The organism is Pseudomonas sp. NPDC090233, assembly GCF_044772285.1.
In the GTDB taxonomy this organism is placed as follows: domain Bacteria; phylum Pseudomonadota; class Gammaproteobacteria; order Pseudomonadales; family Pseudomonadaceae; genus Aquipseudomonas.
The window spans coordinates 492,593-607,935 of the sequence record NZ_JBIVYQ010000001.1 but is presented as its reverse complement, the minus strand read 5'-3'; the positions used below and the strand labels follow the sequence as shown (position 1 = coordinate 607,935).

Genomic DNA, 115,343 nt, shown 5'->3' with positions numbered 1-115,343 from the left:
CATCCTGGGTCGGCGGCAGGTCTGGTAACGGGCCGTCCAGCGGGTAACCGGACAGGTCGAAGTTGCCCAGCATGCGCCCGAGCAAAGCGACGCCAACGCGTGGGTCGACCAGGTCCTGTAATTGTTGGAATTTGTCTTGAGCCTCAGCGACACTGCGCCCGACCACGACGAATACGCCGGGCATGATCTTCAGCGAATCCTCGCAGCGCCCATAACGTGCCAAGCGGCCCTTGAGATCGGCATAGAACGCCTGGGCTCGGGCCAAGCTGGGTTGCGCGGTGAATACCACTTCGGCGCTTTCGGCCGCCAGCTCTCGCCCCGCCTCCGATGAGCCCGCCTGCACCAACACCGGCCGCCCTTGGGGTGAACGGGCAACGTTCAATGGGCCTCGAACTCGGAAGTGCTCCCCGACATGATCGAGGCTGCGTACCGCGTCCGGGCGATGGAACTGGCCGCTGGCCTTGTCGCGCACGAAAGCATCGTCCGCCCAGCTGTCCCACAGGCCCTGCACCACTTGCTGAAATTCACGGGCCCGGGCGTAGCGCTCGGCATGCGGGATATGCGCATCGCGGCCGAAATTGCCCGCCTCGGCGGCGGCATCGGAGGTGACCAGGTTCCAGCCCGCGCGGCCACCGGACAAATGATCCAGCGAAGCGTACTTGCGTGCTACGTGGTACGGCTCGTTGTAACTGGTGGTGGCCGTGGCAATCAGGCCGATGCGCTCGGTCACCGCGCTCAGTGCTGAGAGCAAGGTCAGTGGCTCGAAGTACACCGAACGGGCGCTGTGGCTGGCCAGAGCGTCCGTCGGCGCGGCAACGCTGTCGGCGACGAACAGCGCGTCGAAGCAGGCCGCCTCGGCGATCTGGGCGGCGCGGCGGTAGCTGGCGAAGTCCAGCGGATCTGCCGGTACCTCCGGGTGGCGCCAGGCTGCGAGATGGTGCCCGGTGGCCATGAGGAAGGCGCCGAGGCTCATTTGACGACTCATGTCGATCTCCTTGAAGGATCAGAAGTCCTTGCGCAGCTGCACGCCGAAATAACGCCCGTCGTCACGCGGCACCGAGCGGTAGATGTAATCCCCTCCACTGGCGAGCATCTGCGCGTACGACTTGTCACCGAGGTTCTTGCCCAGCAGCGCCACGCGCCAGCCGTCGTTGTAGTCGGCCAGGGCGATGCTGGCGTTCCAGATGCCGTAGGCGCCTTGCACGGTGTCGGGGTTCTGGTCGAGGCTGAACTGCACGTCGTCCTGCCAGCTGTAGTCGCTGGACAGCTCGATATCCAGGCCGTTGTCCAACGGGATCGAATAGTCGGCCCGCACGTAGGTTTTCCAGTCCGGGGTAAACGGCAGGCGACCACCGTCGATGTTGCAGTTGGCCGCAGCGCCCACCGGGCAGTTGAAGTGGTCGACCCGCGCCTTGGTATAGGCCAGCGCCGCCGACAAATTGAGCTGGCGAGTGACCTGGAAGCTGGCGTCCAGTTCCACGCCCTGGGTCTTGACCTTGCCGGCGTTGACCAGGCGGGTCACCACCTGGTTGGCGACGGTGTCATAGAAGTTGGCCTGGTAATCGTCGTAGTCGGTGTGGAATACCGCCAGGTTGGCCATCAGGCGATTGTCCAGTGCCGTGCCCTTGAGGCCGACTTCGTAGGCGTCGGAGGTTTCCGGCTTGAGCGCGCCAGTGTCGCGCGGTTGCATGTTGAAGAACACGTTGTAGGCCGGGCCTTTGTAACCGCGTGAATAGGTGGCGTAACCGGTGAGGTTGTCGCTGAAGTCGTATTGCAGGCCGGTGCGGCCGCTCCAGCCATCTTCATCCACCGAGCCGGAACTGGAGGTGGAAGGCTGGATGCCGGTGACGGCGGTGGGCGACGTGGAAGTGCGACGGTGGTCGTATTCGAGGTCGTCGTGGGTCCAGCGCAGGCCGAAGATTGCGCGAAAATCGTCGGTGAAGTTGAAGGTGTTCTCACCAAACAGGGCAACGCTGTCGTTGCTCGTCGAGTAGTCGGCCCGCCCGGTATTGGCTACCCCGCTGTTGACCGACAGGCGCTGGTACGTTTCGTTGGAGGTGCCATGCATGTAGAAAGCACCGAGCACGTATTCGTTGAACTGGCCCTTGGGCGAGGTCAGGCGAAATTCCTGGCTGTACTGGTCGTAGTCCACCGTGCCCTTGTCATGTGAGGCAGTCACTGGCAGCAAAGCGCGGCGGTCGCCGTCCTGGTACTGGGTGTTGTCCCAGCCGCGCCAGGCGCTGATCGAGGTCAGGGTGTAGTCGCCCAGCTGCCAGTCGAGCTGAGCCGACAGGCCCTGGTTCTCGTCTTCGACATGGGTCTTGAAGTCGCTGTTGATATCGCGGTTGTGGGCACTGGGGGTGGCCGGGCGGAGCTGGTTGGCGAAGGTGCTGCTGGCTTGGGTGATCACGCCGCTGGGCAAGGTGTCCTCACCCTTCATGTAATCGGCGATCAGGGTCAGGCGCAAGGCTTCGCTGGGCTCGAATTCGAGCTTGCCGCGCACACCCTTGCGCTCGTAGCCGTTGACATCGTGGCCGTTGGCGACGTTCTCGACGTTGCCGTCATAGTCTCCCCACAGCGTGCTCAGCGAGCCCTTGAGCTGCTCGTTCAGGCGGCCACCAATGCCGAAGCGCAGGCGGTTTTCGTCACCGCCGCCGAAGTGCGAGTAGTCCATATAGCCCTGGTTCTGCTCGGGGATGGCTTTGCTGACCACATTCAGCACGCCGGCCGAGGCGTTCTTGCCGAACAACGTGCCTTGCGGGCCGCGCAGCACTTCGATGCGTTCAAGGTCGAGCAGGTCAAGGGTGGACTGACCAGGGCGACCGAACACCACACCGTCGACCACGGTGGCCACGGTCGGCTCGACGCCCGGCGAAGTGGAAATGGTGCCCACGCCGCGAATGAACAGTGAAGTGTCCTTGTTCGACGCGCCGGCACGGTAGTTGAGGGTCGGTACTTGCTGGACGATGCTGGCGACGTTGTTGCGATTGTCGCGCTCGAGCTGTTCACCGTCGACCACTGACACAGCCACCGGCACCTCCTGCAAGGTCGATTCGCGGCGGGTGGCGGTTACCGTCACCGCGCCCAGCGAAGTGGCTTGCGGGGATTGTTCGGCCGCCTCGGCGCATTGGCCGACGGCGGCAAGCAGCACGGCGGCGGCCAAGGGGTGGCGTTGGGTAAAGGGGAACGTGCTACGGCTTTTCTGCATGATGCTCACTCTGCCAATCGAGACCAGACCAGGCCCCATCTGGGGCCGACACGGGTATTGCTGGGGTTGTCTGGTCTCGCTCGTGCGAGTGGCAGGCGCTTGCCAACAGCAGCGCTTGTTAGCGCTAACATGAACAAGTATCAGAGCGGCCGCTTAGCAGGTCAAATACTAAAAAAGCAGATTTATATGCAATAAAGCTATTTGCCATTAGCGCGATCGTTAGCGCTAACATCGCGGCATTTCCTGAGGATGTAGCCTGTGAGCCAAGCCAAGGATACGCCCCGCAAGCGCCGTGGTGTCGGCCGCGTCACCCTGGCCGAAGTCGCCAGGGCGGCTGATGTTTCGTCCATCAGCGTGTCCCGTTATTTCAACCAGCCCGAACAGGTTTCGCCGCCGTTGCGCGCACGTATCGAGGCCGCCGTGCAGGCGTTGGGGTATGTGCCCAACCTGGTGGCCGGCGGGCTGGCCTCGGCACGCGGGCGTATCATCGGCATGGTGATCCCGAACATCTCCGGGCCGATCTTCGCCCAGACCATCCAGGCCTTCAGCGACACCCTCAGCCGGCACGGCTATCAGTTGCTTCTGGCGTCCAGTTACTTCGATGAGGCCCAGGAAGAAAGCGCCGTGCGCGCCTTCCTCGGCTGGTCGCCTGCTGCGCTGGTGGTCACCAGCCGCTTTCACAGCCCGACAACCGAAAAGATGCTGGCCGAAGCCGACGTGCCGGTGGTCGAGATCTGGGACTACTGCCCCGAACGCACGCCGGTGCAGGTCGGGTTTCTGCATCACCAGGTCGGTGTGCAGGCATGCCGCTATCTGCTGGATAAAGGCCATCGACGCATTGCCTTTGTGCAGAACAGCGCAGCGGGCGACCTGAGTGCGCTGGAGCGGCGTGACGGCTATATCGCCACGCTGCACGAGGCAGGGCTTGAGCCCTGGGTGTTCGTGCCATCGGCTGACTGCACACCGTTCGAAGCGGGCAAGCAGGCCATGGAGGCGTTGATCCGCCGTAACCCGCGCCCGGAGGCGATCATCTTCGCCAATGACAACCTGGCCGCAGGCGCCCTGCTCGCCGGCCAACGCGCGGGGCTGCGTTTACCCGAGGACATGGCGATCATGGGGTTTGGCGACTATGCGTTTGCCGAAATGCTGATGCCAAGCCTGACCACCTTGCGCCCGCCGTCGCGGGAGATTGGCGAGGTGGCGGCGTTGCGGGTGTTGCAGCACCTTGGGGCACTGCAGCCTATTGGCGAGGTGCAGCGCCTGAATTTGTTGGAGTGTGAGCTTGTTGCCCGCGAGAGTGCGTGAGCGAGGGGACTGGCTATGGTCACATGAAGTGTGACTGCCAAGTCACCGCACTACCCCCCCGCGAATTTTTCTGCCACTGTCAGCACGCGGCGCGGACCAGCGCGCCGCGCCTTGCCAGGACGTCGCATGAAAACACAAGAAAACGGCAATACGCACAAAGGCTACCGACGCATCATCCCCTCGATGACCGCGCTGCTCGATTTCGAGGCGGTGGCCCGCCACGGCAGCTTTACCCTGGCCGCTCGGGAGCTGGGAGTGACCCAGGCGGCGGTGAGCAAGCAGGTCCGCCAGCTCGAAGAGAGCCTGGGCAACCAGTTGTTCCAGCGCCTGCACCGGGGTATTCGCCTGACCAGCGAGGGCCAGGCGTTGTTCGCCGTGCTGTCCGAATCGCTGCAAAAAGTCGCGGCGATGTTCGACCGCATCAGCGAAGGCAGCGGCGAGCAGGAGCTGGTACTCAGCTCCACCGCCACCTTTTCCCAGTTACGGGTGATGCCGCGCTTGAGCAAGCTGCGCGCGGCCATGCCGCAATTGCGCTTGCGCCTGGCCACGCAGATGTTCACTGGCGACCTGCGCAACCACGATGTCGACCTGCTGGTGCGCTATGGCAACGGTCGTTGGCTGGATGGCACCGCGTTGCACTTGTTCGACGAGGAAATTTTTCCGGTGTGCTCGCCCAAGTGGCTGGCAAACAATGCCGTGCCCGAGTCGCTGGAGGCGCTTTATGAGGTCGACCTGCTGGACGCCGATGCCACCACCGAAGGCTGGATGACTTGGCCCACCTGGTTCCGCGAACTGGGCGGCAACCCGCCGAAACTGCGCTACAGCCTGCGCTGCCACCTGTACAGCGACAACATCCAGGCCGCACTGCATGGGCATGGTGTGGCGCTGGGCTGGGGGCGGATGATCGATCACATGCTGGCAGCGGGTGAACTGGTGCGGATCACCGATTTGGTGGTGCGGCCGCGCGAGGCGTATTACCTGGTGGTGCCCCATGGACGTGACATCACGCCCACGGTGCTGGGGTTGGTGGACTGGCTGCGGGATGCGCTGCCAGCCCCCTAGGCGCTGGTGTTACTGCACGACTCCACAGGCGAACCGCGCACCACCGCCACCGAGTTTCTCGGGATGGTCGCTGTGATTGTCACCACCGGCATGCACCATCAGCGCATGCCCTTTGAAGTCGGACGCCTTCAGGCGTGGCGCAAGTACTGGATAGGTGGCCTTGCCGTCCGCGCCGACATACAGCGCCGGCAGGTCACCGCGGTGGCCACCATCGTCATACGGCCCCTTGTGCGCGTTGGTCTTGTCCGGGTCCCAGTGGCCGCCCGCCGCACCTGCCGGCACAGGTTTGCCGTTTTCCTCCGCTGGCGCGCACGAGGGGTTCTGATGCAGGTGGAAGCCATGCACGCCTGGCGGCAGGTCTTTGAGGTCCGGAGTCAGCACGGTGCCGTACTTGCTCTGCTCGATGCTGACGGTGCCGATCACCTTGCCCGGACCGTCCGGCCCGGCCAGTTTGAGTTCCACTGTCTCAGCAGCTTGCGCAAGGCCGGCCGAGGCCAGTAATGCAGTGAGTACCAAAGCTTTCATGTCGTGTCTCCATGTCTTGGGATGAGCGGGTGTCGTACCCACATAACAGCTGGGACTGCGCAGGTTGCCAGGCATTCCATCCCGCCACAGAATGAAATACTTCCCATCGGAGCCCTTCCGCGTGTCACTCAAAGCCCTGCGCACCCTCGTCACCATCGCCCGCCACGGCACCTTCGCCCGTGCCGCCGACCTGCTCAGCCTGACGCCTTCGGCGGTGAGCCTGCACATCAAGACCTTGGAAGACGAACTGCAGGTTGTGCTGTTCGACCGCAGCCGCCGCCAGGTGGTGCTGACCGAGGCCGGACAACTGGCCGTGGCACGGGCTGACACCATCCTCGCTGCCTATGACGAACTGGCCGATGCCGTGTCCACTGGTCCGAGCCTGCGTGGGCGGCTGCGCTTGGGTGCGATCCATACAGTCCTGGCCCGGCGCCTGCCCCGGGCGCTGGTGTGGATCAAGGCGCATCACCCAGACCTGCACATCAGCGTGGCCTCGGGCATGTCGGCGGAACTGGCGCGGCGTATCGAAGACGGCGACCTGGATGCCGCGATCACCACCGAGCCGGTCAGCCCCTATCCGCAGAGCCTGGATTACACGTCGTTGTTCGAGGATCGGTTCTGGGCTATCGCCAGCCCTGAGCTGACCGGCCAGAGCCTGCCGCAGCTGCTCGCCAGCCAACCCTTCCTGCGCTTCGACAAGCGCGCCTGGGCGGGCCGGCAAATCGAACAGGAACTGCGTCGCCAGCACTTACAGGTCAGCGAACAGATGGAACTGGATAGCCAGGAAGCGTTGGCCAGTATGGCGGTGATGGGGTTGGGGGTGGCGATCATCCCCATGGCCGATGAAGACTTGCTGCGTTTGCCGCCTGCTACTTGTTTGCCGTTTGGAGAGCCGCAGCTGAAACGGCGTGTGGTGTTGCTGGAGCATGAGAAGAGTCAGCGGCGGCATTTGAGTGCGGTGTTGAAGACAGCACTTGAGTCGTGACGTTTTCGCCGGGTATGGCACCGGCTTTGCCGGTGATCGCGGCTGAAGCCGCTCCTACGGGATTTGCGTAAATTCAAGAAACTGTGCATTTTTTCTCAACGGTCACTGCAGAAATAAGCGTTTTTACCAATCAGTCAGCCAAGCTAACCTGTGCCGAACCCGACCACGGAACGTCACCCATGCTTCACCTGCTGCTGACCACCTTGCTGCCCATCATCTTGCTGATCGCCCTTGGCACCTTCCTGCGCGTGCGCGGTTTTCTTGCCGAGAGCTTCTGGCCGGGCGCCGAGCGTCTGAGCTACTACGTGCTGCTACCTTCGCTGTTCCTCCACGGGCTGGCTACCGCCGACCTCGATGGCGTACCGGTACTGGGCATGGTCGGCGTGCTGATGCTCTCGACCATCCTCGGCGCCGCGCTGCTGGTGCTCTACCAAGGCGCGGTCAACCACGACGGCGCAGACTTCACCTCGGTCTTCCAAGGCGGCGTGCGCTTCAATAACTACATCGGTGCCACCCTGGCCGCTGGCATCTACGGCAGTGCCGGTATTGCCCTGGCGGCCGTGGCCAACGCCGCCATCGTGCCGCTGGTGAACCTGCTCTGCGTCCTGGTGTTCGCCCGCTTCAGTGCGCGCCACAGTTCCCCGGCCACTGTATTGCGGGCGATTTTCGCCAACCCGCTGATCATTGGCTGTGCCGGCGGCATGTTGCTGCGGGTCACGGGCCTGGGGCTGCCCGCAGGGCTGGAGCCCACGATCAAGGCGCTTGGCCAGGCCGCCCTGCCCCTGGGCCTGCTGTGCGTCGGCGCGGCGCTGGGTGGCGCCAGTGTCGGGCAGCAGGTGCGGCCGCTACTGGCGGCGTCGATGTTCAAGTTCCTGGTCATGCCGCTGACCACCTGGGGCTTGTGCCGGCTGCTTGGCCTGGGTGGTCAGGCGGCGGTGGTGGCGGTGTTGTTTCAGGCATTGCCCACGGCGTCGTCGTCCTACGTGATGGCACGACAGATGGGCGGCAACGCGCCGTTGATGGCGACTATCATCGCCCTGCAGACGGTGGCGGCTGCGGTGACATTGCCCTTGGTGCTAATCCTTTCGCTGAATTGAATGCGCTTGGCTAGACTGTGAAGCAACACACACTCCGGAACCTCGACCATGCGCCTTACGTGGATGGTGATCGGCTTGACCTCGGCCCTGCTCGCAGGCCCATCGAATGCCGCCGACACTGCCAAGGCTGCAGTTGCCGAGGACAAGGCCGAAGTACTCGAAGAAAAGGTGGTCGAAGACGCGCCACCGCCGAAAAAAGCCGAAACCCTTACGCCCAGTGAAGTCAAAGCCGTCGACCCGGCTGGCCAGGCGCCAATGGACGACAGCATCACCTGCCTGGCCCGCACCATCTATTGGGAAGCCAAGGGCGCCGATGCAAACGACATGAGTGCAGTGGCCAGCGTGGTGATCAACCGCTTGGGCAAGGACGGTTTCCCCGACACCATCTGTGGCGTGGTCAAGCAAGGTGTCGAGAGCAAGTCTTGCCAGTTTTCCTGGTGGTGTGACGGGCGCTCCGACCAGGTCGAGGAACCCGAGCGCTACGACGTCGCCAAGGAGATCGCCCGCAAGGCGCTCAACCAGCAGCTCAAGGACAGCACGGGCGGCGCGTTGTACTTCCATGACCGCAATGTCCATCCGGACTGGGCCAAGGCCTACCGCAGAACGGCCGAGACCCGTCACTTCCTTTTCTACAAACCGAACCAGGAACTGGCGCGCTGAATCCGCGTCAGAAGTCGATTGTCCCGGAGAACTTCACCAGACGCGGATCGCCTTGAGTCAGGTAGCCACCGTTGGCCGAAGCCCAATAGTTCTTGTCGGTCAGATTCTCCACATTCACCCGAAGGGTCACAGCTTTTTCCTGCACCTGGAAGCGATACCGCGCGCCCACGTCGAAGCGGTTCCAGGTCGGCAGGCTGAGGGTGTTGGCCGGGTTGGCGTATTGCCCGCCGGTGCGCAGCATACGCGCATTCAGCGCCAGGCCTTCGAGCCCGGGCACGTCCCAGTCGACGCTGGCATTGAGCTGGAACGTCGGCACGCCCACGGCATGATTGCCGTCGTCGGCGCCGTTGAGGGTCTTCTTCAGCTCGGTGTCCATGCGCGTGCCACCGGCCATCAGCCTCAGGCCGGTGACCGGCTCACCGAATACACTGAGCTCGATGCCTTTGTTGACCTGCTCGCCATCCTGGACGAACACATCGTTTTGCACGAAGCCGTCGGTGGGCCGTTCGATGCGGAACAGCGCCAGGTTGGCGCCGAAGCTCTGGTAATCGAGCTTGATCCCCGCCTCCACCTGCTTGGTCTTGGCTGGCGGGAACACCTCGCCGGCGTTGATCACCTGGCCGGAGGCCGTGGCCCCCTGGGCCAGGCCTTCGATGCGGTTGGCGTACAGCGAGATCGATGGGTTGACCTTGTAGACGATGCCATACACCGGTGTGGTGACCGACTCGTCGTAGAAGGCGTTGCGGCCAAGGTCCGGACCTTCTCCGTCGTAGGCATAGCCCTCGACACGCAGCTGCTGGCGACGGACGCCTACGGTCAGCAGCAGGCTATCGTCGAAAAGCCCCAAGGTATCGGACACGGCGATGCTGCGGTTGCGGGTCTTGCCGGTGACCCCGGGGTCATCCAGCTTGCCGCCGGTAAAGGTTGGCGTGTTCGGCTTGGGCAGGGGGTCGGTGTGGTAGATGTTGGTGTCTTGTGAGTTGTAGAAGACGAAGGCGTTTTCCTGCTGGGTCCAGATGCTGGCCGCGCCTATGTTCAGCTGGTGGCTGACCGGGCCGGTCTGGAAGCGGCCGTTGACGCCGCCCATGAGTGTACTGTTGTCCTCGTTGTGGGGGATCTTCGAGCCGCCGATGGTGGCATCGCCACTGGCCGCGTCGGTGAGGATCGGCGTGCCGTAGAAGCCGTTTTCGTGGGTGTGCTTGAGCCCGCCGGCCAGGTACGCGCTCCAGTTATCGTTGAAGTCGTAGTCGCCGCGGACCATGCCGAAGGTGTCCTCGGTCTCGGTCCAGGCCCAGTCCTGGCCGTAGTTATGGTCGGCGTCCGGCGCGCGGGGAATGTCGGTCAGGCCTGCACCGAGGCGCACTGAGTTGCGCATGTGGTTGACCCGCTGCTTCTGGTAGCCGATGTCGGTCGACACGCGAAAGTTGTCGCCACGGTAATCGAGGCCGACGATGAACAGCTTGCTGCGCTGGTCCTGGTCATCGACTCCGGTCTCGCCTTCGCGTTGTGACAGGTTCAGGCGTACGCCAATGCGATTGTCCTCACCGAAGCGCTGGCCGAGGTCCAGATGCTCGCCGAGCCGGCCATCGGTGCTGATGTCCTGGGTGTAGCGGCGCGTCGGCGTGTCACCGGCACGCTTGGGCTGAAGGTTGACGTTGCCGCCCAGGCCGGTGCCGGTCGGGCTGGCACCATTGAGGAAGGCATTCGGGCCTTTGAGCACCTCGACCCGCTCCACCGCATCGGTAGAGATCATCTGCCGCGGAAGCACCCCATATAGGCCGTTGAAGGCCACATCGTCGCCATTGAGCGGCAGGCCACGGATCACGAACACCTGCGATTGGTTGCCGAACCCGAACGACTGGCGCACCGACGGATCGTTGAGCAGCACATCGCCGATGTCTTCGGCCTGCTGATCCTCGATCAACTGCGAGGTGTAGCTGGTCATGGTAAAGGGCACATCCATCATGTCCTGGTTGCCCAGTATCCCCATCTGCCCGCCACGCGCCACCTGGCCGCCGGCAAAAGGTTCGGGCGGCTCGCCCTTGGGGCGCGCGGCTTCGGCATTGATGGCGGTGGCATCCAGCTCGATGGCGCCGTCAGCCGCCTGGGCGGTCACGGCAACGGAACAGCAAACAGCGATAAAGGTCGACTGATACGAAGGGAATCGTGCCATGAAGGGCTCCAGTGTGCGCTGGGTGAGGCCTTCCTGGCGTATGAGGAATTATTAGCGTTTGCGTATTGTTTCTAGTCGAAGTTACGAATGATTACCAAGCCATCGCACTTTCTGGGCGACCAGTGGTCTACTCCCTCTTTTGCCGCCTGCAAGCCGTTGCTGGCGTTTTCATTGCTTTGCACGACACCGGGCCAAAAGCCTTGGGCTTGTGTAGGATGAGCAGCGCAAACCAAGACGCTGCCAGTCACAGGGAGATCCACATGCGCGTCCTGTCATCCGTTGCCGCCTTGTCGCTGGGCCTGGTCGTCTCGACCTCGAGCCTGGCTGCCTCCGGCGAAGAGGCGCAGCTGATCGATTCGATCAATGCCTACCGCAGCCAAACCCAGCGCTGTGGCGGCGAAGCATCGCTGGAGCTGCCGCCGCTCAACAGCGACACCCGCCTGGCGTTGTCACCAGAGGGTACCCGCGACCTGCAACAGGCCATGACCCGTGCCGCCTACCCAATGGTCAACGTGCAGGCCATCAGCCTGTCCGGCCCGCGCGATGCGCGCGCCGCCATGCACGCCATCGAAGAGAGCTTCTGCCAGGTGGTGCTCGACCCTCAGTTCGTGGATATCGGGGTCAGCCAGGAAGGACGCGACTGGCGCATCGTGTTGGCGCGGCCGCTGCTGAGCGGGCGCCTCGGTGACTGGCAGGCCGAGGGGCAGAAAGTCATGCAAGCGATCAACACTGCACGTAAAGCGCCGCGCCAATGCGGCGGCCAACCCTTCGCCGCAGCGCCTGCGCTTGGCTGGAGCACCGCCCTTGCCGGGGTGGCGGCCAATCACACCAGGGCAATGGCCAACCAGAATTTCTTCGACCACATCGACCGCGAGGGGCGCACGCCGGGCGATCGTGCGGAGCTTGCCGGCTACCTGTATCAGCAGATTGGCGAGAACATCGCGGCCGGGCGCGACACGGCACAGAAAGTGGTGGATGGCTGGCTGGCCAGCCCCGGGCATTGCGCCACGCTGATGAACCCGGACTTCCGCGAGATGGGTGCTGCCTATGCAGTGGACCCGAAAAGCGATGCCGGCATCTACTGGACGGGGTTGTTCGGCACGCCGCAGTGAACGTCACGGCGCAGTTCCAGCGCCGTGCAAGCAAACCGCCGCCGTATGCACTTTCCCAGATAGCTCGCATCGCCCAGCCCCACTTCATCGGCTATCTGCGCCAGGCTGTGGCTGGAGTTGAGCAGCCGCCAGCGCGCTTGCTGCAGGCGCATTTCCAGCCACCAGGCCTTGGCGCTCATGCTATGGCTGGCCTGAAACTGGCGGTCCAGTTGCCGTCGGCTGATGCCCAGCTCCGCCGCCAGTTCTTCAATCGACAGGTGCGCACTCAAGTGATGACGCATCAGCGCCAATGCGCGCTGCACCTGCCGTCCCTGACCTGCGCTGGCCTCCAGCGAACGCAAGGCGTGGCGACTGTTACGGGATTCGTCCACCAGCATGTCAGCCAGCCCCTTTAGCGCCCGGGCACGCCCGCATGCTTTTGATAACAGCTCGACTGCCAGGTCGAGGGCAGCCGTGCCGCCCGCGCAGGTAATGCGCGGACCGTCGATGCAATACAACTGCTCGCGCAGCAGCTGCACGCGCGGAAACGATGCGCGAAACTCGGCTTCATGCCGCCAATGCACCACCACCTTGTGCCCGTCCAGCAGACCGCAAGCCGCCAGCAGAAAGGCGGCGTTGTCGATGGCGACCAGCTTCACGCCAGCCTTGGCCGCACGCTTGAGCAGGCTTTGGTAATGGGCTGCCAGGCTGGCTGTGGCCTCGGCATTGCGGCTGCCGAACAGCACCAGGTAATCGTAGTCATCCAGTGCGAGCTGATCGGCGATCGCTTCCACCTGCATCACCGCGCCGCTGCTGGACACCACCGGCTCGGCTGTCAGGCCGGCCAGTGTCCAACTGCAATAACGCTGACGGCTGTAGTCTTCGTCGTCGGCACTGAAACGCAACTTGTCGAGAAAGGCGCCGAAAGGCAGCAAGGCAAAGTCCGGTAACGGCAGGATCAGAAGTCGGATATCGGGGAGCATCGATTAATGTCCGAAAATCACCATGAGATGTCCAGATCATACTCTGTGCATCGGGTTAGGTCGCCTAGACTGGCCATCTCTGAATACTGACTGACTCAAGGCGCATCTCATGGCTCTGGATACCTGGCTCATCTACCTGTTGGCAAGCATCGGTTTATCGCTGACCCCAGGCCCGAACAGCCTGCTGGCCCTGACCCATGGTGCGCTGTATGGCGCACGGCGCACCTTGTTCACCATCGTTGGCGGGGTGTTCGGTTTCAGCGCATTGATTGCCCTGGCCATGTTCGGCCTCACTGCCCTGTTGCAAACCTCAGCCTCGGTGCTGACCGTGCTGAAGTGGGTAGGTGGCGCCTATCTGGTCTGGCTGGGCGTCCAGCTCTGGCGCAGCCCGGCCTTGCACCTGGAGGTGAATGCACAGGCTGCTCGCCTGAGCAATGCCGGCCTGTTCCGCCAGGGCTTGCTGTCGGCCATGGCCAACCCCAAAGTGCTGCTGTTCTACGGGGCGTTCCTGCCGCAGTTCATCGAACCACAGCGGGGGCTGTTTCTGCAGTTCGTGATCATGGCCGCTACCTTTGCCAGCGTGGAATTCTTGGTCGAATACCTGCTCGCGCGCCTGGCGTTCCGGATCAAGCCTTGGTTGGCCAAGGGCGGCAAGGGTTTCAATCGCTGCTGCGGGGGCCTGTTTGCGTTGATTGGTGTCGCATTGCCGCTCGGCCGCTAGCCAGTGCGGGTTCACCTACCCCGCGAAATCACCAGGAACACCAGCAGCCCCAGCCCAGGCAAGCTCGCCCCCAGCCATGCCACACCTTGCCAGCCATACTGGGCGAACACCGTACTGGCAGCGGCCGCCCCCACGGCGCCGCCGAGAAAGATGCTGGTCATGTACAGCGCATTGAGCCGCCCGCGGCTGGTCGGGTCCAGGGCGTAGACTTCGCGCTGGCCGATGACCATGTTCATCTGCACAGCGAAATCCAGCAGCACGCCGGTCAACCCCAGGCCGATAACGCTGTAACCCGGCGCGGTCAGCCCCCACAGCAGTGCCACAGGCGCCAGTATCAAGGCCAGCAATGAGCCTGCGCGAGCATGGCCGGCGTCTGCCAGGCGCCCGGCCATGGGCGCGGCGATGGCACCGACCGCGCCCACCAGGGCGAACAGCGCGATCTGGCTTTGCGATAGGCCATGTTCGGCCGCAAGCGCCAACGGCACCGCCGTCCAGTAAAGGCTGAACGCGGCGAACATCAACGCCTGGTACAGCGAGCGTTGCCGCAGTACCGGGTATTGCCGCACTAACCCGATCAACGATGCCATCAAACCGGCATAGCTGGCCTTGTGGTCAGGTACCCGACGCGGCAAGGTCAGCGCCAGCAGCAGGATGATCGCCAACATCAAGCCCGCTGCACCGATGAACACTGTGCGCCAGCCAAAATGGTCAGCCACCAGGCTCGACAGCGGCCGCGCCAGCAGGATACCCAGCAACAGGCCGCCCATGATGTTGCCGACCACCCGGCCACGCTGCTGCTCTGGCGCGAGGTGTGCAGCCAACGGGATCAGCATCTGCACCGACACGGAACTGAAACCGATCAGCAAGGCATAGCCCAGGAACAACGCCCCCTGGCCATTGCTGCTGGTACCCGCCAGCAGCAGGCTGACGCAGGCGAGTACCGCTGTGACGATCATCAACCGGCGGTTCTCCACCAGGTCAGCCAAAGGCACCAGCAACAGCAGGCCCAGCGCGTAGCCCAGTTGGGTCAGCGAGACAACCAGGCTGGCACGCTCGGTGGACAAGCCAAGGTCCGGGGCAATCAGCCCGACGATGGGTTGGGCGTAGTAGATGTTGGCGACGATCGCGCCGCAACAGAACGCCAGCAAGGTGACCAGGGCCCGGCTCAGGCCCGGCGCTGCGGCCTGTGTGGTGGCAAGGGAGGGGTTCATGCAATGTGCCTCGGCATCGGGAAAGAAGATGCCGGCCACATTAGCGGAGCACCGTGGCCAGGAAAATCCGGGCGCGGCGCAACAGGGCTTTGCGCCCAGCGCAACGTAAGCGGTTCATGGCGCCAAAAGCTGCTCGCAGAACGCGATGAATGCCTGCACGCGCCGCGAACCGCGGTGGTTGGGCAAGTACAAGGCATTGATGCTGTCATTGGCCGCCCCTGGGCTGGCCTGCCAGTCGCTGAATACGCGCTGCAGATACCCCGCGGCCACGTCTTCGCGGACCAGCCAGTCAGCCAGCAGCGCTATGCCAGTGCCCGCCAGCGCGGCTTCGCGCAGCAAGTCGGCGTTGGCGCTGCGCAGCGGGCCGCGCACGTCCAGCACCTGGGTATCGTCTGCTCGCTGCAGGCGCCAGGGCAGTGCCTTCTGGCCATAGCGAAAGCGCAGGCAGGCATGGTCCAGGAGTTGCGCGGGGTGCTGCAACGCTTGGTGGCGGGTCAGGTATTCAGGGCTGGCCACCAGCCAGCGTTCGAAGCGGCCCAATGGTCGGCACACCAATTCGTCGCTCGGTGAGGGGTCGCCAAGGCGAATCGACAGGTCGTAACGGCCGTCCAGCAGGTCATCGAGCCGGTCGCTCATGTCGATGTCCAGCTCCATAGCCGGATGCCTCGCCAGAAACATCCCCAGGTGCGGCGCAATCACGCGTCGACCGAACTCGACCGGCAGACACAGGCGCAATACGCCAACAGGCTCCTCACCACGGTCAGCGACGCTGGCTTCCGCCTCGTCCAGCGCTTCGAAGATATCCCGCGCGCGGGCGTAGTAGCGAGCGCCAGCCTCGGTCAGGGTGATCTGGCGCGTGGAGCGGTTGAGCAAAGTGGCACCCAGTGCCGATTCCAGCGCATCGACCAGGCGCGTCACCGACGAGGTGGCGATACCCAGCTTGCGCGCTGCGGCGGAAAATCCCTGGGCGTCGACGGTCGCGGTGAACATCTTCATCGCTAGAAACTTGTCCATGAACACCCCGGTTTTCAATTTGCGGAACGGTCCTACAATCCACGGTGCGGGTCAAGAAGCGCGCGGCCGATTGAGCGGGTCCATAGTGGAAGCACCTCCCACTGAACGAGACTTATCCATGACACCTGTGAACCTTCTAGAAACCTTGCCCAGCTGTGACCCTGCCGCTGCCGAACGGATCGATGAACTGCTGCAGCGCCCCGGTATGCGTATCGAGCGCATCGTTTCATGCGGCCAGGCGAGCCCGGCCGGCTTCTGGTATGACCAGGCCGAAGGCGAATGGGTGATACTGCTCAGTGGTCGTGCTGCCCTGCGCTTGGAGCATGAGGGCTACACCCGTCTGCTGGCACCGGGAGATTGCCTCGACATCCCGGCCCATTGCCGGCACCGGGTGGAATGGACCGTTCAAGGCGAGCCGACTGTCTGGCTTGCCGTCTTCTACAGCAGTGCCGCGCCGTGGCCTGCGATTGATGTCACCTGATACGAAGGTCTAACAGCTTTCGATGGGACGCGCATAAACCTATGGTTTAGAGCATTTTTCGCTACGTGATCTAAGCTTTTTGGCACACCTTGGCAAGTTCAACCCTGCGACAATCAGCCTCACAATATTATGTACTAACTTGTTAATTAGCTTGCTAAGGGCTTAAACTGCGCCCATTCCACCTGCTGAGATCCCTGGCATGAACGAAACACCGCGCGCCTCTGGCGCCACAAACATCATCCTGGTCGGCTTGGGCGTGATCATCGCCCTGCTCGGCCTGCTCCTGGCTGCTGGCGGCATCAAGCTGGCCGGCCTGGGCGGTTCCTGGTACTTCCTCATCGGCGGCCTGGCGATGGCCATCGCCGGTGTGCTCATCGCCCGGCGCAAAAAGGCCGGTGCCTGGTTGTACGCTGCTTTCCTGATCGGTACCGCATTGTGGGCGCTGATCGACGCTGGCCTGGTCTTCTGGCCACTGTTCTCGCGCCTGTTCATGTTCGGCGCGATCGGCATGGTGGTGGCGCTGGTCTACCCGCTGCTGGTGCGTAGCAATGGCGGCAGCACTGGGCGTGGCGCCTACGGCATCGCTGGCGTGCTGGCCGTGGTGCTGGTGATCGCCGCCGGCAACATGTTCGTCGCCCATCCAAGCGTCGCGCCTACCGGTAAAGGCCCGGGCATGACCCCGGTCGAAGCCGGCAAGGAGCAGAAGGACTGGGCCCACTACGGTAATACCGAAGGTGGCAGCCGCTTCGCCGCGCTCGACCAGATCAACCGCGACAACGTCGACAAGCTCAAGGTCGCCTGGACCTACCACACCGGTGACGTGGCCATCAGCGACGGCAACGGTGCCGAAGACCAGCTGACTCCACTGCAAGTCGGCAACAAGGTGTTCATCTGCACCCCGCACAACAACCTGATCGCCCTCGATGCCGACACCGGCAAAGAGCTGTGGAAGAACGAGATCAACGCCCAGTCCAAGGTCTGGCAGCGTTGCCGCGGCATGGCTTACTTCGACGCCACCGCACCGATCGCCCAGCCGTCCCAGCCGAACAGCTCGCCGATTACCGTCGGTAGCGTACCGGCCGGTGCCAACTGCCAGCGCCGCCTGCTGACCAACACCATCGACGGCCGACTGATCGCCGTCGACGCCGACACCGGTGAGTTCTGCCAAGGCTTCGGCAACAATGGCCAGGTCAACCTCATGGCCGGCCTGGGTGATGTGCCGGACTCCTTCTACCAGCTGTCCTCCGCGCCGTTGATGGCCGGTACCACCGTGGTGGTCGGCGGGCGTGTCGCCGACAACGTCCAGACCGACATGCCAGGCGGCGTGATCCGTGGCTTCGACGTGATCACCGGAGCCATGCGCTGGGCCTTCGACCCAGGCAACCCGCAAGACCGCAACGCCCCGGGCGACGGCGCCACCTACGTGCGCAGCACCCCGAACAGCTGGGCACCGATGTCCTACGACCCGGCCATGAACACCGTGTTCCTGCCGATGGGCTCGTCGTCCACCGACATCTACGGTGTCGAGCGCAACAAGCTGGACCACACCTACGGCGCTTCCGTGCTGGCCCTGGACGCCACCACCGGTAACGAGAAGTGGGTGTTCCAGACCGTGCACAACGACCTGTGGGACTTCGACCTGCCAATGCAACCGAGCCTGATCGACTTCACCAAGGACGACGGCCAGTCGGTACCTGCAGTGGTGATCGGCACCAAGGCTGGGCAGATCTACGTGCTCGACCGCGCCACCGGCAAGCCGCTGACCCAGGTTGACGAAGTCCCGGTCAAACCAAGCAACATCCCTAACGAGCCGTACTCCCCGACTCAGCCGAAATCGGTGGGCATGCCGCAGATCGGCGCGCAGACCCTGACCGAATCGGACATGTGGGGTGCCACGCCGTATGACCAGCTGCTGTGCCGTATCGACTTCAAGAAGATGCGCTACGACGGGCTCTACACCGCGCCGGGCACCGACCTGTCGCTGAGCTTCCCAGGTTCGCTGGGCGGCATGAACTGGGGCAGCCTCTCCACCGACCCGGTGCATGGCTTCATCTTCGTCAACGACATGCGTCTGGGCCTGTGGATTCAGATGATCCCGTCGCAGAACAAGGGCCAGGCGGCTTCCGGTGGCGAAGCGCTGAACACCGGCATGGGCGCCGTACCGCTCAAAGGCACCCCGTATGCGGTGAACAAGAACCGCTTCCTGTCGGTCGCCGGCATCCCATGCCAGGCGCCGCCATTCGGCACCCTGACCGCCATCGACATGAAGACGCGCCAGGTTGCCTGGCAGGTCCCGGTCGGCACCGTTGAAGATACCGGTCCGCTCGGCATCCGCATGCACCTGCCGATCAAGATTGGCCTGCCAACCCTGGGCGGTACCCTGTCGACCCAAGGCGGCCTGGTGTTCATCGCCGGGACCCAGGACTTCTACCTGCGCGCCTACGACAGCAGCAACGGTAACGAAATCTGGAAAGCCCGCCTGCCTGTCGGCAGCCAGGGTGGCCCGATGACCTACGTTTCGCCGAAGACTGGCAAACAGTACGTGGTGGTCACTGCGGGCGGCGCCCGTCAGTCGACTGACCGTGGCGACTATGTGATTTCTTACGCACTGCCATAAACCGCGTCGTTCTCTTCGCGGGGCAAGCCCGCTCCCACAGAAATGATGCCGCTCTGTGGGAGCGGGCTTGTCCCGCGAACGGGCCTTACATAACACCAAGATTTCTCAGGAAAGTCCTCGCAATGCGCTACACACCTACTGCCCTGCTGCTCGCCCTGGCCAGCACCACCGCCCTGGCCGACGGCGACCTCATGACCCGCAGCACGATGACCGGCGACTGGGGCGGCTTGCGTCACCAGCTCGAAGAAGACGGCGTCAAGATCACCGGCGACTACAGCGGTGAAACCGCCTACAACGCCCACGGTGGCCTGCACCGCTCGGCGCGCTACTCGCAGAACCTCAAGTTCGGCGTGCAGTTCGACCTCTCGAAACTCTATGGCCTGGAAAACGGCGGCAAGGTCCAGCTGACCATCAACGACCGCCGCGGCAACAGCGCCTCGGAAGACCTGGTGGGCAACCGCCTGCCGATCCAGGAAAACTACGGTGGCCTGTACACCCGCCTGACCGAACTGAGCTACGAGCGCACCCTGTTCACCCCGGCGCTCAACGTCAAGCTCGGCTACATGGCCATGGGCAACGACCTCGGCGGCCTGGACAGCGGTATCCTGTGCAACTTCATGAACGCCGGCTTCTGCGGCCACCCGCTGAACATGTCCGGTGGCAGCGGCTGGACCAACTACCCCAACGCCCATCTGGGTGTGCGGGTGAAGTACGACCTGTCGCCTTCCTGGCAACTGCGCGTGGCGGCGTTCAACGTCGACCCGGAAAGCAACGGCAACTCCAGCCGCGCCTGGCACCTGGGGCCTAAGCACACCACGGGCACGGTGGTACCGATTGAGCTGGTGTACAAGCTGCAAGGTGAATTGCCGGGTGAGTACAAGCTGGGGTACTACTACGACAGCTCCGACGTCAAACGCATCGGCAGCGACAAGGAAGTGTCCGGCCGTGGCGGCCACTACCTGCTGATCGACCAGGCCGTATGGAACGACGCCAGTTCCCCCGGACGCAGCCTGCATGCCTTCGGCCAGTACTCGGCATCGAGCGAGGCGGCATCGCCATTCACCAAGTGGTATGGCGCCGGCGTGGTGCTGTACAAGCCGTTCGCAGGCCGTCCGCGTGACACCCTGGCACTGGGCTACGGCCGCGCCGTGCAGAACCCGCGCAGCCGTGACGTGCTGGAAGACGCCGCGTTCAATGCCGGGCAGCAGTTCCCCAACATCGACGGCGCCGAGCAGTTGATCGAGCTGAGCTATGGCTACCAGGCCACGCCGTGGCTGAACCTGCGCCCGGATGTGCAGTACATCATCGAGCCGGGTGCGTTCTCCGGGAAGGACATCGACAACGCGCTGGTGGTTGGGCTGCAGGTCAAGGCGACTTTCTGATCCCCTGGGGCCGCTCTGCGGCCCATTCGCGGGGCAAGCCCGCTCCCACGTGGATTGCGAGCATCCGGCTGCAATCATCCCTGCCTGAGGTAATCCACCAACCTCAACAACATCGCATCACAGCCCTGCAATTGCTCGACACTGACAAACTCATCCGGCTTGTGCCCCTGCTCCATGCTTCCCGGTCCACAGACCACGGTGGGTATGCCCGCCTGATCGAACAACCCGCCTTCCGTACCAAACGCTACCGTGCCGAAGTCCTCCGACCCGCTGAGCAACGCGACCAACCGCGCCGCCTCGCTGTCGGCCGGCGTGGCCAGCCCCGGATAGGCACTCAACGGTTCCAGACGAATGGCGCTGGCCGCATTGACCTTGCGCATGCGCGGTAACAACTCGGCCTCTGCATAGGTCTGCAACTGATCGGCCACCGTCTGCGCCTCGAAGCCTGGCAAGGCACGCACTTCGAAGTCGAAGGCGCACTCCTCAGGCACGATGTTCAATGCCCTGCCCCCTTTGATCACCCCAGTCTGTACCGTCGAGAACGGCGGATCGAAGCGCTCGTCATGCTGTTCAGGTAACGCCAATGCCTCACCGATCTCGCCCAGCCTGCCGATCAGCTTCGCGGCATACTCAATGGCATTGACCCCGTAAGGCGCATACGCCGAATGGCACGCCGCACCGTGCACCTGGCAACGCATGGCCAGCTTGCCCTTGTGCCCGAGCACCGGTTTGAGTTCAGTCGGCTCTCCAATCAGACACAGGCGCGGCTTGTGCGTGCGCTGTTCCAGCGCGGCAAGCATTGAGCGCACGCCCAGGCAACCGACCTCCTCGTCGTAGGAAAACGCCAGGTGCACCGGCAGGCGCAACGGTTGCGCCAGAAACGCAGGCACCGCCGCCAGCACCGAGGCGATGAACCCCTTCATGTCGGCGGTGCCACGGCCGTACAACCGCCCCTCGCGCTCACTCAGGGCAAACGGCTCGACCGTCCAGGCCTGACCATCCACCGGCACCACATCGGTATGGCCAGAGAGCACCACGCCGCCGATATCCTTTGGGCCGATGGTGGCGAACAGGTTGGCCTTGGTACCCTCGACGTTGTGGAACAGTTCACTCTCAACGCCCAGTTCGGCCAGATAATCGCGAATGAAGCCGATCAGCTGCAGGTTGGAATCGCGGCTGACCGTGGCAAAACCGATCAGCCGGGCCAGCAAGGCGCGGCTGCTGAACTCACTCATCACCCGGCACCCCATAACTGGGGGCGGTGGTGGGGTCCAAAGCGCGCGTGACGTAATCCTGCATCTGCGGACGGTACGCTTGCCACAGGCCATCCAGCGCGCCAATCGGGTCCTGCTCGGCCCAGTCCACACGCAGATCCACCAGCGGCCACGTCAGTTCGCCGGCGATCTTCAGCGCCGCCGAATGTACAGGGCCGGCTTCACCGCCTGCAGCCATGGCCGCGTGCATCGCTGTCAGCAAGCGGTCGGCGAGGTGCCCGCCGGCCTGTTCAAAGGCTTGCACCATGGCTTCAATCACGTGTACCGAAGACAGCAAGTTGCCCGCCGCCGCACATTGCTCACCGGCCACTGCGTTGTGCACCCCCAGCGCTTCTTTCCCGGTGAACAGTGCCACTTGGCCGTTGCTATCGATCACCGTGACCTGGCGATATTCGCTCCAACCGTTGGCGCTGAGCACCCGATCCAGTGCTGCGGCAGGCGACAACTGGCCTTGCTCCAGCACATCGAGGATCTGCGGGCCGAGTGCCGGCAAGGTGATGTTCTGGGTGGCCACGGCACCAACCCCCGCACGTACCCAAGGGCAACGAGCACCCACGGCGATGCTCGACGAGCTGATGGCGATACCGACCTGGCCGGTGTCCTGGCAGCGACCGATGATGGAAAAGGTCATGTCATGCTCCTGTTGTTCTGTGCAGTTGCAGGCCATCTGAACAGAACCCTTTAGTGCGCGAAACCAACATTTTCCTGTGCCTTGAACAGGAAAAAACTAAGGCTGCGAACCGCACTTCAAAACACTCGAAAAACGCCGCCAAAATCCTCTGCAAGCCTCGCTGCGCAAGGCCTTCGCCGTTTTATCGGCAAGCCCAAGCTAAATACTATTTTCGCGATTTGCCCAGCGTCCCTAGTCTGGCCTCAGGTAACGGCGGTCCTCCAAACCGACCTGACAAAAACCGCCTGAACAAGGGCTCGGACAATGACAATGAACAACATCGAAATCGACACCCTCGTCGTCGGCGCAGGCCAAGCCGGCGTGGCCATGAGCGAACATTTGAGCAAGCTCGGCGTGCCGCACCTGGTACTGGAACGCAAGCGCATCGCCGAAGCATGGCGCACGGGCCGCTGGGACTCGCTGGTGGCCAACGGCCCGGTCTGGCACGACCGCTTCCCAGGCCTTGAATTCAACCTCGACGCCGACGCCTTCGCCGGCAAGGATCAGGTAGCCGACTACTTCGAGCAGTACGTACGCAAGTACAACCTGCCGGTGCGCACGGGCATCGAGGTCAAGAAGGTGGTGCGCAATGCCGACCGCCCGGGCTTCACCATCGAAACCAACGAAGGCGTGATCCGCGCCAACCGCGTGGTCGCCGCCACCGGCCCGTTCCAACGCCCGGTGATCCCAGCCATCGCGCCCAAGGACGCGCAACTGAACCAGATCCACTCCGCCGCCTACTTCAACCCCGAGCAGCTGCCTGAAGGCGCTGTGCTGGTGGTGGGTGCCGGCTCCTCCGGCGTGCAGATCGCCGAAGAGCTGATGCGCGCCGGGCGCCAGGTGTACTTGTCGGTCGGCGCGCATGACCGTCCGCCACGCGCCTATCGCAACCGTGACTTCTGCTGGTGGCTGGGCGTGCTGGGCGAGTGGGACGCGGAAATCGCCAAGCCCGGTCGCGAGCACGTGACCATCGCCGTCAGCGGCGCCCGTGGCGGCCACACCGTGGACTTCCGCGCCCTCGCCCATCAAGGCATGACCCTGGTCGGCCTGACCGAGTCGTTCGACAACGGCGTCGCGCGCTTCCAGGACAACCTGGCCGACAACATCCGCCGCGGCGACGAAAACTACCTGGCCCTGCTCGACGCCGCCGATGCCTACATCGAACGCAACGGTCTGGACCTTCCAGAAGAGCCCGAAGCCCGCAAGCGCCTGCCCGACCCGGACTGCGTCAGCAACCCGCTGCGCGAACTGGACCTGACCAAGGCCGGCGTCACCAGCATCATCTGGGCCACCGGTTATGGCGTGGACTTCAGCTGGCTGCAGGTCGACACCTTCGACGCCAACGGCAAACCCCAGCACCAGCGCGGCGTCTCGCGCGAACCGGGCGTGTATTTCCTCGGCCTGCCCTGGCTGTCGCGCCGTGGCTCGTCGTTCATCTGGGGCGTGTGGCACGACGCAAAGCATGTTGCCGGCCACATCGCCACCCAGCGCACCTACCTGGCCTACCGCGACCGCGAACAGCGTGACGCGGACGAGCAGAAACCCAATTCGATCAGCAACGTCAGCACCCTCGGAGCCCACTGATGCCTACCCATACCCGCATCCGCATGTTCAACACCAAGGTCACCTACCCCAACCAGACCCTGGACAACGACCTGTGCCAGGCCGTGCGTGCCGGCAATACCGTCTATGTACGCGGCCAGGTCGGCACTGATTTCGAAGGCCGCCTGGTGGGCCTGGGCGACCCACGGGCGCAGGCCGAGCAAGCGATGAAGAACGTCAAGCAGCTGCTTGAAGAAGCAGGCTCGGACCTTTCGCACATCGTCAAGACCACCACCTACATCACCGACCCACGCTTCCGTGAGCCGGTGTACAAGGAGGTGGGCAAGTGGCTCAAAGGGGTATTCCCGATCTCCACCGGGCTGGTGGTGGCGGGGTTGGCCCAGGCTGAGTGGTTGATGGAGATCGATGTGATTGCAGTGGTGCCCGATCACGAGTGACACATTGTTGGGGCCGCAACGCGGCCCCAACTTTTCACAGCTTGCCCAGTTCCTCCCGGCAAAACTCGACGAACAACTGCGCCGGCTTGGTCAGCTGCACCCGCTTCAAGCGCGCCGCCGCCAGCCCCGACAAGGTCACCGGCTCGGCAATCTCCAGCGTCACCAGCTTCTGCCCATCATAGGTGTACGGCGAATGCGGCCGGGTCACCAGCAGCGAAAAACCGAACCCCTGCCCCACCATCCCGCGCACCATCTCGATCGACGGCGAACTGAAAACGATATTGGGCGTCAGGCCGAGTTCGTTGAACAGACTGACGAAGTAGGTGCGGCTTGGCGCCACGTCCAGCAGGATCATCGGCTCCGGGCACAAGTCACGCAGCGAAACCTGGGCCTGGCCAGCGAAGCGGTGCTTCTCGGGAAGCAGCACGTAAGGCTTCTGCGGCGGCATCAATGGTTCGGTCTCGATGGTGCCATCGAGGTCGTGATCATAGAGGAACGCCAGGTCGAAAGTGCCAGCTGTCAGCCCCTGGATCAGCTCCTGTTGCTCGCCGTCGCGCAGGCGGATGTCGACGCCTGGGTAGCGTTCGCGAAACCCGGCGATCAGGCGTGGCAGGTACAAGGGCGCGACAGTTTCGAAACAACCAATGTCGATCTGCCCAGCCACGGTGTCGTTATCGGCCAGGGCGTTCTGCTCGAACTCATGGGTCATCTGCAACAGCGACTTGGTCTTGGCGTAGAAACGCTTGCCGCTGGGGGTCAGTGAAACACCCTGGGCGTGGTGGCGGATGAACAGCTGCACGCCGAAGCTTTCTTCCAGGCTCTTGATCGCCGTGGAGATCGACGGCTGGGCGATGTACAACTGGCGCGAGGCTTCGGCAACGCTGCCGGCCTCGACGGTGGTGACGAAATACTTGAGTTGTCGCAAGGTATAAGAAGCCACAGGCACCTCTTTGGCGCGGTTTGGGGCGCCTTTGGAATTATCCTGTCACTTTACCCTGCCGCAAGTGGCTGGGGCGGCCGAGTGATAAAGGATTTGCCTATGGCTTGACGCTATTTCGCCGTGGTCAGTAACTGAAATCGTGCCCCAACTGGCCCTGCATCCATTCCAGAAACCGCCGTACCCGCGGCAACTCCGCGTGCCCACGGGGAAACACCAGGTGGTGGGCGCTCACCGGGCTGTGCTGATTGGCGCCGAACACCGGCACCAGTTGCTCGCGTGCCACATAATCCTGGGATAACAGCGAGCTCTCCAAAGCAAAGCCATACCCATGACTGGCCGCCTCCAGGCTCATGTACGAACGGTCGAAACTCAGCGCAAACGGTGCCTGCGGCAGCGACACGCCTTGCTGGGCAAACCACTGAGGCCATTGCACCAGGGCCGATTCGGAAAGAATCAGGTTTTGCCCCAGCAGGTCGTCAGGCTGCAGGATCGGCTGACGTGCCAACAGCGCCGGGGCAGCCAGCACCGTGGCATGTTCGTGGCGGATGGTGCGTACCTCCAGACTCGGCCAGTTCGGGTAACCGTGGCGGATGTCCACGTCAATCTGGTGCCGCCCGAAGTGCAACGCCTCGTAGGAACAGGACAGATTGATCTGAATATCCGGGTGGCTGGCACGAAACTGCTCCAGCCGCGGCAGCAGCCACAGCAAACCGAAGCTCGGCGCCGAATGCAGGCGCAGGCAATCGAAGCCCACCGCGCTGCCAGCCCGCTCGGTGGCGGTGGCGAGGCTCTGCAGAAGGCCGGACACCTCACGCAGGTATTGATCGCCCGCCACCGTCAGGGTCACGCCCTTTGCAGTGCGCAGGAACAAAGGGCGCCCTATCAACGCCTCCAGGTTGGCGATCTGATGGCTGACCGCCGAAGGCGTCAGATTGAGCTGTTCGGCGGCGCGGGCGACGTTGCCAAAGCGTGCCGCTTGCTCGAAGGCCTGAATCGCTTTCAGCGGTGGCAGTTGCAGAGGCTTCTTGCTCAGGTCGTGATTCATCGCATTCCTTGGATCTACAGGTTTCGAGCGTCGTTACGCCCTGCCCCTGTGCTGAATTTTTTTCAGCATAGGCTGAAGCGCACGGCGTTGCCCAGCCCCCGCCCGCAGACCAAGCTGTGCCTACAACAACAAACAGCTGGAGCACTCCCCATGCTACTTGAAGGCAAAATCGCAATCGTCACCGGTGCCGCCTCTCCCCGCGGTATCGGCCGCGCCACTGCCCAGGCCTTTGCAAGCCAGGGCGCCAAGGTGGCCATCCTCGACCTCGACCTGAATGCCGCCCGCGATGCAGCTGCGCAACTCGGCGACGGCCACCTGGGCCTGGCCGCGAACGTGGCCGATGAAGCGCAGGTGCGCGATGCAGTGGCCGCGGTGCTGGCACACTTCGGGCGCATCGATGTACTGGTGAACAACGCCGGCATCACCCAACCCGTAAAGACCCTGGAAATCACCGGCAAGGACTACGACCGCATCCTCGACGTCAACCTGCGCGGCACCCTGCTGATGTCCCAAGCCGTGATCCCTACGATGCGTACCCAGCGTACGGGCAGCATCATCTGCATGTCGTCGGTCTCGGCACAGCGCGGCGGTGGCATCTTCGGCGGCCCTCATTACAGCGCCGCCAAGGCCGCCGTGCTCGGCCTGGGCAAGGCCATGGCGCGTGAACTTGGGCCAGATAATGTGCGGGTCAACGCGATCACCCCTGGGCTTATCCATACCGACATCACCGGTGGCCTGATGCAGGACGATCGCCGCCACGCCATCATCGAAGGCATCCCCCTGGGGCGTCTGGGCGAAGCCCGTGACGTGGCCAACGCCGCGCTGTTCCTCGCCAGCGACCTGTCCAGCTACCTGACCGGCATCACCCTGGACGTCAACGGGGGTATGCTGATCCACTGACGGCAGCTGCATGATGTTTCGCATCTGAGCCCCGTCACGGCGGGGCAATCGATAACAACAAGAGATCAGATCGACATGACCACCCTAGCCCTCGACGCGGCCACGGCCGCGCGCAGCCATGCCTATCGCAAGACCGCCTGGCGGCTGATGCCGTTTCTCATGCTGTGCTACCTTTGCGCCTACCTCGACCGGGTCAACGTCGGCTTCGCCAAGCTGCAGATGATGGATGACCTGGCGCTGTCCGAAGCGGTCTACGGCCTGGGCGCCGGCATGTTCTTCATCGGCTACTTCCTGTGCGAGGTGCCGAGCAACATCATTCTGCACAAGGTCGGCGCACGGCGCTGGATCGCCCGCATCATGATCACCTGGGGCATCATCTCGGCGCTGTTCGCTTTCGTCGAGACGGCCTGGCAGTTCTATGCCCTGCGCTTTTTCCTCGGCGTCGCCGAAGCCGGCCTGGCGCCGGGCCTTCTGCTGTACCTGACCTACTGGTTCCCGTCCTACCGGCGGGCCAAGATGACGGCCCTGTGGTTCATCGCCATCCCGCTCTCGGGCATGGTCGGCGGGCCGCTGTCGGGCTGGATCATGGAGCGCTTCGCCGGTGTGCACGGTTGGGCCGGCTGGCAATGGATGTTCCTGCTGGAAGCGATTCCTACGGTGCTGGTGGGCATCCTGGTGCTGAGCTACTTGAAAGACGGAGTCGACCAGGCCCACTGGCTGAACGCGGATGAAAAGGCGCTGCTGCGCAAGGAACTGGCCGAGGACGAACAGCACAAGGTTCAGCACGGTTCGGTCGGCGACTTCATCCGCGACCGCCGCCTCTGGTTGCTGGCAGGTATTTATTTCTGCGTGGTGATGGGCCAGTACGCCATCACCTTTTGGCTGCCGACCCTGGTACGCAATGCGGGCGTCAGTGAACCGCTGCACATCGGCCTGCTGACCAGCCTGCCCTACCTCTGCGCAATCGGTGCCATGCTGCTGGCCGGCCGCAGCGGCGACCGCCACCGCGAGCGTCGTTGGCATCTGGCGATCCCGATGTTCGCCGGAGCCTTGGGCTTGACCCTGGCCGCGCTGTTTGCCAACCAGTTGAGTCTGTCGATCCTCAGCCTGTGCCTGGCCGCCGCCGGCATCCTGTCCGCCTCGTCGCTGTTCTGGATGCTGCCCACCACGCTATTGGGCGGTGTGTCGGCGGCGGCGGGCATCGCCGCGGTCAACAGCTTTGCCAACCTGGCCGGGTTCTGCTCACCCTTTCTGATCGGCTGGGTCACCAGCACGCTGGGCAGCAACGCCATCGGCATGTACCTGATCACAGCCGTACTGATCTTCGGCGCTGGGCTGGTGTTCCGCGTCCCGGCCAGCCTGGTCAACCGTTAATCCCCTCGCAAGGAGTCATCCCTATGAATGCCGTACCCGCTACCCCGGGTGCGCTGCCTCTGGCTGCGCGCGCCCACAACATTCGTCGCCACGCCCTGCGCATGGGCCAGGTCCAGGGCCAGGGTTACATCGGTCAGGCCCTTGGGGCTGCCGACTTGCTGGCAGTCGCCTACTTCCATGCCCTGCGTATGGACTCGACCAACCCCGGCTGGGAGCAGCGCGACCGTTTCTACCTGTCCATCGGCCATTACGCCATCGCCCTGTATGCGGCGCTGATCGAAGCCCGCGTCATCCCTGAAGACGAGCTGGAAAGCTACGGCAGCGACGACAGCCGCCTGCCCATGTCGGGTATGGCAGCCTACACCCCCGGCATGGAAATCACCGGGGGGTCGCTTGGCCACGGCCTGGGCATCGCGGTTGGGGCGTGTCTTGGGCTCAAGCGCAAGGGTGCAAGCAGCTGGGTGTACAACCTGCTCTCCGACGGTGAGCTGAACGAAGGCTCGACCTGGGAGGCGGTGATGTCGGCCAGCCACTGGCAGCTGGACAACCTGATCGCCATCATCGACGTCAACAACCAGCAGGCCGACGGGCACTCCAGCGAAGTGCTGGGCTTCGAGCCGATTGTCGAGCGCTGGCAGGCGTTCGGCTGGTACGTGCAACGGGTTGATGGTAACGACCTTGATGCCTTGGTTCAGGCCTTCGACCAGGCACGCGCCCATGCGACTGCACAACCGCGGGTGATCATCTGCGACACGCGCATGGGCAAGGGCGTGCCCTTCCTGGAAAACCGCGACAAGACCCACTTCATTCGCGTCGATGAACACGAATGGGACCTCGCCCTGCAAGCACTGGACGCCGGGAGCCACGCATGAACAGCCAGACCGTACCGAAAAAACGCCTGACCACCTCGGCGATGATCGCCTCGATTGCCGCCGAGGGACAAGCGACTCGCCCCGCTCCGTTTGGCCATGCCCTGGCGGCGCTTGCCGAGCAACGCCAAGACATAGTGGGCCTGAGCGCTGACCTGTCCAAGTACACCGACCTGCATATCTTCGCCAAAGCCCACCCAGACCGTTTCTACCAGATGGGCATGGCCGAGCAACTGCTGATGAGCGCCGCCGCCGGTATGGCCCGCGAGGGTTTCACCCCGTTCGCCACCACCTATGCGGTGTTCGCGTCGCGACGGGCGTACGATTTCATCTGCATGGCCATTGCCGAGGAAAACCTCAACGTCAAGATCGTCTGCGCCCTGCCCGGCCTGACTACGGGCTACGGCCCCAGCCACCAGGCCACCGACGACCTGGCGATCATGCGCGCCATGCCCAACCTGATGATCGTCGACCCGTGCGATGCGCTGGAGATCGAGCAGGCAGTGCCAGCCATTGCCGCTCATCAAGGCCCGGTGTACATGCGCCTGCTGCGCGGCAACGTGCCGTTGGTGCTGGACCGTTATGATTACCGGTTTCAGCTGGGCAAGGCGCAGGTGGTGCGCGGCGGCCGTGATGTGCTGGTGATCGCCAGCGGGCTGATGACCATGCGTGCGTTGGAAGCGGCGGAGCAGTTGCACAAGGATGGCGTGGATGTGTCGGTGCTGCATGTACCAACGATCAAACCGCTGGATGAAGCAACGATTCTCGCCGAAGCCCGTAAACCGGGGCGGTTGGTGGTGACGGCGGAGAATCACTCGATCGTGGGTGGTTTGGGTGAAGCGGTAGCTGCCGTGCTGTTGCGCAATGGCGTAACGCCCACCTTCCGCCAGATCGCGCTGCCGGATGCGTTCCTGGATGCGGGGGCGTTGCCAACCTTGCATGACCGCTATGGCATCTCGACCGAAGCCGTGGCTCGGCAGATCAAAGGCTGGCTGTAGCCTTAGCATGGCAGTACCGGCCCCGCGAAAGGGCCGGTACTGACATGAGCAAAACCTGCAATAACGTCTTTACTGGAGGGTAAACAGCCGCAGGAACGGTGTGCGCCTATGAAGATCGTTGTCACCAGCATCCTCGTCGACGACCAGGCCAAGGCCCTGGCTTTCTACCATTACGTGCTCGGTTTCGAGCCCAAGCATGATATTCCCTTGGGCCAGCATCGCTGGCTTACCCTGACTTCACCTCACGACCCCAATGGTGTGGAGTTGGTACTGGAGCCTGACACCCACCCTGCCGCCAAGACTTACAAGGCAGCGCTGCGCCAGGATGGCATCCCCGCCACATCCTTTGGCGTACGTGACATACAGGCCGAATACACCCGGTTGTGCAAGGCCGGTGTCAAATTCACCCAGGCGCCCACAGGCCTGGGCCCGGTGACCGTCGCGGTATTCGACGACACCTGCGGCAACCTAATCCAGATCGCCCAAAAACACTGACCCTGGTGCGCTAGATCAAGGAAAACCAATGCGCCATGAATTCAGCGAAGTGCTCAATGACCTGGTCGATTACTTCCTGGTCGGTGACATCCAGTTGCTCGACCGCTTCAAGCATGAACATGACCTCCCTGACGACCTGGCCAGCGAATTTACCCACACCGACAGCGGCGACCGAGCGGTTCGCGAAGGCGTGGTGCTGCCCCTGGCCGGAGTCGACAACCTGCCCTACCACATCATTTTCACCCTCGACGGCGACACGCCCGCGTTGCTCGAACCGGGCAGCCGACTGAAGCACCGGCGCGGCGGCTATGTGCTGCAGATCGAGCACCGTGCGGTGATGGTCTACACCTGGCGCATTCTGCAGCATTTCACCAACAAGACCCTCGGCGACCTGCTGGCCCGTTATCAAGTGCCAGGGCGGCCGATCATCGAGCTGGACAATGGCTGGTATGACGTTGAGGTGCTGGGGGGTGCAGTGGTGCGTGACGGGTTGTACGAGCCGGCGTTCGAGTTTGTGATGAAAAAACGCTGGAGCCGGGGCGAGGCCAACGACGTGGATATTGGCTATGCCTTCAGCCTGCGCGGGTATTTCGACTGAATGTGCTGGCCTCTTCGCGGCTAAAGCCGCTCCTACAGTCCCGAAGGTTGGTGTAATCCCCGTAGGAGCGGCTTCAGCCGCGATGAGGCCGTCACTGTCTACCCAGCCTCAAGTGATATCCCGATCCTTGGTCTCCGGCAGGAAGAAGATCCCCAGCACCGCCGTCATCACCGCAATCACGATCGGGTACCACAGCCCGTAGTAGATATCCCCGGTCGCCGCCACCATGGCGAATGCCACAGTAGGCAGGAAACCACCGAACCAGCCATTACCGATATGGTACGGCAGCGACATCGAGGTGTAGCGGATACGCGCCGGGAACAGCTCCACCAGCCAGGCGGCAATCGGCCCGTAGACCATGGTCACGTAGATCACCAGGATGGTCAGCAGCAACAGCACCATCGGGTAGTGAATCTTCGCAGGGTCTGCCTTCTCGGGGTAACCGGCCTCTTTGAGGGCGCCCGTCAAGGTCGCGGTAAAGGCATCGCCCTGGCTCTTCAAGTCTGCCGCCGCCAAGCTGCTGCCTTCAAAACTCGGAATCACCCGTTCGCCGATACGGATCTGCGCCACGCTGCCGGGCTCGGCCGCCACGTTCTCATACGGGATCGCGCGCTTGGCCAGCAGGCTCTTGGCGATGTCGCAGGAACTGGTGAATTTGGCCTTGCCCACCGGGTCGAACTGGAACGCGCACTGGCCAGGGTCGGCCACCACCACGACGGGGTTCTGCTCCTGGGCGACGAACACGTCGGGGTTGCCGTACTCGGTCAGTGCCTTGAAGATCGGGAAGTAGGTCAGCGCGGCGATGATGCAACCGGCCATGATGATCTTCTTGCGCCCGATGCGGTCGGACAAACTGCCAAACAAGATGAAGAACGGCGTGCCGATCAGCAAGGAACCGGCGATCAGCAGGTTGGCCGTCTGCGGGTCGATCTTCAACGTCTGCAGCAGGAAGAACAACGCATAGAACTGCCCGGTGTACCACACCACGGCCTGACCGGCGGTACCGCCAAGCAGCGCCATGATCACCACCTTGAGGTTGTCCCAGCGGGCGAAAGACTCAGTGAGGGGCGCCTTCGATGCCTTGCCCTCGGCCTTCATCTTCATGAATACCGGCGACTCGTTGAGCTGCATGCGGATGTACACCGAAATCGCCAGCAACAGGATCGACAGCAGGAAGGGTATGCGCCAGCCCCATGCCTCGAAGGCCTCGGTGCCCAATGCAGTGCGGCAGGCCAGAATCACCAGCAGCGACAGGAACAGGCCAAGGGTCGCGGTGGTCTGGATCCAGGAGGTGAAGAAGCCCCGTCGGCCCTTGGGCGCATGCTCGGCGACATAGGTGGCCGCCCCGCCGTATTCGCCGCCCAAGGCCAGGCCCTGCAGGAGGCGCAGGGTGATCAGGATAACCGGCGCCGCAACGCCGATCGTGGCATAGCTGGGCAGCAGGCCAACGATCGCGGTCGACAGGCCCATGATGACAATGGTGATCAGGAACGTGTGCTTGCGCCCGATCATGTCGCCCAGGCGGCCGAACACGATGGCACCGAACGGCCGCACGGCAAAGCCTGCGGCGAACGCGAGCAAGGCGAAGATGAACGAGGTGGTTTCATTGACCCCGGCGAAGAAGTGCTTGGCGATGATCGCCGCCAGTGAGCCGTAAAGGTAGAAGTCGTACCATTCGAACACGGTACCCAGCGAGGAGGCGAAGATGACCTTGCGCTCCTCTTTGGTGATACCCCGTTGGGGCGCGCTACTGCCCGTGGATGCGCTGTCGATAACCGCCATGGGTTGCCTCCGTCTTATCGTTATTGAAGGCCGGAGTACCTCACACCCATTTCACCGTCGCACCCAGGCCCTAGGGCTTGCTATGGTTGCGCGAAGCACGACGAGGCGGGCCGCCTCGGATCGCAGCAAGGTACCTGAAGCATAATCGGCTTTGCCCAGATATCCACTGGCCAGCCACGCAGAGCTTCATCAAGCCGCCGTTTCCACCGCACCTTTGAGCTCGACCTGATTGCCATCGGGGTCGAAGCAATACAGCGACAGCCCCTCGCCTTCGGCACCGTAGCGTCTCTCGGCAGGCTCCACCGCCACGCCTGCCGCTTGCAGGTAAGCAGTCAGTGCCTGTTCGTCGAACGGCTCGATACGCAGGCAGAAGTGATGCAGGTTGCGCCCTTCTGCGCCTGGTGCCGCGCCACCCGGCTTGCCCAGCGTGCCGTCGAGCGTCACCAGGTCGATCATCGCGGTGCCGGTCGCCAGGTGAACCATGCCCAGGTCCGGGCGTTCACGGCTGACCGTGCAACCCAGCAGATCACGGTAAAACGCCACGCTGCGGTCCAAGTCGCTGACCCGCAGCACCAGGTGATCGATGTGTTTGAGGGTAAAAGGTCGCATGCCGGTGTCCTTGAGGCGATTATCCAAACGTGTCCGCCACCATAGCTCAGTCATTGGCTCGCTGACCATTACCCCTTACTCGTTCACCAGACGCTGCAGCGCCCCGCCCTCGTGCCGGGCCAGAATCCGCAGGATCTGGTCGACCAACGCCCGGTCCGGCGCCTCAAGGTGGAAATGGTGCCCACCGGGGTGCCAACTTACCTTGGCGTGCCCCGGCAGCGCCGCCTTGCGCTGTTCGAAACCGCTGCCATTGAAGGCGCCCTGCCTGCCGAACATCAAGTACAGCGGGCAGCGAATTTCGCTCAGCAGTTCACAGGCTTCACGCTCGGTCAGCGGCATTGGCTCGGGCAGCGCCAGGCGCGGGTCATGGCGCCAGCAATAGCCGTCGCCAACCTGCAGCAAATCGCGGCTACCCAGCAATCGCGCAGCAGCTTCCGAGAGTTCCCCATCCAGGCGCTGACGGCTCTGCAGCAGCGCCGCGTCGATGCTGTCGAAGCGGCTGACGTCGGGTTCGGCAAAACCTTGCAACTGGCTACGCCGCACCATCCGCTTCAGCCGGTAGGCGCGCGCCAGATGCTGCACGCGGTCATCCTCGGCCACCGTGAACGGCGCCCCCATGCCATCGAGAAAGATCATGCTGGCAATGCCACTGGTCATTGCCGCCAGCAGCGAGGCGATACCGCTGCCCATGCCGTGGGCCAGCACGTGGAATTGGCCAAGGCCCAGGCTGTCGGTAACCGCCAGCATGTCCTCGGCATGCTCCCAGAGGTAGTAGCCGCTGTCGTGGCGGCGATGGTCGGAACGCCCGTGGCCAACCAGGTCAGGGGCGACCACGAAACAGCCGTCGAGTAACGGCGCCAGCCGCTCGAACGAGGCGGCATTGTCCAACCAGCCATGCAGGGCCAGCACGGGTATGCCGTCTTCAGGCCCCCAGGTACGTACCGCTATCTCGATACCATCGAGGTCCAGCAAATGATCCTTGGCACTGCAGGGCGAGCGCATTGTGGTTCTCCTTGGTCCATGGCGTGCTTCACCCTCTCGCAGATACCAAGCCGCTGCTGACCCCGCACCGACCCGGACGTGCGCGAGACCGACCGTCAACGGCAATTATCTACCGCACCCAGGTCAGCCAAAAACAGTCGACTAGCGCCTTCATTCCCTTGAGGACGCGCTATGACAAACTCCCCGCCACTGCACCAGGCCCAGATCACCCGAAACTTGCCCGAGTGGAGCAAAACGCTGTACCCCGCGCACACAAAACGCATCATGCAGCGGGTACGCAAGGACTACCTCGACGAAAACGGTGCACCCTATAGCTGGTATGCCGCCGCCAGCCCTGAAGCCCGCCACCGGTTGCAAACACTCATCAACGAGCGAGACACCTGCCAGGTGCAGCTGAAGAAGGCACTCGCCGGGCTCAAAGGTATCAGTGAATTCTGCAAGCCGCTGCTGGCCAGTCGCTTGCGCCTCAATGTCGCAGTGGACAAGGCCCAGTATGTATTCCAGCCATTCACTTACACGCCTCGTATCGAGCCTGACACCCCGGAACCTGCGATACCCCTGGCTGGGGCCCCAGAGCAGGACCCGTTCATCATAAGCCCCGTGGGAGCCCCCCAAACACGCAGTTTGCTCGAAGCAGCCATGCACAATTTCGAGGGCCTTGCAGAAGTCGGCCCCTACAGCCAATTGACGGTCGCCCCAGGCGATGACAATCCTCTCCCGGGCCTGTCACTGGCAGATTTTGTTCGGCACTGCCGCGATCTGGACCTGGGCCAGCGCTATCAAGATCACCTTGAAACCCTCTATGAAGGGCCGAACAAGGGGCTGATCGAACGCCTGACCAGCGAAGTAAACCGCAAGGCACTTCGTGCTCATGCACAGGTCGCGGCCATGCAAGGCCTGCTGACGGCTGCCGGTCTCCAGGCATTGACTCAACTGGGTGAAGGCACGCCCAAGCCACTGTATGGCAATGAACGGCTGTATCAATGGCGCTTCACCCTGTTTGACATACCCATCCACGAAACCCTGCTGATCGGGCCGGACGAAACAGGCCAAACCAACCCGTGCATCGTCTACATGCCAAACGACCCCGAGACCCCACTGCGCGAATTCACGTCCCGCCAGGCTGCCGGCGTGCACCTGCGCGGTATGCTGCTGGCCATGGACTTTCGCCGCACGCTCATCGAATGCGCCCCCTTGGAGCAGCAGCGGGTATTGGCGGTCAAGCTCGAAAACGCGTTGTTCGTGACCACCGACGGCGTGCGCAAACCTAACCCGACTCCAAAGCTGCACTTCACCCCCCTGCCACTGCGTGAAGAACTCTGGAAGGCGATGTACAGCGCACACCTGAGCCGTTTGAAAGCCGATGCCAGAACCATTGCCGTGCCCACCGCCGATGTCGACGCCAAAGCGCGCCACGAGCGCCTCAGCCATTGGCTGGATGTCGGGTTGAATGTCCTCAATGTCGCCGCCTTTTTCGTCCCAGGTCTCAATGCGGTGATGATGAGCGTCTTCGCCTACCAGATCATGGACAACGTGTTCACAGGTTATGAAGCGTGGGAAGAAGGCGACACAGCACAAGCCCTGGCCCAGTTGCAGTCCCTGGCCATCAATGCCGCGGTGATCGCGGGCTTTGCGGTCGGCACTGAAGTGATCAAGGCATCAGGCTTCGTCGATACGCTGACACGCGTCCTGCAGGACGACCGTGAACTGCTGTGGCATGCCGATATGCAGCCGTACGCCAGCAGCGTGGAATTGCCACAGCATGGGCAAGCCGATGCGTTGGGGCATCACGTGATCGACGGCAAACGCTACCTCGGCATCGAAGGGAATGTGTATGAGGTGTTCGAGCATACCGACAAGCAATGGTATGTCCGTCACCCCGAGGACCCGCAAGCCTATACGCCGCGCCTGATCCATGATGGGGACCAGCGCTGGCGCCTGGCCACTGAACAACCATTGCAATGGGACGATGCACAGTTGATGCACCGTTTGGGCACGCTTAGCGAAGGCCTGAGTCCGTCAGAACTCGGCATGCTCATGCGCATCACCGACACAGACCCGGCGGTACTGCGCCGTGCTCATGCACTGGGCCTGCGCCCGCCAGCACTGCTGAGCGACGCCATGCGCACCTTGCAGTCCCATAGCGAAGCGGACCTGATCATCCAGCATGTACGCGATGCCCTGCCATTGGCCGCTTACAAGAACTATGCCCTGCCCGAGCTGCTGAACTTACCTGGATGGCCTGAGAGCCATGTCCTTAAAGTGTTCGATGGCCCGGAACCCTGGGGCAGCGCAACGCACTATGGGCCACCGCAAACCCTTGGCCAGATTGAAATCGAGATTACCCGCAGCGACCTTGAGACCGGCAAGTTAGGTGAGGTTGTGGTCGCGCAACTGGACAGCCTTGACCTGGAGCGGTTGCTGGGCGATGTACCCACCACTCAACACAGTACAGCGCTGAACAAAGTACTAGCCGATCGCCTGACACAGCAGCGCAGTGCCTTGATCGATAGTTTGCAGCAGGGTCATCGACAACCACCCACTGCTGCGGCGCAAACCCTCGGCCGCCAGTTTCCCGGCCTGCCGCAGACCGCCCTGGAAGAAATCCTCGGCGAGGCCAGCAGCGAAGAACACCAAAGCCTGGAGAACGGGCGCACGCCCCTGCGCATAGCCGAAGAAGCCCGTCTGTTGCAGACCAGGTCCCGCCTCGACCGTGCCATCCTGGGCCTGTATCGGCCCGGTCTGAGCAATGACGACAGCGAGCGCCTGGCCGAGGCTTTAAAGCTGAAACAGCCTAGGGCGGACGGGGCCAAACTGTTGCAGTACGCCCTAGAGCATCGTCAGGAGTGTGCCACCCTGATCGGCCAGCAGCCCATCAGGCCGGGGTTCCGTTCACCCCTGCGGCTGGACAGCGGCCGCCTCGGGTACCCACTCAGCGGTCGCGGCGCCATCGGTGCGAAAGCCAGGCTAAAGGCACTTTACCCTGCACTTGCCAACACACAACTGGACGCACTGTACAACGAGCTGAGCGCGGCCGGGGATTTGGGCAGCGCGATCAACCAACGGGAAAATGAATACAGGGCGCTGGAAACGGGACTTGATGAATGGTTCAACGCGGCCCCCGATGGCGAGCGTGAAAGGCTCAGCCGGCACCACTTCAGGAGGCTGCTGAAGAATGCCTGGCGACGAGAACCCGCCGACGCGCCAGAAAAGCTCACGCTCGACTTCATGACGCTTCCGACTCTGCCATCGTTGAACGTACGCCTGCCACACATCAGAACCCTCGAAATCAAAGGCCTGCAACTGCAGCGACTGGACGGGAGTTTTCTGCAATACTTCCCTAACCTCAGAGAGCTTGCGGTCAATGGCAATCCAGAAATTGACGCCGATGCTTTGTTCCAAGCCTTGAACTCGGCCCCTGGGCTGGTTGATCTGCATCTGGTAAACAATGGGTTAACCGAGTTGACGCGCGCTGCCGAGCAAAGCCTTCAGGCAATGCCTGGCCTACGTCTGCTCAATCTGGGCAGGAACAACCTGCAGCTCTCCCCGGCCAACTTGACATTCCTCGCGCGTATTCGGCTGGAAGCCCTCAATCTGGCGCACAACCAGATAACCCTGGATGAAGCACTCGCCAGCCAGTTCCAGAGCATCGTCAACTTGCAGCTGTTGTACCTGGACTTCAACCCGCTACGCGTTGCGCCAGACTTCAGCTTCATGGCTCGCCTCAGAAGCCTGAGGCTTAATAACTGTGAGCTGACAGAGTGGCCGCGGGGGCTGACCAACCTCATGAACCAGGCCAACTACCAACTTCGCAGGCTGAACCTCTCCCATAACCGCATTCACACCTTGATCAACCTCGACAGGGTACTGAACACCCCCTTCGCCCGGGCAATCGCAAGGCGAGCAGGCGATCACGACTGGAGCTTCAACTACAACGCCCTGCTGCCTGAGACCTGGGCTGAACTGAATCGCATACACGTCAACGTTCACGAGCTCGTGCCCGATATGCCGCAGTGGCAACGATTCTGGCGAGGGGCTGCAAATACCCAGCAGGAAAACCGCTGGGCCGCGCTGTTCGAGCAAGAGCAAAATGCTGACCTGCTGGCGGTGCTGGAGCGGCTGACGCAATCGGCGGAAGCGCGCAGCGACGCACAAGGCCTGCGCAAGCGCGTGTGGGAGCTGCTGCGCAAAGCGGCTGCGGACACAGCGCTACGCGAGCGCCTGGGGGAGGTGGCACAGGCGTTTCCGCCCACCTGCGGCGATGCCGGTGCTGACGGATTCAGCGCCTTGGAGATCGAGGTGCTGGCCTATGATGCGGCCGGTCAAACGGGTGATCACGCTCAGGCGCTGACCACGCTTTATCGCAAACTCTATCGTCGTGACATCGTCAATGTGCTGGCCGACCGAATCAGTAATCGTCGTAGAATGCGCAAGGACGCACTCCTGCAAGGGGCATTTGAAGAAGAGTTGCCAGCGTATGACGCACTGGACGAGCCGGAGGCCTTCTCTGATCATGAGCTGCGCACCGAACTGGTTGACGACATAGAGGTGCGCCTGGCCTTGCGCCAAGCCTTGTCGACAACCCTCGACTTCCCCGAACCCAGCCACGGCATGCTGTACAGGGCTACCGCCAACATCACCCCGACCATCATCGAAAATGTAAGGGTCGCAACCCTTGCACGCGAAGGTGATGCCACTGCCCGTCAACAATGGATGCGCAAACAGCCAGCCTGGGCTCACTACATCAGACGCCACTACCACGACCAGTTCACGGCCGTTGTCGACTTCTGGCGGCAGGGCATGGACTACCTTTACTACTGCCTGAGCGAAACCAACGATGCGGTCGAGCGGCTTGATGGTTCCGTGACCCAGGCGCTGGCTGCCGCCATGCCTGAAAACCCGCTGGACGAGCACGGCACCCTGCGCCGAGTCGCACTCAACGAGTGGCAATTCAGACAGGCCGCCGATGCGTTACTCGATGCTCAAAAAACAGTGGAAGACGGCCTGTTGCTCAGCCTGACCCGTAACCTGGAAGGCCGCAGCTAAGCCCGTGTCACTGCCCTCGCAGGTCTTCGAAGAAGGCCTGTCGGCCATCTACCTGGCTTGACGCGCGTGGCAGCTTGGCCAGCGATGCATCGGCTGGCTCAACATGCCAGTAGCAGTGCCTGAGCGCGCGCGTCACCGCGACGTAGGCCAGGCGCTGCACTTCTTCTTTCTGAGCCGTATCGAACGGTTGGGCGTCGCCAGGCCGGCCCAGGTTCGCTTGGCGATAGACCTGGTTCTTGTAGGGTGAGCAGGTCAGGTACTGACAATCGCCCAGCATGAACACGGCATCCGCCTGCAGGCCTTTAGCGCTGTGGTAAGTCAGCTGGCGCAGGCGCCGCTGCTCGGCTGGCAGGCTCGCCTCCACCTGCAGCACCGCCTGGAGGTGCTCGTTCATCAGTGCCTTGTCACCGCCCTTGCGGTACAGCAGCATCACCGACTCGCCACGTTGGTAGTGTTCGACAAGCGTTGCCGCCAATGCAGCTTCATCGCGGTCGAATACCTTCACCGGCGAGCCCGGCAGCTCGGCGGCCGGCCCACTGGCGCGCGCTTTCTTGCCGGCAATGGCCGGGGTACCCTTGACCAGATGCTCGGCAGCGTCGATGACCTGTTGCTGGCACCGGTAGTTGTCGACCAGCATCACCCGCGTGTTGGCGGGCGACGGAAAGGCCTTGGTGAATTCCATGAAGTACTTCGGCGAACTGCCGCGCCAGCCATAGATCGACTGCCAGTCATCGCCCACACACATGAGCGAGGCATGCTGTGCATTACGCCCGGTATGCATGGCGGGGCCCCGACGACGGATTTCCGCGAGGCTTGCGCGTAACCAGCTGACGATTTGTGGAGAAACATCCTGGAATTCGTCGATCATCAGGTGCGCCAGCGGCCTGAGCAGCGGGTCGGGCAGCAACTGCAGGTTCTCCGGATTGTTCTCGCCGAACAGGGCGAACATACGGTTGTAGCTCATCACCGGCGGCGACTGGTCCAGCAGATGCGCTTCCAGGGCCTTCCAATACAACGCCAGCGCCTCGAAGAACAAGGCATCGCTGTCACCGGATGGGAAGTTCATGGCCGCTACAGCAGCACTCACCTCAAGGCCCAGGTTTTCGATGAAAGAAGCGGCACCCACAAAGGCGTCGAGCAACGGCGCCGGGGCCAGTTCGCCCTTGACCTTGTACTCGAAACCAGGCCCGGCCACGGCATCGCCGCCCAGCGACGCCGCCAGGCGCCGGGCCATGGCGTAGTTGTCGAGCCAGACCAGCGGCTTGTCGCAGAAGGCTTGCAACAGTGTGCGCTTGACCGCCCACTCGGCGCGCACGGCGAGCTTGGCGCCTGGGCGTTGATACTGGGCACTTTCGGCGGGGTCGAAACCGAGTACTACCCAGGCATCGAGGCCTTCCAGCCGGCCGTGGACATGAAAACGGCTGCCACGTACCTCGACTGTCTCGCGGCACGGCGTGATGCCTTTGATCGGCCAGGCACCTGCAGCGAACCAGAGGTCTTCGATCACGTCGCTCAGTTCTTCGTCACGCTGGGCAGCCAGTTGGGTGACCTGCACCCGCTTCTGCACATCCGGATGATCCGGGTCCAGCGGCTTGAGCTGCAGGGCTTCTCGACGCAGAACGGCAATGATCTCGGCGAAACGTGGGCTTTCTGCAAGCTGGTTGCTGTAGCACTGGTTGAGCTGTTGGCGCTGGGCATCGTTCAGGCGCAGGTCGAACGGGTTGCTCTCGGCTTCCGCTTCGCGTCCGGCCGGCATCTCATTGCCCAGGGTCTCGAAGGCGCGCACCTGGCCGAAGCCCGGCAGGCAGCGCACCAGCGGCAGGATGCGCGAGTGGAAGGTGCGGACCAGCTCTCGGGCCTTGGCTGGCTGCAAGTCAAGCTGCCAGAGGGCGAACACCTGCACCAGGCGCTTGATGAAATCCTTGCGTGACTCGCGGGTGAACGTGACCACGGTCATGGCGTCAAGTTCATAGCCCAGGTAGTGGCGCAGCAACAGAATACGCAACACCAGCGAGGTGGATTTGCCCGCCCCTGCCCCAGCGACGACGCAAGTAGACGGCGTATCGCTGAAAATCAGCTTCCACTGCGCCGCGCTCGGCTGGGCGTCGGCGGGCAGCCGTTGGGCGACATCGGCCTTGAAACGCTTCTTCAGCTCGGCGGTCAGCGGCAGGCGCCAATCATCGAACAGGTTGTCGTCCTGGCCGGGCACCGCTGCGGCCTCTGGGCGCGTGTCACGAATCACCAGGACCTGGCGCCCTGCTTCATACCCTTCGACCCGCCCGCGCTCGAAGCCCTCACGCAGGCCATCGGCATGCCCCCTGCGCTGGCCGGTGGCGTGGCCGAGGAACCAGGAGTCGCGGTGCTGCGCATTAAGCTGGCTCAAGCCACGGCCCAGCAAGCGGGCGGCAAGCCGTCGAAACCAGGGCAACTGGGCGGGTGGGGTCAGTTCGGCGGGGGCCTGGGGTTGCTCGTGGGCCACGGTCACTCCGTTGAAAATCTAATCAGCGTGCATGTTCGCCGCAACGGCAAAAAATCGCCAGCGAATGCTTGCAGATCAGAGGATTAGGCGATGAATCGCACAATTCACATCGTCAATTTAAATCGATTTAACCGATCATTATGAGCCGATAATTACGCTTATTCTCGATCTTTCTTTGCAGCATCATGGCGCCATTCCACTGATTCAAGGAGCACGATCATGCTGCAACTGCGACCCTTCGAAGGCCTCGGCCACGCCAACCACGGCTGGCTCGACGCCCACCATCACTTCTCGTTTGCCGAATATTACGACCCAGCGCGGATGCACTGGGGCAACCTGCGGGTGTGGAACGATGACCTGATCGCTGCCGGCAGCGGCTTCCCGCCGCACCCGCACCGCGACATGGAAATCATCACCTATGTGCGTGAAGGCGCCATTACCCACCAGGACAGCCTTGGCAACAAAGGCCGCACCGAGGCCGGTGATGTGCAAGTGATGAGCGCGGGGTCGGGCATTGTGCACAGCGAGTACAACCTGGAAGAGGTCGATACCCGCATTTTCCAGATCTGGATCGTGCCGGAGCGTGTGGGCGATGCGCCTTCGTGGGGTACCCGTCCGTTCCCTAAAGGCGAGCGCGGCGAAGGCTTCGTCACCCTGGCCAGCGGCCGGGTGGGTGATGAAGACAGCTTGCAGATCCGTACCGATGCACGGCTGGTGGCGGCTACCCTGCAGGCCGGTGAAACGGCTGAGTACCGCTTCGACGCCGGGCGCCGGGGTTACCTGGTGCCGGCCAAAGGGCTGGTGGAGGTCAATGGGTTGCGGGCCAAAGGCCGCGACGGGGTGGCGATCGAGGAAGAGGAAGTGCTGCGAGTGACGGCGATCGAAGACAGCGAGATCGTCCTGGTCGATGTGGCGTGAATGAAAGGGGCCGCTGTGCGGCCCCTTCACTAATCAATCAGGCAATCGCGGCATCCACCAGCACCTGAGCTTCCGCAACCAGGCGCTGCAGGTGCGCCTCGTCGATGAAGCTTTCGGCGTAGATCTTGTAGATGTCTTCGGTCCCCGAAGGCCGCGCGGCGAACCAGCCATTGGCGGTCATTACCTTCAGACCACCAATTGCCTGGCCATTGCCCGGTGCGTGGCTGAGAATCTGCTCGATCGGCTCGCCGGCCAGTTCGGTCGACTTGACTTGTTCCGGTGCCAATTTGCTCAGCAATGCCTTCTGCCGCGCATCGGCCTTGGCTTCCACCCGGGTAGCGAATGGCTTGCCCAGCGCAGCGGTAAGGTCGGCATAGGCCTGGCTCGGGTTACGACCGGTGCGTGCGGTCATCTCGGCCGCCAGCAGCGCTGGAATCAGGCCGTCCTTGTCGGTGGCCCAGACCGACCCGTCCTTGCGCAAGAACGAAGCACCGGCACTCTCTTCCCCCCCAAAGCCCAACGAACCGTCGAACAACCCCTGGGCAAAGAACTTGAAGCCTACCGGGACTTCGTACAACTCACGCCCCAGTCGTGCAGTGACGCGGTCGATCAGGCCGCTGGATACCACGGTCTTGCCGACCGCGGCATCGCTGCGCCATTGCGGGCGATGGCGGTACAGGTAGTCGATGGCCACGGCCAGGTAGTTGTTCGGCTGCAGCAGGCCGTCGGCGGTGACGATGCCGTGGCGGTCGTGGTCCGGGTCGCAGGCAAAGGCTACGTCGAAGCGCTCGCGCAGGCCGATCAGGCCTTGCATGGCGTACGGCGAGGATGGGTCCATGCGGATCTGGCCATCCCAGTCGACGGACATGAAGCGGAAGGTCGGATCGACTTCGGTGTTGACCACTTCCAGGTCAAGCTTGTAATGCTCGGCAATCGCCGACCAGTAGCGCACCCCTGCCCCGCCCAACGGGTCGACACCCAGGCGCAGCTTGGCGTTGCGGATGACATCGAAATCGATGACGTTTTCCAGGTCTGCGACGTAGGTGCTTACATAGTCATGGCGATGGGTCGTGGCGGCCTGCAGCGCCTGCGTATGTTCCATGCGCTTGACGCCCGCCAGGCCTGCGGCCAGCAGTTCGTTGGCCTTGGCCTCGATCCACTTGGTCACGTCGCTGTCGGCCGGCCCGCCGTTGGGCGGGTTGTACTTGAAGCCGCCGCTCTGTGGCGGGTTGTGCGACGGGGTGATGACGATGCCGTCGGCCAGGCCTGTGTCGCGGCCACGGTTGCAGCAGAGGATGGCATGGGACACCGCAGGTGTCGGGGTGTACTCATCGTCCTTGGACAGCATCACCTGCACGCCATTGGCGGCCAGCACTTGCAGGGCGCTGGCGGCCGCGGGCGTTGACAGCGCGTGGGTGTCGGCACCGATGAACAACGGGCCGTCGATACCCTTCTCTTGGCGATACAAGCAGATGGCCTGAGTGATCGCCAGCACGTGGTCTTCGTTGAAGCTCAGGTCGAACGCGCTGCCCCGGTGGCCCGAGGTGCCGAAAGCCACGCGCTGCGCCGCGACGGACGCGTCGGGGCGGCCGGTGTAGTAAGCGGTGAGCAGCCGGGGGATATCGACCAGCACGCTGGCCGGAGCCGGCTTGCCTGCCAAAGGACTGAGCGTCATGCAGAAACCTCGAGTTCAACGGATGTTGGAGTTGGAACGCGCAGTGTACTGGGAGTTGCAATGCCATGCGAAGTGCCTGCCAAGGATTATTCGCTGGCCGTCTGCCACCAAGTGGGGAACATCTGCTGCACCCGCGGTTCGGCAAAACGCTCATCGATCAACACCAGCACGCCACGGTCCTGATCACCACGGATGACGCGCCCTGCAGCCTGGATTACCTTGCGCACGCCGGGGTACAGGTAGGCGTAGTCGAAACCAGCGCCGAACTGGCGCCCCAGGCGTTGCTTGAACTGCTCATTGACCGGGTTGACCTGGGGTAGCCCGAGGGTGGCGACGAAGGCACCGATCAGGCGGGTTCCGGGCAAATCCACACCCTCGCCGAAGGCGCCGCCGAGCACGGCAAAACCAACGCCCTGCCCATCAGCAGCAAAGCGCGCAAGAAAATCGTTCCGCGCCGTTTCATCCATGCCAGGGGCCTGCGCCCAGGTCGGTAGCGCTGGGTGCCGCTGGCCGAGCAGCGCGTGCACTTGCTGCAGGTATTCGAAACTGCTGAAGAAGGCCAGGTAGTTGCCCGGTTGGCGCTGATACTGCTCGGCGATCAGTGCGACGATTGGCGCCAGAGAAGCCTGGCGCTCGCGATAGCGCGTGGATACCTGGCTGGCGATTCGCACCTCGAGTTGATCGGCGCTGAAGGGCGCTGCCACTTCCAGCCACGCCGTGTCGGCTGGCATGCCAAGCAGGTCGGTGTAGAAACGCCGTGGGCTGAGCGTGGCCGAAAACAACGTTACGCTGCGCGCCGCTTGCATGCGCGGCGCCAGCAGCCGTGCCGGCGTGACGTTGCGCAGGCATAGGGTGGCCAGGCGTCGTTTGCGCGGGCCTTCGCGCAGGCTTACATCGAACAGGAAATGTTCGTCGAACAACTCGGCGACCCGGCTGAACTGCAGCGCCTGAAAAAAGAACTGCAGGACTTGCGTGTCCACTTGGGTTGGCGTTTCGTTGAGGCGCTCCTGGATCAGCCCGATGCACTGTTGCAGCGCACGCACAAACGCTTCCGGTACCTGCTCTGTAGCCTGGTAAGGCGCCTGCTGACCCTTGTACAGGGCATTCCACTGACGGTTCAACCGATCCAGCGCACTGCCCAGCCCTTGCGGCTTGCTGTGGCGCAAAGCCAGCAACTGGCCTTGGTCGAGGCTGGCGCTGTACATGCTTCGCCCGCGCTCCACCAGGTTGTGCGCCTCGTCGACCAACACCGCGACTCGCCACTGGTTGGCCTGGGTCAGGCTGAACAGCAAGGCATGGGCGTCGAAGTAGTAGTTGTAGTCGGCCACCAGCACATCCACCCAGCGTGCCATTTCCTGCCCCAAATAGTAGGGGCAGACCTGGTGCGCCAGGGCGACTTCGCGCAGCCTCGCGCGGTCCAGCATCGGCATCTGTGCCGCCGCCTCACGCGCTGCAGGCAAACGGTCGTAGAAGCCTTGGGCCAAAGGGCAGGACTCACCATGGCAGGCGTCGCCGGGGTGTTCGCAAGCCTTGTCGCGAGCAATCAGCTCAAGGGTGCGCAGCGCTGGCTGCGGAGTGGCCCTGGTGATTTGTTGCAAAGCGTCCAACGCCAGTGCCCGGCCCGGGGTCTTGGCGGTGAGGAAAAACACTTTGTCGAGCTGTTGCGGAACCACAGCCTTGAGCAAAGGGAACAACGTGCCGAGGGTCTTGCCGATCCCGGTACTGGCCTGAGCCATCAGACAGCGCCCGGTGCTCACGGCCTTGTACAGGGTTTCGGCCAGTTGCCGCTGGCCCTGGCGAAACTGTGGGTAGGGAAAGCCCAGGGCCTGCAAACCGTGATTACGCTCGGCGAGGCGCAGCTCCTGGCCCTGGGCCCAGGCCAGAAAGCGCTGGCACTGGGTTTCAAAGAACTCACCTAGTTCATCGGCGCCACAGTGCTCGCTGAGCAGCGTCTGACTGTCGTTGTCGACATTCAGGTAGACCAGCGCCACCTCGATAGTCGGCAACTGCCGCGCCTGGCACATCAGCCAGGCATAGACCTTGGCCTGGGCCCAGTGAAGCTGGCGGTGATTGGCCGGTTGGCGAGCCAGGTCGCCTCGGTAGGTTTTGATCTCTTCCAGGCGATTGGCGATGGGGTCATAACCATCGGCACGGCCACGGACCTGAAGGCCCTGGTAAATCCCTTCGAGGGCGACCTCCGCCTCGTAGCCACCGGCACGCCGGGCCACCACCCGGCGATGGCCTTCGATACCCTCCTGGGCCGTGGGCGACGGCGTGAAGCGCAAGTCGAGATCACCGACCTTGGCGCTGAACTCACACAACGCACGCACCGCCACGCGGTAACTCACGCTGCCGCTCTCCAGCGCACATGGCAGACCGCCACGGGCAGGCCGTGCTCGGCGCAAAATTCCAGCCAGCGCAACTGGTTGTCCTGCAGCCGGTCGCCCGGCCCTTTGACCTCAACCATGCGATAGCGCCCCTGCTCAGGCCAGAACTGGATCAGGTCGGGCATGCCGGCGCGATTGTTGCGAATGTCCTGCAGCAAGCGCAGGAAACAATGCTTGAGGTGCGCGGCGGGCAGGCAGGCCAATGCCTGGGTGAGCAAGCCTTCATCGAGCATTGGCCAGAACACGAAAGGTGATTGCAGGCCTTGCTTGGCCGCATAGCAGTCGAGAATGGCCTGACGGTGGGTACCGTCGTCTAGCCGCCCCAGGCAAGCATTGAAGTGGGCAGCGCGGCGCTGCTGGAAATCACAGTCGTGCAAGTCCTGGGGCGCGGCTTGGAAAGGATTGAAAAACGCGCCAGGGACCGGGGCGAAGATCGCCTCCCAGCACAGCAGGCCGAACAAGCTGTTAAGCAGCGTATTTTCAACGTAATGCACCTGCCCGCCCTCCTGCGCCAGATGCTGTCGAACGGCCTCTTCGACACCCAGCACGGCGTGCTCGTGCGCCAGCTCCAGTTCGATCACCTGCGCGGAAACCGAGCGCCGACGAGGCTGTGGTGGCCCGCCAAGCTTGCGTGCCAGCCGCGGCAACATGCGCTGCAGTGCCTGTACTTCCAGCGCATTTGCGGGGGCTTGCGCCAGTTGCTGGGCCAACTCATGCGCCTGCGGCCAGCGTTCGCTGCGCTCCAGCACACGCACCTGGCGAATGCGCGCTTGCGCATGGCTGCATCGGGCGTAGACCGCAAGGGCCTGATCCCATTCGCTGAGGCGCTCGCACTGCTGGCCGAGGGCGAACAGCAGGCGCGCATGGCGCCGAGCCAGCCACGCGTTGTCACTGTGCCAGCCTGCCAGGGCTGCAAGGATCGAAGCCGGATCGTCGCCTTGTTCCAGACGCTCAGCGCACTGGTGCAACGCAATGGCCAAGTCGACGTCGCCGCGTTGCTGCAAGGCGCGTGAACCGGGGCTGAAAGACACCTGCTCGAAGCGCAGCAGGCCAAGGTCGGCGAGCACGAAGTCTGACCAGTCCTGATACAGATTGCCGAAGAACATCAGACGCATGCGGTCGCACAACGGCTGCAAGCACCATTGCACAATGCTTACCGGAGGCTGGGCAAACCATTCGGACAGAGGCCGGGGGGCCAGTGCCAAGGATTGCAACTGAGCGAGCAGGTCGGCCTTGGATGCACGTGGACTGCTCAGTTGCCCGGCAAAACCACTGGCAAGCTCGTCCTTGCGCAGCAGGGCAAACAGCTGTTCCAGGTTCAACTGCTCAGGTTCGCGGACCCAACCCAAGGCCTGCAGTGGCTGCAAGGCACTGGCGGTATCACCAATTTCGGCATAGTCGAGCCGGTCACTGCGGAACAGTTCACCCTTTCGCATCACCATGCGCACCAACAACGCCTGGGCCGGCGCCTCCAGCGCGGCAAAGGCCTGGAGGAAGTCCAGCTCCTGCGCATCGAGCAGGTCGGCATACCGCTGTTCGACCCACAGCAGCACCTGGCGGAAGTTATGCAGGTAATACAGCGGGTCAGCGACGGAGTGGGCGATCACGAGGTGGGGTCAGGCAGTAGAAAGGGATACTGTTTATACATACAGATCACCGCCACTGGCAAGCGCCACGGGTCAGGTCGGCAAGGTCGCCGACCAAGGGTATTTCAACTCGGTCAAAGCGCCATGATCATTTCATGCCAGGCCATCCCACCGTGATCCGAGGGTGACGGCTGCACATACTGGTAGCCCATCCTGCGATACAGCTCGACATGCTGTTCTTTGCACATCAGGTGAATGGTCTGCTTGTCGAGTGTTTTCATCCGCTGGATGAAGGCATCCATCAGCAGTTTTGCGTAGCCTCTACCCTGAAAGGCCGGGTCGACCACCACCGACATGATGACCACATTGGCGGCAGCGGGATCATGACCCACCAGTTCCTTGAAGGCTTCGTCGGACATCACCACTTCGTGGGCACAACCACTGTTGATGAACCCCACTACCTGGCCGTCGACCTCGAGAATGAGAAAGCCTTCAGGGTATTGCGCGATACGCGTGCGGATCTTCTCGAGGGTTGCGGCCTCATCGCCCTCGTACGCACCGATTTCGATCTGGTAGCAGCGTTCGGCGTCCTGTATGACGGGTTGGCGCAAGTGCGGGGTGCTCATGCCTGGGCTCCTGATAATGAACAATGGCGTCATGGTAAAGGAACCCACCTTCCTTGTCTGACGCAATGCGCCCGTCAAGCCTGACTACCTACCGCCAGTGCCTGCGCCAACAAGCACAAGGCATCTTGCAAGGGTTCCGGATCATCGCCCACCCAACTGAGTGCGAGGCATTGCTGATAACGCCCCTGCAAGCCGAACTGCTCACCAGCCTCCACGCGCAAGGCCGAGCCATGCAGCGCGGCAGCAATCCGCCGCACAGGTAATCGCGTCCCCAATCGCAGCCACACCACCTGGCCGCCTTCTGGTATTGCAAACGTCACTTGCGTCCCCACGTGTAACCGCAGCTGATGACAGAACACTTGCATACGCCCCTGCAGCTCCACGCGCAGGCTGTTGATCTGCGCATCGATCTCACCCGTGTCGAGCATTTGCGCCAACGCCTGCTGACGCAACGGGGCAAGCTGAAAACCGCGCTGGGTGAAGGACTGCAACAAGGCAGCAGGCCTACCCAGCACATAGGCATAAGGCGCCTCGGTACCGACTACCGCCTCCAGCGAGCCCAGCACAAGCAGCCAGCGAGGGTCGACCCAGTCGCGCAGGCGCGAACCTGTCGGCGCGGTAAAGCTGTAATCGCTGTCCAGGTCGTTCTCCAGCAGCCAGACCGGATGCAGCGCCAACAGGCGCGCGATTTGCTCGTGATCCTGCGGCGACATCAGTCGTCCCAGTGGCATGCCAAGGCACGACGGCATGATCACCATGCGCACTGCCCCATGCCCGAGCAGGCGTGCCAGGAGCCCCAGGTCGAGGCTACCAAGGTCGTCCAAGGGCAACTCCTGAACGTGCATGCCAGCACGCTGCAAGGCACGCAGCAGACGCCAGCAGCAAGGAGACGTGATGAGCACCGTGCTGCCGTGCAGAACCAATGCTGCCAGCAACGTTTCCAGTAATGCCTGCACATCAGGCGCCAGATGCACATCCTCCGGCCGCCAGCATTGTCGGGATGACCGGGTATAGCGCTCCGCCAGTGCCTTACGCAAGCCGACGGCCCCTGCGCCTCGCAGGCACAATGAGCGGGCACGCTGCCGAGCCAGACGTCGCTCATGAGCAAGCAGCACACGCTCCATCCGAGGCTGCGCTGGAGCGCCGTGTCCGCCATGGGCTCCGCCGGCCTGGGCGAAGTAGCCGGACTTGGGCACCGACAGCACACGCCCTTCATGCTCCAGCAGCCCATAGGCAGTCTGCACCGTGGCCAGTGATACCCGTAGGCGCCGAGACAGCGCCCTCAACGAAGGCAACCGCAACTGCCCCCCCCGCTGTGCCTCTTCGATCAACGCCTCCAGGTAGCGATAAACCGCTTGATAGGCAAACTCACGCCCCATCAGCGGACGCCTCGCTCGCAGCCCGGTCAGCATTACCCTGGCGCGACAGTAGCGCCAGGTGTACATCACGCCTTGCCAGGTTCGCCAGCATGCGCCAAACGCTGGACTGCACGCGCCCATCATAGATCGTGCGCAACTGTGCAAGCGAAAGGCCACTGGTGTTGGTAAGCCAGTGCTTGACCGCCTCGGGGCACGCCTTTCCCTGTAACGCCCGATGCAGATAAGGTAGCGCCACCAGCATGTCGGCATGGCAGCACTGTAGAAAACGCTCAAGCCCCCGCCCGTGTTCGGCGAACGGGCTGTGTAGCAAGCACATCAGCTGAGTTTTCTCTAGCCCATAAGCCTTGGCAAAGCGGGGTTGCAGCGGAGCCTGCGGCGTGCCCGGACGGGGCAGGCTCACCAGACTCAGCGCACGCTTTCGCACGCTGAGCGTTCTACAACGGGCACGCAGATCCTGCAATTGCGTCAAAGCCAAGGGGTCGAGAAAAGCAGCCAATGCCTTGGCCTCCTGCGCTGACTCCATGCCGCACCCCATCATCCGGTCCAGCTCGCCTTCACTCAGCAGCTGTGGCAGCAGATCATCAATTGGCATGAGACTCAGCGGCGTATCGTATAGGGGCATCTGGTCGAGCTCCGCTGGCACCTCTTGCGGCAAAGCGGCGACATGCTGCAAACGGCCGAGCCACTCGGCCAGGCTTGCCACGCACTGATGCAAGGTGCCTGATCCGACCAGGCCGGCCAGGCGCAATGACCTGCGGGCCCAAACCAGAAGCCGCCGCCGCTGGCATACAGGCATGGCCGTGAGCAATACATCCGCCCTCGGCTGCTCGCCGAGCGCCAGCCGCACACTCTCGGCCACTTCCAGGTGCAGACGGCTGCCTAGCAACGCTTCGGGTCGCGAATCGACGAGGTGGCCGAAAAGCAAAAGGCCATCCCGGGCCAGCGTCCCGCAATCAGCCGCCGCTGTGGGCCGTCGGCTGAAAGGCTTCACAGTCCCTGCTTCGATCATCTGCAACTGCACGCGCGGATCATCCTGCATGAACAAGGTGTTGAAACTCCGCTCATGCTGCTCCAGCAGCGCACTGCTGGCGGCCGGCAGGCAGACGACCAGCACCCTCAGCTGAAACGTTACCGGAGCGCGCAGGGCGATACTCAACTGGGCCGCACGCAACATCGCCAGCAGTCGTGCACTGTCGCGGTCACCACCATGCACCATCAATACCCTGAACGTACCCATATATTCCGGACCGCCGGCGGCCACCAGCAGGCGCTGGATCAGCAACTGCAGGGAAGCCCGTTGCGCTTGGGACATATGGCTCAACAAGCGTTCCAATACCTGCTGATAGATATAGTGCATAGCCTGATCATGAATAATGGTCATGCGCCACCTCGCAACTTCAGTCAATCTTCCGCATTACGTGAACGACGTTAGATACAATGCAGAAGATCAAATTTAGGAAATTTCCTACACGACATTAGGAAATACTGAAGTGCTAAGTTTCTGTCGCCAAGACATTGAGAAAAAACGGCCTTTGCGTGCTCCTAATGACGCCACCTGCCGCACTCTACGACCCTGCCTCTTATTCACCGCACGCTCCTTGCGCCAACCATCATTGCGCCATTATCAAGCGTTACCGGACGAATAAAAGATACAGATTTAGGTAAAAAAACCATTCACATGGTAGATAACACATCTTGCACCGGCAATCACAGGCCTTCGACTAATTGAAACGGACTTAGAAGTGACTGAAAAAGATTTTTCAAACTGTAAAAATGTAGGGCATATATTCTATATGCGTAGGAAAAGTCCGATACGATTTAAAAAAAACCCGGGTATATAACCCGGGTTCTTTCATCCTTAGTGCTTCAGGCCTGTGCCATATCCAGCACCACCCGCCCACCACAAGGGCATTCATCCATATACCGGTGGGCGTCGACCACCTGATCGAATGGATACACCTTGATGATCTGTGGCGTCAGCAATTGATCAGCGGTGAACTGGTTGATATCACGCAGGGCACGCTGCAAGGCGACTTGGTCCTGGCTGATGCCCAACTCCGGTTTGCCGGTAAAGTTGCCGATGCAGTGCACGTAGAACTGGATGTTCTTCTGAAACGCCGCACAGGCCGGGAACGGGGTCTGGTTGCCGCCCTGCAGGCCATAGAGCACCAGGCTGCCACGCGGTGCGAGCACATCGCCCAGCAGCGACATCTGTGGCCCGCCCATGCCATCGAGAACCATGTCCACACCACGGCCGTCGGTGTATTTGCCAACCTGCATGAGCAGGTCCTGCTCCTCAGTGACGATCACCTTGTCGGCCCCCAGCCCCATCAGGTACTCGCGCTGCTCCGGCTCCTTGGTCGCAGCGAACACCTTCAGGCCGAGCGCCTTGCCCAGTTGCACGAATGCAGGCCCGGCACAGTGGCTGGCATCGGTGACCAGCGCTGTCTGCCCGGCTTTGGCCCGAGCCAGGTCGACGTAGGCAAAGTAGGCAATCAACAATGGCGTGTAGTGCACGCTGGCTTCGATCGGGGTAAGGATGTCTGGGTAACCTGTGATGGCCGTGCGGGGTAGGACGATGACATCCCCATAGACCGGATGCTCGTTGGCGCTGGTGGCCGGGAAGCTGGCCACCCGATCCCCCACCGCAATGTCCTCGACGCCTTCGCCCACCGCCGTCACCACACCCGCCATCTCATGGCCGATGCCCGCCGGTAGGCGCGCCTGGGAGGGTGCCAGGTTCTGCCGCCAAAGCACGTCGTACCAGCTCACGCCGATCGCCTCGACGCGGATCTGTACTTCACCGACAGCTGGGGACGGTTCGGCCTGCTCCTCGCAACGGAGCACATCGGCAGCGCCGAACTTATGGAACCGGATCATGCGGGACATCGCATACCTCGCCTTTGTGAATCTCGTATTACCACGGACTTTATCCGGGCTTTTGCCGTTAGACCATCAGTGGCTATTAATAGTCGACATGCCTGTCATCGATTGGGCACCCCACATTCGTGTGCATTGGCCCCCACAAATCGGTGCAGGGTACCAGCCTTTGGCCTTAAGATTCACCCCTGCCCCACTTTAGGCGAAGCGCACCGATGAATCGAAACGACCTGCGTCGCGTAGACCTCAACCTGCTGATCGTGTTCGAAACCCTGATGCATGAGCGTAGCGTGACCCGCGCCGCCGAGAAGCTGTTCCTCGGCCAACCGGCGATCAGCGCGGCGCTGTCGCGCCTGCGCAACCTGTTCGACGACCCCTTGTTCGTGCGCACCGGCCGCAGCATGGAGCCGTCTGCACGCGCCCATGAAATCTTCGCCCTGCTGTCGCCCGCCCTGGACTCGATCTCCACCGCCGTCAGCCGCGCTGCCGAATTCGACCCGGCCACCAGCAACGCGGTGTTCCGCATCGGCCTGTCGGACGACGCCGAATTCGCCCTGTTGCCGCAATTGCTCAAGCGCGTGCGTGCCGAAGCCCCCGGCATCGTCCTGGTGGTGCGCCGGGTCAATTACCTGTTGATGCCGACTCTATTGGCCTCGGGCGAGATCTCGGTCGGCGTGAGCTATACCAGTGAGCTACCGGCCAACGCCAAGCGCAAAGTGTTGCGACGCAGCAAGCCTAAGCTGCTGCGCGCCGACAGCGTGCCAGGCAGCATCACCCTCGATGATTTCTGTGGACGTCCACACGCGCTGGTGTCGTTCGCGGGTGACCTTTCGGGTTTCATCGACGAGGCGCTGGAGGAAATCGGCCGCAAACGTCATGTGGTGCTGGCGGTGCCGCAGTTCAACGGCCTGGGAAGTTTGCTGGCGGGGACAGACATCGTTGCGACCGTGCCGGATTACACGGCCGATGCCTTGACCGCGGCAGGCGGGCTGCGCGCCGAGGATTTGCCGATGGAAGTGCGCAGCTTCGAGCTGCACATGGCCTGGCGCGGGGCGCAGGACAATGACCCGGCGGAGCGGTGGTTGAGGTCGAGGATTCAGATGTTCTTTGGCGATCCCGATAGCCTCTGATCCAATTCCATTGAAATCCACGAACCAGACTGGTAGTACGCCGACGGCGAGGTCACTGGCTGCACTTGCAGGCCCAGACCTCGCTCACGCCGCAGGAACCCTTGGGCTGCTATCCGGCAACAGGTCCAAGTTGTAATGGGCATTGGTGGACCTGTCCACGCGATAGCACGACTCCATCAGCGACGGGTTTTCTTGTCGGCCTCGGCCAGCTGCTGGTTGATTTGGCGCGCCTGTTCTTCCAGTTCTTTGATAGAGGTGGGCGTAATAACTTTGTCCACTGCCTCGGTATCCGGGTCTGGTTGCTCTAGCACCGGTTCGGGCGCCCGATCGCCTTGCTGCGCCTCTTCAGAAGAAATTGGTCGTGGGACTTTGTCGCCGGTTTTGTCATCGTCAAGACTCATGGGCTGCTCCTCCCAGGGCAATGTGTGTTCAAAAGAGCCCGATGGCAGCAATAAAGTTCGATTCGGTTGTTTCAGCTCAGATACCGCTCAAGCGCCAGTGCATCATTCAGAGCGGCACCGGAGGCCGTGTTGTCGAAGATACACCAGGTAGCTGCACCTGCAGCATGGCTGCGCTGCAGCCGCTCAGCCAGCTGTTGAAGGTATTGCTGCGAATACCCGCTGTGATACATCCGCGGTTCGCCGTGCAGGCGCCAGTAGACCATTCCGGGCCAGCCAGCGGGTTGCGCATCGGCAGCGAAACGTGAAGGGCTCGCCGCCACCTGGGCAATACGCAAGTCGATCAGCATCGATTGCGCCGTTTGCCAACTGGCGTGCCTGGGCTCCACCGCCACCGACCCGGCATAACGTTGGCGCAGGGTTTCAAAGAAACGCCGGTCGCGGCGGGCATCATGGTCCAGCGACGGCGGAAGCTGCACGAGCAAGCAGCCCAGGCGGTCGCCCAATTGCTGGCATTGGCCAAGAAACGTTTCCAGCGCAACCTCACAGTCTTCCAACCGTAACTGGTGGGTGAGGAGCCTGGGCAGCTTGACGGCGAAGCGAAAATGCTCCGGCACCGAGCAAGCCCAACGGGCATAGGTCGCAGGCAGGTGCGCTCGGTAGAAGGAGCTGTTGATCTCCACGGCAACAAACCGCGCGGCATAGCGCTGCAAGTGGCTGCCAGGCTGCAGGAAGTCCTCGGCATACTGGCGGGACAAGCTCCAGCCCGCGCACCCCAGGTAGATCATCATGGCACTCCAAATCACGCCGGACGGAGCGTCTCGCTAGACCATGTCCACGCCTACCCTATCTCGATCCAGTTCTTGAGGGATAGTCGTCCCCTGCAACCGCTCTGAGGTAAGCAGCGTCAGCTTCCAGACGAAGATCGCGCCACTCTTGCCAGGAGATGAACCCTTTACGATCCATTTCATCGGCCTGGCGAAGCAACTCCTCGTGATAGTCGTCAGGCGATTCCATACGTAAGGTTCTGCTTTCCAGTACCCGGTACCATGCTGCTAGACAGTTGAGCCTCAGCAATTGGGGTGCGGAAAGGTTTTTATCGAACGTTCGCATCAGAAGACCTCGCACACCGCTGGTGGGTTGGGCGTATGCGTTTTCCCATCATGAAACTGGCCAGCAACCCTCTGAACACGCCAAGGGCTCCGTGACCTCAATGCCGAGGTCACGGGCAGTCATGAACTTCAACCTGGATCGTTGATGAAGGGTACATCGCGCTTGAAGTGCGTACTCAATGGCATACAGTTGCTGTCCCACCACCGGCGTTCCCTCCCTAGTTCATGCGCTATTGAGCAAACCAGCCACGAAAAAATTCCATCGAAATGGCAAGTGGTAGAGTCCTCCAAGAATGCTGGCAGCACGACTCCATCGAGGTGGCCATCAATCAGATGGCAGCATCTGGATTACAAGCGTAACCGTTTATTTTCCAACAAAGCGCGCCTATTCCGGGTGAACCTTTGGTGGCACCTTGCGATCAATTAATCAATATTGCTTATGTGGAGATGCGCGACTCTTCAGCGCCGACATCTCATGCGAGTGAAGGCGCATTTGCTAGATTCAGTTGATGCGCTGGCAGCGTTGCCGCACACCGCACCCATGACGCCCATCAGCCCAGGAATGAGATGAATGCCCCATAAGACGTCCGCAACCCTATCCGTTGGCAACGAGGGATTGGATCTGATCCTGAAAGACGGATTGCCCGTGCATAGACTCTATTTGGTAGAGGGCACTCCAGGAGCGGGCAAGACGACGTTGGGTCTTCAGTTCCTTTTGAGTGGCGTGACCAACCATGAGTCAGTGTTGTACGTCACCCTCTCCGAAACTGCAGATGAACTGGAGAGTGTTGCCAAGTCACATGGATGGAGTCTGCACGGCATCGAGGTGTTCGAGCTGTCCCAGACGGACGAGATTTTCGGCGAGGCCGCTCAACAGACCATCCTGCATCCCTGGGAGGCTGAGCTCGGAAATACTATCAAGCTTATCCAGGAGCGCGTAGAGCGGTCCAAGCCCACTCGGGTAGTGTTTGATAGCCTTTCCGAGATGAGGCTGCTTGCGCAAGACCCCCTTCGATACCGCCGCCAGGTACTGGCACTGAAACAGTATTTTGCGGGGCGAAATATCACAGTCCTGTTGGTGGACGACCTGACTACATCCCATGGTGAGCATGACAACCATCTCCATAGCATCTGCCATGGCGTGATCACGCTGGAGCGACTAACGCTTGATTTCGGCGCTGCTCGTCGGCGGTTGCAGGTTCAGAAGCTCAGGGGTGTTGACTTCGTTGCCGGCTATCACGACTTCGTAATCGTAAAGGGAGGCTTGCATGTCTTCCCTCGGATGATGGCGGCAGGTCAACATTCGAACTTCCAACTTGAGCCAGTGGCCAGTGGCGTAGAGGAGCTTGACCGATTGCTTGCTGGAGGCCCCCTCAGAGGCACAAGCACGCTGATCACCGGCCCCGCTGGGTCGGGCAAAACCACAGTGGCATTCGCTTATGTGGTGGCGGCATGTGAACGCGGTGAGTGCTGCACCGTCTACGAGTTTGATGAGCGGGTCGGCACCCTGTTAAGAAGGGCTGAAGCTATGGGCTTCCCTCTTCAACGATACATCGCCAGCGGACTACTGAAAGTGGAACAAATCAACCCTGCCGAAATTTCTCCAGGGGAGTTCTCATGGCGAGTTCGCACCGAGGTTGAGACCCGGCAGGTCCAGATGTTCGTCATTGATAGCCTCAACGGTTACTTGGCCGCGATGCCACAGGAGCAGCAGCTGATACTGCAGATGCACGAGATGCTTTCCTACCTCGCCCAGCATGGTGTGGCTACGTTCCTGATCAACGCTCAAAGCGGACTAATCGGCACGATGACGACCAGCCTCAATATCTCCTACATTGCCGACACTGTGATCCTGATACGGTTTTTTGAGGCTCAAGGCCGTCTGCGCAAAGCGATCTCTGTCCTGAAGAACCGTGGTGGCGCCCATGAAGATGCGATTCGCGAACTGAATATAGACGGCCGGGGCGTCCGTGTCGGTCAGCCGCTTACCAAGTTCAAAGGCGTGCTGACGGGTACTCCTGAATATTTTGGTAGCCAAGAACCATTGCTGGAAGGTCGCCCCTTTGGACGCTAGTCACCGATCTCAAGAAAGGTCATTGCTGGTAGTAGCGCCATTCCGTGGGGATGCGGCTGTGCTGCAGCGTGTTGCGGGCACGCTCTACCGAGTACAGGCGTGCTGTGACTTAGAGGCTCTGTCAAAAAACATTGGTGATGAGACAGGCATCATCCTGATCACCGAAGAGGCCTTGACCGGAGACATCAAAGACCTTGGAATCGCTTTAGCTAACCAGTCTTCCTGGTCTGACATTCCGATTTTGCTACTGACCTCCAACCGCAACCGCGCCGGGAAAGACAATGATGAAGTTCGTAGGCGTCTTCCCTACAGTGCCTCCAACGTAGTGGTACTGGAACGCCCAATGAGCTCCTCTGCCTTGATGAGCGCAATTGCTGCGGCATGGCAATCTCGAGCCCGCCAGTTCGACATGCGGGATCGTGTTGCAGAACTCGGAGTGGAAAGAGAACGGCTTCGTATCCTCCTAGAGAATGTGCCTGTTGGCATTAGCTTCGTTGACGCCGAGGGTGTGTCGTTAATCAGCAACCCGCTCTATAACCGATATGTCCCGGATCGCGTTATACCCTCCAAGGCCGTTTATGGCCAAGAGCAATGGGTGTCGACAAGCGCTGACGGTCAGCCGGTTACGCCAGAGGCGTTCCCCGGTGCACGCGCGTTGAGGGGCGAGGTCGTCGACGGCATGGTGTTCCGCCACATGCCGGCGGGCCAAAACGAGTCATGGATCCGGATTAGCGCTGTTCCGCTTTGGGGACCCCATGGAACGATCATGGGGGCAGCCATCGTGATTGTTGACATCACCGACCAGAAGCAGGCAGAGCTGACGCTTCGTGAGTTTAATGAAGCATTGGAAGAGCAGGTAGCTGGACGTACCCAAGCGCTTGCTCTGGCTGTCGAGCAACTCCACCGGGAAAGCAGAGAGCGAGAGCGAGCCGAGGACCAACTGCGACAATCCCTGAAAATGGAAGCGGTCGGACAGCTCACCGGCGGGATAGCCCACGACTTCAACAACATGCTGACTGGGATTCTAAGCGCTCTCGACCTGCTTCGCTTGCGGCTCAACAAGGGCAACGTGGACGCACTTGACCGCTATATCGATGCGGCTCAAGCCTCTGCCAAACGCGCAGCGTCCCTCACGGAACGCTTGCTCGCGTTCTCCCGCAGACAATCTCTGGATGCAAGACCGTTCTCAGCCAATGAGCTGATCGCCAGCCTATACGATCTCCTGAAGCGCTCAGCGACCGAGCAGATCAGGGTATTGCTTAATCTCGGCGATCACCTCCCCTACGCCCTTGCAGATGCCAACCAACTGGAAAACGCGATACTCAATTTGGTCATCAATGCCCGCGATGCTATGGCGAATGGGGGGACAATCATTGTATCGACACGCGAAGTGATCGTCGCCCAGGAGTCCTCAGAAGCCAATGAGCTCGCAGCCGGGCACTACATCCGGATTGATGTGGAGGATACCGGCTCGGGGATCAGCGCTGATCTCCTTCCAAAGGTGATCGAGCCGTTCTTCACCACTAAGCCTATCGGCCAAGGTACTGGCCTGGGGCTTTCCATGGTCTATGGCTTCGCCAAGCAAAGCCGGGGGAAAATGGAGATATTGAGTATTGTGGGTAAGGGAACCACGATCTCCTTGTACCTGCCAACAGCTGACGTTCAGCTTTATCAGCCTGTTGAAGTACCCCATGCAGCGAATCACGGAACCGGACAGAAAATTCTGCTGGTCGAGGACGATCATTCGGTCCGGATGCTGAACCAGGAGGTGCTCACCGAATTGGGCTATGAAATTTTCGTTGCAAGCGATGCCGAAGAGGCACTGCACGTGCTCATAACCATGGAGAGCGTCGACATCTTGGTCACCGACGTGGGGCTTCCAGGGATGAACGGTAGACAATTGGCTGAGATCGCTCAGCAGAGATATCCCAACCTCCCGGTGCTCTTCCTGACAGGTTATGCCCAAGCTGCATCTGACCGAGAGGCTTTTCTAGGCCCGTGCATGAGGCTACTGACCAAACCATTCACACTACAAGCGCTCGCTGAAAATGTGAGCTTGATGCTGGAGCCGAACACCTGAGATAACTAGGCCTCACGAGACATCCCATCTCTTGCAGGAGAGCCAGCAGCCAGTGGAGGACTGCTGACCAACCAGCGTGGAGACGAGGATAATCGCCACTACCTGCACACTCCTGCCTAAGCTGGGACGTTTGACGAGCTGGCCGAACGAATCACTACGCAGGCGGCTTTGCGCCTGGCTCAGACTGCATCCGGGTGCAACCGGCCAAACTATATCGCGCCAGGACGGGCTGCGCGGTAAGGCCGTGTACCACGATGCTGAGCGCAACCACCGACAGCACCATGTTGATGGCTTGCGCAGCCGCGTCGGTCGCAAGGCCATGGTTTAGAGCGAAGAAAAGGTAGTAAAGGCTTCCTATACCCCGAATTCCGAACCACCCAAGCAGTGCCCGCTGCCTGAAGTTGATCAGCCTCCTACTTGGAATAAGCATGACTGCGACAGGACGAATGAGCACGAACAACACCCCAGCAACGATCACGGCTCGATAGTCCCAATGCTCCAGAAGTACCACGCCGAGTAATGTCACGAGAAAAACCTCCAGCGCACGCTCTACAAGGCTGCCAAAAGCGAGCATGTCACCGAGCATGATGCCGGCAGCCACCTGGGTTTTCTCCAGGCGGTCTACGTCCCCTTTCACCGCATGCTCGGGCGCTACATGCTGATGGCCCACTACGGGTTGAACGAGATGCTCGGCAGGCTCGCTCGCGTCGCCCGTGGTGTGTACCTCCGCCTGGCGCAACCCCAACCCTGCGGCGAAAACGGCGAGGAAGCCGTAGCCCTGGATCATTTCGGCGACGACATAGGCCATGGCGATCAATGCCAAGGCCAGGTAATCATTAGGGGAGACCGTACTGTCTTGGTGTTGAATCCGCAGGTACAGCGTCAGCTTACCCAGCCCACGCCCCATCCAATAGCCGCTCAAAAGGCCAGCGCTGACCGCCCATAGCACATCCTTCATTATCCATCCGCTTAACCATTCGGCGGGCGCCGAATCCTGCATCAGTAGCAGTCCGAGGATGACGAACGGGAACGCCACGCCGTCGTTCAAGCCTGCTTCACCCGATAGGCTGAACCGCACGGGATCATAGTCCTGCGCATGAACGACCTGCACCAGAGTGGCCAGCACCGGATCGGTGGGAGCCAGAATGGCGCCAATCAGTACCGAAACGCCCCAACCGAGGCTGAAGCCGTAATGAAGGAGTGCGCTGACGCCCCCAATGCAGATCAACATGACGGGGCCGGCCAGACAAAAAGCCGGCCACCACCGTCGACTTGATAGGGATCGTCTGAGCTTGAGCCCGCTGAAAAACAGCGAAAACAGTACCGCGACTTCCGTGAGGTGCTCCATCCAGCTGCTGGCCTGGGCGATATCGAGATGCAGGAAGCCAAGGCCGTAAGCCCCTAAGGCTACTCCCAACCCCAGGCAAACCACTGAAGTGGTTACTGGAATCCAGCGAAGATACGAGGATGAGAGCGCGAGCAGCAGCAACACCGCCCCGAGCATGGCGAACCAGACGATGAAGGTCATCTGCGTAGCTGCCTAGATTGATCAAAGTGGGATGAAGTTTCGACGGTCGAAGCCAGTCACACGTTCCCTTCGCTGGCCCCCCAGCTACAAATGAATCGCTCGACACCTGTTCGAATGGGCATCGACATCATGGATGCCTGACCAATCAGGCCCGTCCGTCGACCGCATCGCACGGCCCACTCCTCCCCCTGGCCGAACACTAGGCATACACCGCAAAAGGAGATTCATCATGAAACTAACGAAGCCTCATACATGGCTGCTGGCGCTGTGCCTGGGTACAAGCGCCCCCCTCGTGCTGGCGGCTACCAACATGAACGATCAACGCGCACCTGGCACACAAACGCAAGACGATGGCCGTATGAACGGAGGCGCCAGCGGGTCTGGTACGCCGGGTGATGGAATGGGTACCGGGTCGGGCGGTACCGGTAGCAATGGCACCGACAATACCGGCGGAGATGGCACCACCCATGGCTCGGGCAGTGGCAGCGGGATGGGCGGTTCGGGAAGTAGCGGCACAGGGACTGGCACGGGCCCAGGCACAGGTACAGGTTCAGGAACCGGTAGCGGAACCGGAGGTTCGGGCGGCGCAGGCGGTAGTGGTTCGGGCGGCGGTTCAGGGGGGTGATGCCGGCTAACCCGCGCACAGTTGACGCAATTCCTGTGGGCGGCGGCGCTGTGCCCCGCCCCGGGCTAGTGACCGCTGGCCTGCACTGTTGCGTCAGCTGCGGCCTCCCCACCTTCCATGAACCTCAGGACTCAGTCGTGGGTGAGCGCTGCGGACGTAACGGCTGGTTACCTGCACTGGATACCGTGCGCAACCGCTAGGCCCTTCCAATTCAGGGATGCGTGGGTTGAACCGGCATCACACCGTGCGCCCATCAGGGTGCGCTGGACCAGGCGTTACGGCAGAGGGTTGTGAACCTGCGAGGCTTGACTCTACCGTTAGGGGCAGACTTTACCCTTGGCTCTTCATTTTCTGGAGTTTGTCATGAAGAGCAAACGTATGCTCGTGATCCTCGGCCACCCTTCGAACGACAGCTTTTGCGGCGCCGTGACCGAACGCTACGTCGAGGCCGCCACGCAAGCAGGCCATCAGGTGCGTCTGCTGCGTCTGGACACCTTGGATTTCGATCCGGTCTTGCACGCTGGCTATAACCAGATCCAGTTGCTTGAGCCCGATTTGATCAACGCACAGAACGACATTAGCTGGGCCGAACACCTGACATTGGTATACCCGATCTGGTGGGGCGGCATTCCGGCGTTGCTCAAGGGGTTCTTCGATCGTGTGTTTCTGCCCGGTTTTGCCTTCAAGTACCGCAAGGGTTCGCCCTTCCCCGACAAGCTGCTCAAAGGCCGCACGGCTCATCTTTTGGTGACCATGGACACCCCGCCATGGTACTACCGCTGGGTGTATCGCATGCCGGGCCTGCACCAAATGCGCAAGACCACCCTGGAGTTCTGCGGCATAAAACCCCTGAAAACCCTGACCTTCGGTCCGGTATTGGGCTCCAAGCCGGAACAGCGTGAAGCCTGGCTCAAACAAGTCCAGGCAGTCGCCAGCAGCTGACCGGCCGCGGTTGGGCCGTGTCCATGCTGCCCTGCCGAGTCTCCCTTCTGTAACTCCTTTGGCAAACCGGCTTCCCGCCCCTTGACGCTTGTGCAAAGATGTCGCGCGGCTGTACGAGCGCGCGACATCTTTTCGCTTCTGATGCGTCAAAAAAGGGATTTTCATGTACATCGGCAAAGCCGCCCAGCTGTCGGGCACCACCGTCAAAAGCATTCGACATTACGAAGAAATCGGCCTGTTGCCTCCCCCGCAACGCGAGGGCAAATACCGCATCTACAGCCAGCAAAGCGTCGAGCTGCTGACCTTCATCAAATGCGCTCAGCAACTCGGTTTCAAGCTCAAGGAAATGCAGGCCATTCTGCAGGATCATCGCGGCCAGGAGCTGCCCTGGGATCTGGCCATGCAGGCCATCGATAACAAAAAACAGGAATTGAAGGGACAGATCCAGGCCCTGCAACAAGTGCATGACGGCTTGGTTGAGTTTGAGCTAAGCCTCAAGGATGCTCAGATGCAATGCCAATTCGAGCACCTGGAAAAAGCCCGGTGAATCCGCACCGCCGCCCCTGAACGGCCATGGCGCCCCGTGCCCTTTTCAGCACGCAGGCGCCCCGGCAATTTAGCATGGCACGTGCTTACCCCCCGGCTGCTCGCCCTGTTGCACCGTTGGCTGCGGCACAATCGAGGCAAAGAACCACGGCGAAATCAGTGTGACCAACAAAATGGTCATGAAGCCGCTGGATGACAGCGCCAGTATCACCAATACGCCCAAGTCAATGACGGGTTTGTAGGCGGAGAACAGCAGCGCGACAAAGCCCATCGAGAAGATCACGACGTTGACCACCGTCGAGCGCCCGACGCCCTGCATGGCGGTCAGGATGGCCTCGTCGATTTCGATACCCTTCTGCACCAGCATCTTGATCCGTGACAGCAGGTGAACGGCGTAATCCACGACGCCCACGACCAGGAACGTCACCAGGGTGGTGCCGATGTTCAACTCGATATCCAACAGGTACATGCTGCCGTACACCGTCACCGACGTGGTCAGCAACGTCAGCATGCCGAGGATACCCAGGCGTACTGACTTGAGCCAGAACATCATCATCAAGGTCACGGCCATCAATGCCAGCGAGAAGCTCAGCACCTGGCCCTGGGTGATTTCCTGCAATACCCCGGTCCAGATGTACGGCGTACCGGCATGGGTGACTTGCAGGTTGGCGGGTTTGTTGATGACCAGCCAGGCGTCCAGTTTGTCGAGCATCGCCTGGTAATCGCCCGCCACGGAGGACGTCATGGTGAACAGCGTCACCGCCTTCGAGTAATCGGCATTGAGCACGTTCTGCAAGTCGGTGCCGCCACCGTTCTCGAACATCATGATGTGCTGTTCGATGAGCGAATTGCCGTCGACGTCGAAGGTTTCCGGTTTCCCGGCATCATCGACCACCGTCACCTGCTCCACCGCCTGCGGTACCCGCAGGAAAGCAGGGTTCATGTCGTTGAGCACGAGGTTCATGCGCTTGATGTAGGTCGCCACCGAATAGGTGTAACTCACGTTCGGCTGGGCCTTGATGAACTGGTCCAGACGTTCGAGGAACTGCACGGTTTCAGTGGTCAGCGCGCCACGCGGAGTCTTGGTGTCGAAGGCGATCCAGCCCGGCGAGGTACCCGCGACTCCGGCCCGGTTGATGAACTCGTCGGACATCCGCACTGGGCTGTCCTTCTTGAAATAGGCAATGCCCGAGTCTTCGATATCCACCTTGAACGTCAACACCGCCATCATCGCCAACAACGGCAGGGTCACCAGCAATGCCGGCTTGCGCCAGCGAATCAGCCAGGCACAGAACACCACCAGATAGTGGGAGATCAGCGACTCTTTGCGCTGCACTTTGCGCGGGACGGCATCTTTGCCCCAGATTGAAATCCACGCCGGAATCAGCAGCAAAGAGATGATCAATGCCGCCGTCAGGCCGATGGACATGAACACGCCAAAGTTGCGAATGCTGACAATGTTGTTGGTGGTGGAAATCATGAACGTCGCGATAGTCGTGACCGTTGTCAGAACTACAGGCGTGACCATCAGGCGCTGGGTTTCACGGTTGGCTTCGCGGAATGACTTACCCGAATTGAGCTGTTCGTAATACTCGGCCATGACGTGGATCGCGTCGGCACAACAGATAGTGAACAGGAATACCGGCAAGACACTGGTGAGCAAGTCCATCGGCACACGGAACAGCGCCATCAGGCCCAGGGTCCAGATGGTGCAGAACAGGATATTGAACAGCGGCAGCACCACGCCAAGTGGTTTACGAAAGAAGAAAATCAGCAGGGAGGTCACCAACAGGAACACGATCGGGAACAACATCGCCAGGTCGTGATCGATGATTTCCTGCTGGGCCGCAATGAATATCGGCATGCCGGCGATGAACACCTCATCGGTGAACTCCGGGTGGGCGGCCTGGTACTTCGCAATGATCTCGCGTACCTGGTGATAGGCACGCAGCTGAGCCTGAGCGTCGTCCTGTTTGGTGCCCAGTTCGGCGACGATCATGGCAACTTTCTTGTCCGCCGAAACGACGCCACCGACCATCTGCTCATTGCCCATGATCTGCGCTTCGACCTTGCTTGGGTCCATGTCCAGGGCGTGCAGGGTCTTGTGTATCCACAACTCACCATCAGCGCTCAGGCTGATGTTTTCCAGGTCAGCCATCGAGGCCATTTCCTGGATCGGGTTGAGCCGTTCGGCCAGAAAGCTCAGGAACTGCAGGTCATGACTGTCCCAGTGCCTGGCAATCCCGAGGTCACGCAACGCTTTTGCAGCAGCGTAATCGTTCTGCGAAAAACCCTCGGCGAGGATCTGCACCAGCAAACCCTGGGCATCGCGGTCGTCACTGTGCAGGCCGACGATGCGCTGCAGTTCGACTCGGTCCTCATCATTCGCCAGCATCAACCGGCGCATGGCCTGCGACAGCTCGAACTGGGCGTTCAACGAGGTGGTGTTGAAGACACTTTCGGGGTTGCTCAGCGCCACCATGACCGAGTCATACGTGCCGGTGAACTCCTGCTGCAAGTCAATGATCGTCTTGCGCGCCGGGTGAGTGTCCTTGAGCAGATACGGATTGGTGTCCGACATCAACGCGCCGAGGGTGTAGGTGAAGTAAGCGGTGATTGCCACCAACACAAACACAATCGCCCGCGCGTAACGCTCGACGAAGTTCAGGTATCTTTCCATGAATAAAGGTTCCAGATGAATCGAGGGCGGCGCTTAGCGGGCAGACACGGCGTATTCCGGCAAGTCACCGACTTTTAGCCCGCGCTTGATCGCGGTCTGCGTGAACAGGCGGTCGTCCAGCGCGACGTTGTACTGCAACTGGTTGAAGCGCAGCTGAGACCGCGTACCGGCGATGAAGTCCTCGGTTTCGCTGAGGGTTATGCTGTCGATCTGGTCGATGGTTTCAGTCTTCAAGGTGCGCATTTGCTTGAACATCACACCTTTTACATCAAAGAAGTCCTGGCGCAGCACCAGTGAGTTTTTCTTGTCGATCCAGACCTTGAGCTTGTTGTAACCGGTCTTGGCCAGCACGGCAGGCGTCGCCGGCTCACGTTCGATCACGTAACAATCGCGGCCCTGCAACTGCTCTTCGCCGACCAGTGTTTGGCGATAGTCATCAGCGCGAATTTTGTCGAGGTCGGCATAGGAGTAGTCGCTGCCCATGAACGCCCCGCGTTTGTCGGTGGTGGAAATCCTCCGGGTCTGTCGGCTGACCGGCAAATACATCCATTGGCTGTCTTCGAGGCCCAGGGCTTCGCGCGGGTTTTCGATGTGGAAGGCGACGTCACGCACATCACTTGGCGCGGAGAAGTACATGGTGAATTTGTCGCTGTCCGGGTAATCCTTTTGCAGGTAGCTGAACTCGCGGATACGGCTGTTACCTTGCTTGTCGATCAAGATCAGGGACACCTGGGACATGAAACTCTTGCCGTCATCGCGGTCCCGGGCCTGGCGAATGATGTCGTCGGCCGTGCGGATTTCAGCTGCCATAGAGGCAGTGGCGCTCAGCAGCAATGCGCTGACAGTCAGAGTCTTGAAGATGGGCAACATGGCGATTTCCTTTTCATTGTTTGAGTGATTCGCACACCGGCACCGGTGTGGTTAGAACAGATAACCGGCAGACAAGCGCACCTGGTCGCGGTTGGCGTACGCACCGAACTGGCGGTCGGGCTTGCCGAAGAACACATCGACTTCGAGCCCCAACTTGAGCCAGTCCACCGGTTTGTAGGTGAAGATCCCCTGAACGAAACTGTCGTCCTGCGCGGGCGGCGACATGCCGAACACCAGGCGGGTCTTGAGGCGATCCTGGAACTGCGAGCCTTCGGCAGACACAGTGAACAGGTCGTCGCGTTTGTCCTGGACCATGCCGGGCTGCCAGTCGAGCAGCCGCTGATGTTGCCACTGCGTCGAGATCAGCCAGTCGCGCAGCAGGTAATCGACGCCCAGCAGCGACTTGGTCATCGCCGTCTGGTCGCTGCCGTGAGCGCGGTAGGGATTGGAGACGCGCCAATTGTCGAAGTAGGCGATTTCACTGCGTACCACGATGCTGTGACCGGCATCGATGGCCACACCGGCGCCACCCATGGAGTAGCGCGGAAATTGCCGTTCGAGGCGAATCAGGCCCTCTTCGGCCTGGCCTTCGACGGCGTAAACCGGGTCCTGTTGGCGGGCATTGAGGGCCACGAAACTGACATCCACCTGGCCGATCCGGCCGTTGGCACTGGCGCCGTAACCGAAGCCACTGCGACCGTCATAACCGGGACGCGAATCGACCACAAACATCTGCGGATCGGGTGTGGCAAAGATCGGTGCATCGAACTCGCTGCCGACGGCCGGCGCCTGATTTTTCACAAATTCAGTGATCACCAGCGCTTCCAGCTCCCACTCGGCGACCGGCTGCACCAGGCGAATCATCGGCACGGCGATGCGGCTGTCTTCCAACAGGCCGATCACACCCTCGCGATAATCCAGCGGGTTGATCTGATCGAGCACCCGTAATTCATCTGCACGCCCCCACACCACCTGCTGCCAGCCCACCGTCAGCTCTCCGTCACCGACGTAGAATCCCAGGTAAAGGTGCCGCCAATCGGCGCTCGCCCGGTAATCGTCCCGGGCTTGCGCGCTGTAGGGGTTGTTGCCGTCATAACGGAAGTCGTACCGGGCTCGGCCCTTGGCTTTGTAGTAGCCGCTGTCCCAGGCATCCTCCAGGCTGAACTTGAGGTACACGGCCTTCTGCGTGACCTGGTCGTCACCGTGCAGACGCACGGCCGTGGCAACGCCGATCTCCGCTTCATGATGCTCCGGCAACCACTCGGCGATCGCCACTGGCGAGCCGAGGCTGACCAGCGCGGCCAAAAGGCCGCGATTCAATCCCAGTCGAGCCATGGCTACATTCCCAACCCGGCACCGCCGTCGATCATCAGGCTTTGCGCCGTGACGCCACTCGCCTGCGGGCTCGCCAGATAGCGGACCATGGCCGCCACTTCGTCGCCCTGAATGAAGCGCCGCAGGGGCAACTTCTTCTTGGCATTGCGCAGGATTTGCTCCTGGGTGATTCCGGCAATGCGCGCTTGAGCCGCCAATTCGCCTTGCAGCATCGGCGTGTCGATCCAGGCGGGCAGAATGGCATTGACGGTGATTCGCCGTGGCGCCAGGTCCAGTGCCAAGGCTTTGGTCATGCCGATGATGCCGTGCTTGGAGGCGCAGTAAGCCGTGTTGCGGACCTTCCCCGCTCGGCCGAGGATCGACGACATGTTGACGATTCGTCCACCTTCCGCCATCAATGGCAGGCACAACGAGGTGACGTAGAAGGTGCCGTTGAGATTGATCGAAATCACCTTGTGCCAGTTGTCGAGATCTTCGGGTTCGTTCTCGTCGCAGACCCCGGCGCTGTTGACCAGCACATCGATAAAGCCGACCCGGTTGGCCAGGCCCTTGAACAGAAGTTGCAGGCTGGGGAGATCGGCGATGTTCGCTTGATGGGTTTCGATGCGAGCGGCAAATTCGCCCTCGGCGACCCACCCCTGCAAGGTTGCCAAATCCAGATCCAGCAAGATCAAAAGGTGCTCCGTCTGGGCTGCAAAACTTTCCGCAACGGCGCGGCCAATTCCATTGGCCGCGCCGGTAATTACAATCGTGCGCGCCTGGCTCATAGCATTTTCAACCCGCCGTTGACGGACAAGACTTCGCCCGTGACGTACAGGCCGCGTTCAGCCAAGTACAGCACCGCGTCGGCAATTTCTTCAGGCCGGGCGAACCGTTTGATCAACAGCCGCAACTGGATTTCCTGCTCATGGGCCCCGACCAGAGCTTCACTCATGTCGGTGCTGACGATACCGGGCGCTACCGCGTTGACCCGGATGTTGCGCGGTGCCAGTTCCACCGCCAGTGCACGCGTCAATGCTTCTACACCGCCCTTGGCCGCGGCATAGTTGCTCTGGCCCTTGCCGGGCTTTTGCGCGGCCACCGAACTGAGATTTACAATGCACCCGCTGCGCTGACGCATCATGCAGGGCAGCACCTGCTGACAGCACAATAACGTGCCGATCAGGTTGGTCTGGATGACCTCGGTGATGTCGTTCAACGACAGCGTGGCAAGCAAACCGTCACGGGTAATACCGGCGTTGTTGACCAACAAGTCAATACGTTCGAAACGCTGCTCGACCCGTTCAAAAAACGCCTGAATGCTCTGCGCATCTTTGATATCACACTGCACGGCCAGGCACTCCCGGCCGAACCCTTCTACCTGCGCTTGCAAGGCAGCGGCAGACGCCTTGTCACGGACATAACTGAAGGCCACCTGATAACCGGCATCGGCCAGGGCCAGCACGATGGACTTGCCGATGCCGCGACTGCCGCCGGTCACGACAGCTATTTTGTGGGTCATGACCGCTCCTTAAAGTGAGTTTTGAGTTTTGAATTGCGCGAGGGTGAAGCCGTGGCTCGCGGCCAATGCGCGGACCTGCTGCACCTGCTCGCGGCTGATATCGCCGTAGGAGCCGTGCTGGCTCATGCCGGACAAACCCATCAACACCGACTCGGCCATGCACGCATACAGCTGACCTTTTTTCAGGTAAGCCCGCACGTTGGGCGCCAGGCCGTCGTCGAAAGGCGTCTGGACAATGCCACCGTGCATATAGAGCACGTCTTCGCGTTGGCTCGGCAGGTCTTGATGGACGTTCAGCGGCACGGCGATATCGCAAATCACGCTGCGCTCGGCGAAATGGTCGGCGCCGAGAAATGGCTGAGGCGCATTGGCCGCACACAGGATGATCCGTGCGCCCTTGAGCGCGTCGAGATCGTTGGTGACAGTGATGAAAGCGTTGGCGCCCAGGCGCTCATCCACCAGACGGGCGATTTGCAAACCGAGGTCGGCTTTTTGTCCATGTGAATGCAACAAGCCACGAAAACCCTCAATGGTCAGCAGTCGCTGCGCCAACCGGTCGTGTTCGGCTGTGCCCTTGAAGATCGAGCGGGCCGCATCGGCATAAATCAGTTGGGCAGTTTTCTCCAGGCGCCGAACCGAGCCGTCACGACCGCTGCCAATCAGAATCAGGTGATCGACGGTGGCGGACAGCACCGAGGCATAGGTCGAGGCAACGTTACCGGCGGCACCGACAACGGCAGCGGTTTGCTCGTGCAATGCCAGACCTTGCTGCACGCAGCCTTGCTCGATGGCTTCAAGCCCCATGCCGATGGTCAGGGCATTGCCGGACGTCAGTGCCATGTCGGCAACCTTCAGCGCCTGGCAATTGTTGGTGACGATCGAGGTGTACATCCCGAGGCCGGCGATAGTGCAGCCATCGGCGCGGGCATCGGTGACACGTCTGCCGACTTCGTCGCGAATGGTGTCCAGGTCACCGCTGAGGATGTACTCGGCCATGGCATCCGAATCCATGCACAACGGGTACAGCGTGAACTCCACCGCCATGCCGAGGCGCGACCGAATGATCACCGGGCCGACTGGCGCAGCACGGCGTTCAGGCTTGGTGCGGTTGATGAACGTGCGCTTTTGTTCCGGGCTCAGAGCCCCCAGCGAGGGATCTACATCACCGAGGATATCGGCATCGATCAGGTGATTGATGAACGCTACCCGAGCGACGACTTCGACCTGGGCTTCGGCTTTTTCAACGGGCTCGGCCACCCGAAAATCGTCCTGACGGGAGGGTACTGCGGAAATCGAGTCCGCGCAGATACCCGCCGCCAACGGAAACGCATCGCCTCGGCGCAGCATGTCGCAGACCCGTTGCAGGGCACCGATCAGCCCGTCGATTTCGGCCAGGGTGATACAGGCTGGCGGCTCCAGGCGAATCACGTTGGAGTTGCTGCCCGACGGGGCTACCCGCAACGCTTCGAACTGCAACAGGTAACCGGCAATCAAGTAACCCAAAGCATCGTTGTATTGGGCCGACGCCTGAACCAGCGAGCTGCTGACACTCAAGTCATGTAATTCGAAACCCACCAGCAACCCACGCCCGCGCACATCGGCGATCACATCCGGATAGGCCGTCTTCAGCTCATTGAGCGAGGCTTTGAGGTAGGCGCCTTTACTGCGTATGTCTTTGAGCATCGCGTCATCATTGGCGAACAACCGTTGCAATGCCGACAGCGCGATATGGCAGGACGCATCGTCCTCGGCGAAGGTCGAGCTGTGGATGTAGCTGAACTCGCCTTCGTAGTGGCTGCTGCGGATCACCGTCGCGGCGATTTTCATCAAGCCGCCGCCGAGGGCCTTGGACAGGCAGTAATAGTCGCCTTGCAGGTTGAACTGGCTGCTGGCAAGAAACGTCCCGGCACGACCAAACCCCGACTGCACTTCATCGATGACCAGCGGGCATTGTTGCTCGTTACACAGCTTGCGCAGCCCCAGATAGAACTCGGGCGCGAACTCGTTGATACCGCCTTCGCCCTGAATCGGCTCCATCAACACAGCGGTAATCGCACTGAACGGCAGTTGCAGCACGTTCAGGTGTTCGCCATCCCATTGCAAGCTCAACCAATGGTGCGTGTGCCGGGCAGGCAATTCCTGCAACTGGTGAGGCTGATGTGGGTCGATGAACTCGACGTTCAGGCCAAAACGGGAAAACGGCGCCCGGTACTGACGGCCATAGGTCAGTTGCACGGTATTGACCAATTTGCCGTGGAAGCTGCCGCGCAGGGCGACAAATACGGGTTCGATGTGCAACTGCGCAAGGTTGTGTTGGCGAACGGCTTCAACCACTTGACGCAGGGTCACGCTGTTCAAAGTGGCCGGTAGGATACCCGCAGGCAGGTCGAGGTCGGCCACATCCAGCTCTCGGTAAGCACGATCGCTGGCGGTCAGGCTGGCCAGGGTGAAATCGATGTCGTCGAACTGCTTTTGCAGGTTCTTCTGGCGACGGAACTCCGCATGCTTGACGGCAATTTCAACCGCCTCCGCACCGCTGTTGGAGAAGGTCGAAATATAACGTTCGGTGTTCTTCAGTTCGCGATTGAAGGCGTCGCTGAGCGCTCGCCCCAATTGCCCGGCGGCACCGCGGATCGACATTTGTGCGTTGAACGGGACGTCGCTGCGCAGCAGCGCACATAGCTGATCGACAAACTGCGGGTCGTTGTGGCCGAACAGTGCCGCACCGTAACCACCGAGAAAGTCGGTGACCGTGACCATGTCGCCCTTGGGGTTGCGGTAGAACAACTGGCTACCGAGGGCGCGCTGAAACTCACATTCCAGGCCCAGTGCCTGCAGCAGGCCGACGAATTTTGGCCGAACGAAATCGCGATAATCCATGAAAGTCATATCCCTTGAACATAATTAAGAGGCGGTCGTCAGCGTCAGTCTTGAGTGACCTTTGCGCTGTAGAGCACTTGAAAGGCCGCACTGAATCCGTTGTCGTCGCGGTTCAGCACCAGGCAATGAGCAAGGCTCGCGGGGTGAGGCGCACCCTGAATAAACGGCAGGTTGGCCACCGGCTGCTGCAAACCGGCAATCGGCGGCACGCTTTGCGCCTGCAATGTGCAGCGCGCCAGGATCAGATCCACCAGGCTCGGCGCGGCGCTGAGAATGCCGTTGATCGCCAACCCACTGGTAATGTGCGACGCCCGCGCAAGGGCCAGCGTCTGGCATAACACGCGGTCTTTGTGTGCATCACCGGTGCCGCTGCATACCAGCACATCGGTTGGGCTGTCTGGCAGGCTCAAGCGATCGAGGGTGGCATGGGCCGTCATGTCGGCGAGGCACGCCTGAGGACCGGCCGGCAGGTCTTTACGCCGACGCAGCACCAAGGCTGCCGCGCCCTCCCCGGCAATGCCGCCGGTGCCCCGAAGGTCAAAAGGCAGCAAAGTGTTCGAGCCGTTTGCGCCGATGACGCCCGCCTGGACCAACCCGGACAGCGCCAGCGCATCCAGTTCGCTGCCCGCACCGACAATGATTGCCGCGTCAATTCGACCGTCCTGCAAAGCGGCCGTAGCCTCACGCAAGGCTGCCAGGTTGCCGGCGACACCTTGCATATAGGCGTTGCACTCACCCACCAACTTCAGCGCCAGGCTGGTGACACCCAGCAAGCAGTTGCTCAAGCCTTTGAGCACCAAAAAAGGGTCCTGGGCACGGTCTTGCAGGATCCGTTTGGCGAACGCCGCCATGTCGGCGACGCTGTCCTGCCGACAGCCGTGCAACAACTCGGCATAGGATTCCAGGGACGGATGGGTATAGCCGCCCTGGCAGCAATACAAACCGAAACGGACATCCGACTGCTCTTCGGCCAGGCCTGCTTCTTCCAACGCCTGACGCACCGCGCTAACACCCCAGATCACTGCCGGCGTGCAGTAACGCTGAAGGTTTTGCGCAAGGTCTTGCCGGCAGCGTTGGTGGTCCTGATCCTGAATTTGCCCGAACGCCACCACGCGTTCGCTGCAAAACCGCCGGGCGTTCAGCGCCGTGATTGCACTGCGCCCTGCGTTCGCGGCCGCCCAAAAAGACTCGACACCCCAGCCGCTGGGCAACACGCAACCCGCACCGGCAATCGCGACCGCCTGTTTCATCGCAGCGCCTCCCGGTATTTGCCCAGCGCCAACGACGTGTTGAGGCCGCCGAAACCAAAGGAGTTACTCAGGGCGACATCGACCTTGCGCGTGACCGCTTGATGGGCACAGTAGTCGAGGTCGCATTGTTCGTCGGCATCATGCAGGTTCAGGGTTGGAGTGACCCGGTCATCCCGGCAGGCCAGGGCCGTGAGCATGAATTCCGGGGCTCCGGCGGCCGCAATCAGGTGGCCGAACTGGGATTTATTGGCCGTCACCAGCAGCCGCCGATAGCCTTCGCGCTCGGCAAATACGGTCTTGATCGCCAGGGTTTCGGCAGCATCGTTGAGCGGTGTCGACGTACCATGGGCATTGATCAAATCAATCTGTTGCGGCGCAAGGCCCGCATCCGTCAGGGCCGCCTGCATCGCCAGCACCGCTCCCCGGCCCTGCGGGTCGGGTGCGGTGATTTTGTAGGCATCCAGGCTACTGCCGTAACCCAGCACTTCAGCGTACGGTGTGGCCCCTCGGGCAAGCGCCCGTTTGAGGGTTTCGAGCACGACGAAACCACCGCCTTCACCCGCGATCAAGCCACTGCGGTGGAGATCGAACGGCCGACACAGTTCGGTGCCCCAACGCTGTTCGCTGCTGGCGGCACCGAGCAGATACAGCGCGGTCATGGTGTCCAGGCTCAGCACCGAATCGGCGCCCCCGGCAATGGCCACCTCGACCTCGCCGCGGCGGATCATCTGAAATGCATTGCCGATGGCCTGAGATGCTCCTGCGCAAGCGCTGCTGATATTGATCACCGGGCCTTCACTGCCGATGCCATCGGCAATCACCCGCGCAAGGCGGTCGTTGCTCTGACACAGCGAACTGTCAGGATCGACCTGCGCTTGTCGTGCCATCAATTGAGCCCAGGACGGCGCCTGTGCCGGATTGTCCGCCAGGCTGAGCAGCATGTCCTGCAAACGATGAGCGGGTGCGCCGGACGCTGACAATACCGCCGCGCCGCGCAACTGTTCGGGGCTCAGGCCACTGTCGGCAATGGCTTGGGTGGCCGCAATCCAACCAAAGCGAGTGCGCTTTTCCAGCGACAAACCCCAGGCCGGATGGTCTTTCAAATGTGCGGGCATCAAGCCCATATCCACGGGCGCCGCGTAACGCACGGGGAACGAGCCCGCCTCGACGCCTTCCGGTTGCCATGGCCGAATGCAGTGCTCGCCGGCCAACATTTTTTGCCACATGGACTGCCACTCGAAACCGAAACCGGTGACGGCGCCCATGCCCGTGATCACGATCCGTGTGGGGCTCATGGGTAATTCTCCATTGTCTCTGTGCCCGACGACGCTCTGGCCAGCAGCACCGCGCCCCAATGCCCGCTTCGGCTGTGTTCAAGCAACAGCGTGTACCGGCCGGAATCCAGTGCCCAGGTCACAGCGATTTCGGTGAGCAAGGCGCTGGCGCCCAAGTCACCTACCAACGCCTTAGAGTGTTTGAGGGTGTGCCCCGACAGGGTGAACAGCGCGGCTATTTGCGGATCCTGTGGGTCGGCGACGACTTGCCCGACATCGCTGAGGCACAGTTTTTCATTGCTCAAAGCACGCTCAATGACGTCGCGACCAACCGCCAGCCCACGCTCGGGTTGCGCGCTGTAACCACGGGCAAACCCTGCAATGCGCAACGCAGACTGAGCACCGCTGCCTGGGTTGGTCGTCAGCAATAGTGCCGCAGCACCTTCGCCAAAAACCCACGGGCCAGGGTTGACTGGTGGGTGAGTAGCATCACGCAGGTACAACGCTGGGGTGATGTTCGGACTGCTACTGACGACGACGGCAGCATCGGCACGGCCTTCGCCAAGATGGGCGACGGCCTCCATCAAGGCATCCAGCCCCGCATTGCCCTGGGAGCAGAAACCGCCCATGGGCCCCTTGCAACGCAAGGCCTCAGCCGCGTGTGCCATGACGCTGCTGTTGAGCATCATCAGCGCATGCAGCGGCGGTGTGTGGGCAAAGAATTGCGCCAACAGATCCGCCGGTTGTGCGCCAATGGCCTGCACTGCATCCCAGCACGAGCTCGGGCCATCCACTTCCGGAATGGCAGCAGTCAATGCGATCCGCTCGTCGGGCAGCTCCTGCCCACGCAAGGTCTCGGCGAGACGACCGGCGCAATACAGCAGGCGCGCGCCCTGAGGCTCAAGGCTGCGGGACAACTTGCGGTCGTACACACCGGCCGGCAAGGCGGGCGCTACGACACAATGGGCCAGGCGTGCGGGGTCGAAATCCAGCGGTTGCGCGGCCTGAGGTTGACTGTCACGAGACGCACATTCGGTACCAGCGGCGTTGAGTACCGACGCAGCGGTGATGTAAACGGCAGTTGAATTGGATCTGGTCATTTCATGCCCTGCCCAGCACCAACGAACTGTTCACGCCACCAAACCCAAATGAGTTGGAGAGCACGACATTGATCCGTTGCTGCAACGGTTCGCAAAGGAATTTCAACTTCGGAAATTCGGACTTTTCCGGCTGATAGTTGAGGGTCGGCAAGGCCACGCCCAACTGAATGCTCATCAACGACAGCACCGCCTCAATGGCTCCACTGCCGGCCAACGAATGCCCAACGGCAGATTTGTTGGCGGTGAACGTCATCTGCTCCAGCGTTTCGCCGAAAACCTGCGCCAGGCCCAGAGCCTCACAACGGTCATTGGCCTGGGTCGACGTACCGTGAACATTCACATGGTCCACAGCCGCACGGGTCAGTTCGGCATCGGCCAGGGCCGCCGCCATGCAGGCGGCGTACTTGCTACCGTCGCGACTGCTGGAGGTGATTTTTTCTGCCTCGCACAGGTTCGCGTAACCCAGCACTTGCCCCCGCGAACAGGCCTGGCGACGCTCGGCATGCTCGCGGGATTCCAGCACCAACAGCGCCGCCCCTTCACTCAGCACAAAACCGCAGCGGTCCGGCATAAAAGGCCGGCTCTGTTCTTGTGGGGATAAATCCACTCGCTGGCAGAGTGCGCCCAGCCCATCAAAGCTGTAGTAGGACAATTCATGGGCCATCAACTCCACCGCGCCACACAACGCCAGTTCGATCTCGCCCCGGGCGATCGCTCGATAGGCGCTGCCAATGGCCATGGTGCCGGCGGCACAGGCATCGGAATGTGTGGAAATATGGTCACGCACATCCAGCCATTCGGCGAGATGGCGGGTTTGCTGATCGACCCGCCGAGCGAACGCCCCACCGCTGAGGGTGTGGTTATCCAGATAGCGGTCGAGATCGACTCGCCCCTGATCGTCCATGTAACGGCTGGCGTCCTGCAAATCACCGCTCACGCAATGTTTGTTGGCCCCGACAAAAATGCCGCTGGCGACCCGGGAAAATGCGCCGTCGGCCAACCCGGCATGGGCCAGCGCCTGACGGGCCACGTAATGCGCCAGCCATTCCTGGCGCGAGGTGGTGCGCAGATCGCCTGGGAAAGCCGCCGCGATGACCTGCCATTGTTGCTCATCGATAAATCCGGCGGCCGGGTTCGCAAACCCCAGCTCGACAAACGCCGGGTGCTGGCGAATGCAGGAACGCTTTTCGCTGATCGTCGTGAACAGCGAGGCTGCATCCAGCGCCGTGGGAGCCACCAGACCATAGCCGGTGACCAGAACCTCTCGGGCCCGCATCAAGGCAACCCCTACGCCGAGGCTTTCAACTGGGTGGCCGCGTACTGCTCAACCAACAGACGCGAGATCGAGTCACCGTCCAAAGGGGTCAGGCGAGCACTGCAACCGCCACATACCACTTGCTGGCGTTCATTGAGCTGGGCGTGGACCGCGCCGCACTCAGGGCAGGCCTCGGGGAGGTAGTTGAAAATGTTATGGCATTGCTGCGCCCAGTTACGCACGGTGGTGGCCGCGAAGACATCGCCCGGCTGCATACCCGCGCGCAGCTGGCCCGGCGCATAAGCGCTGAGGCTTTGTTCCAGCAAGGCCACGCCTTCCTGCGTGATACGGCCTTTTTCGACAAGTCGGCTAGCGTCGCCGAATACTGCTACCGCGTGATCCAGCACGCTGGTTTTCGGCAGGGTACAACCGTAGTGACGGCCCAGCTGGAAGTTCAGGTCGACGATGTCCAGTGAGTCGGCGCTGAGGTCGTCAACGATACTGCTGTGCTCTGCCACGTCGCCGCTGTCCATCACCAGCAACTGCGCAAGAATCTCTCGTGTACTGCTGATAACGCTGTCCAATTCCAACGGATTGTTCACTGATTATTTCCCTATAAAAGCAGCATTGAATGAATGAAGTTGATAGGCCAAAAAAGCTGTTTTCGGGCCAAATCTATCGAGGGCCGGAAGTCTAAAGTCTCCCCTTAAGGGGAGAGTCAACTTGCCATCATTGCTTTTGAATAAAATCATGCGGAGGCCTGAAACCCTTGGTTTGAGTACCTCGTCGGTTTGGGACGACGTTTGTTAGCGGCGAGTGATGGCTATCGGCACGCGCCTTCTCAGCGAGGCAGATTGACGCACCCTCGATGCGATCATACAATCTGTATACACATTGTATTTTAGCTTCAGACGCAATGCGACGTGTGGGCTTGCCCCACGAGCCTGTGCCGGGCGAACGCTGAAACCGCACCCGGCCGTGTCACCCAACACTTTGACTGAGATGGATGTAAATGGCAGTTACCCGCAGGAAAGTACTTATCGGGGCCGGCGTTGGCGCCGGTGTTGTCGCAGCCGGTGGCGCCACTGCGCTGCTCAATGACGGAATCCCGGCCGACCCGGCTTCGCTGGTGCGCGTCGATGCGCTGCCACGTGACGACTCCTCCCCAGGCTGGTTCCACACCAGCCGCGTGCGTCAGCCGAAGGCACCGCTGGTCGGTGATGACCAGGCACCATGGGTGGTGATCGGTGCGGGCTTCACCGGCCTTGCCGCTGCACGCCAGCTGGCGCTGAACTTCCCTCAGGACAAGGTGATCCTGGTTGAAGCACAGCAGGTCGGCTTCGGTACCTCCGGCCGTAATGCCGGTTTCCTGATCGACGTGCCCCACGACATCGGCGCGCCGGACTACATCGGTGACAAGGCCAACGCCAAGAACATCCTGCACCTGAACCAGCGCGGCCAAGGCATCCTTCGCGACCTGGTGGCCGAACACAACATCGTCGACGCCCACCTGCGCCACTCCGGCAAGTACCAGGCAGCCATCGAGGACAAAGGCATCGCGGTGCTCAATGCCTACCGTGGCGGCCTGGAAGCCCTGGGCGAAAAGGTCGAGCTGATTGAAGGCAACGAGCTGAAAGACCACATCGGCACCTCGTTCTACCGCAAGGCGCTGTACACCCCAGGCACCATGCTGGTTCAGCCTTCGGCACTGGTCAAAGGCCTGGCCGACAGCCTGCCAGAGAACGTCACGCTGTACGAAGACACGGTGATCACCGCCGTCGACTATGGCCAGAAAATCGTGCTGCATCATCCGACCGGCCGCATCACTGCCGACAAGCTGATTCTCGGCAACAACCACTTCGGTCAACATTTCGGCTTCCTGCAGAACCGTATGCTGCCGATCTTCACCTACGGCAGCCTGACTCGCCCGCTGACCCCGGCCGAACAGGCCAGCATCGGCGGCCAGGAATTCTGGGGCGTGATCCCGGCCGACCCGTTCGGTTCGACCCTGCGTCGTACCCACGACAACCGCATCCTGGTGCGCAACAGCTTCAGCTTCAACCCCGACGGCCGCTCCAAGGATGGCTACACCAACAAGGTCCGTGCCGCCCACCGCCTGTCGTTCGAGCGTCGCTTCCCAACGCTGACCGACGTGCAGTTCGAGCACACCTGGGGCGGTGGTCTGGGGATGACCCGCAACGGTGCCGGCTTCTTCGGCGAGCTGCGTGAGAACGTGTATGGCGCGCTGGCCTGCAATGGCCTGGGCACCGTGCGCGGCACCGCCACTGGCACCCTGCTGGCCAACATGCTGGCGGGCAAGAGCGAGCCGCTGACCGAATTCCTGCTGGCCGCACCGAAACCTAACTGGAACCCGCCACAGCCGGCGCTTTCGATGGGCGTGAATTTCACCCTGCGCACCGGCCAGGCAAGAGCTGGCCTCGAAGCCTGACCTGGCAGGCTGGCGCCTCGCGCGCCAGCCTCCCCCAACCTTGCCTGAACGGCATCACAGCAGAGAGAAGCATGGGAATTTTTGACTGGAAACACTGGATCGTCCTGTTGGCCGTGGTGATCCTGGTCTTCGGCACCAAGAAGCTGAAGAACCTCGGCGGCGACCTGGGCGAATCGATCAAGGGCTTTCGCAAAGCCATGCACGAGGAAGAGAACGCACCTGCCCAAGCGACTGCGCAGCCCCTCCAAGACCCGCAGCACAAAGGCTGACCCATGTTCGGCATCAGCTTTACCGAGCTACTGCTCGTTGGCCTGGTCGCCTTGCTGGTACTCGGCCCCGAGCGCCTGCCCGGTGCCGCGCGCACAGCAGGGCTGTGGATCGGCCGTTTGAAACGCAGCTTCAACGCCCTCAAAGACGAGGTCGAGCGCGAGATCGGCGCCGGTGACCGCCCGTTGCACAACGAACACATCCTGCAGCCACCGCCTGCCGCCGCCACGCCCGACCAGCCTCAACCTCCGCGAGCCCCATGAGCGAAAAACCGCAAGACGACCAGCCGATGCCGCTGGTCTCGCACCTGACCGAACTGCGCACCCGCCTGCTGCGCTGCGTGGCCGCGATCTTTCTGATCTTCGCCGGGCTGTTCTCCTTCGCCCAGCAGATCTACACCCTGGTCTCGGCGCCGCTGCGCGACCACTTGCCGGCCAACGCGACGATGATCGCCACCGACGTGGCCTCGCCGTTCCTGACGCCGTTCAAGCTGACCATGATCGTTTCGCTGTTCCTGGCGATCCCATTCATCCTCCAGCAGATCTGGGGTTTCATCGCACCGGGGCTGTACCGCCACGAAAAGCGCATCGCCATCCCGCTGCTGGTGTCGAGCATCTTCCTGTTCTATGCCGGCATGGCCTTCGCCTACTTCCTGGTGTTCCCGCTGATGTTCAAGTTCTTCGCCGCCGCCACCCCGGCAGGCGTGGCGATGATGACCGACATCGCCAACTACCTCGACTTCGTCATGACCCTGTTCTTCGCCTTCGGCGTGGCCTTCGAGATCCCGGTGGCGGTGGTGCTGCTGGTGTGGATCGGCGTGGTCGATGTGCAGTACCTGAAGAAGATCCGCCCCTACGTGATCATCGGCTGCTTCGTGGTCGGCATGATCCTCACCCCGCCGGACATCTTCTCGCAGACCCTGCTTGCCGTGCCGATGTGGCTGTTGTTCGAGATCGGTGTGCTGTGTGGCAATTTGGTGCGCAAGCGCAGCGGAGCTACTGAGGTCAGCGTGCTTGAGCGCCCCGGCCTATAACGGGTACAAAAAGCGATCATGAATAAAATTGCATTTGTACTTAAGAAAAATGAGCTTTTCTCATGACGGTTTTTTTCTGACAATCCCCGCATTGAATTTTCCACTGCAAGGACAGGGCGCCACTGGAGGCCAACACGGCTCACGACAGTGGACCTGGCCCGCAGAAATCAGGGTGTCAGATCACAATGAACAAAGACTTCACCTTTGCCATCAGCCGCATCAGCTTCGATGAGCACTATCAACCCTCGGCCAATACCCGCGCCACGACAAACTTCGCCAACCTCGCGCGGGGCACGCGTCGCCAAGAGAATCTGCGCAACACTTTGCGGATGATCGACAACCGTTTCAATGCGCTGGCGCACTGGGACAATCCCAGGGGTGATCGCTATACGGTAGAGCTCGAGATCATTTCTGCCGAGGTGTGTGTCGACCCTGAACGTGATGCCCCTGCCCTGCCCTTGATTGAAATACTCAAAACGACCGTGGTCGATCGAAAAACCAATGCGCGCATTGACGGCATGGTCGGCAACAACTTTTCCTCCTACGTGCGTGACTATGACTTCAGTGTGCTGCTGCTCGGGCATAACAAAGGCCAGGCAACGTTCAGCACACCCGCTGATTTTGGCGACCTGCACGGCAAGCTGTTCAAGTGCTTCGTCAATTCAAGCGCCTACAAAAATCACTTCGACAAGCCACCGGTTATCTGTCTAAGCGTTTCCAGCAGCAAGACCTACCACCGGACCGAGAATCAGCACCCGGTGCTGGGCGTTGAATATCGGCAGGATGAGTATTCGCTGACGGATGAGTACTTCAAGAAAATGGGGCTGAAGGTTCGCTACTTCATGCCTGCCAACAGCGTCGCCCCTTTGGCTTTTTACTTCGCCGGTGACCTGCTTGCTGATTACACCAACCTTGAACTGATCAGCACCATCAGCACGATGGACACCTTCCAGAAAATTTATCGCCCTGAAATTTACAACGCCAATACGGCTGCCGGAAAAACCTATCAGCCAAGCCTGCAGCATCAGGATTATTCACTCACTCGAATCGTTTACGACCGAGAAGAGCGCAGCCGGCTGGCTATCGAGCAGGGGTCGTTTGCCGAAGCGAACTTCATCAAACCTTACCGCGCTGTTCTTGAACAGTGGTCCGCTCACTACGCGCGTTGATGTGCCCCAATTACAAGGTCTCTTCTTTCATGAAAAAACTGCTACCTACTTCGACTGCCGGCAGCCTGCCTAAACCCGTCTGGCTTGCCCAACCCGAAACACTCTGGTCCCCTTGGAAATTGCAGGGCGATGAATTGATCGAGGGCAAACACGACGCGCTGCGCTTGTCATTGCACGAGCAACAGCAGGCCGGCATTGACATCGTCAGTGACGGTGAACAAACCCGCCAACACTTCGTCACGACGTTCATCGAACACCTCAGTGGCGTCGATTTCGAGAAGCGTGAAACCGTCAGGATTCGGGACCGCTACGATGCCAGCGTGCCGACGGTCGTGGGCGCTGTCGCTCGGCAAAAACCGGTGTTTGTCGAGGACGCCAAGTTCCTGCGCCAGCAAACCCAGCAACCGATCAAGTGGGCGCTGCCTGGCCCCATGACCATGATCGATACGCTGTATGACAGCCACTATAAAAGCCGCGAAAAACTGGCCTGGGAATTTGCCAAGATCCTCAACGAGGAAGCGAGAGAACTGGAAGCCGCTGGCGTCGATATCATCCAGTTCGATGAGCCTGCATTCAACGTCTTCTTCGACGACGTGAACGACTGGGGCGTTGCCACCCTGGAGCGGGCCATTGAAGGGCTGAAATGTGAAACGGCGGTGCACATCTGCTACGGCTATGGCATCAAGGCCAACACCGATTGGAAAAAGACCCTCGGGTCAGAGTGGCGCCAGTATGAAGAGGCGTTCCCCAAGCTGCAGAAGTCCAGTATCGACATCGTCTCGTTGGAATGCCACAACTCGCACGTGCCCATGGAACTGATCGAGCTCATCCGTGGCAAGAAAGTGATGGTAGGGGCCATCGACGTGGCGAACCACGCGATTGAAACACCTGAGGAAGTCGCCAACACGCTGCGCAAAGCCCTCCAGTTCGTAGATGCCGACAAGCTCTACCCGTGCACCAACTGCGGCATGGCGCCCCTGCCCCGTCGCATTGCCAGTGGCAAGCTCAATGCGTTGAGTGCAGGCGCAGAAATCGTGCGCAGAGAACTCGCAAACCAGCGCTGAGCCAGTGCCTGAAGTGGCAAGCAAGCAGGCTTGCCACTTTCAGGCGACACCTAATCGTCAGGTCCCTCCATGTCAATTCCTAGTGTTGCTATTGAGCCCTCGCGTTTTCGCGAAGCGCTCGGGCATTACGCTTCTGGTATCACCGTGATCACATCACAGGTTGATGGCGAACCCATCGGTTTCACCTGCCAGTCGTTCTACAGCGTGTCGATGAGCCCACCACTGGTGTCATTCAGCGTCATGGCCAGTTCGGCGAGCTACCCCAAAATCCGCCAGGCAGGTCGCTTCGCGGTCAATATCCTCTCGGGTGAGCAGGCTGGGATTTCCAACCAGTTTGCTCGGCGAGGGACGGACAAGTGGCACAACATCGCATGGCAGACGTCGCCGTTGGGCAATCCGATCATTGGCGGCAGCCTGCACTGGCTGGATTGTGAAATCCGCGCCGAACACGTTGCAGGTGATCACCTGATTGTGGTCGGGGAAGTGAAAGCATTAAACCTGCAAGATACGGTAGCAACGCGGCCTTTGCTGTATTTCAAAGGTCAGTATTGCTCACTTGGCGTGGCTTGAGTGTCTGCCCGCGACTCAGCGTCAGCGGTGGATACCGATCATCCGACCGATATAGCCAGGCCGGAGTAGCCGCCTGTGGGCCTCGAACAGCAAGCATCAGCGGTGCCGGGCCACAGGTGTAGAAGTGGGCGCCTGCCGGTTGATTGGGTGATCAGGGCATCGCGCTGGCTGGCCAGTGCCGACCGCTGGCGTCACTAGCTTCTTCATGCCCCCCCGCCAATCGTGACTTTCAACGACTTTGGTTGCTGTCGAACGCGGAAGGTAATGCAGGCATTAGATAGTGGCCTTGTGCTATTTTTATCGAGCGCAGCGCTTTACCTTCGATAAAGCTGCGCTTTCCCCCTCGCTACTACCCGCGCTCTTGGAACGGTGACACGCAATGGATGCCAGCATTCAGAAGATTGAACTCTACGGCCATACCCTCGAAACACCGCAGAGCAAGCTTGGTACAAACCAGGTCAGGCAAGCATTCTCGACAATTGCCTCGACATGGTCGCAAAAAATCAATGCCAGCTTTTACGATCTGTTTTCTAACCTGGATAGCCTGTATGAAGGCGGCGACGATCTAGCAGACAAGATCCGCTCCCAGGCAATAGGTCAAGGCATCAAGCTCAGCGTGGCCCACGGGATCTACGATATCGACGAACAGCGCTTCTACGAGGCGTTCATGCAGCGCTACGACTCATGGGATGAAGACTTCGGCGTATTGGCCGAGCAATACGAAGCCATCGTCGAGCGCTCAGCCGAAATGGATGCGCATCGCACCAATCGTCGTCGGGGTCGCCGCCAGTGGGTGGGTTACGGTTCAGAGAAGGCGGTATACGATGCCGACGCGAAAAACCTGATGTCCAATATTGGTCATGGCGTATTCAACCTGATGGCCAAAGGGGTAAGCGCACTCGGTGATTCGTTCAAGAAAGACGAAATTTTCAAGAGGCCGGCAACGGTTAAGGCTTTCGCAACTGGCGCCAGCAATATCGTCAATGCTGCCTACCTGGCGACGCTCGACGCCATAAATGCCGAATCGCCCGGGACGTTGTATGGCTACTCTAAGGACGAGATCAGAAAGTCCCAGGCGATTACCGAGAATATTGAAAGAGGCCTGATCCCGGACGATGACGTACTGCCGTCGGCGATCAAAGCGATCAGTGTTTACCCCTACAATGAGCGGATCTATCCGATCCTGCTACGTAAGTTCGGCGGTGATCGAGGGCGGCTCGATGCTGTTGTGAAGTACTTCGGCATGGGCGGCCTGCTCAAGGAAAAGCAAGCATTGATCCAGGAGCAATTGCGCCAGTGCGACCTCAGCACGGTGGAAAGCTTCACCGCCAGTCGACCGGACATCGAGCGCTATGCGCAATTCATCAGTTATGAACGTTTCGACGAACACTGTGAGCAAGTGATCGAGAAAATCGTGGCGCGGGAGACTCAGGCGAGTGCGCTGTCAGCCGTACCCGCACTACCAAACGCCACGGAACACAGCGGCTGCCGGTTGACAGTGGCGGCCGCCGCCCAAGATTTCAGGTCCAACGCCGATCACAAGTTCTACGTGGCACCGGACTTGCCAGCGAAAAAGATCCTTGCCTTCGAATCCAAGAACGCGCTGAACATTGCCAAGGACAAGGTGGTGTTCTTCTTCGACGAAACGGTGTTCGGCTCTGGCGACAAGGGGGTACTGGTTGATCTTGAGTACGTGTATGTGCATCTGCAATTCAAGGAGTCGCACCGCGTGGCGCTTGCCGATATCGCCGACGTCTCCATCAGCGGTCTGGTGAATAAAAAGCTGACGCTGGCCAAGCGTGACGGAACCAAGGTGGATGTGGTACTGACCCAAAGCAACAAGGGCGCGACCAACCTGAGCGAAGCTATTCTTGGGCTCACGCGATTGAGAGGAGCGGCGGGGAACTGATCTGCCAGCCATTAATCTTTTTGGGCTTGATGCTATTCGACACGATGAGAAAGCGGCTGTATGCCGCGCCTCACAAAACAGATCATTGATTCCACCAGGCGCCCCAAGGCGCACACTGGCTGGTTCCCCATTAGCAGTACAAGGACGATGCACATGACCCTCGGAGATCTCGCTCAAATCCTGGAGGACCACTTTAGTCCCAAGGCCCGTGACATAACACGCTTTGCAGGCACCGGCTACTCGTTTGAAGAGTGGTTCAACTGGGAACAATTCAATGCGTTCACCGCTCGGGCATTCGAGTGTAGTCCCAAACCAGGCTACAAGACCCACTTTACTGGGCACGCGTCTGCCCAATTGGGTGATATTGCGATTTGGGCGAAGGACGGTACAGCTTGGTTGGTGGAAACGTCGTTAGTGCATGCCTATACGCAAAACAAATGGAAAACCAAAATCACAGAAGACCGGGAAAAACTCCAAGGTGCCGTTGGGCTAGGGGTTCGGAAAGTTCAGTTGATGCTGTTGTGCAGCGACGTAGAAACAGATCTTCAGGCCAAGTGGGCTTACTGGTTTGAGGATATGCCCTTCTGGGCGGAGCCAGACGCTAAAAAACACTTTAGCGATGGTGAGCAGGGAGAAGTGTGCTTGTTACTCTGGGAGGTGGAATAACGGCAGCCAATGCCGACAAGGAGGGCTCCAACAAGCTGGCAGACCGGCATTAACGTTGAACCATTCGATTGGTTCCGTGATGTTTTGTGAAAGCGGGTTTACCCGCGAAACAGGCAATGCGCCGTATGGCCCGACTTCGCCAGTGCAACTGCCAGCCTTAGCCCGGTGCTGCCTATGCGTCCGGGGCAGGCCTGGTCCACTTCCCAAGAAACTCGCCAACTCTGCGCTCAATATCACTCTCGACCGTCCGTAGCCGCAGAATGGGAATGCCACACCCAGCCAGAATCTCATTCTTCATGGCATCCCGAGCTGCCTGCACGGGGTGGTCGTGATACCCGCCATCGACCTCGATCACCCCTATCGGGGTCTTGCCCACTTTGAAATAGATCACGAAATCGCAACTGGCGCGCCTCATGAACGCCCGCTGGGTTTCCGTCCACTTGGGGTTACTCGGCGATGCGAGCTTTTCCAGTCGAATTTGCGTGTGGAACTTCAACCCCTGGCACGCTGGGACCGACAGCGCTTCACGCAGCAACTGCGCCACGATCTGCTCCGATTTATAACGTGAGTCCTCAGGGCGAAGACGGGCGTTCAGACGTGTCAGGGACTGGTCGTATTCGCGGTACAACAAGTCGAATGCCGACACCACCGGCGCGCACACGATCTGCTGGTCCTGCGCGTAATAGCTGATATAGCGGATGAGCGCGGCGATGTGGCCATTGTTGTCGGTAAACACCTCGTCACCGGTCACCAGGGTGAAGCGATGTTTAGCTCGTGACACCGCCACGTTGATCATCCGCGGGTCGTCGACGAAATCCAGGCGCCTTTGCGCCTGGTTGTAGCGCTTTTTGTCCAGCACGGTAGAGAAGACGATCTCGTCGCACTCGCGCCCCTGGAACTTGTGCACGGTGTCATTGACGAAGTCCGCGGGCAGGTGCGTGTCGGAGAGGCTCACCTGTGCCCGGAACGGGGCGATGTAACCGCGGCCTTCACCGTCCACTGCTACGGACTGCCCTTCGTCTTCGAGCACCTTCAGCAAGGACTCCAACTCCCGAAGGTTGGTGTTTTTGCGTGCGTGGTTGCCCTTGGAGGTCACTACAAGGCGCAGAGGTTCCCCGCCGTCATCTACGGTCATCGGCACCAGTGCGTTGCCATAGAACTGCTGGTTGCAGAACTGGATGATCCTGGGGTGACAGCGGTAATGCTCCTTCAACAGCGTCCTTGGCAGTGCGTCCTGGAACACGGCAATACACGAATCCAGCAGGCTGTAGTGCTCGCAATCGTAGGCCTCGGCCGGCGCCTGAAGCCCCAGTTTGACAGGGATGTGCGGTAACTGGCGATTGTCGCCGACGACGATCAGGTTCTTGGCGCAGCCAAGTGGCAGGATACCCGGCACGATGTCCTGCAAGGACGCTTCGTCGATGATCACGTAGTCGAGGATCGCCCCCGGCGCGATCGAGTTGACGATGGAGTGCGTGCCGCTGCACAGGATAGGGAAACGCTGCACGAAGGCATCAAAATTCATGCGGTAGGTTTTGGCATCGAAGCTGCCTCGCGGCGCTACCTGGGCTTGCAAATGCTGCTTCAGATGGTGCATCGATGCGGTTGTCAGCTCTTTGAGCAAAGCCGTGAAATTTGCGCGCACCAAGGATTCACGGCACGTCCGCAGCTCAGCTTCCTTGTCCTTAAGCGACTTGTCGTAGTAATGCATCTGCAGGGCATGAAACGCGGCCATGCGCGCTTCGCCCTCGGCGAACGGTTTAGTGCGAAAGACTCTGAACTTGAATAGCAGCTCGACACGGTCCTTGAGCTTAACGCGCTGCTCGCCAAGGTGCGCCAGGTAAGCCATGAGGTCGGTAGTCTTACGTGGGGTCAGCCCGTATTTGTCCAACGAACCTGTGACCTGCACACCGTTTTCTGCCTGCCACTGCTGCAGATAGCGCCGCTCGATGGCCAACTCGTCCAGTTCGATCTGAAGTTGTGCCGCCCGGTTGTGGTCTTGCAGGTGCTGCTTCAGGCGGGCCAGCAAGGCCTGGATTTCTTCCAGGGACGGTGCCGGCCCGGGCACGCAGGAGGGCCACGCAGGCAGGTTGGCGAAGAAGGCCTCGCGGTTATCCTTGTTGCCGAGCTTGGCTACCAGGTAGTCCAGTCCGCATTTCTCCAGCTTTTCGTAGACGTTTGCAACTGCCGCATTGTTGTTGGACAGAACCGCTACCGTCTGCCCGCGCAACAGGATATTGGCGAGGATGTTGAGGATGGTCTGGGTCTTGCCGGTTCCCGGTGGGCCTTCGATCACGCTGATTTGTGCGCTGAACGCCCGCTCGACTGCCTGATACTGGCTGTCGTTCAGTCCGAACGGATAAATGAGCCCCTGACCTGGGGCGAGCGTGCTGTTGCGCCCGGTGCAATAGGCTTGCAAGGCAGTGCTGGCGATGGCTGGGAGTTTTCCAAGCTGAGCCATGACATTGCTGGCTATGTCACGATCAGCCTTTGACTGCGCTTGGGCGTGTCGGGCACTCGCAACGGCAGTGAAATAACCGAAGACCGGCGTGTCTTTGATCGAGGTAGGGGCGGTGAAGACAATGCCGTCCATCTTGTGGACATAGGGCCTGTTACTGCCCGGATAGCGCACCACGGCATATCGCTCGCCGTAGATCATCGCCTTTTCGATGTATTTGACGATCGTGCTGCCAGGTTTGGTCAGCAGTACGTTGCTTAACTCGCGGGAAGGTGACACTCGGCAGTTACTGAGCGGGCGGGTGTATTTTTTACTGGAGGGGAAATGACAGGTCAGTTCCAGCGCTTCGTACTTGTCGTTCCAGCGAATCGCCCAATCGGTGATCTTTGCGGTCTTGTCCTCACCATCCATCTGAATCGAAGCCATATTCCCTGGTTCCTGTGCGCATGCCATTCGGTTAGGTCTTGTGCCGAATGCTGCTTTTCCTGTTTGGCGTCATGGTGCCACCATTGCGTGCAACGTCGAAAGCTGGTTTGTGTTTCCGGTCGCAATGGGGCCGCCGGTCAAAACTGACTGCATTCAAGCCTGATCAACAGCGAAAACGCAGGCAAACGCGGGTGCCCTGCGGTTCAAGATTCCTCAGCGACACTTCCCCGCCAAAGTGCTCCATGACCTGCCTCACCATGACCAGGCCAATCCCCAGCCCACCCTGCTTGGTGGTGTAGAACGACTTAAAGGCCGACATTTCTTGTTGCCTCGACAGCCCGGAGCCCGTGTCGTCGATGAACAACTTCAGTTCGTTGCGGCTGGCGTGAACCAGCGCCAGTCGTAACTCGCCCCCTTCCGCCATCGCCTCGATGGCATTGGCCAACACGCTGTTGAGGACCTGGGCCAACAAGAGCCGGTGGCTGATGACCAAGGCCGAGCCGCTCACGTCTAACGTTGTCTTGATCCTCGACTGGCGAAGCCTGGGCTCGAAACTGCCCACCGCCTCGCGCGTGACCGCTACCAGGTCAACGGCTTCAGCTTCGCCCTGGAGCGGCCTCAGGTATTGCAGCAGGTCGCCCACCCAGCCTGCCATTCGATCCACCTGAGCGATGATATCGGCAACGTTGCGGGCGGCCGGTTGTGCAGGCATTTCCAGCGCCAACTCAGCGCTGCTGCGGATGCTCGCCAACGGGTTTCGCAAGCTGTGTGCAACGGCGGTGGACATTTCCACCAGGCCGCCGTAGGTCTTGTTCGCCACCAGTTGATCTTGCTGCTCGGTCAACAACCGCGCAGCACGCCAGACAATCCAGAACAACCCGCAGTAAATGAGCAGACCGCCAAACGCCGTGGCTAGCCAGATGAGCCTGCGCCCGCGATGGAGGCGCTCGATGAGGTCGACAGGTTCTTTATAGATTTCCACCATCGCCAGGACTTTGCCCTGGGCATCGAGCAGCGGAATGTAGTTCTCGACGAAGAACATCTTCGGTGCCCAGGTGAACTGCTGTTCAGAACGCCCCGGCTGAACCTCGTCATAGCGAGCGCTGACCTGTCCACCTGAGCTGAATGCCTGCTCAAGCACCCTGTCGTCGTGCAACCGGCGCCCCACTAGGTCAGGGTTGGTGGACCAGATGACAACCCGCTCCGGCGAGATGATGGTGGCCAACAGCAAGTCGGGCAGGTTGGACAGGTGGTCCAGAAACTCCGACCGCGCCCGCTGCCGGTTTTCCGTGGTTTGCGAGTTGAGCATGCTGTAGCGCACCGATGAAAGGACATCACCCATTTTCATCCCCAGCAGATCATGGTGACGGATTTCCCCCACCGCGATCGACTGGATGAACTGTGCAGACAGCAGCGCATCCCGCTCCAGGCTTTCGTTTACCAAAAAACGGGTGGTGAACCAGGCCAGCCCTAACGCCACGGCACTGATGATGAAGAAACTCGTCAACGAGAATCGCCACATCAAGTTGAACGGTTGAGCAGGCGCATTGAACAAGGCGACAAGAAACTGCGGCCGAATCCATCCTGGTAGTGTTTGCATCGCGCCCTCCGAGATGGGTTTGATACCCGACGCTCAGGTGGTTATCCCCACTATTGAGTAAAACCACTGAGTCCCGCCCGCCTTGATCAGGAAACAGCAAATCCGGTGCCAAAAACTATCCGCTCGCCCATCAGGCGCGCTGAATCAGAAGTTCGCTACTAAGACTTTAGTCTCATGCGCAAATTGTTTTTGCGTACCACAGCGAAGCGGCAAGGTGAACGGGTGACCCATAGATACTGGCCCGAGCGGAAAGCGGCTTGAACCCCTGCACCAATCAGGTGCAAATAATCGCTACAACCAGCATTCTAGAGCGGTTCTTTCATTTTTAATCAGATGAAAACTGGGTTACGCTGCGCGCGCCAAAATAACACCAAGGAGATGGCGTGCATGAAGATCGAGATTCAGAAATCCGATAGCGAATCTGGCTGCAAAGTGATTATTGACGGGCACGCAGTGTCGTTCGCAAGCACTGATGACGCAGAGGCTTACATCGCCCGTCTGCAAGAGCGACTTCAAGCTGCGCCAGGTGCCTTTGCAACACCTGAGGTGACTTCGGCCTAGGCCGTTCAGGCACAGCGCTTGAGCAAGGTCTTGATAGGCCGCCGAACGCGGCGCTTGGGCACGTCCCTGGCTTTGATCCAGCGGCATGCCTCGATCTCATTGCGAGGCCGGGGCTTATCATCGGCTTTACGCGCTTCGAACAGGTAGTGAATGACCTTTTCCTCACGGTACACCGTGACATAGCGCAGCTCATCGAACGCCAGGCCCGTTTCCTCGGCCATTTCCCGCATGGCCGCCTGCAGCGGCGTCTCGTCACGCTCTACCCTGCCCCCCGGCAGGTTCCACTTGGCGTTGCGCTTGCGCACGAACAGGACTTCGCCGTCCTTGCGGTAAATCACCGTAGCGCGGAGTTTGATGCCCTTTCGTCTGGCTGTAGCAATGTCCGTTGCCTTCATGAATTGTCCTGGATGGTTGGCTGGACTTGGGGCTGTGCGGCCCTGCGTGTTCAGCCTAAGCCTGTTTTATGTCCATTAAATGACCATCAGTGCCCAGGACTGTTCAGCTTTTTGCCCACGCGCGCCAACAGCAGCTTGATGCCCACCAGCAACGGCGCCGCCACGGCAAACAACAACGCCACGGCGTTGAACGCCGCATCAAAGGCAATGATCGCGCCCTGCCCCGTCACTGTCCGCCCCAGCAGGTTCATTGCCACCCGTCCAGCAATCAGGGAGTCCATGCCCTCCAGCCGTAGCATCGTAGTTGTTACTTCCAGGCGTTCGATCACAGCAGCGGTCCCGGCGCTGACATGCGCGCCCAGCGTTTGGGCATTCAGCACGCCGTGCTGATCGAGCAACGTCTGCAACCCTGCCACCCCCAGCAGGCCACCTAACTGCCGCCCTGTATTGAACAACCCGATTCCGCTGGCCAGGTTGTCTGGGCCCAACTTGCCGAAAGCGATCAGGGTCAGCGACAGGAACAACAACCCAAGACCAGCACCGCGCAACGCTACGGCGGCCATCATGTCGTCGATCCCGCTCTCGGCGGTCGAGCCCGAGAGCATCCACATGGCGATCATCAGGGTCAGGATGCCAAATGGCACCGTCGCAAACGGCGCGACACCACGTGCCTGAATCAGGTAAGCCACCCCCAGCAGCACGGCAATGAACACCACGCCACTGGGCAGCAGCAACAGGCCGACCTCGGTCGGCGTGAAGGCCAGTGCAGACAAAGCAAAGGCCGGGATCACGAACGCGCTACCAAACAACGCAGCGCCGGCCACGAAGCTGACGATGAAAGCGAACGTGAAGTCGGTTGAGCGGAACAGGCTGAAGTCGAACACCCCCTGCCCTTTGCCCCATAGTTGCTGGCCAAGGAACAGCAAGAGCGCGGTAATACCGGCCAAGCCGACCCAGCGCAAGTGCGATGCCTCGAACCAATCCCAACGGCTGCCCTGGTTCAGCAGGTAAGTCAGGCACAGCAGCGCGATAGCCGCTAACAGCCAACCCAGCCAATCTGAACGGCGCCGTCCAGGAGGGGCGTGCGCAGGCAGTTCGACGAGCAGCAACAGGCCGATTGCCGCCAAGGCCAGCGGCAGCACACTGAGAAATATCCACGTCCAGTCCTGGCTGTCGATCAACCAGCCCTGCATGACTGGCGTGAGGGCCGCTGGCGCGACCACCGCGCCAATCGCAAACACACCTTGCAGGGTCGGTTGCTGCTTTTGCGGGCAGGCCAGGAAAATCAGCGCTTGCCCCGCCACCAGCAACACACCGCCCGCCAAACCCTGGCAGGCACGCAAGGCCACCAGCACATCAACGTTTGTCACCTGCGCCGCGCCGACGCACGCAACGCCCATCACCAGGGTGGCGCCAATGATCACTGCACGAGCTGAAATCCACCCCAGCAGCCACGGTGCGAACAGAAACCCCATCAATTTGCAGGCGATGTAGCCGATGTCCAGCCAGGCGAACTCGTCGGGGGTGGCATGGGTATCGCCCAGCATGTCGTTGCGCCCCAGCGCCAGCACACTGCTGGCGATGGCTTCGGTGAGAGCAGCCAGGACGACACCGGCCACCAGCAGCCAGCGAGAGACCCAACTGCCTGCCACCGGCCCGTTGCTCACGAGCCACCTCCGACCTCGACCTGCACACGCGCCGACAGCCCCGGCACGATCCGCCCAGGCAACGGGTTGTGGGCCAGTCGGATTTTCACCGGCACCCGCTGCACCACCCGCACGAAGTTGCCTGTGGCATTGTCCGGCGGCAACAGGCTGAACGCCGCGCCGCTGCCGGGCGCGAAGCTGTCGACAACACCTTCGAGGGTGTCCGATGGGTAGCCGTCCAGGGTGATCCTCGCCCGCTGACCAGGCTGGATATGCTCCAGTTGAGTTTCCTTGAAATTGGCCACGATCCACACCCCCTCGACCGGCACCAGGTCGAGCAAGGCGCCACCCGGTGTGACGAATCGGCCGACCCGCACCTGGCGATTGCCGACCACCCCGGCCACCGGCGCCCGCACCACGGTGTGCTCCAGGTCGATCAACGCCAGATCGCGCGCGGCCTGGGCCTGGCCGATGGCCGCTACGGCAGCCTCACGCTGGGCCTGAAGCACGGCGATCCGTTGGCGCTGGGCATCCAGCGTCGCCGCTGCCGCCATCAGGCCGGCTTCGGCAGTGCTGCGCGCCGCATCGGTCTGGTCGACCAGGGCCTGGCTGACAGCGCTGTACTGGATCAGCTTGCGACTGCGCTCATGGCTCTTGCTGGCCAGTTGCCGTTCCGCCAGGGCGGACTGCCGCTGGCCCTCGGCCTGGCGAATCTGCGCCTGCTGAAGACGCACCTGGGCATCGACATCGGTGACCCGCGCCTGGGCAGCTTTCAGGTTGGCCTCGGCCTCGGCCAGGTGTGCGCGATAGTCGCGGTCATCGATGCGGAACAACACATCGCCGGCCCTGACCTGCTGATTGTCTTCGATCTCCACGGCGGTCACGTAGCCCGAAACCTTGGCGGCCAACGAGGTAACATCGCCGCGCACATACGCATTGTCGGTAAAGGCGGCGTCTGCGCGGTAAAACGCAACCCAGCCCCCAGCCAATACCAGCACTGCCACCACGCACAGCGCGATGCCCAGCTTCTTGCTCCTGCTCCGCCCCGCGTTCACTGCTTCGTTAGCCTGTTCAGGTTGCTGTGTGTTCATGATGTGTTGTCCTGTTATCGGCCCTGTTGGCACGTCACTGCCGACAGGGCCGACGCGCTACTTCTCGCTCGGCGTGACCAGTACCGTCTCGGTGCTGTCGAGCACGAACACAGCCATCAGCTTGGCGGGCTTGCTGTCGCTGGCGTTGGCGCTGACACCGTGGAATGCACCCGGCGCCTCGTACCAGTTCTCACCCGGTTTGTAGACCTTGGCCGGCTCGCCGTTGACGCTGCTGCGCACTTCGCCTTCCAGCACGGTGGCGTAGATGAAGGCAGATTTCGGGTGCCGGTGCGCGGGTGATGCGGCGCCCGGGGCGTAGTCGACGATCACCCCGCGCATGCTTTTGCCGGGTACATTCGGCAGGGGGCGGTCGAAAACAACGGTCACTTTGCTGACCGGAGGCTCGGCGGCCACTACCTGGGTGATGGCCAGCGCGCTGAACGCTGCAGCCACAAGGGTGCGACTGAACATGGCGATACTCCTTCGATTAGGAATAGGGTTGCGCTGGCTCATTGACGCGCCAGCCAGTCTTCAAAACGGATCTTGCCCAACCGCGCGCCCTTGCCAGGCGTGAGGGCTTGGTCATCGAGTTCGGCGCCGAAATACAGGGCGTGTACATCCGCCACCACCTTGCGCGGATCGCCGCTCAGGCGCAGGAAGCGCCGCACCAGCTCATCCAGCGGCGTGGCCTCAGGCCCGGCCACCTCCAGCGTGCCGTTGGCCGGTGGCGCCAGGGCCACGTCGGTAAGCGCAACGACCACATCGTCCGACGCGATGGGCTGGAACAGCGCCGGCGACAGGCGGATCTCCTCACCCACTGCACCCGCCTGGGCAATGCCTGCGACGAACTCGAAGAACTGCGTAGCGCGCAGCAGGGTGTACGGCAACCCGGAATCCTTGATCAGCGCCTCCTGGGCAACCTTGGCCCGGAAATAGCCGTTTTCCGGCAAGCGCTCGCTGCCTACGATCGACAACGCTACATGGTGCTTCACCCCCGCCGCCTTCTCGGCGGCAAGCAGGTTGCGGGTGGAAGTCTGGAAGAAGTCGAGCACGGTCTGGTCCTCCCAGGACGGCGCATTGGCCACGTCCACCACTACATCCGCGCCATTCATCGCCTCAGCCAGGCCCTCGCGGGTGATGCTGTTCACCCCCGTGCTTGGCGAAGCGGCAAGTACTTGGTGGCCGCGCTCGCGCAGGCCGTTGACCAGCTTGGAACCAATGAGGCCGGTGCCTCCGATGACCACGATTTTCATGGGGCTCTCCTGCGTGCACGACCGCAACCGTTGCTGTCGTCTGAGTTCGAGCATGCGCCGGACCCGGAGCTGGGTCCTTGCCAAGCGGCTGGATTTACCTCCACGCAAGATTCAATTTGCGTCCAAACTGTTCAAGCCATGTGCAGTCGACAAACGCCTGCCGTATCATCGAAAAATCATCAACAGTCGCCTCGGACACGAAGCCTAAGGCGTGCGAGGGGACACCCGGTGTCATTCGAGTTTGACGACTATGTGCTCGATGAGCAGCGCAGAGAGCTGACACTGCGCGGGCAGCCTGTTGCCATCGGCCCGCAGGTGTTCGACCTGCTCTTGCAACTGCTCAGCAACCGCGATCGGGTGATGAGCCGTGACGAGCTGCTGGTGCGCGTGTGGAACGGCAAGATCGTTTCCGAGTCGACCATCACCAGCCATGTCAACGCCGTGCGCAAGGCCATTGGCGATTCCGGCGAGGAGCAGCGGCTGCTGCGCACCGTGGCGCGCAAGGGCTATCGTTTCGTGGGCCAGGTTCGTGAATGCGCTAGCAGTGAAGTGGCCGTTGAAGCGCAACTCAGCACAGCCAGCTCCGGGCCTGCCCTTCCCGATAAACCCTCGATCACCGTGCTGCCGTTCCAGAACCTCAGCGGTGATCCGGAGCAGGACTATTTCGCCGATGGCATGGTCGAGGACATCATCGCCGCCCTGTCGCGCATTCGTTGGCTGTTCGTCATCGCTCGCAATTCAAGCTTTACCTTCAAAGGCCAGCGCATCGACGTGCAGCAAGTCGGCCAAGCTTTGGGCGTGCGCTATGTACTCGAAGGCAGCGTGCGCAAGGCAGGCGAGCGGCTGCGCATTACCGGGCAACTGATCGATGCGACCACCGGCGAGCACTTGTGGGCCGAGCGCTTCGAAGGCAGGCTCGACGACCTGTTCGAGTTGCAGGATCAAGTGGCTGAAAGCGTGGTGGGTGCGATCGCACCGCAGCTTGAACGCGCCGAGATCGAACGGGCCAAGCGCAAACCCACCGACAGCCTGTGCGCCTACGACTATTACCTGCGCGGCACGGCGAAGCTGCACAACGGCACCCGTGAAGCTATCGACCAGGCGCTGCCGCTGTTCTATCAGGCCATCGCGCGCGACCCCGAGTTCGCCTCCGCGTATGGCATGGCGGCCTGGTGCTACTTCTGGCGCAAGCTCAATGGCTGGATGCTCGATCGCGCCGAAGAAATTGCCGAGGGTGCCCGGTTGGCACGCCTCGCCGTTGAACTGGGGCGTGACGATGCCGTGGCATTGACCCGTGGCGGGCATGCCCTAGGGCACTTGGCGGGTGACCTGGATGGCGGCATCGCCCTGCTCGACCGCGCCCGCCTGCTCAACCCCAACCTGGCCCCGGCCTGGTACCTGGGCGGCATACTTCGGGCGCTGCGCGGCGAAACGCAGACCGCCATCGACAATCTCACCCACGCCGCCCGCCTGAGCCCGCTGGACCCGGAGATGTTCCGCATGCAAGTGGGGATGGCATTGGCGCACTTTTTTGCCGGGCGGCTGGATGAGGCGGTGGAATGGGCGGACAAGGCGCTGGGCAACCTGCCCAGCCTGCTTGCGGCGGTCGCCTTGCTGGCGGCCAGCCATGCCCTGAGCGGGCGGATGGAGAGCGCGCGCCAGGCGATGGCGCGCTTGCGGACACTGGACGCGGAGCTGCGAGTCTCCACGCTGCGGCAGTGGTTGCCGATCTATCGCGATGCGGATCTGGCCAGGTTGGCCGAGGGGCTGAAGTTGGCGGGACTGCCGGCGTGACGGCCGAACGAGAATTGCCTCATTACCTGCTGCTGAACGTGAGTCGCAGCCTCCTTGACGCTTTGCGCCCAGTTGTCATCCTTCGGACAGACGACGACCACTCGGAAGCCATGGTCCTGACCTTCAAGTCGAACACCTTCGGAATCATCGACATGCAAATCGATATCGAAGGCAGACGGCAACTTCGAGGGTGAGTTCACCAGCCCACGCTTGTTCAAGGCCTGCTGATGGCGATCACTGTTGACCACCCCATCGACGTGGATGCCGTAGAGCAGCAGCCAGCGCCGGATGTAGGCCGGCGTGCGCCCCGACGAGGTATAGATCCAGATGCTGCAGCCCTGACGGCGCAGGTCGCGGAACAGCTCGCGGGTACCGCTGCGCAGGGGTTCGCCCAGCCAGCGATGGATGAACTCGGGCAGTTTGCTGTCCTCGACGTCACTGTGGTCCGGCAGGCAGGCCAGCGTGTCATCGATATCGAACGAAATGCGTACCCGCGGGCGCTTGAACATGCGCCCTACGGCTTGCACTACCTGCTCCATCAGAACGACTCCTGAAAACGGGGCATGGACGTGCCGCCGAGGAAGAACACTTCGGGATCAGGCGCCTTGGCCTCCAGGAACGCCGCGTACTTTTTCTTGATCTTGGGCAATTCGTACAATGCTTTGACACCATGCTTGGCGGAGTTGCGTATGACCGAGGATGGGTTGAAGTAACCCTCGGCGTTATCCAGCGTGAGCACAAACGGCGGCAGCCCCGCGCGCATCAACAGGTAACTGACGATCAGCGAGCCGCTGCGGTTATTGCCCTCGATGAACAATTGCGGCTTGCTGAGGATCCGCACGTAGACACCGGCCGCGCGTTTCCAGATCGAATCACTGCGATATGAGCAGTACCAGTTGTACAGGTCCTTGATGCCTCCTTCGACGTTGTTGAAGAAGTGCGCCTCAGTGGCTTCCAGATGTTGGGCAAACTCCCGACGGCGTGCAGGATCGCGGCCGCACAGTACGGTGGCGTTGATCTCCAGCATGAGGTTCAGCTGCTGCAGATCGAACAGGTCGACGCCCCGGGCCACATAATCGTCAATCAGCGCGTAGCCCTCAAGTACATTCAGCAGCACTTCGTCGGTGAACGGGTCACGCGGCTCGGTGAAGTGCCGGCTGAGTTCACCGAAGCGGCCCTGCACCTCGCGCAGGGCACGCTCGATGGCGTGCAGATCAAGACGGCGCGTCGGGAGTGAAGCCATCAGCTGAATTTACCGCTGATGTAGTCGCTGGTCAGTTGTTCGCGCGGGTTCTGGAAGATCTGCGCGGTCTCGCCCATCTCAACCAGATAGCCGGTGCGCGTGCCCTGGGAAATGTCGACCGAGAAGAACGCGGTGGTGTCAGCCACACGAATCGCCTGCTGCATGTTGTGAGTAACCAGCGCGATGGTGTAGTCCTTCTTCAGCTCGACCATCAGCTCTTCTACCCGGCGGGTAGCGATCGGGTCGAGTGCCGAACATGGCTCATCAAGCAACAGCACTTCAGGCTCGGTCGCGATGGCACGGGCGATGCACAGGCGCTGTTGCTGGCCGCCGGACAGGGACAGGCCGCTGACTTTGAGCTTGTCCTTGACCTCGTCCCACAGCGCCGCGCCTTGCAACGCGTGCTTGACGCGGTCGCCCAGGTCGCCTTTGTAGCGATTGAGGCGCAGGCCGAAGGCGACGTTGTCGAAAATGCTCATCGAGAACGGGTTCGGCTGCTGGAACACCATGCCGATGTAACGGCGCACGACAACCGGGTCCACGCCTTTGCCATAGACATCCTGGCCGAGGAAATGCACATGGCCCTCGAAGCGGAAACCTTTCACCAGGTCATTCATGCGGTTCAGGCTGCGCAGCACGGTACTCTTGCCGCAGCCGGATGGCCCGATGAAACCGGTGATCTTGTTCTTTTCAATCGGCACATGGCTGTCGCGGACCGCCATGAAGTTGCCGTAGAAAATCTTGTCCAGTTTGCAGTCCATGACTACGGGCGAGGGATTGACCACGGGAGCAGCCCTTTGTGCAGTTGATACGTTCAAGTTCGGATGCTCCCTTTCTCAATACTTGGGTTTGCCGAAGATTCGGCTCAAAATGTTGACCACCAGTACGATCATCACCAGTACCAGCGAGGCCGCCCACGCCAGTTCGAGCTGGTTGTCGAAGGGCATGCCGGAGAAGTTGTAGATCAGCACGGCAAGCGATGCCGTCGGGTTCATGACCGCCAGGCTGCCGTCGTGGTAGATCCAGTAGTTGCTGAACAGCGCGGTGAACAGCAGCGGCGCGGTTTCGCCAGCGGCGCGGGCGACGGCCAGCATCACACCGGTCAGAATCGCCGGCATGCCGGTCGGCAAGACGATCTTCCAGACCACCTGCGCACGGGTGCAACCCATGCCGTAGGCGGCGTCTTTCATGATCTTGGGCACCATCTTCATCGACTCTTCAGCCGTCAGCACAACGATCGGCAGCATCAGGACCGCCAGTGCCACGCCACCTGCCGGTGCCGAGTAAGTGCCTGTGGTCATGACCACCAGGGCGTAGGCAAACACACCTGCCAGAATCGATGGCAAGCCGGTAAGCATCTTGGCAGCGAAGCGCGACGCGTTCGCCAGCTTGCTGTCCGGGCCCAGTTCGGCCAGGAACACCGCGGCCAGAATGCCGACCGGGACCGCGATAGCCGCGGCGATACCGACCATGACGAAGGTACCCGCCATCGCGTTGCCAAAACCACCGCCCATCTCGAAGCCGGTGGGTGGCAATTCGGTGAAGACTTCCAGGCTCAGGCGCGCACCGCCGCGAGTGATGAGCATGTACAGCACGGAAATCAGCGGCACGCTGGCCACCAGTGCCGCGCCCCACACCAACGTGGTCAATACCAGGCTGCGCAGGGCACGGCCTTCGAACCTGCGTTGCAGGCTGGGCAATGCGGTTGCAGGGGTAGTGAGGTCTGTCATTATCTGTTACCCCGCTGGGCGTAGAGCATGATCATCGAGCCGAGCACGTTCACCAGCAGGGTGATGAACATCAGCACCAGGGCGGCGTACATCAGCACTTCCACCTCGTTCGGCCCGGCTTCCGGGAAGTTCAGCGCCAGCAAGGCGGCAAGCGTGTTGGCCGGAGCGAACAAGGAAACGGAAATGGTGTTGGCGTTGCCGACCAGCATGGCCAGGGCCATGGTTTCACCCAGGGCGCGGCCCAGGCCGAGCACCAGAGAGCCAAAGATCCCGGTGGCGGCAGCGGGCACCATCACCTTGAGGATGGCTTCCCAATGGGTGGTACCCATGCCGTAGGCGGCCTGCTTGGTTTTCATCGGCACGCTGGCCAAGGCATCCTGCGACACGGCAGCGATGGTTGGCAGGATCATGATGGCGAGGACCAGCGCCGCAGGCAGCAGCCCTGGTCCGCTCAAAGAGGTAGAGAAAAACGGAATCCAGCCCAACTCGCTGTTCAGCCAAGTGGTGAACGGACGAATTGCCGGAATGACCACATAGATGCCCCACAGGCCGTAAACGACGCTGGGGATGGCGGCGAGCAATTCGACGATGGTGCGAAAGACCGCTGCAAGCTTGGCCGGCAGGAAGTCCTGGGTCAGGAAAATGGCCATGCTGACGCCGAACAGCCCGGCGATCAACAATGCGATGAAGGCGCTGTAGAGCGTGCCCCAGATCGCTGGCAGAATACCGTACTTGCCTTGGTTGACATCCCACACGCTGCCGAACAGCACGTCGAAACCGTGCTTTTCCATGCCTGGCAGTGCCTTGCGGCCCACTTCATAGATCAGCGCGAAAACAACCGCGAGCACCAGCACGACGCCGATGCGTGCGAGCGCGCGGAAGGTGCGATCTACCAGAAAGTCTTTCGCAGACGGTGGCCGGCAAGCAGAGTCGGGATTGTCCGGTATGGCAAAAGGTGTGTTCATTGACTTATTCCGGGGCTAAGAACAAACGCCCCTGGCATGGTGTACACCCACGCCAGGAGCGGCCGATGCACCTTACTGAATGTTGGCAGACGCTTTACGCACCTGGTCGACGACCGACTGCGGCAGCGGGATGTAGCCCATCGAGTCAGCGATCTTCTGGCCTTCGGTGAGGCTGTACTCGACCATCTTGCGCATGGCTTCGGCCTTGGCCGGGTTGCCGTTGTCCTTGCGGAAGATCATCCAGGTGTAGGAGGTGATCGGGTAGGACTTGGCACCGTCCGGATCAGGCAGCCAGGCCACCAGGTTTTCCGGCATCTTCACCGCGGCCAGGGCCTCGGCACCGCTTTCGGCGTTCGGCACGACGTACTGGCCGGCCTTGTTCTGCAGCTGGGCGAAGTCGACCTTGGCCAGCTTGGCGAAACCGTATTCGATGTAGCCGATGGCGCCTGGGGTCTGGCGCACGGTGGCGGTCACGCCATCGTTCTTCGGCGACTTGATGAACTTGTCAGTGGCTGGCCAGTTGACCGTGTTGCCTTCACCCAGCGCTTCCTTGAATGCAGGGTTGATGGCCGACAGGTGCTTGGTGAACACAGCGGTGGTACCGCTGGAGTCTGCACGCACGACCACGGTGATCGGGGTGGCTGGCAGTTTCAGCTCAGGGTTGGCGGCAGCGATCTTAGGATCGTTCCACTGGGTGATCTTGCCGAGGAAGATGTCGGAATAGACATCGCGTGGCAGCTTCAGACCTTTTGGGTTGCCCGGCAGGTTGTAAGCCAGGACGATTTCACCGGCGGTCATCGGCAGCAACTGCACGCCCTCGCCCACTTTGGCGATTTCTTCGGGCTTCATGGCCGAGTCACTGGCGGCGAAGTCGACGGTCTTGTTCAGGAAGTCCTGGACACCCGCGCCGCTCCCCTTGGACTGGTAGTCAACGGTGACGCCAGCGGTCTGCTTGCTGAAGTCCTTGAACCAGGTGAGGTAGATCGGGGCTGGGAAGCTTGCGCCAGAACCCGTCAGGCGGATGCTCTCGGCAGCGAAGGCTGCGGAAGTGGTGCAAAGAGAAACAGCAGCCGCGAGTGCAGCAGTCTTGATCAGGCGAATCATCGAAAACGCTCCGTGTGATGGCCTTCTCACTGTGCAGCAGCAATGTTACGAATTTGTGAATGTGGAGTGGCAAAACGCCTGGACCTGCAGTTTTTCACTAAGAACGGGGTAATTCTCTGGCTTCAGCCATGCCCGACCCACTGCGAACCGCCCGCCCCATCCTGGCTATTTCGAATGGAACACACGTAATCCGCTTCGGCTCGAGACGGTAGATTCAAGCTCAAACGAATTTTGTCATGGTTGTCGTAGAGATCGTATCCCGCTCCGACCTCGCAGGCCACGCCGACACGCCGGGGGAAGCGTTCTTTTTCCTGGGGGAATGCGGGGATTACAACGTAGCGTGCCTGCATGGTCATCCCTCTTGTCAGCAGTGCTTAAGTATTAGTCTCACTAGACCAAAGCATCAAGGCGAATCATGGTCTTTTATGCAGGCACTCCGATTGAACTTCCAAGCAGCTGAAAGGGCCCTCCCTACATAGCGGAGGAAAAATCATGAACCAGACCCGTGAGCTTCACAGCACTGTGATCTGCCTGAGAGATGCAAAGATTTTACTGGTGCGCAAAGAAGCGCCCGAATGGTCTTTGCCAGGCGGCAAGATCGACCCTGGTGAAAGCCATGAAGAAGCCGCACGACGTGAGCTGCGCGAGGAAACCACGCTGCCGCTCACCGATGCGCGGTTCATTGCGCACCACGCCTTCGACACGGAAGAACACTATCTGTACGAGATGCGTGTCGATCCATCGATGCGACCGCGTGCCTCGGATGAGATCGTGGAGTGCCGGTGGTTCAGTGCCGACGAATTGCGTGACATCAATGTAAAGCCTACGAACATTGCGCTGCTGGTACTGGCTGGCCAGCTTCATGAACGATGATCCTTCCCATTGGCGAAACGGAGATATGAAAATGAGTGCACAACTCAATGGCAAGCGCGTGGCCTTCCTGGTCACCGACGGTTTCGAACAAGTGGAGCTCACTGGGCCACGCGAAGCCTTGGAAACCAGCGGCGCAGTGGTGGATATTCTGAGTGACAAGGAAGGCAGCGTCCGGGGATGGAATCATGACAAGCCCGCCGATGACTTTGCCGTGGATGCGACTTTCGACAGCGCCCAACTCGATCTTTACGACGCCCTGGTGCTGCCCGGTGGTGTGCAGAACTCCGACACGATCCGACTTCTCCCTGGCGCACAAAAACTGGTGAAAAGCCACGCTTCGGCCAATAAGCCACTGGCGGTGATCTGCCACGGCGCATGGCTGCTGGTGTCATGCGGCCTGGCAAAAGGCAAGCGGATGACCAGCTACAAAACGTTGCAGGATGACATTCGCAACGCGGGCGGCACATGGGTCGATGAAGAAGTGGTAGTAGATGGCAACTTGATCACCAGCCGCCAACCAGACGATATACCCGCTTTCAACGCGCAGTTGATCAAAGCGCTGTCGGACTGAACACGGGCTGGCTCAAGCCAGCTGTATGTATACCGAATAACTGCTCAGCAACACCCAGAATGCCAAGAATATCCACGGCGTTCGCAGTGAAAAGAGCAACGATTTCCGGTGCCCGGCCTGTGACGTCTCGGCCTCGCAAAACAGGGGCGATTCGTCATAGGCCAAGCCCATCAACGGCTCGCTGCGCAGCAAATGGCTCTGTTTGAGCTGCCAGTGCTCGATGATCCGGTAGGCCGCTCGGATACCCGGCCAGGCATTGAGGGTGCTCAAGATGCCTAGGAGCGCCAGGAACGCGGGCACGATGAGCGTAAACATCTCCCCCCACCCTTTATTCAGGTTACTCATGGAAGATACAAACGCGATGACCAAAAACGATTGCGCGGCCAGATAAGCGTCGGTGCGGTTGGCAAGGATCGTGGTTTCGTACTGAATTTCCTTGCGGTAGAAATCCAGGCGTTCCTTGGGTGATCCGAACATTCGGGCGTTGTGCGCGTCGATTTCATGCTCGGGCGTTTGCGGTGTGATGATGCGAGGCACTGCGCTTCTCCACAGATGATCCAGCGCTAGGCGAGGGAATGGTCGAGTGTCTTCGGTAGAGCGATACAGGGAATGAAAATTCAATACGACATCGAGCTCGCCGTCCGTCGTTAAAACCTGGGATCCACACCAACACTCAGCAGCACCTTCTTTCCAACGGGTATCACCGTCCACAATCGCAGGAGCTTCTGCCATGCGCGACTACCCAACCCCGCCCTTTCCATCGCAACCGCAAAATGTCCCCGGCTCACAACGCAAGATGGAGCCTTATCCTGACTGTGGCGAGCAGTCCTACAAAGGCAGCGGTCGCCTGGAAGGTAAGATCGCCCTGATTACTGGGGCCGACAGTGGCATCGGCCGGGCTGTGGCGATTGCCTACGCACGTGAAGGTGCCGACGTAGCGATTGCCTATCTGGATGAACACGACGATGCTCAGGAAACGGCCCGTTGGGTTGAAGCCGCCGGCCGTCAATGCCTGCTGCTGCCGGGTGATCTCGGGCAAAAGCAGCAGTGTTACGACATCGTCGACAAAACGGTCGAGCAGTTCGGCCGCATTGACATCCTGGTCAACAACGCGGCGTTTCAGATGGCCCATGAAACCCTGGATGAAATAGACGATGACGAGTGGCTGATGACCTTTGACGTCAACATCACCGCCATTTTCCGAATTTGCCAGCGCGCCCTTCCGTCCATGCCGAAGGGCAGCTCGATCATCAACACAAGCTCGGTGAATTCCGATGATCCCTCGCCCAAACTGCTGGCCTATGCGACGACAAAAGGCGCCATTGCCAACTTCACTGCAGGCTTGGCCCAGTTATTGGGCAAGCAAGGCATTCGTGTGAACAGTGTCGCGCCCGGACCGATATGGACGCCGTTGATTCCCGCAACGATGCCTGATGAAGCAGTCCGAAACTTCGGCTCAAGCTATCCGATGGGGCGACCGGGGCAGCCTGTCGAAGTCGCGCCTATCTATGTTTTGCTCGGCTCGGACGAAGCCAGCTACATCTCTGGCTCACGTTATGCGGTAACCGGAGGCAAGCCAATACTCTGATCAAAAACGGCCACCACCGGAAAACGTGCTGAACCATTTGGCTGCAGACTACGTCCACCGCTAAAGATCGAGCGAGTCGATATGTAATGGAAAGCGATCCGGTGCTGGCCGTACTTGGCTATCTGAAAGACCACCATTTGGTGCTGACCACTGCGGAGTCTTGTACCGCCGGTTGCATGGTCGCGCTGCTCGCAGCGTTTCCGGGGACTGGAGAAGTGCTGGACAGCGGCTATGTCGTCTATTCACCCAACGCCAAGAAACGCCTGCTAGGCGTCGATCCCGCCACTATCGAACGGTATGGGTTGACCAGCGAGGCGGTCGCCTGGGAGATGGCGCTAGGCGCTTTGCGTGACAGCGACGCCAATGTCGTCATTGCCACCACGGGGGTCGCCGGGCCGTCTCCTACGTCAGGGGTTTTACCCGGCACCCTGTGTTTCGCCTGGGCCTTCGCAGGTGAACCGGTTGCGGTATTCACCCGCACCCAGCGGTTTTTCGGTGAGCGCTCACAGGTCATGCACGAAGGCGCTCTGTATGGGCTGACGCGGCTGGTTCACTACCATGAACGTTGGCTGCGCGGTGAGCGCGCTTGAGGGCCAGCGCCGTGATGGATGATGAGTTCACCTCTCGCAGCGAGCCGGTTCAGGAAAACATGGCCCTGCAGCGGCGCGTCTGGCGCTTCGAGCGCGTGGGCTGGTACGCACTGGTGGTCGTCATTCTACTTGGGCTTGCAGGCGCGTTCGGCAATGGCCCGTTGAGCGATGCGCAGGTCAGCAGCCGTGATGGCAGGTTGCGGGTGGACTACCAGCGGTTAAGCCGCAGCGGTACTACCGACAGCCTGAAAATAAGGGTGCAGGGGCGTGCGGGGGAGCCTGTGAATATTCAACTCAGCGGCTCGCTGTTCAGCGAAGCCAGCATCGAGACCCTGCAGCCAGAACCCCAATTGTCTCGCTCTCAAGGCGATTCGATCCTGTTGCAGACGGGTAACAGCGCCGATGGCCGCGTCACCCTATATCTGACACTGCGCAGTGAGTCGGTAGGGCTGTTGCACGCCCAGGTCAGGACAGGCCCAGGCACAGCCGTGCACTTTTCAACCTTCCTTTATCCTTAGGAGCACGTCATGGACTCGATCCTTCGTGCGGCGGGTATGTATGTCGCATTGATGCTGTTATTTCGCATAGCGGGACGACGCTCGCTGGCAGACCTGACCACGTTCGATTTTGTCCTGCTGCTGATCATCGGCGAGGCCACCCAACAAGCCCTGCTGGGGGATGACTTCTCCTTTACCAATGCCATGCTGGTGATAGCCACGCTGATCGCCCTGGACGTCGGCCTATCGCTCGCCAAACTCAATTCCAGGCGCTTGGCCCGCCTGCTCGACGGCCACGCAACCGTGGTCGTCGAGAACGGCAAGTTCCTTCATCAGCGCATGAGGCGCGCACGCCTGACCGAAGACGACATCCTGGAATCGGCTCGCGACAGCCAGGGCATCGAGCATATCGAGCAAGTCAAGTTCGCCATCGTCGAGCGCAATGGGAAGATCTCGGTCATACCGGTCGAATGATCAACCTTGATTCCAGACCCTCTCAAGTGATTCGATCAGCTCCTCATATTGCACCGGTTTGCTCATCACGATCTGGAAACCAGCCTCCTTCGCACGGTGACGATGCTGATGATCGCCAAACCCACTCAGTGCAAGCGCCGGTGTTTTCGCAAATTGCGGCAGTTTGCGCAGGGCTTCCACCAACTGGTAGCCGTCCATGCCGGGCATGCCGATATCTGAAATGATGACATCGTAATGTGAATCACGAACGTCCTCGACGACCCGCAGCGGGTCCGAATAAGCGTTGACGGTAGCCTGTTCGTCCTCGAGCAACATTTGCATGACATTGAGGACCTCGACCGAATCATCGACCAGCAACACCTTGAGCCCGGCCAGGCGATGCTGCGGCGCTTCGATGCCTGCCCGATCACAGGCCTCTGTCGTGTCCGCCACCGGCAGCCGCACTGTGAACGTGCAACCCTGGCCAACACCTGCTGAGTTCACCGTTACAGTCCCTTGATGCGCTTGCACCAACTGACGTACCAGCGAAAGACCGATACCCAGGCCTTCATACTGACGCGCGTGCGAGGCAGTCGCCTGCTTGAACAAATCGAAAATACGCTCACTGTCACCTGGAGACAGGCCAATGCCGTTGTCACTCACGGTGATAACGACGTCCCCCCCTTCCAGCGCCAGGGTAATCTTTATGCGAGGGTCGGGCATGCTGAACTTCAGCGCGTTGTTCAACAGGTTCCAGAGGATCTGCTCGATACGAGTGATGTCGCCGCTGATGAAGACGGGTGAGTTCGCATGCATCTCCAGGCTGATCAGGCTCTCTGGATATTCACTGACCGCAACAGCATGGATATCCGTCAGCAGTGCCGTCAGGTTGATGCTGAGCATCTTGAGTTTGAGCTTACCGGTACGAATGCGCGCGACATCCAAGAGGTCATCGATGATGCGCGCCTGGCTACTGACCGCATCACTGATGGTCAGCACGGCCTTTTTAGCCCGCTCCGTATTGCGCACCGCCGGCAGTCGGCGAAGCATTTCCACATTCAGTTGAATTAGATTGAGGGGGTGCTTGAGCTCATGGGACATGACCGCAAAGAACTCATCCTTCAAGTTGCTGCTGGATTGTTTTTCTTCCAGTTGACGACTCTGCTCGTCATGGATGCGCTTGTGGCCGGTGAGGTCCCGCGCGATCTTGACGTAACCCTTGACCTTCTCCCCTTGTAGAACGGCCACTTCGCCACTGCAGTAGAAGCGATGCCCGTCCTTGCGAACATGCCAGCGCTCGTCTTTACCGCGGCCTTTCAAGCGGGCCGTTTGCAGCTCTTGCTCAGGAATACCCGCCGCAATATCGTCTTCGGTGAAAATCAGCGAGTAATGTTCACCGATCACTTCGTGCTTGTTGTAACGGAAGATGATTTCCGCGCCGGTATTCCAATCGGAGATACGGCCCTGTTCATCCAGCACGATGATGGCGAATTCATGGGTGCTTTCCGCCACCAGGCGCATGCGCTCCTGGCCCAATCGCAGATCTTCCTCGGCAGCGCGACGGCTGGAGATATCGATGAAGGTCAGTACCGTGCCATCGATGTGGCTTTCACTCGCCCGGTAAGGCAGAAGCCGAGCGATATACCAGCGCCCATCCTGGCTACGCACTTCCCGCTCGATCACACTCAATGAATCGAAGACATTGCTGGCATCGCTGGTCAGCTCGGGATAATCCAGGCGGTGGGTGATATCCAGCAACGAGCGACCGGTATCAGAAGGCAACATGCTGAAGATTTCAGTTGCCCGGGGCGTGAACCAACGAATACGCATCCCCCGGTCAACGAACACCGTAGCGATGTCCGTCGAGGTGATCAAGTTGGCCAGGTAGTCGTTGATCTTGTCGGTCTCTTCCACTTTGTTCTTCAACTCGTGGTTGACCGTCAGCAACTCCTCATTGATCGATTGCAGTTCCTCCTTGCTGGTTTCCAACTCTTCAGTGGCAGAGCGAAGTTCCTCGTTGACCGCTTGCATCTCTTCGTTGGAGGCTTTGAGTTCTTCACTGGAAACCTCGAACTGCTCAACCGTGTCCTGCAACTGCGACTTGGTGCGCTGCAACTCCTGCTCAAGGCTCGCCAGCACCTGATTGTGCTCATGGTTGTCGCTCAGGTTGACACTGTCAGCAGCCTTGCCATGCGTCAGCAGGAAGATCACCAGCGTGACATCATGCCCCGTCTTGGCATCCTTGAAGGGTTTGGCCTTGATACGTACCGTGCCCTGCCCGATGCTGTCCTGATAATCGACTTCTCGGGAGATGACCGTTTTGCCGCTGTGTTGCGCTTCGAACAGGGTAGTACGCAACGAAAGCCGCAGCGCCGGGGTAATCAACGAAAGCACATTGCGCCCGACTTCACCGGTCAGGTAGCGCAAAAATCGCCCGCATTCCGCAGTCATGTAGAGAATTTCAGCGTTGCTATCGACGATCAAGCTCGCCGGCAATTCATCTTCCAGGGCGCGCTGATGCACATCGGCGAAGGAGACTTTGCGCTGGGGTTCGGCGCGGGGCGTCAACGGCTCCGGTTCGTTTCGAACGTAGCCTTGGCGTGGAATCGTGAACGACTTCCTGATAGCCAGATTGGTGGTTTTCGCCCGATAGATCCGATTGCGCTTGTCGACCGGCGTAAACAGTTCGGGACAGGCGTCGGCAGCCTCGGAAGAACCCAGGAACAAGATGCCGCCGGGCTTGAGGGCGAAGTGGAACATTTGCAGAATTTCACGCTGGATTTCGCGGTCCAGGTAAATCAGCAGATTACGGCACACGATCAGGTCGATCTGCGAGAACGGCGGGTCGGATAACAGATTGTGCTTGGCAAACAGCACAGATTCCCGCACCTCTTTGCGTACCCGATAAGCACCGCGTTCTTTCACAAAAAACTGACGAAGGCGGACAGAACTCACATCGGCAACGATCGTTTCCGGGTAGATACCGCTGCGGCCCTTGGCAATGGCCCGTTCATCGATATCCGTGGCAAATACCTGTACCTTGGCCATTGACTGAGTGCGCGCCTGAAACTCAGCTGCCACGATGGCAAGCGCAAAAGCCTCTTCGCCAGTCGAGCAACCCGCTGACCAGATACGAATTTCCGAGTCATCTTTAACAGCATGCTCGGCATTGGCCAGAATCTCGCCGAATACATGCTTTTCAAGCGATTCAAACGCTTCACGATCACGGAAGAAGTTGGTGACACCAATCAGCATGTCATCCAGCAGCCCTTTCGCCTCGTCGGTGTTGTTTTCCAGGAACTTCAAATAGCCCTTGAGCTCTGTTTGCGCGTTGACTTGCATCCGCCGTTCAATGCGTCGCAGTACGGTCGCGCGTTTGTAATGCTTGAAGTCATGCCCCGTTCTTGCGCGCAACAGCGCCAGGATATCGCGGATGGTTTGCTCGACTTCGACTTGGTCAGGCACTGGCGTATGCAACGCGTGGAGATCATCCGCCCATTTAGGCAGGCGGATCGATTGCATGCTTTGCCACAGCTCCACCAGCTTTATAGGTATCTGCGCTACCGGCAATACGATATCTACCAGCCCGGTAGCGATCGCGGCCTCAGGCATTCCAGGGAAGGAAGCATCGTCCGGGCTTTGCGCCAGGGTGATACCACCCTCCTCCTTGATTCGGGCCAATCCCAGCGCCCCATCCGACCCACTGCCGGAAAGTACGATACCAACGGCACGGCTCTGATGGGCGCAAGCCAGATCCCTGAAGAACAGGTCAATGGCCACATGCATACCAGCAGCAGGCTGCGCGGGTTTCACTATCAACTGGTCGCCGGTCATCTCGAGTCGGCAGCCAGGTGAACTGATATACACGCAATTTTTCTGGATACGGCAAGACTGAGTCACTTGCTGCACCCGCATCTGAGTATGCGCCTGCAAGATTTCATCAATCACACTGTCGTGATCCGGCGACAGATGCATGACCAGGACAAAGGCCATGTCGTTTTCGGCCGGCAAATGATCGAAAAATACCTGCAGCGCCTCAAGGCCGCCAGCCGATGCGCCAATGCCAACTACCGGAAAATTGACAGCATTCGTCTCGACCGCTGACGACGCTGGCGCGATAGCCGTTGCCTTGGTTTTCTCGTTCATCATACTTCTCTTTGATTTGAAGGCCGTCATGGCAAATGGCAATCGCAACCCGCTTCCAGCGCAGGGATCAGTGCGTTTGGCAAACCCGCATCGCTAACGCATTCTCACCAGCATACAGCACTGGGATCATTGCACTGCATCAAAGGTTTTTACATGGACGAGTAGAAGGCAGATAAGAGCGTCATTTGACTCCGCTGCCAGCCCTTTTCCCTATCAGCAAAAGGGCCGGCGAGGCGCTTGAGAAGATTCAGGAAGGGAAACCCAATCCTGCGGAAAGGTCCGAGCCTTCCGGCTTGCCGACTTTCTGGCCCGAGGTTCTATCGCCTTTTTGATCAAGGGATTGTTCGACAGAGGCTTTTACCTCGCGGCCCTTGGCCTTGGCCAGATCGGTCAATCGGTCGCTGCTGGCACCCATCAGTTGATCCTCCTTTCGGGTACTGGGAAGCGCAGCCCCTAGCGCCGCGCCCAGCGCTATTCCCAACGCCGCCAGGACCAACGGTTGCTCTTGCAGCAGATGGTCGAACTGCCCCTTGAGCGCCGTAGTCTGGTCAGCGACCTTATGCGCCGAGTCCCGTGCCCCACTGCCCAGCTCGTTGGCCCGATCGCGCACGTCATGGGCCTTCATGCGCACTTTATGTCCAGCATCTTGCATTGCCTCTCCCGCGTGGGCGACAGCGCTTTTGACTGTGTCCACCGCCTCGCCCAGTTTCTCGCCCAATCCCGGCCCTGTATGGGCGGGCCCAGCGTTGAAGGGGCGATTCTGATTGAGCCCAAGCCACGCCAATCCCAGCACCGTCAATGTCGCGGGAACCGGGTTGTTCTTGAGGGTAGTGCCGAGATTCTGGAAAAACTCGCCACCATTGCCTTTGGCATATGCCAATACCCGGTCGACCATCTGCCCGGGGCTCAGGCGTTGTTCCAGGGCGTCGACCAGATCGCTGATATGCTCGCGTTTGGCATTGATTTCCTGCTCCAGCAGGTCAGGATCCTTTTGCGCTTCATGTTCGAAGGAAGTGGTCATGGCAGTTTCCTCTTCAGCGTTTCCTTGTCCTGTTGCATGGCGTGCAAGGTGCGGTCAGGCGCCAGATGAGTGGGTTCGAACTGCTTCTTGCCTGATTGCAGCATGATGAAACCAATCACAACGGTGATTGCCCCCACGATCAGGGCAGCCAGCCAGGGCGCGACCACCGTTGCCAGCGCATAAACCGCCGCCAGCAGCAGGATGATGAAGCCCGCCAGCACCACGATCGCACCTGCCGCGACTGCGGCAGTCCCGGCCTTGAGAGTGGCAAGGTTGTGCTGCAGCTCGGCCTTGGCCAGCGCCAGTTCCTTGGTGAACAAGTCTGGAACTTCTCGCATCAGCTGGCGCAGCAGGCCACCGACGCCGAGTGCGTCATCCTCCGGCGTATGCAGACCTGGTGTTGTATGCAGTGTGTCTTTGTTCATCATTCGGCTCCTCTCAATGGGTCACGCTCGAACGGGCTTCCACCCACCGGAGTGCCTGCTCCGGCGCCTATCGGGTCGACTGGGGTATAGGGTGAATGGGTGGATATATCGCTGCCCTTGTCAGGAACAACGGACGGTGCCGGACGCTTATCACTGGCGGCTACGGCCGACGTCCCGTGCGTGGCGCTGGCGCGCATGAAGCGCGACACGGCAAACCCGACCGCTACGCTGCCGGCGAGGAACAGCGCCGGGTTGTCGCGCGCTAACTGGGCACCGCGTTGCAGCAGGCTCTCGGCGCTTTCATGACGCACCTGCTCGGCGAATTCCCCAATGCAGCTCGCGGCCTGGGTCAGGTAGTGAGAGAGGCCAAGGCTGTCATTGTCCTCCAGCGCGCTGGCCGCAGAACGTGCGCTCTCCTTCAGCGAGTCGAGTTGATCGGCTGCGCTGTCGCGATAGTGCTCGAACTGCTCGCTACCCATGTGACGGGCCTCATCGAGCAGCGCTCCGGCCTCATCGGTCATCGTGTGCAGATGGTCCTGTGGGGTGCCGGGTGGCGAACTTGAACTCTGATCGGTCTTTTCCATGGTGACGCCCTCGAAACAAATGAGTTGGCGAATGCGAAATCCTGGAAGCATTCATTCGGGGGACGTAATGGCGACGAGAAGAGTTCAGCGATTTGGATACGTGACATTTACTTCAAGATCAAAAGAACATCGCACAATTAGCCCAGCTCCCGGCAATTGGTGTTGGCGAGGTAAGCCACGCTGATCTTGCGCGTTGAACCTTGAGGCCTGCACTTCACTCCATCGATGGCAACTTTCATTTTTTCAAGACCCTGACGAGGTGTCCCATGAATGCAATCGAACTGCTGATTCAGGATCATCAACTGGTCAAGAAATTGCTGGACGAATTGTCTTCGACCACTGAGCGCGCGGTGAAGAAGCGTGCCGAGCTGCTTGCCCGGATCAAACAGGAGGTCAGTATTCATACCGCTCTGGAGGAGGAGATTCTGTATCCGGCGATCAAGCAGGCCGGCGGTAAGGAGGAGGAGAAAATGTATTACGAGGCCAAGGAAGAACATCGGACGGTCGACTCGCTGGTGATTCCCGACCTGCTGCACACTGAAACCAACACCGTTGAGTTCGCAGGACGGGTGAAG

At 60.9% G+C, this 115,343-nt stretch carries 97 protein-coding genes and 1 pseudogene (2 of these 98 running past the window's edge); 43 read left to right on the top strand and 55 right to left on the bottom strand.

Annotated features, from left to right (window positions below; genetic code table 11):
• Together ACIQUF_RS03010 and ACIQUF_RS03005 are read right to left on the bottom strand one after the other, a co-directional pair.
• Positions 1–985, bottom strand: the 5' portion of a protein-coding gene (locus tag ACIQUF_RS03010; RefSeq protein WP_403128223.1) for an LLM class flavin-dependent oxidoreductase. It extends 350 nt beyond the left edge of the window; 985 of the gene's 1,335 nt are visible here — the first part of the coding sequence; it begins with the start codon at positions 983–985; the stop codon falls past the left edge of the window.
• Positions 986–1,003: 18 nt separating this feature from the next.
• Positions 1,004–3,208 (bottom strand): TonB-dependent receptor, encoded by a 2,205-nt coding sequence (locus ACIQUF_RS03005; RefSeq protein ID WP_403128221.1) that lies wholly within the window; start codon positions 3,206–3,208, stop codon positions 1,004–1,006.
• A 258-nt stretch (positions 3,209–3,466) separates the two neighbouring features.
• Between ACIQUF_RS03005 and ACIQUF_RS03000 the strand changes: the two genes are divergently transcribed.
• A complete protein-coding gene (locus tag ACIQUF_RS03000; protein ID WP_403128219.1) occupies positions 3,467–4,513 on the top strand; it encodes a LacI family DNA-binding transcriptional regulator in 1,047 nt (348 codons plus the stop codon).
• Between the two features lie 126 nt (positions 4,514–4,639).
• A complete protein-coding gene (locus ACIQUF_RS02995; RefSeq protein ID WP_403128217.1) occupies positions 4,640–5,575 on the top strand; it encodes a LysR substrate-binding domain-containing protein in 936 nt (311 codons plus the stop codon).
• Between the two features lie 9 nt (positions 5,576–5,584).
• Here the strand turns inward: ACIQUF_RS02995 and sodC are convergent, their stop codons facing one another.
• Positions 5,585–6,100, bottom strand: coding sequence for a superoxide dismutase [Cu-Zn] SodC (sodC, locus tag ACIQUF_RS02990; protein ID WP_403128214.1), 516 nt, complete (start codon positions 6,098–6,100; stop codon positions 5,585–5,587).
• Between the two features lie 121 nt (positions 6,101–6,221).
• Here sodC and ACIQUF_RS02985 point away from each other — a divergent pair, with 121 nt between their 5' ends.
• From ACIQUF_RS02985 to ACIQUF_RS02975, 3 genes are all read left to right on the top strand, one after another.
• Positions 6,222–7,085, top strand: coding sequence for a LysR family transcriptional regulator (locus ACIQUF_RS02985; RefSeq protein WP_403128211.1), 864 nt, complete (start codon positions 6,222–6,224; stop codon positions 7,083–7,085).
• Positions 7,086–7,264: 179 nt separating this feature from the next.
• Positions 7,265–8,182 (top strand): AEC family transporter, encoded by a 918-nt coding sequence (locus ACIQUF_RS02980; protein ID WP_403128209.1) that lies wholly within the window; start codon positions 7,265–7,267, stop codon positions 8,180–8,182.
• Between the two features lie 48 nt (positions 8,183–8,230).
• Positions 8,231–8,842, top strand: coding sequence for a cell wall hydrolase (locus ACIQUF_RS02975; RefSeq protein ID WP_403128206.1), 612 nt, complete (start codon positions 8,231–8,233; stop codon positions 8,840–8,842).
• Between the two features lie 7 nt (positions 8,843–8,849).
• Here the strand turns inward: ACIQUF_RS02975 and ACIQUF_RS02970 are convergent, their stop codons facing one another.
• Positions 8,850–11,015: a TonB-dependent receptor gene (locus tag ACIQUF_RS02970; protein WP_403128203.1), complete on the bottom strand. Its 2,166-nt coding sequence runs from the start codon at positions 11,013–11,015 to the stop codon at positions 8,850–8,852.
• Positions 11,016–11,275: 260 nt separating this feature from the next.
• On the opposite strand from ACIQUF_RS02970, the gene ACIQUF_RS02965 reads away from it, so the two are divergent.
• Complete coding sequence (locus tag ACIQUF_RS02965) at positions 11,276–12,127, top strand: CAP domain-containing protein (protein WP_403128200.1); 852 nt, start codon at positions 11,276–11,278, stop codon at positions 12,125–12,127.
• Here ACIQUF_RS02965 and ACIQUF_RS02960 read toward each other — a convergent pair.
• The gene (locus tag ACIQUF_RS02960; protein ID WP_403128197.1) at positions 12,094–13,089 is read right to left on the bottom strand and encodes a GlxA family transcriptional regulator; all 996 of its coding nucleotides are present in this window, start codon (positions 13,087–13,089) and stop codon (positions 12,094–12,096) included. The two genes, ACIQUF_RS02965 and ACIQUF_RS02960, sit on opposite strands and share 34 nt — an antisense overlap.
• Positions 13,090–13,198: 109 nt before the next feature.
• Between ACIQUF_RS02960 and ACIQUF_RS02955 the strand changes: the two genes are divergently transcribed.
• Complete coding sequence (locus ACIQUF_RS02955) at positions 13,199–13,810, top strand: LysE family translocator (protein WP_403128194.1); 612 nt, start codon at positions 13,199–13,201, stop codon at positions 13,808–13,810.
• Positions 13,811–13,821: 11 nt separating this feature from the next.
• Here the strand turns inward: ACIQUF_RS02955 and ACIQUF_RS02950 are convergent, their stop codons facing one another.
• Positions 13,822–15,021: an MFS transporter gene (locus ACIQUF_RS02950; protein ID WP_403128192.1), complete on the bottom strand. Its 1,200-nt coding sequence runs from the start codon at positions 15,019–15,021 to the stop codon at positions 13,822–13,824.
• Between the two features lie 114 nt (positions 15,022–15,135).
• Positions 15,136–16,035, bottom strand: coding sequence for a LysR family transcriptional regulator (locus ACIQUF_RS02945; protein WP_403128189.1), 900 nt, complete (start codon positions 16,033–16,035; stop codon positions 15,136–15,138).
• Between the two features lie 118 nt (positions 16,036–16,153).
• Here ACIQUF_RS02945 and ACIQUF_RS02940 point away from each other — a divergent pair, with 118 nt between their 5' ends.
• From ACIQUF_RS02940 to ACIQUF_RS02930, 3 genes are all read left to right on the top strand, one after another.
• Complete coding sequence (locus ACIQUF_RS02940) at positions 16,154–16,516, top strand: cupin domain-containing protein (RefSeq protein ID WP_403128186.1); 363 nt, start codon at positions 16,154–16,156, stop codon at positions 16,514–16,516.
• A 199-nt stretch (positions 16,517–16,715) separates the two neighbouring features.
• A complete protein-coding gene (locus ACIQUF_RS02935; RefSeq protein WP_403128183.1) occupies positions 16,716–19,133 on the top strand; it encodes a glucose/quinate/shikimate family membrane-bound PQQ-dependent dehydrogenase in 2,418 nt (805 codons plus the stop codon).
• Positions 19,134–19,255: 122 nt separating this feature from the next.
• Entirely contained in the window at positions 19,256–20,515 is a 1,260-nt protein-coding gene (locus ACIQUF_RS02930) for a carbohydrate porin (RefSeq protein WP_403128178.1), read from the top strand.
• Positions 20,516–20,589: 74 nt separating this feature from the next.
• Here the strand turns inward: ACIQUF_RS02930 and argE are convergent, their stop codons facing one another.
• On the bottom strand, positions 20,590–21,750 hold the full coding sequence (gene argE / locus ACIQUF_RS02925) for an acetylornithine deacetylase (RefSeq protein WP_403128176.1): 1,161 nt from the start codon (positions 21,748–21,750) through the stop codon (positions 20,590–20,592).
• The gene (locus ACIQUF_RS02920; protein WP_403128173.1) at positions 21,743–22,420 is read right to left on the bottom strand and encodes a DUF1028 domain-containing protein; all 678 of its coding nucleotides are present in this window, start codon (positions 22,418–22,420) and stop codon (positions 21,743–21,745) included. Before ACIQUF_RS02920 ends, argE begins: the two co-directional genes overlap by 8 nt.
• A gap of 303 nt (positions 22,421–22,723) precedes the next feature.
• Between ACIQUF_RS02920 and ACIQUF_RS02915 the strand changes: the two genes are divergently transcribed.
• Both ACIQUF_RS02915 and ACIQUF_RS02910 read left to right on the top strand, forming a co-directional pair.
• Positions 22,724–24,043 carry a flavin-containing monooxygenase gene (locus ACIQUF_RS02915; RefSeq protein WP_403128171.1) on the top strand — a complete coding sequence of 440 codons (1,320 nt, stop codon included), beginning with the start codon at positions 22,724–22,726 and terminating at the stop codon, positions 24,041–24,043.
• Positions 24,043–24,459, top strand: a complete 417-nt coding sequence (locus tag ACIQUF_RS02910) for a RidA family protein (RefSeq protein ID WP_403128169.1) — start codon at positions 24,043–24,045, stop codon at positions 24,457–24,459. Before ACIQUF_RS02915 ends, ACIQUF_RS02910 begins: the two co-directional genes overlap by 1 nt.
• A 34-nt stretch (positions 24,460–24,493) precedes the next feature.
• Here the strand turns inward: ACIQUF_RS02910 and ACIQUF_RS02905 are convergent, their stop codons facing one another.
• Together ACIQUF_RS02905 and ACIQUF_RS02900 are read right to left on the bottom strand one after the other, a co-directional pair.
• On the bottom strand, positions 24,494–25,399 hold the full coding sequence (locus ACIQUF_RS02905; protein ID WP_403128167.1) for a LysR family transcriptional regulator: 906 nt from the start codon (positions 25,397–25,399) through the stop codon (positions 24,494–24,496).
• 124 nt (positions 25,400–25,523) lie between these two features.
• Positions 25,524–26,444 carry a LysR substrate-binding domain-containing protein gene (locus tag ACIQUF_RS02900; RefSeq protein WP_403128164.1) on the bottom strand — a complete coding sequence of 307 codons (921 nt, stop codon included), beginning with the start codon at positions 26,442–26,444 and terminating at the stop codon, positions 25,524–25,526.
• Between the two features lie 150 nt (positions 26,445–26,594).
• On the opposite strand from ACIQUF_RS02900, the gene ACIQUF_RS02895 reads away from it, so the two are divergent.
• From ACIQUF_RS02895 to ACIQUF_RS02870, 6 genes are all read left to right on the top strand, one after another.
• Positions 26,595–27,344 (top strand): SDR family NAD(P)-dependent oxidoreductase, encoded by a 750-nt coding sequence (locus ACIQUF_RS02895; protein ID WP_403128161.1) that lies wholly within the window; start codon positions 26,595–26,597, stop codon positions 27,342–27,344.
• Positions 27,345–27,419: 75 nt separating this feature from the next.
• Positions 27,420–28,718 (top strand): MFS transporter, encoded by a 1,299-nt coding sequence (locus ACIQUF_RS02890; RefSeq protein ID WP_403128158.1) that lies wholly within the window; start codon positions 27,420–27,422, stop codon positions 28,716–28,718.
• 23 nt (positions 28,719–28,741) lie between these two features.
• Positions 28,742–29,590, top strand: a complete 849-nt coding sequence (locus tag ACIQUF_RS02885) for a transketolase (protein WP_403128155.1) — start codon at positions 28,742–28,744, stop codon at positions 29,588–29,590.
• Entirely contained in the window at positions 29,587–30,585 is a 999-nt protein-coding gene (locus tag ACIQUF_RS02880; RefSeq protein ID WP_403128153.1) for a transketolase family protein, read from the top strand. The genes ACIQUF_RS02885 and ACIQUF_RS02880 overlap by 4 nt, the downstream gene beginning before the upstream one ends.
• Before the next feature lie 108 nt (positions 30,586–30,693).
• The gene (locus ACIQUF_RS02875; protein ID WP_403128151.1) at positions 30,694–31,080 is read left to right on the top strand and encodes a VOC family protein; all 387 of its coding nucleotides are present in this window, start codon (positions 30,694–30,696) and stop codon (positions 31,078–31,080) included.
• A gap of 28 nt (positions 31,081–31,108) precedes the next feature.
• Positions 31,109–31,678: a hypothetical protein gene (locus ACIQUF_RS02870; RefSeq protein WP_403128148.1), complete on the top strand. Its 570-nt coding sequence runs from the start codon at positions 31,109–31,111 to the stop codon at positions 31,676–31,678.
• A 108-nt stretch (positions 31,679–31,786) separates the two neighbouring features.
• Here the strand turns inward: ACIQUF_RS02870 and ACIQUF_RS02865 are convergent, their stop codons facing one another.
• The 3 genes from ACIQUF_RS02865 to ACIQUF_RS02855 all read right to left on the bottom strand — a co-directional run bounded on the left by ACIQUF_RS02865 (position 31,787) and on the right by ACIQUF_RS02855 (position 35,071).
• Positions 31,787–33,460, bottom strand: coding sequence for an MFS transporter (locus ACIQUF_RS02865; protein WP_403128145.1), 1,674 nt, complete (start codon positions 33,458–33,460; stop codon positions 31,787–31,789).
• 189 nt (positions 33,461–33,649) lie between these two features.
• Positions 33,650–34,069 (bottom strand): VOC family protein, encoded by a 420-nt coding sequence (locus ACIQUF_RS02860; RefSeq protein ID WP_403128143.1) that lies wholly within the window; start codon positions 34,067–34,069, stop codon positions 33,650–33,652.
• 75 nt (positions 34,070–34,144) lie between these two features.
• On the bottom strand, positions 34,145–35,071 hold the full coding sequence (locus tag ACIQUF_RS02855; RefSeq protein WP_403128140.1) for an alpha/beta fold hydrolase: 927 nt from the start codon (positions 35,069–35,071) through the stop codon (positions 34,145–34,147).
• Between the two features lie 171 nt (positions 35,072–35,242).
• Here ACIQUF_RS02855 and ACIQUF_RS02850 point away from each other — a divergent pair, with 171 nt between their 5' ends.
• Positions 35,243–40,117: an NEL-type E3 ubiquitin ligase domain-containing protein gene (locus tag ACIQUF_RS02850; protein WP_403128135.1), complete on the top strand. Its 4,875-nt coding sequence runs from the start codon at positions 35,243–35,245 to the stop codon at positions 40,115–40,117.
• 7 nt (positions 40,118–40,124) lie between these two features.
• Here ACIQUF_RS02850 and ACIQUF_RS02845 read toward each other — a convergent pair whose 3' ends face one another.
• Positions 40,125–42,596: a UvrD-helicase domain-containing protein gene (locus ACIQUF_RS02845; RefSeq protein WP_403128132.1), complete on the bottom strand. Its 2,472-nt coding sequence runs from the start codon at positions 42,594–42,596 to the stop codon at positions 40,125–40,127.
• Positions 42,597–42,815: 219 nt separating this feature from the next.
• Here ACIQUF_RS02845 and ACIQUF_RS02840 point away from each other — a divergent pair, with 219 nt between their 5' ends.
• On the top strand, positions 42,816–43,514 hold the full coding sequence (locus tag ACIQUF_RS02840; RefSeq protein ID WP_403128129.1) for a pirin family protein: 699 nt from the start codon (positions 42,816–42,818) through the stop codon (positions 43,512–43,514).
• Between the two features lie 37 nt (positions 43,515–43,551).
• On the opposite strand, the gene pgm is transcribed toward ACIQUF_RS02840, so the two are convergent.
• The 7 genes from pgm to ACIQUF_RS02805 all read right to left on the bottom strand — a co-directional run bounded on the left by pgm (position 43,552) and on the right by ACIQUF_RS02805 (position 54,056).
• Entirely contained in the window at positions 43,552–45,189 is a 1,638-nt protein-coding gene (gene pgm / locus ACIQUF_RS02835; protein WP_403128126.1) for a phosphoglucomutase (alpha-D-glucose-1,6-bisphosphate-dependent), read from the bottom strand.
• 86 nt (positions 45,190–45,275) lie between these two features.
• Positions 45,276–47,537 (bottom strand): ATP-dependent DNA helicase, encoded by a 2,262-nt coding sequence (locus ACIQUF_RS02830; RefSeq protein ID WP_403128123.1) that lies wholly within the window; start codon positions 47,535–47,537, stop codon positions 45,276–45,278.
• Positions 47,534–49,183, bottom strand: a complete 1,650-nt coding sequence (locus ACIQUF_RS02825; protein WP_403128121.1) for a VRR-NUC domain-containing protein — start codon at positions 49,181–49,183, stop codon at positions 47,534–47,536. Before ACIQUF_RS02825 ends, ACIQUF_RS02830 begins: the two co-directional genes overlap by 4 nt.
• A gap of 113 nt (positions 49,184–49,296) precedes the next feature.
• A complete protein-coding gene (locus tag ACIQUF_RS02820; protein WP_403128116.1) occupies positions 49,297–49,788 on the bottom strand; it encodes a GNAT family N-acetyltransferase in 492 nt (163 codons plus the stop codon).
• Positions 49,789–49,862: 74 nt separating this feature from the next.
• Positions 49,863–51,167 (bottom strand): aminotransferase class I/II-fold pyridoxal phosphate-dependent enzyme, encoded by a 1,305-nt coding sequence (locus ACIQUF_RS02815; RefSeq protein WP_403128111.1) that lies wholly within the window; start codon positions 51,165–51,167, stop codon positions 49,863–49,865.
• Positions 51,157–52,548, bottom strand: a complete 1,392-nt coding sequence (locus tag ACIQUF_RS02810; protein WP_403128877.1) for a hypothetical protein — start codon at positions 52,546–52,548, stop codon at positions 51,157–51,159. Before ACIQUF_RS02810 ends, ACIQUF_RS02815 begins: the two co-directional genes overlap by 11 nt.
• Positions 52,549–53,033: 485 nt before the next feature.
• Positions 53,034–54,056 (bottom strand): zinc-dependent alcohol dehydrogenase family protein, encoded by a 1,023-nt coding sequence (locus tag ACIQUF_RS02805; RefSeq protein WP_403128108.1) that lies wholly within the window; start codon positions 54,054–54,056, stop codon positions 53,034–53,036.
• Between the two features lie 206 nt (positions 54,057–54,262).
• Between ACIQUF_RS02805 and ACIQUF_RS02800 the strand changes: the two genes are divergently transcribed.
• Positions 54,263–55,177, top strand: coding sequence for a LysR family transcriptional regulator (locus tag ACIQUF_RS02800; protein ID WP_400801784.1), 915 nt, complete (start codon positions 54,263–54,265; stop codon positions 55,175–55,177).
• 176 nt (positions 55,178–55,353) lie between these two features.
• On the opposite strand, the gene ACIQUF_RS02795 is transcribed toward ACIQUF_RS02800, so the two are convergent.
• The 3 genes from ACIQUF_RS02795 to ACIQUF_RS02785 all read right to left on the bottom strand — a co-directional run bounded on the left by ACIQUF_RS02795 (position 55,354) and on the right by ACIQUF_RS02785 (position 56,688).
• Positions 55,354–55,578, bottom strand: a complete 225-nt coding sequence (locus ACIQUF_RS02795; RefSeq protein WP_403128104.1) for a hypothetical protein — start codon at positions 55,576–55,578, stop codon at positions 55,354–55,356.
• 71 nt (positions 55,579–55,649) lie between these two features.
• Entirely contained in the window at positions 55,650–56,363 is a 714-nt protein-coding gene (locus tag ACIQUF_RS02790) for a DUF72 domain-containing protein (RefSeq protein ID WP_403128874.1), read from the bottom strand.
• 58 nt (positions 56,364–56,421) lie between these two features.
• Positions 56,422–56,688, bottom strand: coding sequence for a hypothetical protein (locus ACIQUF_RS02785; RefSeq protein WP_403128101.1), 267 nt, complete (start codon positions 56,686–56,688; stop codon positions 56,422–56,424).
• Between the two features lie 570 nt (positions 56,689–57,258).
• On the opposite strand from ACIQUF_RS02785, the gene ACIQUF_RS02780 reads away from it, so the two are divergent.
• Positions 57,259–58,761 (top strand): ATPase domain-containing protein, encoded by a 1,503-nt coding sequence (locus tag ACIQUF_RS02780; RefSeq protein WP_403128098.1) that lies wholly within the window; start codon positions 57,259–57,261, stop codon positions 58,759–58,761.
• A gap of 58 nt (positions 58,762–58,819) precedes the next feature.
• A complete protein-coding gene (locus tag ACIQUF_RS02775) occupies positions 58,820–60,841 on the top strand; it encodes a response regulator (protein WP_403128095.1) in 2,022 nt (673 codons plus the stop codon).
• A 154-nt stretch (positions 60,842–60,995) separates the two neighbouring features.
• On the opposite strand, the gene ACIQUF_RS02770 is transcribed toward ACIQUF_RS02775, so the two are convergent.
• Entirely contained in the window at positions 60,996–62,369 is a 1,374-nt protein-coding gene (locus tag ACIQUF_RS02770; RefSeq protein ID WP_403128092.1) for a cation:proton antiporter, read from the bottom strand.
• A 988-nt stretch (positions 62,370–63,357) separates the two neighbouring features.
• On the opposite strand from ACIQUF_RS02770, the gene ACIQUF_RS02765 reads away from it, so the two are divergent.
• Both ACIQUF_RS02765 and ACIQUF_RS02760 read left to right on the top strand, forming a co-directional pair.
• Positions 63,358–63,936 (top strand): NAD(P)H-dependent oxidoreductase, encoded by a 579-nt coding sequence (locus ACIQUF_RS02765; protein ID WP_403128089.1) that lies wholly within the window; start codon positions 63,358–63,360, stop codon positions 63,934–63,936.
• A gap of 163 nt (positions 63,937–64,099) precedes the next feature.
• The gene (locus tag ACIQUF_RS02760; RefSeq protein ID WP_403128086.1) at positions 64,100–64,483 is read left to right on the top strand and encodes a MerR family transcriptional regulator; all 384 of its coding nucleotides are present in this window, start codon (positions 64,100–64,102) and stop codon (positions 64,481–64,483) included.
• 69 nt (positions 64,484–64,552) lie between these two features.
• Here the strand turns inward: ACIQUF_RS02760 and ACIQUF_RS02755 are convergent, their stop codons facing one another.
• The 11 genes from ACIQUF_RS02755 to ACIQUF_RS02705 all read right to left on the bottom strand — a co-directional run bounded on the left by ACIQUF_RS02755 (position 64,553) and on the right by ACIQUF_RS02705 (position 79,229).
• Entirely contained in the window at positions 64,553–67,162 is a 2,610-nt protein-coding gene (locus ACIQUF_RS02755; protein WP_403128084.1) for an RND family transporter, read from the bottom strand.
• A 33-nt stretch (positions 67,163–67,195) separates the two neighbouring features.
• Positions 67,196–68,032, bottom strand: a complete 837-nt coding sequence (locus ACIQUF_RS02750; protein ID WP_403128081.1) for an outer membrane lipoprotein-sorting protein — start codon at positions 68,030–68,032, stop codon at positions 67,196–67,198.
• Positions 68,033–68,083: 51 nt separating this feature from the next.
• A complete protein-coding gene (locus tag ACIQUF_RS02745) occupies positions 68,084–69,367 on the bottom strand; it encodes a hypothetical protein (protein WP_403128078.1) in 1,284 nt (427 codons plus the stop codon).
• Between the two features lie 2 nt (positions 69,368–69,369).
• Positions 69,370–70,134 (bottom strand): SDR family NAD(P)-dependent oxidoreductase, encoded by a 765-nt coding sequence (locus ACIQUF_RS02740; RefSeq protein ID WP_403128075.1) that lies wholly within the window; start codon positions 70,132–70,134, stop codon positions 69,370–69,372.
• Positions 70,131–70,868 (bottom strand): 3-oxoacyl-ACP reductase family protein, encoded by a 738-nt coding sequence (locus ACIQUF_RS02735; protein WP_403128072.1) that lies wholly within the window; start codon positions 70,866–70,868, stop codon positions 70,131–70,133. The genes ACIQUF_RS02740 and ACIQUF_RS02735 overlap by 4 nt, the downstream gene beginning before the upstream one ends.
• 9 nt (positions 70,869–70,877) lie before the next feature.
• On the bottom strand, positions 70,878–73,748 hold the full coding sequence (locus ACIQUF_RS02730; RefSeq protein ID WP_403128069.1) for an aminotransferase class III-fold pyridoxal phosphate-dependent enzyme: 2,871 nt from the start codon (positions 73,746–73,748) through the stop codon (positions 70,878–70,880).
• A 44-nt stretch (positions 73,749–73,792) separates the two neighbouring features.
• Complete coding sequence (locus tag ACIQUF_RS02725; RefSeq protein ID WP_403128067.1) at positions 73,793–74,998, bottom strand: beta-ketoacyl synthase N-terminal-like domain-containing protein; 1,206 nt, start codon at positions 74,996–74,998, stop codon at positions 73,793–73,795.
• The gene (locus ACIQUF_RS02720) at positions 74,995–76,293 is read right to left on the bottom strand and encodes a beta-ketoacyl-[acyl-carrier-protein] synthase family protein (RefSeq protein WP_403128064.1); all 1,299 of its coding nucleotides are present in this window, start codon (positions 76,291–76,293) and stop codon (positions 74,995–74,997) included. Before ACIQUF_RS02720 ends, ACIQUF_RS02725 begins: the two co-directional genes overlap by 4 nt.
• Complete coding sequence (locus tag ACIQUF_RS02715) at positions 76,290–77,204, bottom strand: beta-ketoacyl synthase (RefSeq protein WP_403128873.1); 915 nt, start codon at positions 77,202–77,204, stop codon at positions 76,290–76,292. Before ACIQUF_RS02715 ends, ACIQUF_RS02720 begins: the two co-directional genes overlap by 4 nt.
• 169 nt (positions 77,205–77,373) lie before the next feature.
• Positions 77,374–78,648 (bottom strand): beta-ketoacyl-[acyl-carrier-protein] synthase family protein, encoded by a 1,275-nt coding sequence (locus ACIQUF_RS02710; RefSeq protein ID WP_403128061.1) that lies wholly within the window; start codon positions 78,646–78,648, stop codon positions 77,374–77,376.
• A gap of 11 nt (positions 78,649–78,659) precedes the next feature.
• Entirely contained in the window at positions 78,660–79,229 is a 570-nt protein-coding gene (locus ACIQUF_RS02705; RefSeq protein WP_403128058.1) for a phosphopantetheine-binding protein, read from the bottom strand.
• A 524-nt stretch (positions 79,230–79,753) separates the two neighbouring features.
• Between ACIQUF_RS02705 and ACIQUF_RS02700 the strand changes: the two genes are divergently transcribed.
• From ACIQUF_RS02700 to ACIQUF_RS02660, 9 genes and pseudogenes are all read left to right on the top strand, one after another.
• Positions 79,754–81,076 (top strand): NAD(P)/FAD-dependent oxidoreductase, encoded by a 1,323-nt coding sequence (locus ACIQUF_RS02700; RefSeq protein ID WP_400801948.1) that lies wholly within the window; start codon positions 79,754–79,756, stop codon positions 81,074–81,076.
• A gap of 71 nt (positions 81,077–81,147) precedes the next feature.
• Positions 81,148–81,345 (top strand): twin-arginine translocase TatA/TatE family subunit, encoded by a 198-nt coding sequence (locus ACIQUF_RS02695; RefSeq protein WP_403128056.1) that lies wholly within the window; start codon positions 81,148–81,150, stop codon positions 81,343–81,345.
• Between the two features lie 3 nt (positions 81,346–81,348).
• Positions 81,349–81,600, top strand: a pseudogene (tatB, locus tag ACIQUF_RS02690) (Sec-independent protein translocase protein TatB); the annotation flags it as partial.
• A 2-nt stretch (positions 81,601–81,602) separates the two neighbouring features.
• Positions 81,603–82,376 (top strand): twin-arginine translocase subunit TatC, encoded by a 774-nt coding sequence (gene tatC, locus ACIQUF_RS02685; RefSeq protein WP_403128053.1) that lies wholly within the window; start codon positions 81,603–81,605, stop codon positions 82,374–82,376.
• A 185-nt stretch (positions 82,377–82,561) separates the two neighbouring features.
• Positions 82,562–83,545, top strand: coding sequence for a DUF1852 domain-containing protein (locus ACIQUF_RS02680; RefSeq protein WP_403128050.1), 984 nt, complete (start codon positions 82,562–82,564; stop codon positions 83,543–83,545).
• A gap of 29 nt (positions 83,546–83,574) precedes the next feature.
• Positions 83,575–84,609: a methionine synthase gene (locus ACIQUF_RS02675; RefSeq protein ID WP_403128047.1), complete on the top strand. Its 1,035-nt coding sequence runs from the start codon at positions 83,575–83,577 to the stop codon at positions 84,607–84,609.
• Between the two features lie 69 nt (positions 84,610–84,678).
• The gene (locus tag ACIQUF_RS02670; RefSeq protein ID WP_403128044.1) at positions 84,679–85,179 is read left to right on the top strand and encodes a flavin reductase family protein; all 501 of its coding nucleotides are present in this window, start codon (positions 84,679–84,681) and stop codon (positions 85,177–85,179) included.
• A 379-nt stretch (positions 85,180–85,558) separates the two neighbouring features.
• The gene (locus ACIQUF_RS02665) at positions 85,559–87,088 is read left to right on the top strand and encodes a hypothetical protein (protein WP_403128042.1); all 1,530 of its coding nucleotides are present in this window, start codon (positions 85,559–85,561) and stop codon (positions 87,086–87,088) included.
• A 153-nt stretch (positions 87,089–87,241) separates the two neighbouring features.
• Positions 87,242–87,754 (top strand): hypothetical protein, encoded by a 513-nt coding sequence (locus tag ACIQUF_RS02660; RefSeq protein WP_403128038.1) that lies wholly within the window; start codon positions 87,242–87,244, stop codon positions 87,752–87,754.
• A 172-nt stretch (positions 87,755–87,926) separates the two neighbouring features.
• Here the strand turns inward: ACIQUF_RS02660 and ACIQUF_RS02655 are convergent, their stop codons facing one another.
• Together ACIQUF_RS02655 and ACIQUF_RS02650 are read right to left on the bottom strand one after the other, a co-directional pair.
• Positions 87,927–90,638, bottom strand: coding sequence for an AAA domain-containing protein (locus ACIQUF_RS02655; RefSeq protein ID WP_403128035.1), 2,712 nt, complete (start codon positions 90,636–90,638; stop codon positions 87,927–87,929).
• Positions 90,639–90,801: 163 nt separating this feature from the next.
• Positions 90,802–92,238: a sensor histidine kinase gene (locus tag ACIQUF_RS02650; protein ID WP_403128032.1), complete on the bottom strand. Its 1,437-nt coding sequence runs from the start codon at positions 92,236–92,238 to the stop codon at positions 90,802–90,804.
• A 387-nt stretch (positions 92,239–92,625) separates the two neighbouring features.
• Between ACIQUF_RS02650 and ACIQUF_RS02645 the strand changes: the two genes are divergently transcribed.
• A complete protein-coding gene (locus tag ACIQUF_RS02645; RefSeq protein WP_403128030.1) occupies positions 92,626–92,799 on the top strand; it encodes a hypothetical protein in 174 nt (57 codons plus the stop codon).
• A 5-nt stretch (positions 92,800–92,804) separates the two neighbouring features.
• Here ACIQUF_RS02645 and ACIQUF_RS02640 read toward each other — a convergent pair whose 3' ends face one another.
• The 5 genes from ACIQUF_RS02640 to ACIQUF_RS02620 form a co-directional block, all read right to left on the bottom strand.
• Positions 92,805–93,194, bottom strand: a complete 390-nt coding sequence (locus ACIQUF_RS02640) for an NUDIX domain-containing protein (RefSeq protein ID WP_400801718.1) — start codon at positions 93,192–93,194, stop codon at positions 92,805–92,807.
• A gap of 86 nt (positions 93,195–93,280) precedes the next feature.
• Positions 93,281–94,861: an MFS transporter gene (locus tag ACIQUF_RS02635; RefSeq protein ID WP_403128027.1), complete on the bottom strand. Its 1,581-nt coding sequence runs from the start codon at positions 94,859–94,861 to the stop codon at positions 93,281–93,283.
• Positions 94,858–95,931, bottom strand: coding sequence for an HlyD family secretion protein (locus ACIQUF_RS02630; RefSeq protein WP_403128024.1), 1,074 nt, complete (start codon positions 95,929–95,931; stop codon positions 94,858–94,860). The genes ACIQUF_RS02635 and ACIQUF_RS02630 overlap by 4 nt, the downstream gene beginning before the upstream one ends.
• Positions 95,932–95,988: 57 nt before the next feature.
• Complete coding sequence (locus ACIQUF_RS02625) at positions 95,989–96,402, bottom strand: cupin domain-containing protein (RefSeq protein ID WP_403128021.1); 414 nt, start codon at positions 96,400–96,402, stop codon at positions 95,989–95,991.
• 38 nt (positions 96,403–96,440) lie between these two features.
• On the bottom strand, positions 96,441–97,184 hold the full coding sequence (locus ACIQUF_RS02620) for an SDR family oxidoreductase (RefSeq protein WP_403128018.1): 744 nt from the start codon (positions 97,182–97,184) through the stop codon (positions 96,441–96,443).
• 228 nt (positions 97,185–97,412) lie between these two features.
• Here ACIQUF_RS02620 and ACIQUF_RS02615 point away from each other — a divergent pair, with 228 nt between their 5' ends.
• Positions 97,413–98,978 (top strand): winged helix-turn-helix domain-containing tetratricopeptide repeat protein, encoded by a 1,566-nt coding sequence (locus tag ACIQUF_RS02615; protein WP_403128013.1) that lies wholly within the window; start codon positions 97,413–97,415, stop codon positions 98,976–98,978.
• Here the strand turns inward: ACIQUF_RS02615 and ACIQUF_RS02610 are convergent.
• The 6 genes from ACIQUF_RS02610 to pstS form a co-directional block, all read right to left on the bottom strand.
• Positions 98,915–99,517: a hypothetical protein gene (locus ACIQUF_RS02610; protein ID WP_403128010.1), complete on the bottom strand. Its 603-nt coding sequence runs from the start codon at positions 99,515–99,517 to the stop codon at positions 98,915–98,917. The two genes, ACIQUF_RS02615 and ACIQUF_RS02610, sit on opposite strands and share 64 nt — an antisense overlap.
• Complete coding sequence (locus tag ACIQUF_RS02605; RefSeq protein ID WP_403128008.1) at positions 99,517–100,221, bottom strand: hypothetical protein; 705 nt, start codon at positions 100,219–100,221, stop codon at positions 99,517–99,519. Before ACIQUF_RS02605 ends, ACIQUF_RS02610 begins: the two co-directional genes overlap by 1 nt.
• Positions 100,221–100,982: a phosphate ABC transporter ATP-binding protein PstB gene (gene pstB, locus ACIQUF_RS02600; protein ID WP_400801947.1), complete on the bottom strand. Its 762-nt coding sequence runs from the start codon at positions 100,980–100,982 to the stop codon at positions 100,221–100,223. The genes ACIQUF_RS02605 and pstB overlap by 1 nt, the downstream gene beginning before the upstream one ends.
• 75 nt (positions 100,983–101,057) lie before the next feature.
• Complete coding sequence (pstA, locus tag ACIQUF_RS02595) at positions 101,058–101,951, bottom strand: phosphate ABC transporter permease PstA (protein WP_400801703.1); 894 nt, start codon at positions 101,949–101,951, stop codon at positions 101,058–101,060.
• On the bottom strand, positions 101,951–102,916 hold the full coding sequence (gene pstC, locus ACIQUF_RS02590) for a phosphate ABC transporter permease subunit PstC (RefSeq protein ID WP_403128003.1): 966 nt from the start codon (positions 102,914–102,916) through the stop codon (positions 101,951–101,953). Before pstC ends, pstA begins: the two co-directional genes overlap by 1 nt.
• Before the next feature lie 72 nt (positions 102,917–102,988).
• Entirely contained in the window at positions 102,989–104,020 is a 1,032-nt protein-coding gene (pstS, locus tag ACIQUF_RS02585) for a phosphate ABC transporter substrate-binding protein PstS (protein WP_400801700.1), read from the bottom strand.
• A gap of 492 nt (positions 104,021–104,512) precedes the next feature.
• Here pstS and ACIQUF_RS02580 point away from each other — a divergent pair, with 492 nt between their 5' ends.
• The gene (locus ACIQUF_RS02580) at positions 104,513–104,893 is read left to right on the top strand and encodes an NUDIX domain-containing protein (protein WP_403127998.1); all 381 of its coding nucleotides are present in this window, start codon (positions 104,513–104,515) and stop codon (positions 104,891–104,893) included.
• A gap of 31 nt (positions 104,894–104,924) precedes the next feature.
• A complete protein-coding gene (locus ACIQUF_RS02575) occupies positions 104,925–105,464 on the top strand; it encodes a type 1 glutamine amidotransferase domain-containing protein (RefSeq protein ID WP_403127995.1) in 540 nt (179 codons plus the stop codon).
• Positions 105,465–105,476: 12 nt separating this feature from the next.
• Here the strand turns inward: ACIQUF_RS02575 and ACIQUF_RS02570 are convergent, their stop codons facing one another.
• Entirely contained in the window at positions 105,477–106,001 is a 525-nt protein-coding gene (locus ACIQUF_RS02570; protein WP_403127992.1) for a hypothetical protein, read from the bottom strand.
• 193 nt (positions 106,002–106,194) lie between these two features.
• Here ACIQUF_RS02570 and ACIQUF_RS02565 point away from each other — a divergent pair, with 193 nt between their 5' ends.
• The 4 genes from ACIQUF_RS02565 (at position 106,195) to ACIQUF_RS02550 (ending at position 108,613) form a co-directional block, all read left to right on the top strand.
• Positions 106,195–107,052 (top strand): SDR family oxidoreductase, encoded by an 858-nt coding sequence (locus ACIQUF_RS02565; RefSeq protein ID WP_403127989.1) that lies wholly within the window; start codon positions 106,195–106,197, stop codon positions 107,050–107,052.
• 86 nt (positions 107,053–107,138) lie between these two features.
• Positions 107,139–107,642 carry a CinA family protein gene (locus ACIQUF_RS02560; protein ID WP_403127986.1) on the top strand — a complete coding sequence of 168 codons (504 nt, stop codon included), beginning with the start codon at positions 107,139–107,141 and terminating at the stop codon, positions 107,640–107,642.
• Between the two features lie 59 nt (positions 107,643–107,701).
• Positions 107,702–108,160: a hypothetical protein gene (locus ACIQUF_RS02555; protein ID WP_403128870.1), complete on the top strand. Its 459-nt coding sequence runs from the start codon at positions 107,702–107,704 to the stop codon at positions 108,158–108,160.
• Positions 108,161–108,169: 9 nt separating this feature from the next.
• Entirely contained in the window at positions 108,170–108,613 is a 444-nt protein-coding gene (locus ACIQUF_RS02550) for a DUF421 domain-containing protein (protein ID WP_403127983.1), read from the top strand.
• Here ACIQUF_RS02550 and ACIQUF_RS02545 read toward each other — a convergent pair whose 3' ends face one another.
• The 4 genes from ACIQUF_RS02545 to ACIQUF_RS02530 all read right to left on the bottom strand — a co-directional run bounded on the left by ACIQUF_RS02545 (position 108,614) and on the right by ACIQUF_RS02530 (position 114,768).
• Positions 108,614–112,738: a CheR family methyltransferase gene (locus ACIQUF_RS02545; RefSeq protein WP_403127980.1), complete on the bottom strand. Its 4,125-nt coding sequence runs from the start codon at positions 112,736–112,738 to the stop codon at positions 108,614–108,616. It lies immediately after the preceding gene.
• 247 nt (positions 112,739–112,985) lie between these two features.
• Positions 112,986–113,759, bottom strand: a complete 774-nt coding sequence (locus ACIQUF_RS02540; protein ID WP_403127977.1) for a DUF3618 domain-containing protein — start codon at positions 113,757–113,759, stop codon at positions 112,986–112,988.
• Positions 113,756–114,184, bottom strand: a complete 429-nt coding sequence (locus ACIQUF_RS02535; RefSeq protein ID WP_400801684.1) for a phage holin family protein — start codon at positions 114,182–114,184, stop codon at positions 113,756–113,758. Before ACIQUF_RS02535 ends, ACIQUF_RS02540 begins: the two co-directional genes overlap by 4 nt.
• Positions 114,184–114,768, bottom strand: a complete 585-nt coding sequence (locus ACIQUF_RS02530) for a hypothetical protein (RefSeq protein WP_403127973.1) — start codon at positions 114,766–114,768, stop codon at positions 114,184–114,186. Before ACIQUF_RS02530 ends, ACIQUF_RS02535 begins: the two co-directional genes overlap by 1 nt.
• A gap of 266 nt (positions 114,769–115,034) precedes the next feature.
• Between ACIQUF_RS02530 and ACIQUF_RS02525 the strand changes: the two genes are divergently transcribed.
• A protein-coding gene (locus ACIQUF_RS02525; protein WP_403127970.1) for a hemerythrin domain-containing protein crosses the window boundary here: on the top strand, positions 115,035–115,343 show its 5' portion. It continues 156 nt past the right edge of the window; 309 of the gene's 465 nt are visible here — the first part of the coding sequence; the start codon lies at positions 115,035–115,037; the stop codon falls past the right edge of the window.

Coding starts and splice junctions, on each gene's coding strand:
- ACIQUF_RS02545 (WP_403127980.1), bottom strand. CDS start 112,738: ATGAACGAGAAAACCAAGGCAACGGCTATCGCGCCAGCGTCGTCAGCG.
- pstS (WP_400801700.1), bottom strand. CDS start 104,020: ATGATTCGCCTGATCAAGACTGCTGCACTCGCGGCTGCTGTTTCTCTT.
- ACIQUF_RS02940 (WP_403128186.1), top strand. CDS start 16,154: ATGACACCTGTGAACCTTCTAGAAACCTTGCCCAGCTGTGACCCTGCC.
- ACIQUF_RS02555 (WP_403128870.1), top strand. CDS start 107,702: ATGGCCCTGCAGCGGCGCGTCTGGCGCTTCGAGCGCGTGGGCTGGTAC.
- ACIQUF_RS02930 (WP_403128178.1), top strand. CDS start 19,256: ATGCGCTACACACCTACTGCCCTGCTGCTCGCCCTGGCCAGCACCACC.
- ACIQUF_RS02935 (WP_403128183.1), top strand. CDS start 16,716: ATGAACGAAACACCGCGCGCCTCTGGCGCCACAAACATCATCCTGGTC.
- ACIQUF_RS02945 (WP_403128189.1), bottom strand. CDS start 16,035: ATGGACAAGTTTCTAGCGATGAAGATGTTCACCGCGACCGTCGACGCC.
- ACIQUF_RS02805 (WP_403128108.1), bottom strand. CDS start 54,056: ATGTCCCGCATGATCCGGTTCCATAAGTTCGGCGCTGCCGATGTGCTC.
- ACIQUF_RS02800 (WP_400801784.1), top strand. CDS start 54,263: ATGAATCGAAACGACCTGCGTCGCGTAGACCTCAACCTGCTGATCGTG.
- ACIQUF_RS02920 (WP_403128173.1), bottom strand. CDS start 22,420: ATGACCTTTTCCATCATCGGTCGCTGCCAGGACACCGGCCAGGTCGGT.
- ACIQUF_RS02890 (WP_403128158.1), top strand. CDS start 27,420: ATGACCACCCTAGCCCTCGACGCGGCCACGGCCGCGCGCAGCCATGCC.
- ACIQUF_RS02965 (WP_403128200.1), top strand. CDS start 11,276: ATGCGCGTCCTGTCATCCGTTGCCGCCTTGTCGCTGGGCCTGGTCGTC.
- ACIQUF_RS02900 (WP_403128164.1), bottom strand. CDS start 26,444: ATGAATCACGACCTGAGCAAGAAGCCTCTGCAACTGCCACCGCTGAAA.
- ACIQUF_RS02695 (WP_403128056.1), top strand. CDS start 81,148: ATGGGAATTTTTGACTGGAAACACTGGATCGTCCTGTTGGCCGTGGTG.
- ACIQUF_RS02730 (WP_403128069.1), bottom strand. CDS start 73,748: ATGGATTATCGCGATTTCGTTCGGCCAAAATTCGTCGGCCTGCTGCAG.
- ACIQUF_RS02960 (WP_403128197.1), bottom strand. CDS start 13,089: ATGCTCCCCGATATCCGACTTCTGATCCTGCCGTTACCGGACTTTGCC.
- ACIQUF_RS02665 (WP_403128042.1), top strand. CDS start 85,559: ATGGATGCCAGCATTCAGAAGATTGAACTCTACGGCCATACCCTCGAA.
- ACIQUF_RS02870 (WP_403128148.1), top strand. CDS start 31,109: ATGCGCCATGAATTCAGCGAAGTGCTCAATGACCTGGTCGATTACTTC.
- ACIQUF_RS02790 (WP_403128874.1), bottom strand. CDS start 56,363: ATGATCTACCTGGGGTGCGCGGGCTGGAGCTTGTCCCGCCAGTATGCC.
- ACIQUF_RS02885 (WP_403128155.1), top strand. CDS start 28,742: ATGAATGCCGTACCCGCTACCCCGGGTGCGCTGCCTCTGGCTGCGCGC.
- ACIQUF_RS02745 (WP_403128078.1), bottom strand. CDS start 69,367: ATGGCTCGACTGGGATTGAATCGCGGCCTTTTGGCCGCGCTGGTCAGC.
- pgm (WP_403128126.1), bottom strand. CDS start 45,189: ATGACGCTCAGTCCTTTGGCAGGCAAGCCGGCTCCGGCCAGCGTGCTG.
- tatC (WP_403128053.1), top strand. CDS start 81,603: ATGAGCGAAAAACCGCAAGACGACCAGCCGATGCCGCTGGTCTCGCAC.
- ACIQUF_RS02810 (WP_403128877.1), bottom strand. CDS start 52,548: ATGACCATTATTCATGATCAGGCTATGCACTATATCTATCAGCAGGTA.
- ACIQUF_RS02540 (WP_403127977.1), bottom strand. CDS start 113,759: ATGACCACTTCCTTCGAACATGAAGCGCAAAAGGATCCTGACCTGCTG.
- ACIQUF_RS02975 (WP_403128206.1), top strand. CDS start 8,231: ATGCGCCTTACGTGGATGGTGATCGGCTTGACCTCGGCCCTGCTCGCA.
- ACIQUF_RS02770 (WP_403128092.1), bottom strand. CDS start 62,369: ATGACCTTCATCGTCTGGTTCGCCATGCTCGGGGCGGTGTTGCTGCTG.
- pstC (WP_403128003.1), bottom strand. CDS start 102,916: ATGAACACACCTTTTGCCATACCGGACAATCCCGACTCTGCTTGCCGG.
- argE (WP_403128176.1), bottom strand. CDS start 21,750: ATGAGTGAGTTCAGCAGCCGCGCCTTGCTGGCCCGGCTGATCGGTTTT.
- ACIQUF_RS02820 (WP_403128116.1), bottom strand. CDS start 49,788: ATGAGCACCCCGCACTTGCGCCAACCCGTCATACAGGACGCCGAACGC.
- ACIQUF_RS02680 (WP_403128050.1), top strand. CDS start 82,562: ATGAACAAAGACTTCACCTTTGCCATCAGCCGCATCAGCTTCGATGAG.
- ACIQUF_RS02620 (WP_403128018.1), bottom strand. CDS start 97,184: ATGAAAATCGTGGTCATCGGAGGCACCGGCCTCATTGGTTCCAAGCTG.
- ACIQUF_RS02970 (WP_403128203.1), bottom strand. CDS start 11,015: ATGGCACGATTCCCTTCGTATCAGTCGACCTTTATCGCTGTTTGCTGT.
- ACIQUF_RS02575 (WP_403127995.1), top strand. CDS start 104,925: ATGAGTGCACAACTCAATGGCAAGCGCGTGGCCTTCCTGGTCACCGAC.
- ACIQUF_RS02850 (WP_403128135.1), top strand. CDS start 35,243: ATGACAAACTCCCCGCCACTGCACCAGGCCCAGATCACCCGAAACTTG.
- ACIQUF_RS02645 (WP_403128030.1), top strand. CDS start 92,626: ATGAAGATCGAGATTCAGAAATCCGATAGCGAATCTGGCTGCAAAGTG.
- ACIQUF_RS02580 (WP_403127998.1), top strand. CDS start 104,513: ATGAACCAGACCCGTGAGCTTCACAGCACTGTGATCTGCCTGAGAGAT.
- ACIQUF_RS02915 (WP_403128171.1), top strand. CDS start 22,724: ATGACAATGAACAACATCGAAATCGACACCCTCGTCGTCGGCGCAGGC.
- ACIQUF_RS02795 (WP_403128104.1), bottom strand. CDS start 55,578: ATGAGTCTTGACGATGACAAAACCGGCGACAAAGTCCCACGACCAATT.
- ACIQUF_RS02660 (WP_403128038.1), top strand. CDS start 87,242: ATGACCCTCGGAGATCTCGCTCAAATCCTGGAGGACCACTTTAGTCCC.
- ACIQUF_RS02675 (WP_403128047.1), top strand. CDS start 83,575: ATGAAAAAACTGCTACCTACTTCGACTGCCGGCAGCCTGCCTAAACCC.
- ACIQUF_RS02780 (WP_403128098.1), top strand. CDS start 57,259: ATGCCCCATAAGACGTCCGCAACCCTATCCGTTGGCAACGAGGGATTG.
- ACIQUF_RS02760 (WP_403128086.1), top strand. CDS start 64,100: ATGTACATCGGCAAAGCCGCCCAGCTGTCGGGCACCACCGTCAAAAGC.
- ACIQUF_RS02735 (WP_403128072.1), bottom strand. CDS start 70,868: ATGACCCACAAAATAGCTGTCGTGACCGGCGGCAGTCGCGGCATCGGC.
- ACIQUF_RS02815 (WP_403128111.1), bottom strand. CDS start 51,167: ATGGGGCGTGAGTTTGCCTATCAAGCGGTTTATCGCTACCTGGAGGCG.
- ACIQUF_RS02630 (WP_403128024.1), bottom strand. CDS start 95,931: ATGAACACACAGCAACCTGAACAGGCTAACGAAGCAGTGAACGCGGGG.
- ACIQUF_RS02840 (WP_403128129.1), top strand. CDS start 42,816: ATGCTGCAACTGCGACCCTTCGAAGGCCTCGGCCACGCCAACCACGGC.
- ACIQUF_RS02625 (WP_403128021.1), bottom strand. CDS start 96,402: ATGTTCAGTCGCACCCTTGTGGCTGCAGCGTTCAGCGCGCTGGCCATC.
- ACIQUF_RS02560 (WP_403127986.1), top strand. CDS start 107,139: ATGGAAAGCGATCCGGTGCTGGCCGTACTTGGCTATCTGAAAGACCAC.
- ACIQUF_RS02565 (WP_403127989.1), top strand. CDS start 106,195: ATGCGCGACTACCCAACCCCGCCCTTTCCATCGCAACCGCAAAATGTC.
- ACIQUF_RS02750 (WP_403128081.1), bottom strand. CDS start 68,032: ATGTTGCCCATCTTCAAGACTCTGACTGTCAGCGCATTGCTGCTGAGC.
- ACIQUF_RS02740 (WP_403128075.1), bottom strand. CDS start 70,134: ATGAGCCAGGCGCGCACGATTGTAATTACCGGCGCGGCCAATGGAATT.
- ACIQUF_RS02655 (WP_403128035.1), bottom strand. CDS start 90,638: ATGGCTTCGATTCAGATGGATGGTGAGGACAAGACCGCAAAGATCACC.
- ACIQUF_RS02875 (WP_403128151.1), top strand. CDS start 30,694: ATGAAGATCGTTGTCACCAGCATCCTCGTCGACGACCAGGCCAAGGCC.
- pstA (WP_400801703.1), bottom strand. CDS start 101,951: ATGACAGACCTCACTACCCCTGCAACCGCATTGCCCAGCCTGCAACGC.
- ACIQUF_RS03005 (WP_403128221.1), bottom strand. CDS start 3,208: ATGCAGAAAAGCCGTAGCACGTTCCCCTTTACCCAACGCCACCCCTTG.
- ACIQUF_RS02720 (WP_403128064.1), bottom strand. CDS start 76,293: ATGAGCCCCACACGGATCGTGATCACGGGCATGGGCGCCGTCACCGGT.
- ACIQUF_RS02550 (WP_403127983.1), top strand. CDS start 108,170: ATGGACTCGATCCTTCGTGCGGCGGGTATGTATGTCGCATTGATGCTG.
- ACIQUF_RS02855 (WP_403128140.1), bottom strand. CDS start 35,071: ATGCGCTCGCCCTGCAGTGCCAAGGATCATTTGCTGGACCTCGATGGT.
- ACIQUF_RS02535 (WP_400801684.1), bottom strand. CDS start 114,184: ATGAACAAAGACACACTGCATACAACACCAGGTCTGCATACGCCGGAG.
- ACIQUF_RS02605 (WP_403128008.1), bottom strand. CDS start 100,221: ATGGCTTCACTCCCGACGCGCCGTCTTGATCTGCACGCCATCGAGCGT.
- ACIQUF_RS02670 (WP_403128044.1), top strand. CDS start 84,679: ATGTCAATTCCTAGTGTTGCTATTGAGCCCTCGCGTTTTCGCGAAGCG.
- ACIQUF_RS02640 (WP_400801718.1), bottom strand. CDS start 93,194: ATGAAGGCAACGGACATTGCTACAGCCAGACGAAAGGGCATCAAACTC.
- ACIQUF_RS02710 (WP_403128061.1), bottom strand. CDS start 78,648: ATGCGGGCCCGAGAGGTTCTGGTCACCGGCTATGGTCTGGTGGCTCCC.
- ACIQUF_RS02610 (WP_403128010.1), bottom strand. CDS start 99,517: ATGGAGCAGGTAGTGCAAGCCGTAGGGCGCATGTTCAAGCGCCCGCGG.
- ACIQUF_RS02880 (WP_403128153.1), top strand. CDS start 29,587: ATGAACAGCCAGACCGTACCGAAAAAACGCCTGACCACCTCGGCGATG.
- ACIQUF_RS02860 (WP_403128143.1), bottom strand. CDS start 34,069: ATGCGACCTTTTACCCTCAAACACATCGATCACCTGGTGCTGCGGGTC.
- ACIQUF_RS02725 (WP_403128067.1), bottom strand. CDS start 74,998: ATGAAACAGGCGGTCGCGATTGCCGGTGCGGGTTGCGTGTTGCCCAGC.
- pstB (WP_400801947.1), bottom strand. CDS start 100,982: ATGGACTGCAAACTGGACAAGATTTTCTACGGCAACTTCATGGCGGTC.
- sodC (WP_403128214.1), bottom strand. CDS start 6,100: ATGAAAGCTTTGGTACTCACTGCATTACTGGCCTCGGCCGGCCTTGCG.
- ACIQUF_RS02995 (WP_403128217.1), top strand. CDS start 4,640: ATGAAAACACAAGAAAACGGCAATACGCACAAAGGCTACCGACGCATC.
- ACIQUF_RS02895 (WP_403128161.1), top strand. CDS start 26,595: ATGCTACTTGAAGGCAAAATCGCAATCGTCACCGGTGCCGCCTCTCCC.
- ACIQUF_RS02530 (WP_403127973.1), bottom strand. CDS start 114,768: ATGGAAAAGACCGATCAGAGTTCAAGTTCGCCACCCGGCACCCCACAG.
- ACIQUF_RS02765 (WP_403128089.1), top strand. CDS start 63,358: ATGAAGAGCAAACGTATGCTCGTGATCCTCGGCCACCCTTCGAACGAC.
- ACIQUF_RS02865 (WP_403128145.1), bottom strand. CDS start 33,460: ATGGCGGTTATCGACAGCGCATCCACGGGCAGTAGCGCGCCCCAACGG.
- ACIQUF_RS02785 (WP_403128101.1), bottom strand. CDS start 56,688: ATGCGAACGTTCGATAAAAACCTTTCCGCACCCCAATTGCTGAGGCTC.
- ACIQUF_RS02650 (WP_403128032.1), bottom strand. CDS start 92,238: ATGCAAACACTACCAGGATGGATTCGGCCGCAGTTTCTTGTCGCCTTG.
- ACIQUF_RS02755 (WP_403128084.1), bottom strand. CDS start 67,162: ATGGAAAGATACCTGAACTTCGTCGAGCGTTACGCGCGGGCGATTGTG.
- ACIQUF_RS02980 (WP_403128209.1), top strand. CDS start 7,265: ATGCTTCACCTGCTGCTGACCACCTTGCTGCCCATCATCTTGCTGATC.
- ACIQUF_RS02950 (WP_403128192.1), bottom strand. CDS start 15,021: ATGAACCCCTCCCTTGCCACCACACAGGCCGCAGCGCCGGGCCTGAGC.
- ACIQUF_RS02910 (WP_403128169.1), top strand. CDS start 24,043: ATGCCTACCCATACCCGCATCCGCATGTTCAACACCAAGGTCACCTAC.
- ACIQUF_RS02955 (WP_403128194.1), top strand. CDS start 13,199: ATGGCTCTGGATACCTGGCTCATCTACCTGTTGGCAAGCATCGGTTTA.